The organism is Aequorivita lipolytica, assembly GCF_007997135.1.
Classification (GTDB): Bacteria; Bacteroidota; Bacteroidia; order Flavobacteriales; family Flavobacteriaceae; genus Aequorivita; species Aequorivita lipolytica.
The window spans coordinates 173,015-288,357 of the sequence record NZ_VORU01000003.1; the positions used below are offsets into that span (position 1 = coordinate 173,015).

Annotated in this window: 96 protein-coding genes, 3 tRNA genes and 1 pseudogene (2 of these 100 running past the window's edge); 57 read left to right on the top strand and 43 right to left on the bottom strand. The window is 38.3% G+C overall.

Annotated features, from left to right (window positions below; genetic code table 11):
* The 3 genes from trpA to ESV24_RS05455 form a co-directional block, all read left to right on the top strand.
* Positions 1-264 carry the end of a tryptophan synthase subunit alpha gene (trpA, locus tag ESV24_RS05445; RefSeq protein WP_111814642.1) on the top strand. Its footprint begins 498 nt before the window's first position, so 264 of the gene's 762 nt are visible here — the last part of the coding sequence; the start codon falls outside the window, past its left edge; the stop codon is at positions 262-264.
* Positions 265-337: 73 nt separating this feature from the next.
* Positions 338-1,651, top strand: a complete 1,314-nt coding sequence (locus ESV24_RS05450) for a hydroxymethylglutaryl-CoA reductase, degradative (protein ID WP_111814640.1) — start codon at positions 338-340, stop codon at positions 1,649-1,651.
* 112 nt (positions 1,652-1,763) lie between these two features.
* On the top strand, positions 1,764-2,045 hold the full coding sequence (locus ESV24_RS05455) for a type II toxin-antitoxin system RelE/ParE family toxin (RefSeq protein WP_111814638.1): 282 nt from the start codon (positions 1,764-1,766) through the stop codon (positions 2,043-2,045).
* Here ESV24_RS05455 and ESV24_RS05460 read toward each other — a convergent pair.
* The gene (locus ESV24_RS05460; RefSeq protein ID WP_111814636.1) at positions 2,040-2,351 is read right to left on the bottom strand and encodes a hypothetical protein; all 312 of its coding nucleotides are present in this window, start codon (positions 2,349-2,351) and stop codon (positions 2,040-2,042) included. The genes ESV24_RS05455 and ESV24_RS05460 overlap by 6 nt on opposite strands.
* 49 nt (positions 2,352-2,400) lie before the next feature.
* Here ESV24_RS05460 and ESV24_RS05465 point away from each other — a divergent pair, with 49 nt between their 5' ends.
* A complete protein-coding gene (locus ESV24_RS05465; protein ID WP_111814634.1) occupies positions 2,401-3,303 on the top strand; it encodes a GYDIA family GHMP kinase in 903 nt (300 codons plus the stop codon).
* 61 nt (positions 3,304-3,364) lie between these two features.
* On the opposite strand, the gene ESV24_RS05470 is transcribed toward ESV24_RS05465, so the two are convergent.
* Positions 3,365-3,437, bottom strand: a tRNA-Phe gene (locus tag ESV24_RS05470).
* A 144-nt stretch (positions 3,438-3,581) separates the two neighbouring features.
* On the opposite strand from ESV24_RS05470, the gene ESV24_RS05475 reads away from it, so the two are divergent.
* The 23 genes from ESV24_RS05475 to ESV24_RS05585 all read left to right on the top strand — a co-directional run bounded on the left by ESV24_RS05475 (position 3,582) and on the right by ESV24_RS05585 (position 28,004).
* Positions 3,582-4,310, top strand: a complete 729-nt coding sequence (locus ESV24_RS05475) for a type III pantothenate kinase (protein ID WP_111814632.1) — start codon at positions 3,582-3,584, stop codon at positions 4,308-4,310.
* Positions 4,310-5,548, top strand: coding sequence for a BamG family beta-barrel-assembly machinery protein (bamG, locus tag ESV24_RS05480; RefSeq protein ID WP_111814630.1), 1,239 nt, complete (start codon positions 4,310-4,312; stop codon positions 5,546-5,548). Before ESV24_RS05475 ends, bamG begins: the two co-directional genes overlap by 1 nt.
* Positions 5,549-5,567: 19 nt before the next feature.
* Entirely contained in the window at positions 5,568-6,935 is a 1,368-nt protein-coding gene (locus ESV24_RS05485) for a tetratricopeptide repeat protein (protein WP_235003980.1), read from the top strand.
* Positions 6,936-6,937: 2 nt separating this feature from the next.
* Positions 6,938-7,516: an LPS export ABC transporter periplasmic protein LptC gene (lptC, locus tag ESV24_RS05490; RefSeq protein ID WP_111814628.1), complete on the top strand. Its 579-nt coding sequence runs from the start codon at positions 6,938-6,940 to the stop codon at positions 7,514-7,516.
* Positions 7,506-7,700, top strand: a complete 195-nt coding sequence (locus ESV24_RS05495; RefSeq protein ID WP_111814626.1) for a hypothetical protein — start codon at positions 7,506-7,508, stop codon at positions 7,698-7,700. The genes lptC and ESV24_RS05495 overlap by 11 nt, the downstream gene beginning before the upstream one ends.
* A gap of 71 nt (positions 7,701-7,771) precedes the next feature.
* Positions 7,772-9,025 (top strand): hemolysin family protein, encoded by a 1,254-nt coding sequence (locus ESV24_RS05500; protein WP_111814624.1) that lies wholly within the window; start codon positions 7,772-7,774, stop codon positions 9,023-9,025.
* Between the two features lie 192 nt (positions 9,026-9,217).
* Entirely contained in the window at positions 9,218-11,329 is a 2,112-nt protein-coding gene (locus ESV24_RS05505; protein ID WP_111814622.1) for a peptidylprolyl isomerase, read from the top strand.
* A gap of 170 nt (positions 11,330-11,499) precedes the next feature.
* On the top strand, positions 11,500-12,402 hold the full coding sequence (locus ESV24_RS05510; RefSeq protein ID WP_111814620.1) for a tryptophan 2,3-dioxygenase family protein: 903 nt from the start codon (positions 11,500-11,502) through the stop codon (positions 12,400-12,402).
* A 105-nt stretch (positions 12,403-12,507) separates the two neighbouring features.
* A complete protein-coding gene (locus tag ESV24_RS05515) occupies positions 12,508-13,263 on the top strand; it encodes a DUF481 domain-containing protein (RefSeq protein ID WP_111814618.1) in 756 nt (251 codons plus the stop codon).
* 112 nt (positions 13,264-13,375) lie between these two features.
* Entirely contained in the window at positions 13,376-13,714 is a 339-nt protein-coding gene (locus tag ESV24_RS05520; protein WP_111814616.1) for an arsenosugar biosynthesis-associated peroxidase-like protein, read from the top strand.
* Between the two features lie 60 nt (positions 13,715-13,774).
* Positions 13,775-14,851 (top strand): arsenosugar biosynthesis radical SAM (seleno)protein ArsS, encoded by a 1,077-nt coding sequence (gene arsS, locus ESV24_RS05525; protein ID WP_111814614.1) that lies wholly within the window; start codon positions 13,775-13,777, stop codon positions 14,849-14,851.
* A 76-nt stretch (positions 14,852-14,927) separates the two neighbouring features.
* The gene (locus ESV24_RS05530) at positions 14,928-15,614 is read left to right on the top strand and encodes a DUF2064 domain-containing protein (protein WP_111814612.1); all 687 of its coding nucleotides are present in this window, start codon (positions 14,928-14,930) and stop codon (positions 15,612-15,614) included.
* Between the two features lie 82 nt (positions 15,615-15,696).
* On the top strand, positions 15,697-18,903 hold the full coding sequence (locus tag ESV24_RS05535) for a SusC/RagA family TonB-linked outer membrane protein (protein ID WP_111814611.1): 3,207 nt from the start codon (positions 15,697-15,699) through the stop codon (positions 18,901-18,903).
* A gap of 89 nt (positions 18,904-18,992) precedes the next feature.
* The gene (locus ESV24_RS05540; protein ID WP_111814609.1) at positions 18,993-20,435 is read left to right on the top strand and encodes a SusD/RagB family nutrient-binding outer membrane lipoprotein; all 1,443 of its coding nucleotides are present in this window, start codon (positions 18,993-18,995) and stop codon (positions 20,433-20,435) included.
* 84 nt (positions 20,436-20,519) lie between these two features.
* Positions 20,520-21,854: an SLC5/6 family protein gene (locus ESV24_RS05545; protein ID WP_111814607.1), complete on the top strand. Its 1,335-nt coding sequence runs from the start codon at positions 20,520-20,522 to the stop codon at positions 21,852-21,854.
* Positions 21,839-22,666 (top strand): metallophosphoesterase family protein, encoded by an 828-nt coding sequence (locus tag ESV24_RS05550; RefSeq protein WP_111814953.1) that lies wholly within the window; start codon positions 21,839-21,841, stop codon positions 22,664-22,666. Before ESV24_RS05545 ends, ESV24_RS05550 begins: the two co-directional genes overlap by 16 nt.
* 8 nt (positions 22,667-22,674) lie before the next feature.
* Positions 22,675-23,175 (top strand): rhodanese-like domain-containing protein, encoded by a 501-nt coding sequence (locus ESV24_RS05555; protein WP_111814606.1) that lies wholly within the window; start codon positions 22,675-22,677, stop codon positions 23,173-23,175.
* Positions 23,176-23,234: 59 nt separating this feature from the next.
* The gene (locus ESV24_RS05560) at positions 23,235-23,927 is read left to right on the top strand and encodes a TIGR04282 family arsenosugar biosynthesis glycosyltransferase (RefSeq protein WP_111814604.1); all 693 of its coding nucleotides are present in this window, start codon (positions 23,235-23,237) and stop codon (positions 23,925-23,927) included.
* A gap of 132 nt (positions 23,928-24,059) precedes the next feature.
* Complete coding sequence (locus tag ESV24_RS05565) at positions 24,060-24,878, top strand: purine-nucleoside phosphorylase (RefSeq protein WP_394364088.1); 819 nt, start codon at positions 24,060-24,062, stop codon at positions 24,876-24,878.
* 30 nt (positions 24,879-24,908) lie between these two features.
* On the top strand, positions 24,909-25,793 hold the full coding sequence (locus ESV24_RS05570) for a sterol desaturase family protein (protein ID WP_111814602.1): 885 nt from the start codon (positions 24,909-24,911) through the stop codon (positions 25,791-25,793).
* A 40-nt stretch (positions 25,794-25,833) separates the two neighbouring features.
* A complete protein-coding gene (locus tag ESV24_RS05575) occupies positions 25,834-26,637 on the top strand; it encodes a DUF547 domain-containing protein (RefSeq protein WP_111814600.1) in 804 nt (267 codons plus the stop codon).
* A 74-nt stretch (positions 26,638-26,711) separates the two neighbouring features.
* Positions 26,712-27,485 (top strand): TIGR04283 family arsenosugar biosynthesis glycosyltransferase, encoded by a 774-nt coding sequence (locus ESV24_RS05580; RefSeq protein ID WP_111814598.1) that lies wholly within the window; start codon positions 26,712-26,714, stop codon positions 27,483-27,485.
* Between the two features lie 84 nt (positions 27,486-27,569).
* Positions 27,570-28,004: a hemerythrin domain-containing protein gene (locus ESV24_RS05585; protein ID WP_111814596.1), complete on the top strand. Its 435-nt coding sequence runs from the start codon at positions 27,570-27,572 to the stop codon at positions 28,002-28,004.
* Between the two features lie 12 nt (positions 28,005-28,016).
* Here the strand turns inward: ESV24_RS05585 and ESV24_RS05590 are convergent, their stop codons facing one another.
* Positions 28,017-28,946 (bottom strand): glycoside hydrolase family 113, encoded by a 930-nt coding sequence (locus tag ESV24_RS05590; protein ID WP_235003979.1) that lies wholly within the window; start codon positions 28,944-28,946, stop codon positions 28,017-28,019.
* A gap of 257 nt (positions 28,947-29,203) precedes the next feature.
* On the opposite strand from ESV24_RS05590, the gene ESV24_RS05595 reads away from it, so the two are divergent.
* The 5 genes from ESV24_RS05595 (at position 29,204) to ESV24_RS05615 (ending at position 35,175) form a co-directional block, all read left to right on the top strand.
* Positions 29,204-30,505: an NAD(P)/FAD-dependent oxidoreductase gene (locus ESV24_RS05595; RefSeq protein WP_111814592.1), complete on the top strand. Its 1,302-nt coding sequence runs from the start codon at positions 29,204-29,206 to the stop codon at positions 30,503-30,505.
* Between the two features lie 3 nt (positions 30,506-30,508).
* Positions 30,509-32,095, top strand: a complete 1,587-nt coding sequence (locus ESV24_RS05600; RefSeq protein WP_111814591.1) for a 4Fe-4S binding protein — start codon at positions 30,509-30,511, stop codon at positions 32,093-32,095.
* A 116-nt stretch (positions 32,096-32,211) separates the two neighbouring features.
* Entirely contained in the window at positions 32,212-32,907 is a 696-nt protein-coding gene (locus tag ESV24_RS05605; RefSeq protein ID WP_111814589.1) for a glycosyltransferase family 2 protein, read from the top strand.
* On the top strand, positions 32,904-34,394 hold the full coding sequence (locus ESV24_RS05610; protein ID WP_111814588.1) for a cellulose synthase family protein: 1,491 nt from the start codon (positions 32,904-32,906) through the stop codon (positions 34,392-34,394). The genes ESV24_RS05605 and ESV24_RS05610 overlap by 4 nt, the downstream gene beginning before the upstream one ends.
* A gap of 178 nt (positions 34,395-34,572) precedes the next feature.
* Positions 34,573-35,175, top strand: coding sequence for an FMN-binding negative transcriptional regulator (locus ESV24_RS05615; RefSeq protein ID WP_111814586.1), 603 nt, complete (start codon positions 34,573-34,575; stop codon positions 35,173-35,175).
* 79 nt (positions 35,176-35,254) lie between these two features.
* On the opposite strand, the gene ESV24_RS05620 is transcribed toward ESV24_RS05615, so the two are convergent.
* The 12 genes from ESV24_RS05620 to ESV24_RS05675 all read right to left on the bottom strand — a co-directional run bounded on the left by ESV24_RS05620 (position 35,255) and on the right by ESV24_RS05675 (position 47,766).
* Complete coding sequence (locus tag ESV24_RS05620) at positions 35,255-36,616, bottom strand: UDP-N-acetylmuramate--L-alanine ligase (protein ID WP_111814584.1); 1,362 nt, start codon at positions 36,614-36,616, stop codon at positions 35,255-35,257.
* 63 nt (positions 36,617-36,679) lie between these two features.
* The gene (locus tag ESV24_RS05625; protein WP_317046785.1) at positions 36,680-37,654 is read right to left on the bottom strand and encodes a tetratricopeptide repeat protein; all 975 of its coding nucleotides are present in this window, start codon (positions 37,652-37,654) and stop codon (positions 36,680-36,682) included.
* A 163-nt stretch (positions 37,655-37,817) separates the two neighbouring features.
* Complete coding sequence (locus ESV24_RS05630) at positions 37,818-38,339, bottom strand: DUF4136 domain-containing protein (protein WP_111814582.1); 522 nt, start codon at positions 38,337-38,339, stop codon at positions 37,818-37,820.
* A gap of 55 nt (positions 38,340-38,394) precedes the next feature.
* A complete protein-coding gene (locus tag ESV24_RS05635) occupies positions 38,395-39,534 on the bottom strand; it encodes a T9SS type A sorting domain-containing protein (RefSeq protein ID WP_111814580.1) in 1,140 nt (379 codons plus the stop codon).
* Positions 39,535-39,699: 165 nt separating this feature from the next.
* Complete coding sequence (gene obgE / locus ESV24_RS05640) at positions 39,700-40,698, bottom strand: GTPase ObgE (protein WP_111814578.1); 999 nt, start codon at positions 40,696-40,698, stop codon at positions 39,700-39,702.
* Positions 40,699-40,802: 104 nt separating this feature from the next.
* Positions 40,803-41,375: an adenylate kinase gene (locus ESV24_RS05645; protein ID WP_111814576.1), complete on the bottom strand. Its 573-nt coding sequence runs from the start codon at positions 41,373-41,375 to the stop codon at positions 40,803-40,805.
* A 111-nt stretch (positions 41,376-41,486) separates the two neighbouring features.
* Positions 41,487-41,801 carry a hypothetical protein gene (locus ESV24_RS05650; protein WP_111814574.1) on the bottom strand — a complete coding sequence of 105 codons (315 nt, stop codon included), beginning with the start codon at positions 41,799-41,801 and terminating at the stop codon, positions 41,487-41,489.
* 4 nt (positions 41,802-41,805) lie between these two features.
* Positions 41,806-42,300: a hypothetical protein gene (locus tag ESV24_RS05655; RefSeq protein ID WP_111814572.1), complete on the bottom strand. Its 495-nt coding sequence runs from the start codon at positions 42,298-42,300 to the stop codon at positions 41,806-41,808.
* A 46-nt stretch (positions 42,301-42,346) separates the two neighbouring features.
* Positions 42,347-42,895: a GNAT family N-acetyltransferase gene (locus ESV24_RS05660; RefSeq protein WP_111814570.1), complete on the bottom strand. Its 549-nt coding sequence runs from the start codon at positions 42,893-42,895 to the stop codon at positions 42,347-42,349.
* Between the two features lie 53 nt (positions 42,896-42,948).
* A complete protein-coding gene (locus ESV24_RS05665; RefSeq protein WP_111814568.1) occupies positions 42,949-43,521 on the bottom strand; it encodes a hypothetical protein in 573 nt (190 codons plus the stop codon).
* A gap of 222 nt (positions 43,522-43,743) precedes the next feature.
* Positions 43,744-45,519, bottom strand: coding sequence for a serine hydrolase (locus ESV24_RS05670; RefSeq protein ID WP_235003978.1), 1,776 nt, complete (start codon positions 45,517-45,519; stop codon positions 43,744-43,746).
* Positions 45,520-45,681: 162 nt separating this feature from the next.
* Positions 45,682-47,766 (bottom strand): amidohydrolase family protein, encoded by a 2,085-nt coding sequence (locus ESV24_RS05675; protein ID WP_111814566.1) that lies wholly within the window; start codon positions 47,764-47,766, stop codon positions 45,682-45,684.
* 227 nt (positions 47,767-47,993) lie between these two features.
* On the opposite strand from ESV24_RS05675, the gene ESV24_RS05680 reads away from it, so the two are divergent.
* On the top strand, positions 47,994-48,377 hold the full coding sequence (locus tag ESV24_RS05680) for a DoxX family membrane protein (RefSeq protein WP_111814564.1): 384 nt from the start codon (positions 47,994-47,996) through the stop codon (positions 48,375-48,377).
* 39 nt (positions 48,378-48,416) lie between these two features.
* A complete protein-coding gene (locus tag ESV24_RS05685; protein ID WP_111814562.1) occupies positions 48,417-50,084 on the top strand; it encodes a formate--tetrahydrofolate ligase in 1,668 nt (555 codons plus the stop codon).
* A 213-nt stretch (positions 50,085-50,297) separates the two neighbouring features.
* Here ESV24_RS05685 and ESV24_RS05690 read toward each other — a convergent pair whose 3' ends face one another.
* Positions 50,298-51,488 (bottom strand): MFS transporter, encoded by a 1,191-nt coding sequence (locus tag ESV24_RS05690; protein WP_111814560.1) that lies wholly within the window; start codon positions 51,486-51,488, stop codon positions 50,298-50,300.
* 301 nt (positions 51,489-51,789) lie between these two features.
* Here ESV24_RS05690 and ESV24_RS05695 point away from each other — a divergent pair, with 301 nt between their 5' ends.
* On the top strand, positions 51,790-52,470 hold the full coding sequence (locus ESV24_RS05695; RefSeq protein WP_235003977.1) for a class I SAM-dependent methyltransferase: 681 nt from the start codon (positions 51,790-51,792) through the stop codon (positions 52,468-52,470).
* Here ESV24_RS05695 and ESV24_RS05700 read toward each other — a convergent pair.
* A complete protein-coding gene (locus ESV24_RS05700) occupies positions 52,445-53,308 on the bottom strand; it encodes an RluA family pseudouridine synthase (RefSeq protein ID WP_111814558.1) in 864 nt (287 codons plus the stop codon). The genes ESV24_RS05695 and ESV24_RS05700 overlap by 26 nt on opposite strands.
* A gap of 429 nt (positions 53,309-53,737) precedes the next feature.
* Positions 53,738-54,574: a CPBP family intramembrane glutamic endopeptidase gene (locus ESV24_RS05705; RefSeq protein ID WP_111814556.1), complete on the bottom strand. Its 837-nt coding sequence runs from the start codon at positions 54,572-54,574 to the stop codon at positions 53,738-53,740.
* A 385-nt stretch (positions 54,575-54,959) separates the two neighbouring features.
* On the opposite strand from ESV24_RS05705, the gene purK reads away from it, so the two are divergent.
* The 4 genes from purK to ESV24_RS05725 all read left to right on the top strand — a co-directional run bounded on the left by purK (position 54,960) and on the right by ESV24_RS05725 (position 59,835).
* Positions 54,960-56,114: a 5-(carboxyamino)imidazole ribonucleotide synthase gene (gene purK / locus ESV24_RS05710; RefSeq protein WP_111814554.1), complete on the top strand. Its 1,155-nt coding sequence runs from the start codon at positions 54,960-54,962 to the stop codon at positions 56,112-56,114.
* 185 nt (positions 56,115-56,299) lie between these two features.
* Positions 56,300-57,214, top strand: coding sequence for a virulence RhuM family protein/type II toxin-antitoxin system death-on-curing family toxin (locus ESV24_RS05715; RefSeq protein ID WP_111814552.1), 915 nt, complete (start codon positions 56,300-56,302; stop codon positions 57,212-57,214).
* A gap of 55 nt (positions 57,215-57,269) precedes the next feature.
* Positions 57,270-57,752: a 5-(carboxyamino)imidazole ribonucleotide mutase gene (gene purE, locus ESV24_RS05720; RefSeq protein ID WP_111814550.1), complete on the top strand. Its 483-nt coding sequence runs from the start codon at positions 57,270-57,272 to the stop codon at positions 57,750-57,752.
* 58 nt (positions 57,753-57,810) lie between these two features.
* A complete protein-coding gene (locus tag ESV24_RS05725; RefSeq protein WP_111814548.1) occupies positions 57,811-59,835 on the top strand; it encodes a M3 family metallopeptidase in 2,025 nt (674 codons plus the stop codon).
* Between the two features lie 83 nt (positions 59,836-59,918).
* On the opposite strand, the gene ESV24_RS05730 is transcribed toward ESV24_RS05725, so the two are convergent.
* Positions 59,919-61,364 (bottom strand): M20/M25/M40 family metallo-hydrolase, encoded by a 1,446-nt coding sequence (locus ESV24_RS05730; RefSeq protein WP_111814546.1) that lies wholly within the window; start codon positions 61,362-61,364, stop codon positions 59,919-59,921.
* A 170-nt stretch (positions 61,365-61,534) separates the two neighbouring features.
* On the opposite strand from ESV24_RS05730, the gene ESV24_RS05735 reads away from it, so the two are divergent.
* Positions 61,535-62,083, top strand: a complete 549-nt coding sequence (locus ESV24_RS05735; RefSeq protein ID WP_111814544.1) for a sigma-70 family RNA polymerase sigma factor — start codon at positions 61,535-61,537, stop codon at positions 62,081-62,083.
* A 256-nt stretch (positions 62,084-62,339) separates the two neighbouring features.
* Here ESV24_RS05735 and ESV24_RS05745 read toward each other — a convergent pair whose 3' ends face one another.
* Positions 62,340-63,158 (bottom strand): UbiA prenyltransferase family protein, encoded by an 819-nt coding sequence (locus tag ESV24_RS05745; protein ID WP_146743124.1) that lies wholly within the window; start codon positions 63,156-63,158, stop codon positions 62,340-62,342.
* Between the two features lie 131 nt (positions 63,159-63,289).
* On the opposite strand from ESV24_RS05745, the gene gcvP reads away from it, so the two are divergent.
* The 8 genes from gcvP (at position 63,290) to ESV24_RS05785 (ending at position 73,354) form a co-directional block, all read left to right on the top strand.
* The gene (gcvP, locus tag ESV24_RS05750) at positions 63,290-66,151 is read left to right on the top strand and encodes an aminomethyl-transferring glycine dehydrogenase (protein ID WP_111814538.1); all 2,862 of its coding nucleotides are present in this window, start codon (positions 63,290-63,292) and stop codon (positions 66,149-66,151) included.
* A 142-nt stretch (positions 66,152-66,293) separates the two neighbouring features.
* A complete protein-coding gene (locus tag ESV24_RS05755; RefSeq protein ID WP_111814536.1) occupies positions 66,294-67,352 on the top strand; it encodes a 3-oxoacyl-ACP synthase III family protein in 1,059 nt (352 codons plus the stop codon).
* Between the two features lie 143 nt (positions 67,353-67,495).
* On the top strand, positions 67,496-68,017 hold the full coding sequence (locus tag ESV24_RS05760; protein WP_111814534.1) for a class I SAM-dependent methyltransferase: 522 nt from the start codon (positions 67,496-67,498) through the stop codon (positions 68,015-68,017).
* Complete coding sequence (locus tag ESV24_RS05765; RefSeq protein WP_111814532.1) at positions 68,017-68,871, top strand: glycosyltransferase family 2 protein; 855 nt, start codon at positions 68,017-68,019, stop codon at positions 68,869-68,871. Before ESV24_RS05760 ends, ESV24_RS05765 begins: the two co-directional genes overlap by 1 nt.
* 125 nt (positions 68,872-68,996) lie before the next feature.
* Positions 68,997-70,103, top strand: coding sequence for an alkaline phosphatase (locus ESV24_RS05770; protein WP_111814530.1), 1,107 nt, complete (start codon positions 68,997-68,999; stop codon positions 70,101-70,103).
* A gap of 68 nt (positions 70,104-70,171) precedes the next feature.
* Positions 70,172-70,912, top strand: a complete 741-nt coding sequence (locus tag ESV24_RS05775; protein WP_111814528.1) for an MlaE family ABC transporter permease — start codon at positions 70,172-70,174, stop codon at positions 70,910-70,912.
* Positions 70,909-71,673 (top strand): ABC transporter ATP-binding protein, encoded by a 765-nt coding sequence (locus ESV24_RS05780; RefSeq protein ID WP_111814526.1) that lies wholly within the window; start codon positions 70,909-70,911, stop codon positions 71,671-71,673. Before ESV24_RS05775 ends, ESV24_RS05780 begins: the two co-directional genes overlap by 4 nt.
* A 67-nt stretch (positions 71,674-71,740) precedes the next feature.
* Positions 71,741-73,354 (top strand): FG-GAP-like repeat-containing protein, encoded by a 1,614-nt coding sequence (locus tag ESV24_RS05785; protein WP_111814524.1) that lies wholly within the window; start codon positions 71,741-71,743, stop codon positions 73,352-73,354.
* 90 nt (positions 73,355-73,444) lie between these two features.
* Here the strand turns inward: ESV24_RS05785 and ESV24_RS05790 are convergent, their stop codons facing one another.
* The 9 genes from ESV24_RS05790 to porU form a co-directional block, all read right to left on the bottom strand.
* Positions 73,445-74,881, bottom strand: a complete 1,437-nt coding sequence (locus ESV24_RS05790; RefSeq protein ID WP_111814522.1) for a DUF389 domain-containing protein — start codon at positions 74,879-74,881, stop codon at positions 73,445-73,447.
* On the bottom strand, positions 74,882-75,961 hold the full coding sequence (locus tag ESV24_RS05795) for a mannose-1-phosphate guanylyltransferase (protein WP_111814520.1): 1,080 nt from the start codon (positions 75,959-75,961) through the stop codon (positions 74,882-74,884).
* Between the two features lie 149 nt (positions 75,962-76,110).
* On the bottom strand, positions 76,111-76,707 hold the full coding sequence (locus ESV24_RS05800) for a SprT-like domain-containing protein (RefSeq protein ID WP_111814518.1): 597 nt from the start codon (positions 76,705-76,707) through the stop codon (positions 76,111-76,113).
* Between the two features lie 3 nt (positions 76,708-76,710).
* Positions 76,711-77,391, bottom strand: a complete 681-nt coding sequence (locus ESV24_RS05805; RefSeq protein WP_111814516.1) for an SDR family NAD(P)-dependent oxidoreductase — start codon at positions 77,389-77,391, stop codon at positions 76,711-76,713.
* 57 nt (positions 77,392-77,448) lie between these two features.
* Complete coding sequence (locus tag ESV24_RS05810) at positions 77,449-79,176, bottom strand: pyruvate dehydrogenase complex dihydrolipoamide acetyltransferase (protein WP_111814514.1); 1,728 nt, start codon at positions 79,174-79,176, stop codon at positions 77,449-77,451.
* A gap of 3 nt (positions 79,177-79,179) precedes the next feature.
* Positions 79,180-80,178, bottom strand: a complete 999-nt coding sequence (pdhA, locus tag ESV24_RS05815; RefSeq protein ID WP_111814512.1) for a pyruvate dehydrogenase (acetyl-transferring) E1 component subunit alpha — start codon at positions 80,176-80,178, stop codon at positions 79,180-79,182.
* 270 nt (positions 80,179-80,448) lie between these two features.
* Positions 80,449-80,931, bottom strand: coding sequence for a cytidine deaminase (gene cdd / locus ESV24_RS05820; protein ID WP_111814508.1), 483 nt, complete (start codon positions 80,929-80,931; stop codon positions 80,449-80,451).
* 87 nt (positions 80,932-81,018) lie between these two features.
* On the bottom strand, positions 81,019-82,239 hold the full coding sequence (gene porV, locus ESV24_RS05825) for a type IX secretion system outer membrane channel protein PorV (protein ID WP_111814506.1): 1,221 nt from the start codon (positions 82,237-82,239) through the stop codon (positions 81,019-81,021).
* 34 nt (positions 82,240-82,273) lie between these two features.
* On the bottom strand, positions 82,274-86,107 hold the full coding sequence (gene porU, locus ESV24_RS05830; RefSeq protein ID WP_111814504.1) for a type IX secretion system sortase PorU: 3,834 nt from the start codon (positions 86,105-86,107) through the stop codon (positions 82,274-82,276).
* A 223-nt stretch (positions 86,108-86,330) separates the two neighbouring features.
* Here porU and gldJ point away from each other — a divergent pair, with 223 nt between their 5' ends.
* Both gldJ and ESV24_RS05840 read left to right on the top strand, forming a co-directional pair.
* The gene (gene gldJ / locus ESV24_RS05835; protein ID WP_111814502.1) at positions 86,331-88,004 is read left to right on the top strand and encodes a gliding motility lipoprotein GldJ; all 1,674 of its coding nucleotides are present in this window, start codon (positions 86,331-86,333) and stop codon (positions 88,002-88,004) included.
* 71 nt (positions 88,005-88,075) lie between these two features.
* The gene (locus tag ESV24_RS05840; protein WP_111814500.1) at positions 88,076-89,356 is read left to right on the top strand and encodes a UDP-N-acetylmuramoyl-tripeptide--D-alanyl-D-alanine ligase; all 1,281 of its coding nucleotides are present in this window, start codon (positions 88,076-88,078) and stop codon (positions 89,354-89,356) included.
* Between the two features lie 84 nt (positions 89,357-89,440).
* Here ESV24_RS05840 and ESV24_RS05845 read toward each other — a convergent pair.
* Together ESV24_RS05845 and ESV24_RS05850 are read right to left on the bottom strand one after the other, a co-directional pair.
* Positions 89,441-89,515 (bottom strand) — tRNA-Val (locus ESV24_RS05845).
* A 64-nt stretch (positions 89,516-89,579) separates the two neighbouring features.
* A complete protein-coding gene (locus ESV24_RS05850; protein WP_111814497.1) occupies positions 89,580-90,560 on the bottom strand; it encodes a YitT family protein in 981 nt (326 codons plus the stop codon).
* 147 nt (positions 90,561-90,707) lie between these two features.
* Between ESV24_RS05850 and ESV24_RS05855 the strand changes: the two genes are divergently transcribed.
* Positions 90,708-90,785, top strand: a tRNA-Val gene (locus ESV24_RS05855).
* Between the two features lie 54 nt (positions 90,786-90,839).
* Here the strand turns inward: ESV24_RS05855 and ESV24_RS05860 are convergent.
* The 9 genes from ESV24_RS05860 to ESV24_RS05900 form a co-directional block, all read right to left on the bottom strand.
* Positions 90,840-92,057 (bottom strand): bifunctional folylpolyglutamate synthase/dihydrofolate synthase, encoded by a 1,218-nt coding sequence (locus ESV24_RS05860; protein ID WP_111814495.1) that lies wholly within the window; start codon positions 92,055-92,057, stop codon positions 90,840-90,842.
* A 46-nt stretch (positions 92,058-92,103) separates the two neighbouring features.
* Positions 92,104-94,629, bottom strand: coding sequence for a T9SS type A sorting domain-containing protein (locus tag ESV24_RS05865; protein ID WP_111814493.1), 2,526 nt, complete (start codon positions 94,627-94,629; stop codon positions 92,104-92,106).
* A 320-nt stretch (positions 94,630-94,949) separates the two neighbouring features.
* Positions 94,950-95,162 (bottom strand): hypothetical protein, encoded by a 213-nt coding sequence (locus ESV24_RS05870; protein WP_111814491.1) that lies wholly within the window; start codon positions 95,160-95,162, stop codon positions 94,950-94,952.
* An 88-nt stretch (positions 95,163-95,250) separates the two neighbouring features.
* Complete coding sequence (locus tag ESV24_RS05875) at positions 95,251-96,069, bottom strand: energy transducer TonB (RefSeq protein WP_111814489.1); 819 nt, start codon at positions 96,067-96,069, stop codon at positions 95,251-95,253.
* A 116-nt stretch (positions 96,070-96,185) separates the two neighbouring features.
* Positions 96,186-96,578: an ExbD/TolR family protein gene (locus ESV24_RS05880; protein ID WP_111814487.1), complete on the bottom strand. Its 393-nt coding sequence runs from the start codon at positions 96,576-96,578 to the stop codon at positions 96,186-96,188.
* Positions 96,578-97,276: a MotA/TolQ/ExbB proton channel family protein gene (locus ESV24_RS05885; RefSeq protein ID WP_111814485.1), complete on the bottom strand. Its 699-nt coding sequence runs from the start codon at positions 97,274-97,276 to the stop codon at positions 96,578-96,580. The genes ESV24_RS05880 and ESV24_RS05885 overlap by 1 nt, the downstream gene beginning before the upstream one ends.
* Before the next feature lie 48 nt (positions 97,277-97,324).
* Positions 97,325-98,704: a sodium:proton antiporter NhaD gene (nhaD, locus tag ESV24_RS05890; protein WP_111814483.1), complete on the bottom strand. Its 1,380-nt coding sequence runs from the start codon at positions 98,702-98,704 to the stop codon at positions 97,325-97,327.
* Between the two features lie 22 nt (positions 98,705-98,726).
* A complete protein-coding gene (locus tag ESV24_RS05895) occupies positions 98,727-99,953 on the bottom strand; it encodes a Glu/Leu/Phe/Val dehydrogenase dimerization domain-containing protein (RefSeq protein ID WP_111814481.1) in 1,227 nt (408 codons plus the stop codon).
* A 129-nt stretch (positions 99,954-100,082) separates the two neighbouring features.
* Positions 100,083-101,207 (bottom strand): anhydro-N-acetylmuramic acid kinase, encoded by a 1,125-nt coding sequence (locus tag ESV24_RS05900; protein WP_111814943.1) that lies wholly within the window; start codon positions 101,205-101,207, stop codon positions 100,083-100,085.
* A gap of 272 nt (positions 101,208-101,479) precedes the next feature.
* Between ESV24_RS05900 and ESV24_RS05905 the strand changes: the two genes are divergently transcribed.
* Entirely contained in the window at positions 101,480-102,622 is a 1,143-nt protein-coding gene (locus ESV24_RS05905; RefSeq protein ID WP_111814479.1) for an acyl-CoA dehydrogenase, read from the top strand.
* Between the two features lie 250 nt (positions 102,623-102,872).
* Here ESV24_RS05905 and ESV24_RS05910 read toward each other — a convergent pair whose 3' ends face one another.
* On the bottom strand, positions 102,873-104,756 hold the full coding sequence (locus tag ESV24_RS05910) for a putative porin (protein WP_111814477.1): 1,884 nt from the start codon (positions 104,754-104,756) through the stop codon (positions 102,873-102,875).
* Between the two features lie 286 nt (positions 104,757-105,042).
* On the opposite strand from ESV24_RS05910, the gene ESV24_RS05915 reads away from it, so the two are divergent.
* From ESV24_RS05915 to ESV24_RS15625, 5 genes and pseudogenes are all read left to right on the top strand, one after another.
* Entirely contained in the window at positions 105,043-105,618 is a 576-nt protein-coding gene (locus ESV24_RS05915) for a ribonuclease HII (RefSeq protein WP_111814475.1), read from the top strand.
* Between the two features lie 215 nt (positions 105,619-105,833).
* Positions 105,834-108,290, top strand: a complete 2,457-nt coding sequence (locus ESV24_RS05920) for a hypothetical protein (protein ID WP_111814473.1) — start codon at positions 105,834-105,836, stop codon at positions 108,288-108,290.
* Between the two features lie 86 nt (positions 108,291-108,376).
* Positions 108,377-111,316, top strand: a complete 2,940-nt coding sequence (locus ESV24_RS05925) for a tetratricopeptide repeat protein (RefSeq protein ID WP_111814471.1) — start codon at positions 108,377-108,379, stop codon at positions 111,314-111,316.
* A gap of 288 nt (positions 111,317-111,604) precedes the next feature.
* Positions 111,605-112,903: an OmpA family protein gene (locus ESV24_RS05930; protein WP_111814469.1), complete on the top strand. Its 1,299-nt coding sequence runs from the start codon at positions 111,605-111,607 to the stop codon at positions 112,901-112,903.
* Positions 112,904-112,924: 21 nt separating this feature from the next.
* A pseudogene (locus tag ESV24_RS15625) lies at positions 112,925-113,611 on the top strand (TapB family protein).
* 33 nt (positions 113,612-113,644) lie between these two features.
* On the opposite strand, the gene lipB reads toward ESV24_RS15625, so the two are convergent.
* Positions 113,645-114,358, bottom strand: a complete 714-nt coding sequence (lipB, locus tag ESV24_RS05945) for a lipoyl(octanoyl) transferase LipB (protein WP_111814941.1) — start codon at positions 114,356-114,358, stop codon at positions 113,645-113,647.
* A gap of 33 nt (positions 114,359-114,391) precedes the next feature.
* Positions 114,392-115,343, bottom strand: partial view of a 3-coathanger stack domain-containing protein gene (locus ESV24_RS05950; protein ID WP_111814463.1) — the 3' portion only. It continues 869 nt past the right edge of the window; the window shows 952 of its 1,821 coding nt (coding positions 870-1,821); its start codon lies beyond the right edge, outside the window; its stop codon occupies positions 114,392-114,394.

Consider the following 115,343-nt stretch of genomic DNA (forward strand, 5'->3'; position numbering starts at 1 on the left):
GAAGGCTTTATTTATATGGTGAGCAGCGCAAGTGTTACGGGAAGTTCGGAAGGTTTTGGCGCAGAACAGGAAGAATATTTTAAACGCATCGCTTCAATGAAACTTAGCAATCCTTTAATTGTGGGCTTCGGAATAAATAATTCTGAAACTTTTCTGCAATCCACAAAATCTGCAAAAGGCGCAATTATTGGCAGTGCTTTTATAAAAATGCTTTCAGAAAAAGGATTGGGCGGAATTTCAACTTTCATAAAATCAATTAGATAGGCTTTTCTTTATAAATGATTTAAAAGAAACTATACCGAAACACTATCTTTGCAGTTAAATGATATTTAAGTAAATGATTCAACCTATTTCTGGATTTTCAAAGAAAACAAAAGCTGAAAAAATTGAATGGCTTGCAGAAAATTATCTGCAAAATAATCCAAACTCCGTTCAAATTTTAGAAAATTACTGGAATGACAACCCGTCACTGCAGCAACTTCACGATGATTTTATAGAAAACACCATTTCCAACTACTACTTACCGTTTGGAATTGCCCCTAATTTTTTAATCAACGAAAAATTATACGCTTTACCAATGGTTACCGAAGAAAGCTCGGTGGTAGCTGCTGCTAGTAATGCCGCTAAATTTTGGTTGGAACGAGGTGGGTTTAAGGCCGAAGTGATTTCCACTGAAAAAAATGGACAGATTCATTTTAATTTTTTTGGAAGTGAAAAAAGTATTGAAGATTTTTTTGAAATAGTAAAACCGAAACTTCGCGACAGTATTCAAGCTATCGAAAAAAATATGAAAGCCCGCGGGGGTGGACTTTTGGAGCTTTCATTGGTTGACAAATCACACATTTTGGAAGGATACTTTTACATTCATGCCACTTTCGAAACACTGGATGCAATGGGTGCCAACTTTATTAATAGTTGCTTGGAACAAATGGCGCAAACTTTTGAGGAAGAAGCGCGGAATTTCGAAAAATTTCAACAAAAAGAAACATTTCCGGAAGTAGTAATGAGCATACTTTCCAACTACGTTCCCGAATGTTTGGTGCGTGCCGAAGTGAGTTGTAAAGTGGAAGAACTTACTACAAAACAGTACGAAGGAAAACAAGTTGCAGAAAAATTTGTCCGCGCTATAGAAATCGCAAAAACTGAAACAAGACGCGCTGTAACCCATAATAAAGGCATTATGAACGGCATCGATGCGGTGGTTTTAGCCACGGGAAATGATTTTCGCGCGGTTGAAGCTGGCGTTCACGCCTATGCTGCTCGTAATAGTTATTACGGAAGTTTAACTCACGCAAAAATTGAGGATGGCGTATTCACTTTTTGGATTGAATTACCTTTGGCTGTGGGCACCGTTGGCGGATTAACTTCGCTTCACCCTTTAACAAAATTAGCTTTTGAAATACTTCAAAAACCATACGCAAAACAATTGATGAAGATTCTGGCTGTGGCTGGACTTGCACAAAACTTCGCAGCAGTGCGCTCTTTGGTTACAACGGGAATTCAAAAAGGGCATATGAAAATGCACTTAATGAATATTTTGAACCAGCTAAATGCTACAAAGGATGAAAAAAACGAGGCGCTGGAATATTATAAAGAGAATGCAGTTTCGCATAGTTCAGTGGTTTCTTTTTTGGAGAATTTGAGAAGTTGATGAGTTTAAAAGTTTAGAAGCAAATTAAAAAAAACATTTCACAGCAACGGAAAATTATTGCTCACTGGCGAATACGTGGTGCTGAACCTTTTTGAATATTATCTTTGAAAATATGGAAATTGTTTGGACGGATAGGGCGTATTTTAGTTATGACAGTAATATTGCCTACCTTTATGGGGGATGGTCTCTTGAAGTTGCACTAAACTTCATTAATAAAACTGAGGAAGCGGAAAAATTACTTTTGGAAAATCCTAATCTGGGAAGGTTTGATGATGAATTAAAATTGTATAAACTTCTAATTGTCAAACAGATTTACCTATTTTATGAAATCCACAACAATAATCTTGTATTTATGAATTTTTGGAACAACTATAAAAATCCTTATTGGTTATAATCTATATTTTGCATTAATATTTGCCCGAACCTCTTTGCTGGTTTTGGTTCTTCCTTCAAGATAATCTTGCCTACCTTGTTCAATACCTTCTAGCATTTCTTCTCGCATAATCTCTCTTGGAAATAATATTTCGGTAATTATTTCAACTTCATTGTTTGTAAAAGCGTTCTCCCTTAATTTTCGATACAAGGTCGGTTTGCTAATGCTCAACTTTTTCACAAAAAAATCCATTTTATAGTCCGAATTTTCAATTAACTTTGGCAAACTTTCGATGTAGGAATTATATTTCTTAACTAAGGCTATCATATTTTAATACTATTAGGATTAAATAATTGAACAAATTTAATTAAATTTCTTGAAAAAAACCTTTAACAGCAACGGAAAATTATTGCTCACGGGTGAATACGTAGTGCTTGATGGCGCAACGGCTTTGGCAATTCCCACAAAATTTGGGCAATCTTTGGATGCTAAAATTTCAGAAAATGAAAGAATTCACTGGAAGAGTTTGGATGAAAAAGGCACTGTTTGGTTTGAAGATTTTTTCGATTTAAAAAATTTCGAAAGTAAAAATTCAGAAAAATCTATTTCGAAAATTTTATCGAAAATACTTCAACAAGCCAAAAAACTGAATCCGGATTTTCTTTCTGAAAATGAAGGAATTCAAGTAACCACAAAACTAGACTTTCCACGAAATTGGGGCTTGGGCACTTCATCAACCTTAATAAATAATATTGCACAATGGGCTGAAGTGGACGGTTTCGCTTTGCTCGCCAATAGTTTTGGCGGAAGTGGTTATGACATTGCTGCCGCTCAAAATGATTCTCCTATTTTATATAAATTAAAAAATGAAATCCCTGAATTCAGGAAAATAAATCTTTCTTGGGACTTTACAGACCGTTTGTTTTTTGTTCACTTAAACCAAAAACAGCATAGCAAAGAAGGAATTGCGAGGTATAAAAATATTTCTGTGGAACAAAAATCAATTCAAAGAATTTCAGACATCAGCAATAAATTGTTAGTTTGTTATTCCCTATCAGACTTTGAAAAGCTAATGAATGCTCATGAGCAGATTATTTCGGAAATTATAAAGCTTCCTACAGTTAAAGAGCAACTTTTCAGCAATTACCCAGGCACAATCAAAAGCTTGGGCGCTTGGGGCGGGGATTTTGTTTTGGTTATTGGAAATGATTCTGAGATGGATTATTTTAGAAAGAAAGGGTTCGAAACTATTGTTCCTTTCGAAGAAATGTTACTTTAATGATCTCAGTACGAACAATTTAAAAACAAAAAACCCCCAAACAATACGTCTGGGGATTATGTGGTGCCTCCAAGAATCGAACTAGGGACACATGGATTTTCAGTCCATTGCTCTACCAACTGAGCTAAGGCACCATTATTAAGACGGCAAATATAAAGCTATTTTCGTTTTTGCAAAACAATAATTAAAAAAATAAAAGATATTCTTTTTTCAATTTAATAGAGCCTTAACAATTACTTCATTAGCGTAGTTGTATTTTTATCGCCTTATACAAAAAAATGAATCTCGTAATTGATGTAGGTAACACACTGGTAAAGCTTGGTGTATTTGAGGCTGGCACACTTAAGCATAAAAAAAGTTGTGTGAAAACAGATTTTTTAACTACACTTACCGAAATTTCTGAAAACTTTCCGAACATTATCAATGGCATCGTATCTTCTGTTGCCTATCTCTCTGAGCATCAACTTTCAAAACTGCAGCAGCTTTGCAATGTTTTAATTTTAAATCACGAGACCAAAATATCTTTCAAAAACTGTTATGCTACGCCGCATACACTAGGCATTGACCGTATTGCACTAGTGAGTGCAGCTGCAGATCAATACAAAAAGGAAAATGTTTTAGTGATAGATGCTGGAACATGTATTACTTACGACTTTTTGAACTCACAAAATGAATATTTGGGCGGAGCTATATCGCCAGGTATTGCAATGCGCTATAAATCGTTAAATACTTTCACCGATAAATTACCCTTATTGGAAGCAAACAACACAAAATTATTAACAGGAAATAGTACGGCAGGTTGCATACACGCAGGCGTAGTGAACGGAGTGTTGTACGAAATAGATGGCTTTATTGAAGCTTACAATAATAATTACAAGAATTTAACAGTTATTTTAACAGGAGGAGACGCACATTTTTTGCGAGATACCATAAAAAATGACATCTTTGCCCACTCAAATTTTTTATTGGAAGGCTTGAACCATATTTTAGAATATAACAAACATTGATGTTTAAACAAATAGTAGTCGGTTTATTTATACTTATTTCTAGTGTAACATTGGCCCAAGAAGGAACCACATCTCCATATTCTTTCTATGGTATTGGAACCCTAAAATTCCGTGGAACTGTAGAAAACAGATCTATGGGAGGTCTGGGGGTTTTTTCAGATAGTATCCACCTTAACCTTCAAAACCCTGCTTCTTATTCAAGTTTGCGATTGGTTAATTTTTCAGTTGGTGGAAGCCACAAAGCTTCAAAGCAAAAAAATGAGACCGAAAGCCAAAATACATCTTCTAGCACCCTAGATTATATTTCTATCGGTATCCCTATGGGGAAATTTGGAATGGGCTTCGGTGTTATTCCATACACTTCCGTGGGATATGATTTTTATTCTGATTTACCCAATGGGTTAACGGAGTATACCGGAAGTGGCGGTTTGAATAAATCTTACCTTTCACTCGGGTATCAAGTTACATCTGAATTGAGTTTGGGAATTGATGCAAATTATAACTTTGGTAAAATAGAAAATACGGCAACTACCCAACAAAATGATGTACAGTATGGTACCCGTACATTTAATAGGTCGGACGTTTTGGGCTTCAGTTTTAATTTTGGAGCAATGTATAAAAAGATGATTACTGAGGATCTTGAGCTTTCAGGCTCGGTAACATTTACTCCAGGAACTGGTTTCACTTCTGAAAACTCTAGAAGAATCGAAACCGTATCTATAATCCCGGCAGGAACATTTACAATAGATGAAAGAGAAATTACTGTTGCCGATACCGATTTCACCTTTCCTTCACAATTTAGCATTGGCGGAGGTATTGGCAGACCCAAATATTGGGGAATAGGTGCAGAATATACGAGTCAAAAAACTAGTAATTTCACAAATCGTTCTTTTAATATAGATAACGTAATCTATAAAAATGCATCAAAATTTCGTTTAGGAGGTTATTACATTCCAAATTATAATTCATTTGGAAACTACTTTAAACGAGTTGTTTACCGCGCTGGAGCGAGGTATGAACAAACAGGATTGAACGTTAATGGTCAAGACATAAACGAGTTTGGCATATCTTTTGGATTAGGTTTACCCGTAGGCCGATTATTCTCTAACGCAAATTTAGGATTTGAAATCGGAAGACGCGGAACCACCGACTTTGGCTTGATCCAAGAAAACTTTTTCAACACATTCTTAAGCTTCTCGTTAAATGACCGTTGGTTCGAAAAAAGATTATATGATTAATACCAATAACTTAAATACCATGAAAACAAAATTCATTCTATTATTTTCAATGGCACTTCTTGCCGTAACAGGAAACTCTTTTGCTCAGGCTCCAGATGATTGTACAATTACATTATCATACTTTACCGAACCTGCCAAGATAAAGAACTACGAAGCTGCACTCCCCTTCTATGAAAAATTAATAAAAGAATGTCCAAATTATAATCTTGCCATCTACCAATATGGTGTGAAGATGTTTGAATATTTTGTGGAAGAAAAAGGCGACAAAAGTAAGTTAAATGACCTTATTCAAGCTTGGGAATTGAGATTGCAAAATTTCCCGAGTCAAACTAAAGAAGGTGATGTGCTTTCAACTATTGCACAAATAAAATTTGATAATAACATCGGTTCAAAAGCTGAGCAGTTTAAGGCTTTTGATGATGCATTCAAAAAGCATCCTGCAGACTTCACTAGCGGAAAAAGTCTTTATGCCTATTTCTCATTGGCTGTAGATTTGCAAAATTCTGGTGAAAAAGATTTACAGGAAATTTTCAGCCTTTATGATGTTGTAATCAGTAAAATAGATACAGAAAAAAACAGTCTTGCCTCAAAACTTACTCCTTTAATGGACAAAGAAGAAGCAGGTACAGCTGCCCTAACAGAGAAAGAACAACGTGCCAAAGATGTTTACGAAAACAACTTGGGCGTATATGCAACTGTTGAAGAAAGCGTGAATGGAAAGTTAGGTCAGTTAGCTGATTGCCCTAACCTTATTCCTCTTTATGAAAAAGATTACGAAGAGAAAAAGAACGATATTGATTGGATAAAAGCCGCAAGTAATAGGCTAGACGCAAAAGATTGTGATAGTCCACTAACAAACAAACTGGCCGTGCGCCTTCACGAATTGGAGCCTAGTTCTACTTCTGCTTACCTATTGGGTAAACAAGCTGAAGCTGAAGGCAAAGCCTCAAAAGCTTTGGAATACTTCAACCAAGCTGCAGATCTTGAAAAAGACAATTCCAAAAAAGCGCGTATCTATTATAGTATCGCTGAAAACTATCGCAAAAAAGGAAGCTTTGGCACTGCAAGAAACTACTACAACAAAATGCTTGATGCTAAGCCATCTGCAGGAATCGCTTATTATAAAATTGGCGCAATGTATTCAGACAGTGCAAACAACTGCGGAACCTCTGTTTTTGAAAAAAGAGCAATGTACTGGTTAGCCGCAGACATGATGGACAAAGCCGCCCGTGTGGACGGTACAATTGCGGGTAATGCAAGAGCCGCCGCAAGTTCATACAGAGCCCGAGCACCACAGGCAAGCGACATCTTTTCTGAAGGTATGGCTGGAAAGACCGTTACCTTTAAATGTTGGGTTGGCGGAAGCGTACGGGTTCCTAATTTATAAGAATGTACACCACAATAAATATGTTTAAGAGCGTGATGGTCCTGGTATTGGTCATCACGCTTTTTGCATGTGAAGGCAATTATAAAAATGTAAAGAAAATGAGCCTTTCCGATGGCGCTCCAATTGCCGAAGGAAAAGACATTAATTTTAAATACACAGACTCGGGGAAATTGGTCACCAATCTTTTGGCTACTAAATTACTCGATTATTCAAATTTAGAATTTCCGTATAAAGAATTCCCCAACGGTATTGAAGTAAGATTCTGGGATGAAGATGGTAAAAAAAATACGGTAACTGCAGACTATGCCATACAGTTCGATAATACCGGATTGGTAGATTTACAAAAAAATGTAGTAGTTATTACCGCAGACAGCGTGGTTTTAAAAGCCAACCAGCTTTATTGGGATCAAAAAAACAAATGGGTCTTTACAGACCAAGCTTACCAAATAAAATTTAAGGATGGCTCCTATAATGATGGCGCAGTTGGGTTTGACAGCAGTGAAGATTTCACTACCTTTCTATCCAGAAAAAACCAAGGAGTACAATTAGTGGACAAAACCAAAATCGAAAATGCTAACTAAAATATCACGTTTTATAGAATACATCTACATTATCGCTGCTGTATTTTTTACCTACGAAGCGATAAACACCTGGAGTACCGACCCAAACAAGGCATATCTATATATTTTCTTCGTTGTTATCGCAATCTTTATGTTTTTCTTCAGAAGAAATTTCAGAAAGAAAATAGAAAAACGCAATGAATGATGCAATTTTTAGGGTTTCAAATTCAAAATTATTGAAATTGCAACCTTAAATCTTGAACTTTAAATTTTTAAATGGACTACAGCATCATCATCATAATAACAATGTTAATACTCTCCGCCTTCTTTTCAGGTATGGAGATTGCCTACGTTTCTTCAAACAAAATCCATATTGAAATTGAAAAGAAACAAAACACATTTTTGGCGGGTATTCTTAAAAAGATAACCAGACGACCCTCTAAGTTTATAGCCACAATGCTGGTCGGCAACAATATAGCACTGGTTATTTACGGTTTTTTCATGGGAGATCTTCTCATGAAATACATTCCGCTGGAAGGCTTCATTGGTCTATTGGTGCAGACTATTATTTCTACACTTGTAATTCTGTTTACCGCAGAATTTCTACCAAAAGTTTTCTTCCAAATTTACGCCAATAGCTTGGTGAAAATCTTCGCCGTGCCAGCATACTTCTTCTATGTGCTTTTTTCGCTAATTTCTGAGTTTGTAATTTGGATTTCAGATTTGGTCCTGAAACTGGTTTTCAAATCTGAAGGCGATACGGTACAGCTAAGCTTTAGCAAGCTGGAACTCGGAAACTATATTTCTGAACAAATGGAAATCGCCGAAACTAAGCAAGAGATGGATTCAGAGATACAAATATTCCAAAACGCACTTGACTTTTCTGAAGTAAAATCGCGCGAAGCAATGATTCCGCGTACCGAAGTTGTTGCGGTAGATATTAACACAACTCCAAAGGAGCTAGCTAAAATCTTTACCGAAACGGGACTCTCAAAAATATTGATCTACAAAGAAAATATAGACGATATTTTGGGCTATGTCCATTCCTTTGAGCTTTTTAAAAAACCTGCAAGTATAAAAAAAGTGCTAATGCCCGTGGTTTTCGTTCCGGAAACAATGCTCGTAAAAGATGTACTCGGCATTCTCAGCAAAAAAAGAAAAAGTATAGCCGTTGTAATTGATGAGTACGGCGGAACCAGCGGTATTATTACCGTTGAAGATATTATTGAAGAACTTTTTGGCGATATTGAAGATGAACACGACAGTATTGCGCTCATTGAAGAAGAACTTGGGGAGAACCATTATAAATTCTCTGCGCGTTTGGAAGTAGATTACCTGAACGAAACCTATAAACTGAATTTAGGGGAAAGCGAAAACTACGAAACTTTGGGTGGCCTAATAGTAAACCACACCGAAGAAATTCCAGAAAAAGGGGAAACAGTTGAAATAGAAGATTATACCTTTACAATTCTCGAAGTTTCAAGTACAAAAATTGAACTTGTAGAAGTAAAAAACACCTCCGAAGATTAGATTTTCAATTATTCCTCACTTTTTTTAATATACTTTTTTATTAATGGCAGGAAAATGGTATTTTCGCCCACTAAATAACTAAAAAAATAAATCCTTCAAAACCTTATAATTATTGGGAACTAAAAGGAAATCACAACCAAACTCTTCATATTCGCAAGATTGAAATGAAGAAATATAAATTACAAACATCAAATGGCAATCTTAAACAGTATTAGAAAAAGAGGGATATTTCTTATCCTCATCATTGCATTGGCACTTTTCGCCTTTATTTTAAGCGATGTATTAACCAAAAGCGGCGGCTCAAAAGTTCAGGATACAATTGCCACCATAAATGGCACGGACATTTCGAGACAAAGTTTTATGGAAGAAGTGGAGCTTACACAGCGCAACATGGGGCCAAACGCTAATTCTTCACAAGCCGTAAACATGGTTTGGGATAGAGAACTTCGCCGTGTAATTTTGGAAGAGCAGTATGAAAAAGCTGGACTTTCTGTTGAAAAAGCACAGCTGGACGATGCCCTTAGAGCTTCTCTGGCAAACAACCCTACTTTCTTAAACGAAGCTGGACAGGTTGATGACGGTAAAATCCAGGAATACATTGCGAGCATTAAAGCTTCTTCTCCTGAAATGTACCAACAATGGCTAAATTTTGAGCAAAGCACTGCTGACGGGGTTTTGCAACGTATGTATTTTAATATGGTAAAAGGCGGTTTGCGCACAACAGTTGCTGAAGGTGAGCAAGAGTATCATTTTCAAAATGACAACCTGAATTTTAACTATGTGATGATTCCGTACAACAAAATTGCTGATGAGGACGTAAAAGTTTCTGATGACGAAATAAAAAAATATGTTGCTGCTCACCCAAGCGATTACGAAGTTGATGCACAGGCAGACATTCAATATGTTATATTTTCTGAAGAGCCTTCCGAAGCAGATGTAGAAGAAGCAAAAACAGAAACCTCTGCTTTGCTTAACGGTAAAGTTGAATTCAACCAAGACACAAAAGCTAACGATACCCTGCCAGGCTTCCGAAACATAAAAGATTACGAAGAGTACGTAAACACAAATTCCGATGTACCTTATTACGATGCTTGGATGTTCAAAAGCCAGCTGCCACCTACGGTTGCAGACACGCTTATCAATTTGAACGAAGGCGATGTTTATGGTCCTTTCAAAGTAGATAATTCATTTTACCTAACTAAGGTTTTGGAAACCAAAAGAATGCCTGATTCTTCAGAATCTAAGCATATCTTAATTCGTTATGCAGGTACGTTACGCGCTCCAGAAACGGTTACAAAAACAAAGGAAGAAGCTAAAAAACTAGCCGATAGTATTTTGAATGTTGTTAAGAAAGACAAAACTAAATTTGCTGCCCTAGCCACAGAATTTTCTGACGACAGCTCTAAAGACAACGGCGGAGACTTAGGAAATTCAACTCCTGGAAGAATGGTACCTACGTTTGATGATTTTATTTTCAGCAACCCTACCGGAACTATTGGATTGGTAGAAAGTGATTTTGGTTTTCACGTTATTGAAGTGGGCAAACAATCTGAACCTAAAAAAGCTGTTAAGCTTGCCACTGTTGTAAAAAACATTGAAGCTTCTAAAAAAACTTCGGACGACGTCTTTTTTAAAGCCTCAGAATTTGAAGTAGCCTTACAAGATGGCGATTTTTCAGAATTGGCAAAAGCTCAAAATCTCGAAGTTAAACCGGTGAACAATCTTGGCCAGATGGATGCAAACCTTCCTGGAATTGGCGCAAACCGCACTATTGTGAATTGGGCTTTTAACGAAGACACCAAAGTAGGAAACATAAAACGTTTCAGCGTGCCTGAAGGTTATATAATTGCTCAGTTAACTCGTAAAAACGCTAAAGGTTTAATGAGTGTTGAACAAGCTTCTGCGGCTGTTAAACCAATTCTTATAAAGGAGAAAAAAGCAAAAAAAATACGCGAGTCCATATCTGGCAATACTATAGAGGAAATTGCAACAAACCAAAGCGTAACAGTTCAAACCGCTACGGGCGTTACAATGGCTAATCCTATGATTGGAGCTACCAACGAAGCAAAAGTTGCAGGCGCCGCTTTCGGAACCAAACCAGGCGAGTCCACAGGGTTAATTGATGGAAAGAATGGAGTTTACAAAGTGAAGACCACCGCTTTCAATCCAGCGCCTAAAATGGAATCGTATGTAAACTACGCTAACCAACTAAGCGCCAAGGTTGCCCCTGCATCTCAAAATGCGGTTTACAATGCACTTAAAAAGAAAGCGGATATTGAAGACAACCGTGCTACTTTTTATTAATTTACAAAACATAATTTTTTTCAAAACCCCATTGCAAAGTTTGCAATGGGGTTTTTCTTTAAAACTGATTTTAGATTGCTTGATGAAGACAAAAAAATCCGTTATTTTTATAAACGTTTTAAAAGCCAGCTATAACATGTGCTTGCCAAAACATATTTAAAAAAACACCAATGGACAACGAGCTTATAAAGTCTATAGAAGAAAAATATAAAAGCCTAGGCGAAAACCCTGAGACCTATCTCAATGGCCTCTTGCAGGCCAAACCAATAAATTATTGGGATTATATTCAGGTGGATACCCTGCTTTCACTTCAAAAAACCCGTACTGATTTTAAGGATGAAGAAATATTCGTGATGTACCATCAGGTTACTGAGCTTACATTGAAAATGATGATTCACGAAATAAAACAACTTTCTGAGGGCGAAAACCTTTCTGAAGAAATCTGGATAATTAAGATGGATAGATTGAAACGTTACACCCGGATGCTCATAACCTCTTTCGATATTATGAAGGACGGAATGAGCTATGAGGATTACAATATTTTCCGTGCTACATTAACGCCCGCAAGTGGATTTCAAAGTGCGCAATTCCGTATTTTGGAAATATACTCTACCAAACTTGAAAACCTTGTAAACAGCCAAGGCCAAGAACGATTGCCTCCTAATCCTTCGACGAATGATTACTTTGAAAACATTTACTGGAAAGATGCAGGCTACAACAGAAAAACGGGAAAAATGACTTTAACCCTACGCCAATTCATCGAAAAATACGAAGCCGATTTTATAACTTTGGCTGAAAAAACAAAAGGCAAAACCCTTGAAGAGCGTGTTGCGCAAATGCAGAATCCTTCTGAGGAGCTAAAAGATAAATTAAAACAGTTTGACCATTTTTACAACGTGGCTTGGCCAATAGTTCATTTGGATACAGCAAATCATTATTTAAACAGCAGGGGCGAAAACAAAACTGCCACAGGCGGTTCAGAATGGCAAAAATACCTGCACCCAAAATACCAGCAGCGCAAGTTTTTTCCAGAGCTTTGGTCTGAAGAAGAAATCGCGAATTGGGGGGAATAGTTATTCGGGATTCGTAAATTTTGAATATTGAAATCTTCTTTGAAAAAATAATTCTCTCCTATCCAAACCTTTTCATTATTTCTAAAAGATTATCCAATTAAAAAAATGATGAAATATATACTAGTACTCTTCCTAATAAGCTTTTCATTTACGGTAAAATCACAGATACTAAATGCTGAATCACTTCGTAAAGTAACGGACACTTCGGGTTTTTCTGGTTCCACCAGCCTCAATTTTTCATTGAAACGAGATGTGAATGAATATTTCAGTTTTAGCAACAGTATTCACATTCAGTATAAAATGAATAAGCATTTAGTATTGCTAAAAAATGATATTGAGTTGAAAAATATTGAAGGCAATAAATTTGAAAATGCAGGAATAACACACCTTCGGTACAACTACAAATTTCATCCTCGAATTGCTTGGGAAATATTCGGGCAGGCACAATATAACAAAGTCTCAAAAATAAATTTTAGAGGACTTGTAGGAACCGGTCCAAGGTTTAAATTAACAACCTCTGAAAGTTATAAATTCTATTTAGGAACCCATATAATGTATGAACAGGAAGAACTGAGCGATGGCGTCACTCCAATTCAAAGGGACCTTAGAAGTACTTCCTATCTTTCCTTCAGCTTATACCCAACCAAAACCCTCAGCATTATTAGCACTACCTATTACCAACCAAAAATTAAGGATTTTGGCGATTATCGCGTTTCCAATCAAAGCTCCCTGCTGATTGATCTTTTTAAGAATTTTGCTTTTAAAACAACTTACACCTTTATTTATGACGAAACTCCGGCGGTAGGAATTCCCAATTCACAATACAATTTGGAAAGCGGCTTTGTTTATTCTTTTGATTAAAAGTTTAATAACTTTAGCAAGCAATTCTTTAATTGAAAGACTACTTGCCTATATTTACAACTGTTGAAAAACCAAAACAGGTTCAACTTCGTAACTATAACAAAAATCATCCATGGCTGCCAACAACTACTATGACCCTGCTGACCTAAGAAAATTTGGAAATATTACCGAATGGAGCAAAGAACTCGGCGATAAATTTTTTGATTACTACGGAAAAGTTTTCGAGGAAGGTGCGCTCACGGCACGAGAAAAAGCTTTGATAGCCTTAGCCGTGGCTCATACCGAACAGTGCCCATACTGCATTGATGCTTATACAAAAGACACTTTACAAAGAGGCGTAACCAAAGAAGAAATGATGGAAGCCATCCACGTGGGCGCGGCCATAAAAAGCGGCGCAACCTTGGTTCACGGAGTGATGATGATGAATAAAGTGAACAAATTAGAAATGTAGGCGCGCGATTAATCGTGAGCCTGCGAATAATTTATTAGAATACCATTCGATAAAAATTCTATGCTAAAAGAAAAAAAGAAAAAACAGCAATCCCTTCATAAACGCCACAGCGAACTCGCAGTGGCAAACAAACAACTCGAAAAACTTTCCAACGGCATCTTCGCCAATGGAGAGCTTCCCCTTTTTTCTGAAAAAATAAGGGAAACAAACCAATTTCCGCTCCGTCCAAATAAATTGGAGATCCTACAAATAAATGTTGGCTATATGTGCAACCAAGTTTGCGAACACTGCCACGTAGATGCCGGCCCTGATCGAAAGGAAATTATGACACGCGAAACGATGCAGCAGTGTTTGGATGTAATAAAAAACACAGGTGCGCACACGTTGGATCTAACCGGCGGCGCCCCAGAAATGAACCCCGATTTTCGATGGTTTGTTGATGAAGCGAGCAAAGCCGGAATCAAGGATTTTATTGTTCGAAGTAATCTTACCATCATTCGTGCAAATAAAAAATATTACGATTTACCGGAATTTTTCAAAAACCACAATGTGCACGTCGTTAGCAGCATGCCGCACTGGACGCGAGGAAAAACCGATAAACAAAGAGGCGAAGGCGTTTTTGACCTTTCAATAAAAGCGTTGCAGGAATTGAATGCTGTAGGCTACGGAATGCCTGAAAGTGATCTCCGATTGGATTTGGTTTACAATCCAAGTGGTGCCTATTTACCCGGCGATCAAGCAAGTATGGAAAAGGAATTTAAACACGCTTTACTTGAAGATTTTGGCATTCATTTTCACAATCTTTTCGCCATTACAAACCTTCCCGTTTCCAGATTTTTGGATTATTTGATTGCTTCGGAAAATTATGAGGACTATATGTATTCATTGGTTGAAGCCTACAATCCCGCCGCAGTTAAAAACGTGATGTGTCGAAATACAATTTCAATAAGTTGGGATGGGTTTCTATACGATTGCGATTTTAACCAAATGCTGGAATTGAAGGTTGCGAGCAAAATCCAACACATTTCAGAATACAACGAAGATATTTTAAACGATAGAAAAATTATAATCTCCCAACATTGCTACGGTTGTACCGCCGGTGCCGGAAGCAGTTGCCAAGGAGCAGTTGCAGATTAGGGATTAGGGATTAGGGATTCGACGAAACCAAATTATTTTGTTATCGCAACAAACCTTAAATATCGAATTTTAAACCTTGAATACTAAAAAAACCGCCATACTAATATTTGCGAATTCGGCCCAACAAGAGGCCGTAAACAAACCGTTCCCAAAATCGTCGGCGCTTTTTGATGAGCTCAATAAACAGACATTACAAAAAGTAAAACGCAGCGGCCTGCCCTATTTTCTTTTTTCTGAAGATGAGCAGCTAGGTACAACTTTTGGCGAAAGATATACCAATGCAATCCAGTTTGTCTATAATCAAGGTTTCGAAAATGTTATTACCATTGGGAATGATACGCCCCAACTAAAGACTTCACAATTAATTGAAACCGCCAAAAAACTGGAATACAGCCCCATCATTTTAGGGCCTTCTAAAGATGGGGGATATTATATGATGGGATTGAACAGATCCCAATTCAACGTTGAAACCTTTTTAAAACTACCATGGCAAACTTCACAGTTGACGAAGCACATTTCGCGCTTGCTCGCCGCTCAGAGAATTAAGATCGTTTTTCTGAAAATGTTTGCCGATATTGATTCCATTACTGACGTTGAATCAGTTTTAAATGGTTTCAGAAATATTGGCGTTAATCTTAAAAAGATTCTTCTTTCCCTATTTTCTTCAGAAAAAAATACAATTTCATTTTCGCCTTTCTTCTTTCAAAATACTTCGAAAGAAATAAAACTCAACAAAGGCTCTCCCCTATTGCTTCATATTTAATTTTTAAAAAACCTGTCAGTCATTGCGAAGAATGAAACAATCCACAGGTCTGTGAAAATCCTTTTCTAACTAATCACAATTTATGAAGCACATATACTTATGCGTATTGCTGTTTTTTTCTATTTACAGCTACGCCCAAACCACCGTTACCGGCACGGTGACCTCGGCGGTTGATGATATCACTATTCCGTTTGTAACAATACAGGCGAGTAATGGCAAAGCAACAACCACCGATGAAAACGGGAATTATTCCATTTCAGTTTCCGAAAATGACAAACTTAAATTCTCCGCAATTGGTTACGCCGCACAAACCGTTTCAGTTGAAAATAGAACTACAATAAACGTTGTTTTGGCTGAAACTACTACCGATCTTGATGAGGTGGTGGTAACGGCACTCGGTGTAAAACGCGAAACAAAAGAGTTAGGTTACACCGTTCAAGCGCTGAAGTCGGAAGAAATTTCTGAAGTAAAATCGGTTAACTTTCTCGACAATCTTGCAGGGAAGTTGGCTGGCGTTACCATAACCCAAGGTGCTACCGGTGTGGGTTCTTCTTCAAAAATCACCATTCGGGGCGAAGCTTCCTTTTCAAACAACAATCCACTTTTTGTGATTGATGGCACGCCTATAAACAACAACACTGTTTTTAACGTAACGAACGAAGCCGCAGCCGGATTTCAGGAAATAGATTTTGGGAACGGCGCGATGGAAGTAAACCCAGACGATATTGAATCTGTCACCGTTCTAAAAGGCCCAACGGCCGCAGCTCTTTACGGAACACGTGCCGCAAACGGCGTGATTGTAATAGAGACCAAAGACGGCAGCAAAGCCAAGGGAATGGGCATCAGCGTCAACACATCCCTTTTTGTGGATACTGCGTTCAAATTACCAAAATTTCAAAATGAATACGGGCAGGGAAATTCCGGACAGTTTGAATACGTTGACGGGCTGGGTGGCGGAACAAATGACCTTATCAGTTATTCCTGGGGACCGAGGTTGGATGTGGGAAATTTAATTCCGCAATATGACAGTCCAGTTTATTTGCCCGATGGAACGGTGGTTCGAGGTGGTGATACTTCGCTATACGACGGACTACCCATTACTGCAACCCCCTTTGTTTCACATCCCGATAATTTGAAGGATTTCTACAAAACGGGGATTACTACCATTAACAATGTATCTGTTTCGGATAACTTCGGAAACGGAAATTATCGCCTTTCCTTTACAGATTTAAGAAGCGAATCCATCATTCCCGGTGTAAATCTTGACCGGCAAACGGTTGCGGCAAACCTAACATTTCGACCAACCGCTAAAACCGAAATTACAACTTCCATGAGTTACGTAAATTCAAACAGCGACAATCGCCCGTCCAATGGCTATGGTAGTGAAAACGTGAATTACGCTTTGATAGCCTGGGGTCCGCGCTCGTTGAATATTGAAAATATGAAACAGTATTGGCAGCCCGGTTTGGAAAATGTGCAGCATTATTCCTTCAATTATACCTATTTCGACAACCCATATTTCACTTTACTTGAAAACAGAAACTCATTTAATCGCGATCGCGTTTTTGGGAATGTTTCAATCAGGCAGAATCTTTCACAACACTTGAGTGTTTCCTTGCGAACAGGAATGGATTATTCCTCAGAAAATCGCGAATTCCGAAGAGCTTACAGCAGTAATCGCTTTAAAAATGGTGCTTATGCTGAGGACGATGTTTTTTACAGGGAAGTAAACACAGACTTTTTGATCAACTATAACAAGCTCTTCGGAAATTTCTCTTTTGATATTTCTGCTGGAGGCAATAGATTGGACCAAACAGCTTCAACCAAACAATCGCAAGCTTTGAATTTGGCACAACCTGGAATTTTCAGTTTGAACAACGCCGCGTCGCCAATCGAGGTTTTTCAGTTTGAATCACAGAAAAGGATTAATTCATTTTACGGAATCGCAAAATTCGGTTTTAAGGATATTGCATATTTGGATATAACCGCCCGTAATGATTGGTCCAGCGCTTTGGCTACACCTTTTTCTGTGGATGGCACTTCGTTCTTTTATCCTTCGGCTTCGTTGAGTTTTATACTTTCAAATGCGGCGAAACTTCCGAGGGTTATTTCCTTCGCAAAATTGCGCGGAAGCATCGCCCAAGTTGGGAATGATACCAATCCGTACCAAACTTCGGGAGCATTTGTTTCGCAAACCCCATATTTGGGTCAGCCAACTTTCAGCGACCAAAACTTTATACCGAATTCCAATTTGAAACCCGAGCAGGTTACTTCGTATGAAGTAGGCGCGGACATTCGTTTTTTTAGAGATAGATTGAATTTCGATTTTACCTATTACAATGCTTTGACCAAAGATCAAATTATTTCGCTGCCGATTGCTATTTCTTCTGGTTACAACCAACAAGTTGTAAACGGCGGAAAAGTTCGCTCTCAGGGAATTGAATTGGTTGCAGATATAATTCCCGTAAAAACTGGAAATTTCAGTTGGAATAGCACCTTCAACTTCAGTAAAAACAAAGCGGTGGTGGAAGAGCTTCCGCAGACAGATGGCAGGTTAACGCTGGCTTACAGTAGAATTTATGACAGTGCCAACCAAACCGTTTGGTTTCAAGTGGAAGAAGGTGGCGAAATTGGCGATATCTACGGAACAGGTTATTTGAAAAATGAAAATGGCGATTTCATCCTTACTTCCGAAGGGAGATATATTGCTGATAATACGCTGAAAAAAATAGGAAATTACAATCCTGATTTTATTTTGGGCTGGAACAATACTTTCACCTATAAAAACTGGAATCTTGGTTTTTTGTTCGATTGGCGTCAAGGTGGAGAGTTGGTTTCACGAACCCGTGCTTTGGCAACTGTTGGCGGTCAACTCGCAGAAACTGCTGGTGACAGAGGCGATATAATTCCGCAAGGTGTTGTAAATATTGGAACAGAAGAAAATCCAAATTACGTTCCAAATACCACAGCAGTTTCCGCCGAAAGTTATTATCGTCAGTTTTACGATAGAAACCACGAAGAAAACAATACATACGACGCTTCCTATTTAAAGCTTCGTCAGTTTTCAATCGGTTACACCTTCAAAACCAGAAAGGGTTTTGCGGGTCTTGACGAAGGTGCGGCGATCGATTTTTCCATAATTGGAAGAAACATATTTGCCATTAGCGACATTCCCCATTTTGATCCCGAACAACTCGCCGTGCAGGGAACTGGTTTTGTAAGCGGTGTTGAGGATATGAGTTATGCTTCAACCAGAAGTATTGGATTTAAAGCGGGATTAACATTTTAGACCCACCCCTAACCCCTCCCGAAGGGAGGGGAACAAAAGCCCCTCCTTTGGAGGGGTTGGGGAGGACTCTTAACATAAAACAATAAATTATGAAAAACAAATTATACATTTTCAGCTTGGTTTGCCTGCTTTTTGCAAGCGGATGTACCAAAGATTTTGAGGAAATAAATACGAACCCAAACGCACCGAATAGCGTGCAGCCAAGTCTTTTGCTTCGACAGGTAATTTATGATTTTGGCGAACAGATGAGCTACGAAGGTTTCGTGGCCGGCGATTTACTTTCGCAGCACAGAACAGCGATTGACTTTAACCTTTTTGACCGACACGCGTTGAAATCGCCGCAATTGGGTGGAAATCCTTGGCCAGTTTTTTACGTAAACCTTCGCGATAACGAGATTTTATTAAACCAAGCGCAAACGGTGCAAACCTACGCAGTTTACGAAGGGCCTGCCCTAATTATGAAAGCTTATATGGCAGCAGGATTGACCGATCTTTTTGGCGATGTTCCTTACATTGAAGCTTTCAATGGTGTAAATGGAACTGTCACGCCGAAATACGATAAACAGGAAGACATTTACTTGGCCGATGGCGGAATTTTGGATAATCTCAACAAAGGCATTGCCGCAATCAACAATTACAACGATGTACTTCCGCTGGAAGGCGATATACTTTTCAACGGAAATTTGGACGGTTGGGTAAAGTTTGCAAACGCTTTGAAAATAAAAGCATTGTTGAGAATTTCAGGAAAAATTGATGTTTCGGCACAACTGCAAGCCATTTACAGTTCTGGAAATTACATTCAAAGTAATTCTGAAAATGCAATTTTCAATTTTACAAATACAGATCCGAACCGATTCCGTTTGGCAAAACTCCGCGTGGGCGATTTTAACAACTTTGTGCTTTCGGAAACTATGGAAGATATCATGCTCGGCTTTAACGACGATAGAATTGATGCGTTTTTTCGTCCTTTTCAAAATTCAACAAATGGCGAATTTAATGGCCTGATAAACGGAATTGACGCCTCAAACACTTCCATAGAATTGTCGGATTATTCGCTTGCGGGTACCATTTTCCGCGAAGATACTTCAACGCTCGACGCCAACTTTCTGACCGCCTGGGAAACCTATCTCAATTTGGCCGAAGCCGCGCAAAAAGGTTTGATTACTGCAAATGCAAAAGATTTATACGAAACTGGCGTAACGCTGGCATTTGAATATTGGAATGCGCCGCTGCCTCCAGATTATTTAACCGGCCCCGCCGCTTTTGATGCGTCCGGCACAACTCCCATTCAGCAAATTGTTACCCAAAAGTGGATTGCAAACATCATCAACGGTTACGAAGGTTGGGTGGAATATCGACGTACAGGTTTCCCAATGCTAAAACCTGTTGCAGCAAGTTTGAACGACGGTTTAATCCCGGTAAGAATGCCGTATCCCGCAGAAGAACAGGCATTGAATGCAGATAATTATAATGAAGCGGCATCAAACACAGATGGCAATAGCATCAATTTCCCAGTTTGGTGGGATGAATAGTCCCACCCCTAGCCCCTCCCAAAGGGAAGGGAATATAAAAGCCCCTCCTTTGGAGGGGTTGGGGAGGACTTTTAAACAAAATTTATGAACGTAGAAATTTGGCAATGGGCATTGATAATCGTATCGAGTTTGATACTGTTTTTCCTTTCCCCATTAGCTAAAACCACTGATCAATTTTTTAAGGCCACGCACCGCAAAAAAGCGCCCAATGCGTTTATGCTCACGGGAAGCCTCATTATTTCGTGGATTTTTGCGAAAAGCATTACTAACGCCGCAAATCTCGGCCTCAATTTCGGGATTGTGGGCGGCGTTGCTTATGCCGGATATTATTTGTCCTTTGCCGTGGCGGGGATTATTATTTATTTCCTGAGAAAAGATGGCGGGTTTACAAGCATCCACCACTTTTTAACGAGCCGTTTCGGAAAAGGCGCAATGCGGATTTTTTCTGTTTTAATCGCAATCCGTTTGTTCAACGAAGTTTGGAGCAACACGATGGTAATTGGCACCTATTTTGGCGAACAGGGAAGCTCTGCCTCTTATTGGTCTATTATGGTTTTTACGGCATTGACTTTGGCTTATGCAATGAAAGGTGGCTTGAGCAGTTCCATTTTTACCGATGTAATTCAAATGGGTCTATTTGCCATTTTGCTTTGTATTATTCTTTGGAAAATATTTTCTGTGGAAGATTTCACAGTTGCAGAAGTTGCTAGTTCAGGAACTTGGAGTTTTGGATTGGGACTCAATCTATTTTTCGCAGCAATCATTCAATCATTTAGTTACCCTTTTCACGACCCAGTTTTGACGGATCGTGCTTTTTTAAGTTCGCCTAAAACTACACTGAAAAGTTTTTTATGGGCTACTTTATTAGGCGGTTTGTGTATCGTACTTTTTAGTGTAATCGGTATTTATGCAAAAATGCAAGGAATGGAAGGACAGGCGGCGGTTGAAGTTGGCAAAGCATTTGGCGTGATTATACTTTTGGTTATAAATTTCATTATGATCACCTCCGCTGCTTCCACTTTGGACTCAACTTTTTCTTCATTTTCAAAATTGCTTGCGGTAGATCTAAAGTTGGGAAAAAACTTAAGTTTCGGACGATTATCAATGGCAATTATTGCAATATTGGGAACCATTCCAGTATTTTTGAATGCCGAAATCCTTTCCGCTACAACTATATCTGGAACGATGGTAATTGGACTTACCCCCGTATTTTTATTTTGGAAAATGAAAGCTCCTAAAGTGAGTTTTTACGTAAGTGTACTGATGGGAATTGTTTTCGGCTTTATTTTGGTTTTTGAAATTTTTCCAAAGCAACTCATTTTCACCGAAGGCAAATACGCCGATTTGCTTTGGGTAAACATTTGGGGAATTGGCAGTTGTATACTTTTATATTTAATACCAACTTGGATAAAAAAATAGAACATATAAAAAATCTGAAAGGAAAGATGCTTCTTTTTGGGGGCGTGTACAGCAATCTGCAAGCCTTGGAAAAGCTGAAAAGCATTGCCGAAGAGGAAAATATTTCCCCGGAAAATTGCATTTGCACGGGCGATATTGTGGGCTATTGCGCACAGCCCGAAGAAACGGTTCAGCTTTTTAAACTTTGGGGTGTCAAAAGCATTGTTGGAAATGTGGAAATTCAGCTCCGTGAAGGCGCTGAGGATTGCGGTTGCGATTTTAGAGCTGGCGGAAGGTGCGACGGATTTTCGCAAATGTGGTATCCATTCGCGCAAAGCAAACTTTCAAAAAGTTCGTTGGATTTTATGAAAACGTTGCCCGATCATCTTCAATTTGAATATGCTGGAAAGAAGGTTACAGTTGTGCACGGCTCCTATTTTAATGTTTCGGAATTTATTTTTAAATCGACTCCGTGGGAAATTAAAGCTGAAAATTTTAAAGCTACCAAAAGTGACGTAATTATAGCGGGCCACTGCGGCTTGCCATTTCATCACATTAAAGAGAATAAAACGTGGTTAAACCCAGGAGTTATAGGGATGCCAGCAAACGACGGCACCCCGCAGGTCTGGTACATGATTTTGAATGATTTAAAAAACAAACTGAGTTTTAAACATCACAGGATGGATTACAACTTCGCGTTGACGAGCAAACTGATGCAAAACGAATTGTTGCCACAGGAATATGCGAGAACGATAATCACCGGAATTTGGGACAATACCGAAATTCTTCCGCCCGTAGAAAGCGGTTGGCAGGGTTTTGGCGTTGTATTGTAAATAATATTATGAAACAAAAAACAATCTTCATTCTTCTATTCTTAATCGCAGCAAACAGCTCCGCCCAAAAAGACTTGGCTGATTTGTTGCAAACCTACAACACACATAGCATTCCCTATATTTCTGTCGAAGAATTGCGCATGTTGCAGATGAATGATTCTGTAGTAATTTTGGACGCACGCGAGCCGAACGAATTCGTCGTAAGCCATATTGCTTCGGCCAAAAACGTTGGCTTCAACGATTTTTCTTCCGAAGAAAAAGAGCTTAAAAAATTACAGAAAAACGCACCGATAATTATTTATTGCTCTTTGGGAATCCGTTCCGAACAAATTGGCGAAAAGCTAAAAAAAGCTGGATTTACTAACATTAAAAATTTATACGGTGGTATATTTGAATGGAAAAACAAGAATTATCCCGTGATTGATTCCACAGGAATTGAAACCGAAAATGTACATACATTTTCGAAAATGTGGAGCAGGTATTTGCACGCAGGGAATCCTGTTTATTAAAACCAATGATGGTGTACGCGCGCGATTAATCGCGCGCCTACCGAATACCGATTATAAAAATGGCATTATTAACTTCAAAAGACACTACCGGCGACAAAGAAATGGCTTTCGATTTTCATTTTCCCACTTCAAAAAAAGCATTGATTATTTTTACGCGAAATCCTGAATTGGGAAAGGTAAAAACCCGTTTGGCAAAATCGGTTGGGGATGAAAGTGCATTGAAAATCTATAAATTTCTGCTTAAGCATACTGTTGAAATTACAGAAAACTTAAACGTAGATAAATATGTTTTTTATTCAGAAAACATTCATCGCGACGATATTTGGAATCCAGATATTTTCAGAAAAAAAATACAAACTGGTCTAGATTTGGGGGAACGGATGAAAAACGCTTTCTCCGAAGTTTTAGAAATGGGCTATGAAAAAGTGATGATTGTAGGTAGCGATATTTATGAACTGAAGCAAAAAGATATAGAAAAAGCCTTCGGAATTTTGGATACAGGCCAATTTGTAATTGGCCCAGCAACCGACGGCGGCTATTATCTTTTGGGAATGAAAGAATTGAATTCAGAAATTTTCAAAAATAAAAATTGGGGCACTAGCACGGTTTTGGAAGCTACTTTGAAAGATTTAAAAAACCAAAAATACATACTTCTGGAAGAACGAAATGACATAGATTATTTTGAAGACCTCAAAAATATTGATGCTTTTCAGCAATTTCTGCCGCCTTATTTAGACAATAACTTTTTATGAATAGGACATAAGAGTTAGAGCTAAATATTATTAATCATAAAAGTCAATTTTAAATTATTTCAGTCTTATGTCTTAAGTCCTTTCGTCCTACGTCTGGTTATAGTAGAAGATTATCATAAAAATGAACAAAATATGAGCATTACAAAATATATTGAACAAGCCGCAGACTATTTAAAACAGCGCGGTTTTGAAAATCCAGAAGTTGGAATTATTCTGGGTACCGGTCTCGGAAAACTAATTGAAAACTTGGAAGTTGAAGCCGAGATTAGCTACAACCATATTCCAAATTTCCCTACAGCTACAGTAGAATTCCACAAGGGAAAACTTATTTACGGCTCTTTGGAAGGAAAAAAGGTAGTTGTAATGCAAGGCCGTTTTCACGTTTATGAAGGCTATTCGTTAAGCGATGTTACCTTTCCCGTTCGCGTTATGCACTTACTGGGAATAAAGCATTTGTTGGTGAGCAATGCATCTGGAGCAATCAACCTCAATTTCAAAAAAGGAGAAATAATGCTTATTGACGACCATATCAATCTTCAAGGTGATTCGCCATTAGCTTTCCGCGGTGTTGAAAAAATGGGTGAGCGTTTTGTAGATATGAGTGCGCCCTATAACGCCGAAATGAACAAAAAAATGGAGCAGATTGCTTCCGCAAATAATATAAAATTACACAAAGGTGTTTACGCAAGTGTGGTTGGCCCACAATTGGAAACCCGCGCTGAATACCGTTATTTAAAAATTATTGGCGCAGATGCAGTCGGGATGAGCACGGTGCCAGAAGTTATCGTTGCTAACCACTTAGGAATACCCGTTTCAGCCGTTTCGGTTTTGACTGATGAATGTGATCCAGACAATTTGGAACCTGTGAATATTGAAGAAATAATAGCAATGGCGGCAAAGGCAGAACCAGATATGATTACTCTATTTACCGAGTTAATTAAGCAATTGTAAACTTTAGCAATTTATTGCGACCAAAAAACCTTGGAAAAATACTTAGAAATATTCAAAAACTCCTACCATGGCTACTTTAATTATCTGTGGACAGAAATGACTCGTTTCCATTGGGAAAATTATTTCTATGGATTAATACTTGTTTCTTTGGTAGTCTGGGGTTTAGAGCTTTTATTTCCGTGGCGAAAGAAGCAAAATGTTTTCAGAAAAGATTTTTGGCTAGATACATTTTATATGTTCTTCAACTTTTTTCTTTTGAATTTGATCGTGCTTATTTTCCTGTCAAATGCAACGGCAGAGTTGTTTAATGATATTTTAGGCTTTGCTGGATTAAAGCTCTCAGCTTTTCAGCTTTTAGATTTGGATGCACTACCTTTTGGTTTCGGACTTCTAATTTTCTTTTTGATAACAGATTTTGTACAATGGAATACGCATCGGTTACTTCACTACTCTCCCTTTCTTTGGAATTTTCACAAATTACACCATTCCGTAAAAGAGATGGGCTTTGCTGCACACCTGCGTTATCACTGGATGGAACCTGTGGTTTATAAATCTCTGCTGTACATTCCACTAGCGATTATTGGTGGTTTTAATGTAGAATCAGTAGCGATTGTCCATTTTTCCGCACTTGCTATTGGACATTTAAATCATGCAAACTTGGGATGGGATTACGGTTTTTTAAAATATATTTTTAACAACCCAAAAATGCACATTTGGCACCACGCTAAAGTTTTACCAAAAAATGCCCAACACGGTGTTAATTTTGGAATTAGTTTAAGCCTTTGGGACTACCTTTTCAGAACCGATCATATTCCGCACGATGGCAGGGACGTTGAGCTGGGCTTTAATGGTGATGAAAAATTTCCTGTAAAGTTCACCTCACAAATGCTTTATCCCGTTAAAACCAAAAACTGATATTGCTCGTATATAAAACCGAACAAAAATCTCGAAAATAATGAAAACATTAATCAATTTCACAACATTAATAATGGCTGCACTTATAATGCAGAGTTGTAATTTACTTTCCGCTGCAGGGGTTAGCAGCCAAGGACAACCTACTAAAGAAGTGAAATCAGATCTTACTTCAACAACTGCAAATTCTGCCATAAATGTGGACCACTCACAATGGGACAAATTGCTGAAAAAACACGTGAATAATGAAGGTCTGGTCGATTATAAAGGATTCAAAAACGACAAAGCAAAACTGGACGATTATCTAAAGATGCTTTCTGAAAAAAATCCTACTGACGATTGGAGCGTACAGGAATTGTTAGCCTATTACATAAACCTTTACAATGCTGCAACGGTAGAATTAATCGTGGAAAATTATCCCCTTAAAAGTATAAAAGATATTGATGGCGCCTGGACCAAAGGCCGCGTCTCCGTGGGAAGCAAAGAATTGTCTTTAGGCGGAATTGAAAACGGAATTCTTCGGAAAATGAACGAATCTAGAATCCACTTCGCTATAAACTGTGCTTCTATTTCCTGCCCAAAGCTTTTGAATGAAGCTTTTACAGCGGGTAAAATAAACGAGCAATTAGATCGCGTTACAAAAGAATTTGTCAATAGTGATAAGAACGATATTTCTGCCAGCAATCCTAAACTGTCCTCGGTTTTTGATTGGTACCAGAAAGATTTTACGGTAAATGGAAAAAAAGACGTTATCGGTTACATTAACGAATACGCTAAGACCAAGATAAATGCTGGTGCAAGCTTGGCCTATAAAAATTATAATTGGAACTTGAACGAACAGAAATAGTTTTCTGTTTTGAAAATAATCAAACCTCACAGACTATTAAATCCTGTGAGGTTTAACTTTTGTAAATTTACCGCATGCTATCCATCATCATCCCGGTTTTGAATGAAGCCGAAACTATAAAAAAATTATTGACCTTTCTTTCAGAAAACATTTCTGCAAAAAATGAAATAGAAATTATTACCGTGGATGGCGGAAGCAATGACGGAACGCAGCAAATAATTAAAGAGTTTATCGAGTCCATTAACCCTTCGGCTACGCTCAGGATGACATTGGAAAATTCAGAAAAAGGTCGCGCCAAGCAAATGAATAAAGGTGCTACTGAAGCATCTGGCGAAATTCTATACTTTCTACACGCAGATTCTTTTCCTCCCAAAAATTTCGATAAATATATTATTTCCGAAATTGAAAAAGGAAATCCTGCTGGTTGCTTCCGAATGAAATTTGACAGCAACCATTGGTGGCTGCAACTTGCGGGATGGTTTACTAAATTTAGCTGGCGTGCCTGCCGCGGTGGCGACCAAAGTCAATTTATCACCAAAGATCTCTTCGAAGAAATTGGAGGTTTTGATGAAAAATATATTATTTACGAAGATAATATTTTAATCAACGAGCTTTACGAACGGAACAAATTTGTAGTAATACAGCAATGGATTACAACTTCTGCAAGGCTTTATAAGCAAGAAGGCGTTTGGAAGTTGCAGTACCATTTTTGGGCAATTTATGTAAAACGTTGGCTGGGAGCTGATGCGGAGCAACTCTACAATTATTATTTGAAAAACATAAAACTAGCCAACTCCACAAAATTTTCAGAACAAAAAATTTCTCAACAAGTAGCTGAAAAGCAATAACGCCACGAAATTTCATTTTTCAAATTCGCTTCTTTCCAAAATTTTTAGGATATTGTAAGAGAAACCATTGTAAAAGACAAAACCATGAACATTTTTGAAGCCATTAGAAAAGACCACGACAAACAACGCGAACTATGCCGTTTGGCAACCTCCACTTCGGGAGATTCAAAGGGCAGAAAAGAAATGTGGGAAAAATTGAAACACGAGTTGCAAATCCACGCAGATGCAGAGGAACGCACTTTCTATTCGCCATTGATCCATAACGACATGATGCAAGAGCACGCCCGCCACGGAATTGCCGAACATCACGAAATGGACGAATTAATTGAAAAAGTGAGCGAGACAGATATGGACTCGCCAGCTTGGCTTGTGTATGCAAAACAGTTGTGCGAAAAGGTTGAACATCATTTAGACGAAGAAGAACACACCTTTTTTCAACTGGCGGGTAAGGTATTTTCTGAAACGCAAAAAACAGCCATTGCCAAGGATTACTTGGAAGAAATGAAAAAGCACAGATAATCCAGAACTAGTTTATTTATTAAACTTTGTATAATACTTTGCCACAGTAACTTCCGCAGGTTTGTTTTGTGGGGTAAATTGATTGTTGGTTTCGCCTCCCACTTTTTCGTGCGCAATAAACCATTTCCAAAGAAAACCACCTGCAAACCAATTTTCTTTCCATAAAGATTGGTACAAACCTTCCAATAGATTTATCTGTGCTTCTGCGTTTGTAGAAGTCATTTCTCTATCACTTTTCCAAGGTTCTTTCCCGCTAAAGTCAACATTGCGATAACCATATTCAGCGAAAAGGATTTTTTTATTTTTCTTTTCTGAAAACATTTTTAAATCCTCTTTCCATCGCTCCCAACCTGCTCTTGTTTCGGCAATAGTCGGCGTTTTGCTGTCAGAAATTGGAAAGTATGCATCCACGCCAATATAATCCAAGGCATCCCAAAAAGGCACACGTTTGTATTCGTCCCAATTGGCAGCATAGGTTAATTTTCCATTGTAAACCTTTTTCACTTCAGCAATCAAATCTCGCCAATACTCTGGACGATGTTCTATAAATTTTTCTAGTTCGGTGCCAATACACAATATTTCTACACTTTCTTCTTCAGCAACTTTTGCAAAACCCAAAATAAATTCTTGGTATGAATTTTCAAGTTGGAGCCAATCTTCTTCCGAAGCCATTTTTACCAAACCTGTAAACTCTCCATTCCAAACCCAAATTTGGGGTTTCATCATTACATTCATTTCGTTCTTGTGAAGCAGCTTTATATTCTGCCGAACGCCTGTAGCAGTTTCGCCAAACCATTGCCGCTCTTGGTTGTATATTACTTCGGGATGGTTTAGACTTTTAATAAAGCCGAAAGGCATCACAGTAGCATAATTGGCGTGGATTTCTTTTAAGGGAGCAATGTTTTTCTGCAAAAGAGAATCGGGAGCTGCAACTAGACTCACTCCGTTTATTTTGGAAATCGAAGCTTGCTGGATTGTCTTTTCTTTGAAAGAATCCTTCTTTTGGGCACATCCGGCAACAACGAAAAAAAGACAAAAACAAAACACGACGCGGGAAAGTAAAACCATTTTTGAAATAAATTATGGTTGAATTTAGCCCTTTATTTAGAATTTATAGAAATATTAATAGCCGTTTTGAATCTGCCGAAGTTGTAATTGCGTAAATTTATAAACGACTGAAAATTCAATCATCAAAAAATATGGAGCACATCGTCATTATAGGCAACGGTATTGCCGGTATAACCGCCGCACGGCACATCCGTAAACTTTCTGATAAAAAGATAACTATAATTTCCGCAGAAACAGATCACTTTTTTTCACGTACCGCCTTAATGTATGTTTATATGGGCCATATGCGCTGGAGAGATATTGAACCTTATGAACCTTGGTTTTGGGAAAAGAACAGACTGGAACTTAAAAAAGCTTTCGTTGAAACGGTCGACACAGCTAACAAAACACTCCATTTTAAAGATGGCGGAACAATTGACTACGATAAACTGATTATTGCTACAGGCTCGGTTACAAACACATTTGGATGGGAAGGCTTGAAATTAAACGGCGTACAAGGTTTGGTGACAAAACAAGATTTAGAAACCCTCGAAAAAAATGCCCCGAACAATAAAGAATGTCCGCGAGCGGTAATAATTGGCGGAGGATTGATTGGTGTTGAAATGGCCGAAATGCTCCGAACCCGAAACATTGAAGTAACAATGCTCGTTCGCGAAGATGCTTTTTGGGCCGGCGTACTTCCAAAGCCAGATGCTGAAATGATTTCACGGCATATACTTTCGCACGGAGTAGACCTTCGCCCTAATACGGAACTTGAGAAAATTTTAGGTGATGACAAAGGCAATGTAAAAGCAATTATTACAAAAGACGGCGAAGAAATACCTTGCTGTGTGGTTGGGATAACTACTGGCGTAAAACCACAAATTTCATTTCTGAAAAACTCAGAAATTGAAACTGACAAAGGTATTTTAGTAAACCGAATGCTAGAAACCAACATTAAAAATGTTTATGCCATTGGCGATTGTGCACAGCAACGCGAACCCATCGGCAACCGCCCATCCGTAGAAGCTGTTTGGTACACAGGCAGAATAATGGGCGAAGCATTGGCGCAAACCATTTGCGAAAAACCGTTTGAATATAATCCAGGAAACTGGTTTAACAGCGCCAAGTTTTTTGATATTGAATACCAAACCTATGGTTGGGTTTTTTCAGAAAGCAGAAAAAAGGATTACGAAGCGCAATTTCATTGGAAATGCAATAGCGATCTGCGTTGCGTGACTATTTCATATAATAAAAACACCAATGAATTTTTGGGAATAAACACTTTCGGAATACGAATGAGGCACGAAGTTTTTGATAAGTGGCTAAATGAAAAAAGAAGTCTGGAGTACGTAATCCAAAACCTAAAACAAGCCAATTTTGATCCCGAGTTTTATAAAAAGTATGAAAAGGAAATTCAGTCCAAATTTTTAAATCAAACCGTAAACGCCTAGTCTATGAGTAACTTCCAAAGAAATATGTCGCTTACTGGCGAGCCGCCAAAAACTATTAATACCCAACAAAAAATCGCTTCAGCAATTGGATTAATTGGTTTGGCGTTGCTTTTTTTGGCACTCTTCAATCTCGATTTTCCCAACAAAACCTTGTGGTTAAGCGTTTCATTGGGAATGATAGCTGCGGGGACTATTTGGTTTTCAATTGCGGCCTACGCTAATAAACACGAAGGAATTAAAAACGATGGAATCTATTTTAAATCGCTAACCTCCCGCGGGTTTTGGGCTTGGATTTTGGGTATATTACTCACCCTTTTTTATATGGTGCTGTATTGGTTTCCGCAGTATTTGGGGTTGGTGCAAGATGGAGATAATAAAGGTCTTGTTGCTCTTTTTGATCCGTTAAGCAAATTATTGAATGGCGGCCCAGCAAGCCAATGGTTTTTATATGGCACGCTCTATACGATGGCAATTTTGGCTTTTGGGGTGAAATTTCTTCTGAAATACCGTAACAACAATTACGAAAAGCTAAGAACGTTTTCTGTCATGTTTTTTCAACTTGGCTTTGCCTTTTTGATTCCTGAATTAATGCTGCGTTTAAACAGTGCATCATTTTCACTTCCCTACTACGACTTAAAAAATATCTGGCCACTTAATTATTACAATTTTGAACAATACCGTGTGGACGAATTTGTTTCTGCAGGAGATATTGGTTTGGGACTTCTAATTTTTGGAATCGCATCCATCTTTATAATTACCCCAATTTTAACTTATAAGTATGGCAAACGTTGGTACTGTTCTTGGGTTTGCGGTTGTGGCGGTTTGGCGGAAACTGCCGGAGATCCTTTTCGCCATTTGAGCGATAAAAGACAAGTAGCCTGGAAAGTAGAACGCTGGGTAATCCACAGCGTACTGGTTTTTGTGGTTTTGATGACCACAGCAGTTGTGCATTCCTATTTAGGGGATGACAGTTCAAAATATTGGTTGACGAAAGATGTTTTTCTTATAAGTGTAGCATCACTTTTAACACTTGTTTTTTTAGGAGTTTGGATTTTTAAAAGGGAAGAATTGCAAAAAGATGCCCGAATAGGTTCCATTGCTTATTTCGTTATTATAATTGCATTAATTGCGCTTCATTTCACCACTGGTAAAACCCTTTTCCTTTTTGATGCTGAAATCTTGCGTCAATCTTACGGCTTTCTCATTGGCGCAATTTTTAGTGGTGTAATTGGCGTTGGCTTCTACCCTATTTTTGGCAGTCGTGTTTGGTGTCGTTTTGGATGTCCAATGGCAGCAATACTTGGATTTCAGCAGCGTTTGTTTTCAAAATTTAGAATTACTACCAACGGCGGACAGTGCATTAGCTGCGGTAATTGCTCAACCTATTGCGAAATGGGTATAGACGTGCGCGCCTACGCGCAAAAAGGCGAAAACATTGTGCGTTCCAGTTGTGTGGGCTGTGGAATTTGTGCTGCCGTTTGCCCGCGTGGCGTTTTGAATCTTGAAAATGGTCCACTCGAAAAACGCATCAACAGCAATGAAATTCTGCTTGGAAACGATGTGGATTTAATGAATTATGTAAATAAGTAATTAGCATTCAGTCGCAGTTGGCAGCATCAAAAATGTTAGGTTTGGAAATTGTTTCCGTCCAACGGTTTGTCATATATTTTTCTGAAATTCGCAGTCCATAAATCCTCAAGCTCTTAATGCCAAAAAATATTAAAGTAATCATTCCTGCGTATAACGAAGAAGCCTCAATTGGGAAAGTGATTGCCGAAATTCCCGATATTGTTTCAGAAATAATTGTGGTAAATAACAATTCTACAGATACTACTGCGATCGTAGCAAAAGAAGCGGGTGCAACCGTGCTTTTTGAGCCAAATCCCGGTTACGGAAATGCTTGTTTGAAAGGGATGAAATACATTTCAGAAGAAAAAATAAAACCAGAAATTGTAGTTTTTCTAGATGGTGATTATAGTGATTACCCTTCAGAATTAACAAAAATTATTGCTCCAATTCTTGAAGACAATATCGATTTTGTAGTTGGTGCCAGAGTGAAACATTTACGTGAAAACGGCTCGATGACTTTTCCGCAGCGATTTGGCAACGGATTAGCAACAAAGCTAATGGCGCTTTTTTTTAATTCAAAATTTACAGATCTTGGGCCTTTTCGTGCAATTAAATATGAAAAATTGCTCGCCCTAAATATGGAGGACAAAACCTATGGTTGGACTGTAGAGATGCAACTTAAAGCATTAAAAAAGAAATATACATACGCAGAAGTACCCGTGAAATACAAAAACCGCATTGGCGTTTCAAAAGTTTCGGGTACAATAAAAGGTGCTATCTTTGCGGGCGTAAAAATCCTAAGCTGGATTTTTAAATACAGTTTCAAAAAATGATTCTTGAATTCATAATCATTGCCATTTACTCCATTGCCCTGCTCCTCATCTTTATGTATGCCTTGGCGCAATTAAACCTACTTTTCAACTATTTAAAAGCTAGAAAAAACCACAGCACTTCCCCTACTTTCGATTTTTCAAAAGAAGAAGAAGTTCCTTACGTAACTATCCAACTCCCAGTTTATAATGAGCTTTATGTTATGGAACGCCTGTTGGACAATATTTCCGAAATGGACTATCCGAAGGATAAACTGGAAATACAAGTACTTGACGATAGTACCGATGAATCTTTTGAAGAAACCGCTAAGCACATTCAAGAACTTCAAAAAACAGGTCTAGACATTCAACATGTAACGCGTAAAAACCGCGAGGGTTTTAAGGCTGGGGCATTAAAAGAAGGTCTGAAAACTGCCAAAGGAGAATATATTGCAATCTTTGATGCAGATTTTCTTCCGAAGAAAAACTGGTTGAAAAATACAATTCCATATTTTAAAGATCCCGAAATAGGCGTTGTTCAAACCCGTTGGGGGCATTTAAATAGGGATTATTCCATTCTCACCCGTGTTCAGGCTTTTGCGCTGGATGCGCATTTCACTTTAGAACAAGTAGGCCGAAACAGTAAGGGACATTTTATAAATTTCAACGGCACGGCTGGCGTTTGGCGAAAAGACTGCATTCTGGATGCAGGCAATTGGGAAGGCGATACGCTCACCGAAGATTTAGACCTCAGCTATCGAGCCCAACTAAAAAACTGGAAATTCAAATATTTGGAAGAAGTTGAAACTCCTGCAGAACTTCCCGTGGTTATAAGTGCAGCACGTTCGCAACAATTTAGATGGAACAAAGGTGGCGCAGAGAATTTTCAAAAAATGGCTTGGCGTGTTTTTAAAAGTCCTGATATTTCCTTCAAAACTAAAATACACAGCTTCTTACATTTGCTGAACAGCACTATGTTTTTGAACATTTTTATAGTTGCTATTTTAAGTATTCCGATGCTTTATATCAAAAATGAATACGAGCATTTGAAGCTATATTTTTATGTGATGAGCTTTTTCATAATGAGCACCATTATCTTCTTTATCTGCTATTGGTTCACTTACAAAGCCATTTACGGCGGTGGGTTTAAGCACTTTTTAAAATATAGCGGTATGTTTTTTACATTTTTTTCAGTAGCAATGGGTTTTTCACTACATAATTCCATTGCGGTTTTGGAGGGACATTTCGGGAAGAAAAGTGAATTTATCCGTACCCCAAAATTCAACATTGGAGCACTGAAAGACGGTTGGAAAGGCAATAAATACCTAACCAAAAACATATCCCCAAACGTAATTTTTGAAGGTGTGCTGATGCTTTATTTCGCTTTCGGGATGTACAGTGCTTTTGTGGTAGGCGACCAAGGTGGCGATTTTGGACTATTTCCTTTCCACCTAATGCTTTTCTTGGGGTTTGGGTTTGTGTTTTTTAAATCACTGACTTCCAAAGCTTAAATTTTTTTCTTTACATTTAAACTCTGCTAACTTGAGTGGAGTTCACTTGGAAATTGTGGCTTCGATACATTTTGAAAACAAGAAGATTTGGCAGAATATTTTTAATTCTTAATTAGTTTTCAAAACACTCAGCCACCTTTTAAGTTCAACAATTTAAAATCGTAAATCTAAAATCAAAATGTATCCACCGCCGCACCACCAATCGCACGATATTGAAAATATGATTTCAGTAATCAATCATTTTCCTTTGGGAATGTTGGTTACTGCGAAGGCTGGAAAACCATTTGTGACGCACATTCCTTTTATTTACAACGAAATCACCAAAAGACTAGTTGCGCACTTAGACCGAAGCAATCCACAACTGGAAACTTTAACTGAGAACGCCGAAGTTACTGTAGTTTTTAAAGGGCCGGATACTTATATTTCACCAAGCATTTATACTACACCACAATTACCAACGTGGAATTATATAATCGTTCACATTACAGGAAATATTAAACTTATAAATGATAATGAAACGGCCAAGCAAACAATGGTTGTTATGACGGAATTTTTGGAAGGTAAGGATCAAAAGTTCATATTGAAACAGGATGATTCAAGAATGGAACGCTTTGTAAATTACATACAAGCTTTTGAAATTGAAATCACTAATTGGGAAGGTAAGTTTAAGCTTTCGCAGGATAAAAACGCAGCGGATTTTGAAAACGCAAAACATGAATTGATTAAAAATTCTGGGAAGGATGTTTCGGGATTTATTGAGGAAATTTACAAAATGAAGTAAGACTCTTAGACATAGGACTTAAGAGAGTTACAACTAAAAGTCTTGCGTCTTGCGTCTTGCGTCTTATAGCGAAGCGGTCTTACGTCTTTCCCAGATACCCCTTCACCTCCTCAAAATCCAACCCACCATAATTACCGCTACTCATCAAGAGCAAGCAAGTATTATCGTAATCCTGCGAAAAAAGATAGGTTTTAAAATCGGCGGGATTTGTGAAAACTACCAAATCATGGCGATCAAAGGCTTCTTCAATTTGCTCCCCTTTTATTGCTTCTAATTGTTTTATGAACACTGCGTGTGGTGAGTAGAAAACTACGGCACTATCTGCCGCATCCAGTGTTCCTTTGTATTCTTTTATAAATTCTGGGTTTAGGCTACTGTAAGTGTGTAGCTCCAAACAGGCTATCAGTTTTCTATTGGGATACTGGCTTTTTACGGCTTGCGTAGTTGCTTTTACTTTACTTGGGGAATGAGCATAATCTTTATAAGCTACAGCAGTTTTTGTTTCGGCAATTTTTTCAAGTCGTTTGCTGGCGCCTTTAAATGTTGCGATTGCTTCGTAAAAGTCTTCAGCGTCCACGCCCATCAATTGGCAAATCCAACGGGCGCCTTCAAGATTGTTTAAATTGTGTTTTCCAAAAATTTCCACAGGCATCGGGCCTTCGGGAGTTTCCAAAAGAGTGGTTCCATCCTCAACCGAATATTCGGGGGTTTGATATGGGTATTTTTTTATGTGATTTGTAGAATTTTCCACAACTCGTTTTACCTCAGCATCCTCTTCGTTGTAAATAATTGCGCCACCGTTCGTGATTTCGTTCAGAAATATTTCAAACTGCTCCACGTAGTTTTCATAGGTCGGGAAAACATTTATGTGGTCCCAAGCTATGCCGCTCAACAAAGCAATGTTCGGTTTATAAAGGTGAAATTTAGGCCTGCGATCAATTGGCGAGGAAAGATACTCATCACCTTCAATTACCATGAAATCACTTTCTTCAGTAATTTTTACCATCGTATCAAAACCTTCCAATTGGGCACCGACCATATAATCCACATTTTTTCCGTTGTAATTCATAACGTGAAGAATCATGGATGTAATTGTGGTCTTTCCGTGCGAACCGCCAATGACTACACGGGTTTTGTTTTTGGACTGCTCATATAGAAATTCGGGATAACTGTAAATTTTCAGATCGAGTTCCTTTGCTTTTAGAAGTTCAGGATTGTCTGCTTTGGCGTGCATTCCGAGGATCACGGCATCGATTTCAGAAGTTAATTTTTCGGGGAACCAGCCTTCTTTTTCGGGCAACAAACCTTTGTTTTTCAGTCTGTTTCTAGATGGCTCAAAAACCTCGTCGTCGCTTCCAGTTACGGTATCTCCTTTTTGATGTAATGCCAATGCAAGATTGTGCATCGCGCTGCCGCCAATGGCTATAAAGTGGATTCTCATATTTTAGTAGAAGATTTATGAGTTTAAAAGTTTAGATGTAAAGATACTTTTTCTAATTATGAATTATAATGCCAGAATGAGGGATTTTTCCTTTTGAGCTTCTTTGAAATCTGCTTCACCCAATAAAGCTTTATTTATCCAAGTAAGGGCGATTTCCTTTTTTCCCAGGTTTTTGTATATCTGCGCCAATCGGTAATATGCCCAATCTTTAGGCACGCCGTCTTTTATGGAATAGTTGGCTAAATACTGGCTTAGGCATTCAATCCCGTATTCTGGTTCAAGATTGTATTGCGCTGATATTTTACCTATTTGGTAATTAAGTTGATTGCGTTTATGCTTTTTTAAGGATTGTGAAGTTGTTTCAATAGCCTCCTTTGGCTGCTTGTTTTTTTCGTAAAGGTTAGAGAGTTTTTCATAGGTATGTGGCGAGCCACCTATCTCAATTGCCTTTTTGTAAAATCGTTCTGCATCTTTAGGTCTGTCAGAATATTCAGCAATATAGCCGTTGGCAAGGTAGCCATCAACTTTAGATATCTTTCCCAATTCGTAAGCATAGGCTATTGCCTTATTTTCGCTTCCACCAATAATTCCGGGCAGCTGAATGTAAAATTCCACCAAAGCCCAACGTGTTTCTATATGTCTTGAATCTAATGCAGCAGCGCGTTCTAAGTGATGCTTTATATCGCTAATATAGCTAACTGCCCTAATTCGACTAACCGAAAGGGCTTTCATTCCTAAGGCGCCACCATATTTAAAATGATAATTGGCATTATCTGCTTCAGACTTTACAAGACTTTCGTAATAGGCAATAGCTGTGTCCCAATCTTTCCCGTAACCCGCAATATCACCCAAATACTCACGGGTTTTTTTGTCTTTGGGATATTGCTTCAGAAAACTTTCAAAAATTGGTTTCGCCTTGCTGAAGTCTTCCTGCTCAAAATAATCCTCCGCTTGTTGATAGTTGTATTGGGCAACTGCAAACAAAGGAAGCAGATAAAAAAGGAGGGTTATTTTTCTGAATAAAATAATATTGTTCAAGATTTAAAATTCAAAGTTCAAGGTTCGACACTTCGACTGCTCAGTGCAGACCCGCTCAGGGGGACAAATTTATGATTAAATTAAAAGAACTTACTGCTGCGTAGTAAAATGGTTGTTGATTATTTTCAACATTCGTGCACGCGATAAATCGCGAGCCTACTGGCTACTCAACTTTCGGTGGATATTTCGCCAATATTCTCTGAATTACCGAAACATAGTACGCTTCCTTCTGCTGGGGTGCTGCACGTTCTTTCATTTCGCCCTCGGCAACGGCTTGCCATACCAAGTCGTCTTTTTCAACGTCTATAAAATCTATTGTCAAACGTTGGTTGAGCACATTTCCGCCAATAGGAATTCCGCCACTAACGCCTACTCCAACGTTGCCACCGCCACCGCCAACACCAATACCAATGGTATTTCGTGAACGTGAAACACTCTCACGCGCATAAAAGTTAATATATATTTGTGGTGTCTCGCTCTTCACAAAACCGCGTTGCTGCAATAAGCTGTCCGTAATTTGCATAATACGGCTATCGTCAAGTTGGTTTAGGCCAGAGTCTATAGTAGGAAAATAATTATAGGAATTGTATTTTGAAAAATCTACTTGTTTGTCATAATCTACGGCCACTGTTGCGCCGCAAGAAACAAGGAGAATAGAGAGTACTAAAATTGAGAGGAATTTCATTGTATTTTTCTTTTCCTAAAAATACGCAAAAAAGCTTCCTTTAGTTTTGGGTTTGTTATTCTTTAACAATTTTCTTTATTACGCTCCCTTTGTCAGTAACCACTTCTACAAAATAGATGCCTGCGGAAAGGGTTTCGAGGTTGATTTGTTTTTCTGAAGTTTCAAGAATTAGTCTGCCTAATGTTGAATAAACTATTGCCTTCTCAAATATAATTGAATTTGAAGTATTTATTTGAAGGGTTGAAGAAACTAGATTGGGAAATATTGAAAGACTTTGTGATAAATCCTCTCCGGTTATGGAAAGTTGGCATTGGGCTTCTACTTCGGGAACTGAATTGCAACCTTGGGCATTATCATTTATTTGTACACCGGGATAATTTAAATTCTGGCAAATAAAATCAATATCGCAAACCGATAAGTTCGGATTATCTTCTATAAGATAACCATCTTCAGCAATGGATTGAGGATCTAAATTTTCCAATTTATCTATTGATTGTAGATTATCATTGCCTTTTATAATAAGAGTTCCTTCTATACTTTCTAATGCTTCAAGTCCATTGAGATTCTGTAAATTACGACTATAGGATATTCTAAAACCACCATATATATTTACAAGTCCACTTAGCCCGCTCAAATCTTCTAAGGCGTAATTATTAGTAAGCTCCATACTTCCACTTATGTGAGAAAGATTTTCCAAGCCTGAAAGTGATATGAGCGAAAAATTATACGAAATTTGCAAACCCCAACCACCAGGAATACTGTCCCCAATAGAAGTTAGTGAATCAAAACCCGAAAGGTTTTGAAGAGAACTATTACCGTGAAAGAATAATCCACTACCGACTGTTTCCAGACTAGATAACCCTTGAGCATTCTGTAAAAAATCATTTTCTGCAATAGTGAACCTATAACCAATAGACTCGAGATTCTCTAAACCATTAAAATTTTCAATATTTGTTTCGTTAATGTTAAAATTTCCATTAATAATTTCTATTTGAGATAAACCTTCAAGATTAAAAATATCATTAAGCGAACCATTAATTAAAATAGTGTCAAATTCAGTACATCCTGAATAGGTCGTGGCAAATTCATCAATTTCTGCCTGTGATTGTAAAACAAGTGGACCATTTGTCGGACACTGCCCAAAACCAACAAAAGAAACCAAAAACAAAACGAGAAAGAGTAGTCCTTTTTTCATACCAATTAATTTTTTGGCAAGTAATAAGAAATAAAGAACTTATGAAAGTTTTTTTAAGAAATCTTTAAGAAAAGATAAATGATCTCCCCGAGCGCAGTCGGTTATTGGTTAGCAGAACTATAATTAAACAGGAGGTCTCGACTGCGCACGACCGGACATTTAATTTTAATTCAGCATTTTCCAAAGTTTATCTTTCAACTCCGTCAGCCCCTGTTGCGCCACGGAAGAAATAAACATATAAGGAATGTCCTTAAACTGCTTGTCAAGAATCTTTTTCATTTCAGCTTTTAGCTCATCGTCCAGCATATCGCTTTTGCTGATGGCAACCAAACGTTCTTTATCCAAAAGCTGTGGATTGTAACGACGCAATTCATCTACCAATATTTCATACTGCTCCTTAATATCCGGCGCATCTGCGGGAACCAAGAACAACAAAGTAGAATTACGCTCAATATGGCGAAGAAAACGATGCCCAATTCCTTTACCCTCTGCGGCGCCTTCAATAATTCCAGGGATATCAGCCACCACAAAAGTTTTGAAATCGCGGTATTCCACTATGCCCAAATTCGGTTTTAAAGTGGTGAATTCGTAATTGGCAATTTTCGGTTTGGCTGCGGTAATAACTGAAAGTAAAGTGGATTTTCCTGCATTCGGGAAACCTACCAAACCTACATCGGCTAGTATTTTTAGTTCAAGAATAATATCTGACTCAAGTCCTTCCTCACCTGGCTGCGAATAGCGTGGAGTTTGGTTGGTGGCCGTTTTAAAGTGCGCATTACCCAAGCCACCGCGACCGCCTTTTGCAACTACCTTTTCCTCGCCATCCTCGGTAAGTTCAAAAAGTATTTCCTCAGTTTCCTTATCGCGGACCACCGTGCCTAGTGGCACTTCAATATAAACATCGGCGCCTTCGGCACCGGTGCTGGTTTGTTTACTACCGTGTGAGCCGGGTTCAGCTTTAAAGTGTCTTTTGAATTTTAAATGGTAGAGCGTCCAAAGATTTTTGTTCGCTTTTATAATCACGTGCCCTCCACGGCCACCATCACCCCCATCTGGCCCACCTTTGGGAATATACTTTTCCCGCCTCATGTGCTTGCTACCCTGTCCTCCCTTTCCGGAAGTAACATGAACCTTTACGTAATCTACAAAATTGCCTTCAGTCATATAAATAATAAATGTAAAATGATAATTGTAAAAGTAAAAAGTCTTGAAATATTAGCTTCTTACACTTTAAAATTTACTGTTTTACATTTTTCGGTTTTTAATTTTTACAATTTATCAATCACGTCACTCAATCGTTCCGTGATTTCCTCAATACTCCCCACCCCATCAACACCGTGATATTTGTTCTGTTTTTGATAATATTTTTTCAGAATAGCGGTTTCGTTATAATATACTTTTATTCTATTTCTTATAATGCTTTCCTCTGCGTCATCGGCTCTTCCGCTTGTTTTTCCTCTTTCCAGAAGTCGCTTCACTAAAACCTCATCGTCCACTTCCAACGCAACCATTGCAGCAATATTTGTGTCTTTATCATCCATTAAATGCCCCAATGCTTCTGCCTGTGCTTCCGTTCTTGGGAAACCATCAAATATAAATCCATTGGCGCCGCTGTTCTTGTCTAACTCGTTGCTGAGCATATCGATAGTGATTTCATCCGGAACCAATTTCCCTTTTGCCATAAAGGACTTGGCAAGGTTGCCGAGTTGAGTTTCGTTTTTGATATTATATCTAAAAACATCACCCGTGGAAATATGTACTAGGTTGTATTTTTCTTTCAAAAAATTAGCTTGCGTGCCTTTTCCCGCACCGGGAGGGCCAAAGAGAATTATATTTGTCATGATTGTGGTTTAATAAAATAAAAAACGAAGGTGCAAATTTACGAAATTATAATTCGGGATTCGTTAATTTGGGAAATGGGATTTATCGATTTGGAATTTGTTATTTGTTATTTAAATTACAACCCCAACCGCTTTGTAAAGAAAAGTTACCAAGGCATTCCAAAGTTTTTCCAGCGTTACCATCAAAATACCTTTTAGCGTATTTACGAAATTGAGCGTCATAGCTTCCAAACCGTCGAGAAAAAACTCGCGAAGATCTTCGTCAATATCGCCATTGGCTATACCTTTTTGAATAATTGCTGTTTGTTTGGCGATGGCCTCTACTTGGCGCTCGCTAAACCCGCGTATTGTAGAAATATCTTTTTCTAACACATCTGAAGCAATGTCTTTTATATCAGTAATAATTTTTGCTACATTTTCGCTCATAACTTTACCTTTTTAAGAAACTTTCATACGTTATTGCCTGGTCTAAAAAGATTTCAACTTGTCCTTTAAAAGCTTGTAGCGCCAAGGGTTTTATGCCGTTCTCACTGTCAGTTTGCTTCATTTTACTAAAGGTTGCCGCTATCTGCTCAAAGGCAAAAGCGCTGGGATACTCGCCGGTAATAGCACTGCTACCCTTAGATTGAAGAAGTGCGTTTATCTTTTCTAAAGCAGCACTATTGGGAAGAGGACGTGCTCTGGCCTGCAGCTTCAAAGACTCAAACGCACCTATTAATTTATTGTAGGTGGGTTGGCGCATGAAAAAACTCTCACTCTCGGTCCCGCCATCAAGCTCCGCGAAAAAACGCATAGCCAGATTGCTACTTTCAGTTACCCTTTCAACAATAGCTTGATCATAAGCGGGTGCCAACGTAGCTTCGCAAGCTGTAAAAAGAGCGATGCTGAAAAATGCTAAAAATGATAAATACAGTTTGGGTTTCATAGTGCTGTGACATTCAAGAAGCACTAAATTAATGATTTATAATGAATTATAAGTCGATTTTATATTTTTCCCACTCCGTTTTATGTAGCGAATAGAAATTGTGAAGGGTGCCATCATAAATAAATTCATTTTGTTTTATAAGTCCCACTTTTTTCAAAATGGTATTGGAGGCTGTATGCTCAGCATCAGCAATTCCAATAATTTCGTGGAAGTTCAATTCTGTAAAACCATGATTTAATGAAGCGATGGCGGTTTCAGTAGCGTAGCCTTTTCCCCAATATTTTTTAATGAATCTGTAACCCAGATCGTAATATTGGGTTCTGCCGTTTATAACATCGGTTATAAGTTTAAAGCCGCTCCACCCAATAAAGTCGCCACTATCTTTTTCAACTACCGCCCATCTTCCAATTCCGTTATCGATGTATTGTTGTTTTATGGAAGCGATCATTTTTTTAGCTTCGTCCAAAGTGGAAATTGGCTTGTTTCCTAAAAAAGCATGCACCCCGGCATCACTATCCATCGCGAACATTTCGTGCGCGTCTTCATCTGTCAAATCGCGCATAAGCAAACGATCTGTTTCTATGTGAATTTTCATTTTCTTGATTGTTTTATTGATCAAAAGGAAAGAAGTCCTTTAAAAAGTATCTCTTAAAGCTGTTCTATAATTAAGGCTGCCAATTCAACTGCCTTTACCTTGTTAGCTGTGGCATCATCAGAGATTCTTACATGTAGATGAATCATCGTTCCCTTTGTCAAAAAGGTAAGCTGCGACATTGTTGAGCCCCAAATCGCCAAATCGCCAATGCCGTCTATGGCCACCCCATCTTTATAAACCTTTGTTGAAATTCCAAACATTTTTTCAGTAGCATTTTTAACCAATACGATGCTCGCTTCAGCCGGATAATTAAGAATTACCTCTTGCCCGGCAATACTTTTTTTAGTGGTAAATGCAATTGTCTCCCATTTGTAAAAACAAGATGGGTAGGTTCGCATCACATCTTTTATTTCGGTAAGATCATCAGCAGGTATGCCCAATACTTCCTTGATTTTTGTCTCTGTTACTAAACCACAAGGCGAAGTTGCATTTTCATTCTCGGCAGTAGAATCATCTTTTTCAGATACTGTTGCGTCAGATTGTGAGTTTTCTGCTTTGGAAGTTTCAGAGTTTCCACACGCAACTGTGAAAATACAGATGGCTATTAATAATAATGATTTCTTCATAATGTTGCGATTTAGGTTATTTTAGTTGGTTTTTTTAAGTCATTGAATATTTGACCACTAGACATTAAATGTACAAAAGGACATCCAATTATAAGTTCCAAATTCACAAAAACAAAAAAGCTTACAGATTCTCTTAAAGAACCCATAAGCTAATATAATAAATTACAAATCGAAAGGAAGCCATTAGAAATAGCCAACAACTATCAACCAGCAACCCATCAACTAAATCTTCTTCCCAACAATCTCCTGCCCCCCTTGAAACAAGGTCAAGCTCTCAACAAATCCAGCGCTATTTTTATTAAAAGTGATTTGCGCTGAAACCACCTTCAAATAAAACTCAGTTTCAGACTTTGGGAAAATTTCTGCAGCAGGTTGTCCAGTGGCTTGCGCCTTCATCTGGTTTCCCTCTTTGGTAATAGTAAGAACAAACCCCGGCTTTAATTCGTATTTGCCTACATAGCTAGCCAAAACTGCATCGGGTACGGTTGCATCTTTTATCATTCCTTCGGTTTCCACGCCCAACTTTTTCAGCATATCCATTCCGTTTTGGTTAGCTGGGTTTAATTCAATTGATTTCTTATAATTGGTAATCGCTAACTCATTTTTCCCTTGCTCCATTAATGCCTCGGCATAACTGTCATATACATTGAATGATTTTGGAAACGCTTCCACATTCATTTTAAAAACCGCTTCTGCTTCCTGTTTCTTTCCAGCTTGCAAGAGCGTGTAACCCATAGTATTCATTTCGCTTTCGCTATAGGAATATTCTTTTGAAGCTTTATTCTTTTCATAAAACGCAAGGCCAGCTTTCAAATCCTTATCAATAATTTCCTTGTAAACTAAATTGGCCACTGATTGCTTCGGCAGGTCATAGGTTGCTCCATGCAGAATGCCGTCAATCGCTATTGAAATATCTTCCAAGGGCGCTCTACCTGTATTGTTCAATAAGATAACCGTGGATTTTTCCTGGGGCATACGTGTAATAAGAGTGTTGAAACCATTTATTCCTCCACCGTGAACAATTATTTGCGTACTATCCTTGGTATTACCAATGGGCATTGTACCAATCATCCATCCATAGCCATAATATTGTCCAAAACCTGGGATGTATTTTTCATACATCATATCCATATATTTCTTAGGCAGTAACTTTTGAGTATATAATGCCTGATCCCACAAATACAGATCTTCCACAGTGGAATAAAGCGAACCCGCCGCATAAGGTGTGGACATATCTATATAGGGTGAATTTTCGGGAGTGCTTCCCTTCATTTCATAACCAGTAGCGCGTTTTTTAAGTATTGTATTGTGATGGTCATAACCAGAGTCTTTCATCTTTAGCGGGTCAAATATTTTTTCCTGCAAAACCGTTTCATAAGATTTGCCAGTAACCTTTTCAATTATAGCACCCAATAAAATATAACCGGAATTGCTATACGCAAATTGCGCTCCAGGCTTAAATGTTAAAGTGGAATCTGCAAAAGTTTCTACCATTTCCGTAGGCGTGAAAGAATTGCGGCTCATTTCCTCAAAGAATTTTGGGAAGGAAGTATAATTGGGCGTTCCCGAAGTATGCGTCAGCAATTGATGGATGGTGATTTTATCGCCATTTACTTTTGAATAATCTGGCAGATATTTGGAAACCGTAGCCTGCAAATCCAGCTTCCCTTCGGCTACCAATTGCATAATGAGCATAGCGGTAAACTGCTTTGTGATACTTCCCAAACGGTGCTTGGTATCGGGTGCATTGGGTATGTCCCATTCCATATTCGCCATGCCGAAGCCTTTTTTATAGATAACCTTGCCGTTATCGGCCACGAGTACTGAACCATTGAACTGTCCGTATTCAGTGTATTTGTTTAAAAGCTCGTCAAGTTGTGCCGTTTTTGTTTGTGCGAAGCTAGTAGCAAAGGTTGCCACAAAGGCAATAACCGCTACAAAGGCTGTTCTGCGGAAAGATCTTTTTTGTGCTTTCATTATTTTGATTGGTTTTTTCATTGATGAATTATTTTGATTGCAGATAGGACGCAGGTGAAGCAATTGTGTTACAAATAAAAGCTTTACACTTTTTTTTCGGAAATTATGATATATGATCTTTGGTTGTTGTGATGACAATTTGTAAAAAGATTATAACAAACAACAGCTAGTTTGAATTGGGAATTAATTCAATTTAACCACAGGCTTTTCAACAAACGGTTTAATACCAAACTCTGGATATATTTCACTCGGGAAATAAATAACCCCGCCACGAGAAACCATTGAAATCTTTTTTATGGCCTTTATGTCTTTCGTTGGATCGTTAGGAATAAGAAAGAAATCGGCAAGCATTCCGGGTTCAATAGCACCTCTATCTTTTTGCCCCAGATATTGGGCCATATCATAACTTCCCAATTTCAATAATTCTTCTGGGGTGTATCCCAATTGTTGATAGAGTTCCAATTCTCTGTGCAAAGTAAACGCCCCACCCAAATCAGTTCCGGGCAAAATCAAAATGCCGCGTTGTTTCATGAGTTTTAAGGTTTCAACAATTTTATCATAAGCCCCTCGGTATGCCTTATCTTCATCATCGTTGGCGATGCTTGCCATTGCCTCTTTAGCATCACGCTGTTCGCTAGCGGGCATATTTTCAATATAATCCAAAGTACCCACCTGCGTTTCCCCGTTGCGGGAAAGCAATAACAACTCGTGAATAGCAAGCGTTGGGTCCATTGCTACTTTATTTTTCACCATTAAATCCAGAGTTTTTTTCACTGGCGCGCTGTTCAGATCCAAATCTGGTAGGCGCTGTAATGCAGTTAATCGCAATAGGGTTCGGGTGTCTTCATCAGGCTCAAGAACCCAGCCCAACATAGTTTGATTAATGTGGGTCATTTCGTCAAAACCGGCCATCAGCATATCGTTCGCATTGGAAAAAGCAGGAACGTGGCCCGTTACGGGCATATTCAGTTCGTGTGCTTTTTTAACTATAGCAGGAGCCCATTTTCCATCCATACTATTGTATAATTTTATACCGTAAAACCCTTTATCGGCATAAGTCTGAACCGCCGCAAGGGCTTGTTCCTCGCTCTCCACAAGGATTCCGTTGTTACTATTAAATGGGCTTTTGCCTTCTATAAATCCTAATCTTGTAATGTTTGGTCCTGCTAAAACTCCTGATTCTATTTTTTGAACAAGACTATCCAGCACCTCATTGTTGTTGCCCATATCGCGAACCGAAGTAACTCCAGCCGCAACGTTCAAAAGGGCAGAATTCGCTCCCATATGGCCGTGCATATCGTAAAGCCCTGCCACCAATGTTCCTCCAGCGCCATCTATTTCAATTGCGTTTTCGCCAACTGCCACATCAGCGGCATCAATGCTTACTATTTTATCGCCACTTATCAATACCGAAGATAAATCTGTAAGCGCTAAAGTTTTTGGATCGAATATTTTTACGTTGCGAATGCGAATATTCTTTTCATATTTGTGTGCAAACCGCTTTTGCAAATCTTCATAGCGCTGCGCCGAATACTTCTCTGCAAGCAGGCGCATTCCCTTTTCTTCGCTCTCAAAACCAGACCGGATAATTATAACCCTCGGAGTGATTAGGGCGAAAAAATGATTCTTTTCATCTAAAACAAAATAAGTAGGATTAAGGCCTATTCCAGACAAAGCATAGCTTTTCAACTTCACTTGCCCAGCGTCTGAACTTGCTTCAATAGCCTCTAACTCCGTAAGCTGTAACAGCCCAGCTGGCAATGCTGTAATAGATTTATCTTTTGAATTTAGCAGAACGCGCGCCTGCATAAGTAAAGAGTACGGACTACCAGACTGATTTACATAAAAGGAAGGCTGCTCCATTTTTGCAGCGCCTTCTCCCGTGGCATCTGTCCAACTCGCATTCTTGCCGTCAAGCTTAAAACTTTCCTTTATGTCGTTGCCAAATGTTGTATTGCCAGCAATATCCCATTGCACCGGAAAACCTTCGTTATTGAGCACAATGGTTTCCTTAATAGTTGGACCTCTACCATTGTCTTTATAATCATAATTGGTGACAACGGTATCGCCAGAACGAGTGACGTTTAAATGACCAACCTTTGTCCCCGCAATAATTACGGTAAATGCTTCTTCGGCAGGTAAATCAGCTTGTGAGGAAGTTTGCTCAATTGGCGATTTACAGCTTTGGTTTACTAGCAGCAGCACACCAATTAAAAGATAGTACTGTTTGAATTTTTGAAGTTTCGGTATTCTGAAAGTGAAGCGCATTGATTTAGAGGTTTTGGTTAGAATAAGAACCGCCAAGCATTGAAAGCTTTGTGAATTAGCTTTTTAACTGGTGGGAATATCAAATATAGGTTTTAATTGGAAAATGGCAATTGGCTGTAAGCTTTAGGCAAAATAAAACCAAAAAAAGGCTTATGACGATTGTCATATGTTTTCTTTCATTTCAACCTTACTTTTATTTCCTAATTAACCTTTTAAAATCCAATAAAATGAAAAACAACCAATCACTTAAAACTTGGCTCAGAATTATCCTTGGCGTGTTCTTGATAGGATACGCATTAAACCAATTTTTCCATTTTCTGCCTACCAGCTATGGCGACATGCCCGAGGATGCAAAGGATTTTATAGATGCTACGGTAATATACCTTCCAATACTCTACGTTTTTGAAATCATTTTAGGGTTATTATTAATATTTAATAAATGGACAGCTTTTGTATTACTGGTCCTTTTCCCATTGTCAGTAACATTTTTAATATTCAATATTTCAAACCAAGATCTTTCTGATGCTTGGCCTGCGTTGATTGTTGCAATACTGAATTTTACCTTGTTACTATTTGAAAAAGAAAAATACAAGCCCCTTTTCAGTAAATAGAACTCACTTTTAATTCCATTTCTAAAGAGAAATTAATTTATGACCGATATACAAATTGCACAAAGCGTTACCCCTGAACATATTAAAAAAATAGCTGCAGAATTATCCATTCCTGAAGATAAGTTGGAATACTACGGTAATGACAAGGCGAAAATTCCTTTGAACATTATCGATGAAGCTAAATTAAAAAAAAGCAATCTTATATTGGTGACTGCAATTACACCTACTCCCGCCGGCGAAGGAAAAACAACAACTTGCATTGGGCTGGGCGATGCGCTCAATTATTTAAAAAAGAAAGCTGTTGTGGTAATTCGGGAACCAAGCTTGGGCCCCGTATTTGGCATTAAAGGTGGCGCTGCCGGTGGAGGTAGGAGTCAGGTTATTCCTATGGTAGATATTAACCTGCATTTTACGGGAGATTTTCACGCTATTGAAAAAGCCAATAACCTGCTTTCTGCCCTTATAGAAAATAACATTCAAAGTAAATCCAGAAGCCTTGGTATTGATCCCAGAACTGTAATCTGGAAACGGTGCATGGATATGAATGATCGCGGATTGAGAAATATTGTGGCCGCACTTGGCGGAAAAGCTGGTGGAATTCCCCGAGAAACAGGTTTTAATATTACTGCAGCATCTGAAATTATGGCGATTCTATGCATGGCATCAAATTTAGAAGACCTAAAAGAAAGATGTGGAAATATTTATATAGGTGATACTTGGGAAGGAAAGGCTGTATATGCAAAAGATTTAAATGCAAATGGCGCCATGGCTGTGCTATTAAAAGATGCTATAAAACCTAATTTGGTTCAAACACTGGAAGGAAATCCCGCCATTATCCACGGAGGACCTTTTGCCAATATTGCACAAGGAACCAACTCTATAATAGCAACAAAAATGGGGATGACCCTATGTGACTATACCGTAACGGAAGCGGGATTCGGAGCCGATTTAGGTGCAGAAAAGTTTATGAACATCAAGTGTCGCGCAGCTGGAATTTCTCCTAAAACCATTGTTTTGGTTGCTACCATAAGAGCATTAAAATACCACGGAGGCAAATCATTAAAAGAAATTACGCAGGAAGATGTGGAAGCAGTTAGAAAAGGACTTCCCAATTTGGAACGACATATTTCCAGTCTAAAGAGTTTTGGAATTCCTATTGTTGTTTCCTTAAACGCCTTTAAAACTGATACGGAAGCTGAAATGCAAGTCGTTGCGGACCATTGTGAAAAAGTGGGCATTCCCATAGCATTGAGTTATGGTTGGGAAAAGGGTGGCAAAGGTTGTACTGATTTAGCTGAAGAAGTGATTAAAGCAGCTAATTCTTGTAGTGACAAATTTCATCCTACCTACAGCCTCGATGATAGTGTAAATACCAAAATTGAAAAAATTTGCCAAACCATCTATGGTGCAGAACACGTTGAGTTAAGTAATATAGCGATTTCGCAATTACGTAAATATGAATCAATGGGCTATGGAAATTTACCTATCTGTATGGCTAAAACCGAAAAAAGTTTCAGTGATGATGAAAAGCGATTGGGCCGTCCGGAACATTTTGATATTCATATTAGGGAGTTTGAAATAGCAACCGGTGCCGGGTTTATTATTCCAATTGCTGGAAACATTTTGCGTATGCCTGGATTACCCGCCACCCCCGCCGCCGAGAAAATCACCATTGATGAGAATGGTATTATTGAAGGGTTGTTTTAAATAGTAGAATTTGCGATTGGCGACTATCTCTGCTATTTCCACAATATCAAATTAAGTTATATCGTGATTTTGTATGGCTTTATCACTCAACTTGAACTACTATATAAACAGAGGCTGCAATATTATTGGGTACACTATAGAAAATCCGCGAAAAACGAGCGAAGCGATCTGGCAAAACTATTTCCATAAGTCGGCTAGAACTAGCAATTAATTTTATAGATCGTTGGGTACATTTATTTTATTTTTCCTTCCCAACGCAATCAAACCCAAAATAGGACCTATCGCCAAAATTGCGTAAATGCCATTTGAATCCGTCAATGTTATCATTCCAGTAATAAATTGAATGCTAATTATAGTTATTGAAAACCCAAGGCAATTAACAATTGTAAGTGCGGTACCTTTTATTTCTGCTGATGCGTTTTGAGCCACTAGGGTTGATAACAATGGTGAATCTGCAATAACAACCATTCCCCAAAAAATAAGAAAACCAATAAACAAACTTTCAAATTCACTAGAAAACATCAATGGAGAAATGAGGCAACATCCACATGATAAGAGTAGTGCAATAAATGCTGTTCGTTTGGTTCCTACTGTTTGCGCAACATATGCACCGAGTACGCAGGCTAATCCACCTATTCCGATTATTAGAAATGATAATATTGGAATATTGAATGTTACTTGAGTATGTTCAATACTATATTTTTTTAGCATAATGGGTACAAATGCCCAAAAGGCATACAGTTCCCACATGTGTCCAAAGTAACCGAAAGCGACAGAACGAAATTCTCGATTATGAAATACCCTAAAAAAAGCTGACAGATCTGTACGTTGGCTAGATTTTCGGTATGGACCATCAGGCACCATAATTACCATCAATAAGCCACCCAAAACTGCAAGAGATGACGTTACCATCAGTACAGATTTCCATGCATATGCATCAGTCATTTCCTTCAGTAAATGGGGAAAAGCAGTACCTATCACCAAGGCGCCAACTAAAAATCCAAGTGATTTGCCCAGTCCTTGTTCATAGTAATCTGAAGCTATTTTCATCCCTACCGGGTAAATGCCTGCAAGAAAAAAACCAGTAAAAAAACGAAAGGAAAGTAAACTTATAAAATTGTTAGATTCCCATAGGACGCCTAAATTAAAAAGTGAACCTAGTAAAGCACTGATTAAAAATACTTTTGAAGGTGAAAACCGGTCAGCAATTGTTAGAATAGCGAAAATCAGTGTGCCAATAATAAATCCAAATTGTACTGCCGAGGTTAAATGCCCTAAAGCACTCGCTTTAAGCCCAAAATTGAGCACAAGATCATTTATCACACCATTACCAGCAAACCAAAGTGATGTACAGCAGAACTGCGAGATTACAATTACTGGAAGTATTAATTTAGAGTGTTTCAATTCTAGTGTTATTCAATTGTAACATGAGGATAAACACTATACAGTATTAATTCCTAATATATAAAATGATTTGTATTCAATAGATTTTCAAATTAAAGAACATTTCAAACCCACCAAGTACATATAATAATACCAAATATAGGTTTAATTCTAAATTATCAAATCTACCTTTTCAGGTCCTTCCACTAACGTAAAGCAAAAGTAAAAACGTTTTATATTTTTACATATAATTCGTCGGGTTGTTTTAATAGTACATTTGAACACCTCTAAATGGCTTTTAGCATTGATCAATAACTTATTTGTGAAAAAGAAAGAAACTGGAACTATAAGAATAAAGCAACCCTGGCCCACTAAGCTTGCTATGGAACAGGTTTATGAAATGAAACTTTGGGGCGGTACCGAATCTGATTTCTATTCTGGTGAGGGATCGCACCATCCTGAAATTGTAAATCCGTATTTAGCTGCTGTAACAGCATTTTTAACTTCTTTTAAAAATCCGCTAACGGTATGTGATTTAGGTTGTGGAGATTTTAATGTTGGAAAAGAGTTGGTAAAGCATACCAAGAAATATATTGCGATAGATATAGTAGCAGACCTTATAACCCGTAATAAAGAAAAGTTTAAAGCAGAAAATTTAGAATTTCATTGTTTGGACATCGCAGTAGCTGATTTGCCTTCTGGGGATTGTGCTTTAGTAAGACAAGTGCTACAACACGTATCAAATGCTGAAATACAAAGTATAGTGAATAAGTTGGCTGATTTTAAATATGTTATTCTCACAGAACATGTACCTGAAGGAGATTTTGTACCCAATAAAGATATTATCTCAGGACAGGGAAACAGGCTAAAAAAGCAAAGCGGTGTAAACTTATTAGCGCCGCCATTTAATTTTAAGGTTAAAGAAGAAAAACAATTAGCTGCAGTGGTTTTGAACGATGGTAAAGGAATTATAATAACTACACTTTATCAAATATTTTATTAAAGCTTTCAGGAAATTCATCTTTTAGATGCACTTCTTCATTTGTAAATGGATGTGTGAATTTTAAAGAATAGGCGTGCAAATACAAACCTTTACCGTTCAAAATTAGGTTTTCAATTCCATATTCTTTATCTCCCAATATCGGGTTTCCGATAGTAGAAAGATGTTTGCGCAATTGATGCCTTCTTCCTGTTTCAGGTTCTAATTTTACCAAGTTCAGTTTCCCGAATCTTTCTGAAGGGACAGTTTCACACAACGTATAATTTGATTGTGATTTCTTGCCATCAACTTCTGAAGTGATTTTGCCTCGATTGTCCATTTCCCCAATAGTAACTGCGTAGTATGTTTTCTTAACGGCTCTCTTTTCAAATAATTTATTTAACGCACGAATGCTACTGCTCGTTTTCCCAACCAATAAAATACCGGTGGTAGCAAAGTCTAATCGGTGAACAGGTTGCGGTGTTGTGGCATCGGGGAGATTACTACCCTTTAGGTTTTGATCTAAAGCATTGGCAATGGTTTTAAAACTATTGCCGCTCACCAAAATACCAGCAGATTTATGAATTACAGCTAAGTACTCGTCTTCAAATATTACTTTAAGTGGAAAGACCAGTTTTTTCTTAGGACTCACTTCTTTTAAAATGGATAAACGAATGCATTCTCCCCCATTTATAAAAGTAGCCGAAGTAGCAATAACACCATTAACCGTAATATACTGTTTCTTTAGCGCTTTCTTTAATGCTGATTTTGTCAAAGCTGCCTGAAAAATACCTACCCCATATTCTTGGAGGCGAATAGGAGTTTCTAGTTTTGGAGCAATATGGGTTTCGGTTGTTTTGATGCTATTTTTCTTATTATCAAAGTTTCCGGCTATGAGAAGTTGCGTGTTTAAGGCAATTTAAATTAATGACATTGCGCTCTCTCCAGCAAGGAATTATTAAAGGTATATCATTTGGTTGAAAAGAGGACTAAATACTTTTGCCTAGGAACGCGAGCGGGACGCTCGCGCCATCTGGAGTTATTAAAATACAAAATGAAGAAGTAGAAACTGATTATTCTAAAACAAGAAGAGTTATAGCATTTGCCTATGGTTAGGTTAAAAAATTGTAGTTTACAAGTATCTAAGATAGAAAAGGGATTGCCAGTGAAAAACCATCGCTTACCAAATTTGATTTAAAAGAAAATTAGAGCTTGAAATGTCATAAAATAAAAATATTATTCTTGAAGAGAGGGATTAGTGCTTTTCATAGAATATGGGTTTGTGTGTAGTCTAATATTTAGCCTCATTGTTGTCGGTTATAGAATTTTCTTTTCGGAAAATGGTAATTGAAATGCCGATTAATAATGTGAGGGTTACCCAAATCCAAAAACGTTGTTGAGGTATGTCTTTTTGCAAAATCAATACTGGCATAAGGGGCATAAAAGCATTGGCCACACCATGCGTATAAAGTCCTGAGAATGGCCTGTTACCTGAGATTTTTCGAATCCAGGAAAAAATGAAAGAATAACCAACCAACAGGAGTATAAAACCTCCGAAGTTCATATAGGTTTGACTTGAACCTGTTATAAACCATAAAGGAAGATGCCAGCAAGCCCAAATGACTCCAAGGATTATGTTTGCGTACCATATTCCAAATCGTTTTTCAAGGAGTGGAAGTGCATAACCCCGCCAGCCAAATTCTTCCTGACCTCCACCCAGGAATATCATCATTAATAAATAAGGAACAAAAACCCAGACAGAAGGTAATAACATTGGTAGTCGTTTTTCACCAAATAATTCAGGGAGAAACCATGCAATAAATGTACTACTGCCTAATATTACTAATGGAAAAATATAGCCTTTCCAACCTAAATGAAGATCAAGAAAACTTCGCAGATATTTTACTGTGGAACCTTTGTCACCCTGGCCTTTTCGTAAGGCAAAAAGAGCACCTGCCAGTGGTCCGAAGGCTCCAAGTATTATTATTGGCATTGTTGAGAAAGACAAAAGCTTATCCGAAATAGAAATGATTTTGAAATTACCAAGGACAAAAGGCGACCAAAGTACCCAGGACCAAAAAAATGTAATTAAAAAAAATCGGTAAGGGAAACGAATTTTTGCATCCATAATTAAAGTGATTTGTTATGGTTAAACATCATTAAAAAAATATACGAAATTGCACACAACTCGTATACATAACATTCGAGTGTTGTATATCCGGCCTATATCGATTTAACTAAAATTTTCCAAATATAAAACAAAAAAAAACCCACCCATTACGGAAAATCACTAGGATAGGCTAATAAAAAGGGGAGAATACCAAATATAACTTTTAATTTTAAAAAAGCAAGAAGGCTGTAGGCTTTAAGCCATAAGCAAAAATCTTTTCGCTTTTCGCTAACTCCTAAATCCCTACTCCCCATTTTACTATCTTTGCGGAGAAGCTTTAGGCTTTAAGCTGTAAGCAATAGGCAAAAAACCATCAACCATCAACCATCAACTATCAACCAATATGAATTATTTCTCCACCAGCTTCACCCTCGGCATCCTCGGCGGCGGACAGTTGGGCAAAATGATGCTCTACGAAACTCGTAAATGGGATATTAAAACACACGTTTTAGATCCGAGTAATGAAGCTCCGTGCCGCATAGCTGCAGATCATTTTCAGCAAGGCAATTTGATGGATTTTGAAACCGTTTACAACTTCGGAAAAAAGGTGGACGTACTCACTTTTGAAATAGAAGGCGTAAATATTGAAGCTTTGGAAAAGCTAGAAAGTGAAGGCATTAAGGTGTATCCCAGCGCAGCAACGCTCAGAAATATTCAGGACAAAGGCATTCAAAAACAGTTTTATAAAGACCACCAAATACCCACTTCGCCCTTTAAAGTTTATAAAGATAAATACGCTTTAAACGAAGCCATTGTTCGCAAAGAGCTTCACTTTCCTTTTGTGTGGAAAAGCTGCACCGGCGGTTATGACGGCAAAGGCGTAAGCATCATCCGCGAAGCCGAAGAAGTAATTCCATTATCGGAAGGCGCCTGTATTGCAGAGAAATTGATTCCCTTTAAAAATGAATTGGCAGTAATAGTAGCCCGCAACCCTTCCGGTGAAGTAAAAACCTATCCCGTGGTGGAAATGGAATTCCACCCCGAAGCCAACCAAGTGGAATACGTAATCTGTCCCGCAAGAATAGATGATGCTGTTGCAGAAAAAGCAAGAGCTCTAGCCACCAAAGTTTCCGAAGCATTTAAACACGTAGGCCTTTTGGCAGTAGAAATGTTCCAAACCGAGGACGATGAAATCCTAGTAAATGAGGTAGCACCAAGACCACACAATAGCGGCCATTACAGTATAGAAGCCAGCTATACCAATCAGTTTGAGCAGCAAATAAGAGCGATTTTAGATTTACCTTTGGGAAATACCGATAGTAAAGTAGCCGGAGTAATGGTGAATTTAGTTGGCGCAGAAAGTCACACTGGTCCCGTAGTTTATAAAAACATAGAAAAAATATTGGCAATGGAAGGCGTAACGCCTCACATTTATGGTAAAAAAGAAACCCGCCCGTTTAGAAAAATGGGTCACGTGACAATTGTAAACAAAGACCTCAACAAAGCAAGAAAGATTGCGGAGGAGGTTAAGAAGACGATTAAAGTTGTTTCGAAATAAAATTGAGTTATTGCAAAAATTGCACAAACCGAAAAATTTTTAAGAATCAACAAATTTTCAATCTTCTCGATAAGAAAAAGCTATGAAATGAAGCAACTTGGCGGGAATCCCGCCAAGTTCAAAAAATATAATGTATTAGTAAAAGCACTTCAAATATCATAATTTATAAGGCCGAAGATGGTCTGATGGATGTCCAAGTAAAATTTGACAAAGAAACGGTTTGGCTTTCGCTCAACCAGGTTTCAGAATTATTTGACAAAGATAAATCGGTAATTTCAAGACATATCCGAAATATTTTTAAAGAAGGAGAACTTGAAAGGAATTCAGTTGTTGCAAAAAATGCAACAACTGCTTCTGATGGCAAAACATATCAAATTGAATTTTTTAATCTGGATGTAATAATTTCAGTTGGTTATCGCGTAAATTCCAAAAAAGGAACACAATTCAGAATTTGGGCGACCAGCCAATTAAAGGAACATCTCATTAAAGGTTACACCTTAAACGAAAAACGCCTAAAACAACTCCAACAAACAATTCAGCTTGTAAACCGAGCATCAAAACAAATCTCAAATACAGACGAAGCCCAAGGTTTAATGGAAGTGCTTTCCGATTATTCAAGAGCACTTGACATTTTGGATGATTACGATCACCAAAAGCTTTCAAAAAAAGTTACTGATAAAGACGTAACATTCAGCATAGATTACATAGAAGCCATTAAGGCCATCGAACAGTTACGGAAAAAGTTTGGCGGTTCTAGTCTCTTTGGTAACGAAAAAGACCAATCCTTTAAAAGTTCCATCGCCGTAATTGACCAGACCTTTGACGGTAAAGATCTTTATCCAAGTCTTGAAGAGAAAGCCGCAAACCTTTTGTATTTGGTGGTGAAAAACCATTCCTTTACAGATGGCAATAAACGCATTGCCGCTTGGTTATTTGTTTGGTATTTAGCCAAAAACAATTTTTTGTATAATGAAGATGGAACAAAAAAAATCGTCAACAATACGTTAGTTGCCTTAACTTTGATGATTGCAGAAAGCAATCCCGCAGAAAAGGAAATGATGATAAGCGTAGTTATGAATTTAATGAACTCGAAAGAATAAAATTTTAAGCAACAAATTCCAAAACCTTGAATTTTGAATTTTAAACCTTGAATCAATGAAAGTAGCAATAATAATGGGAAGCACCAGCGACCTGCCAGTAATGCAGGAAGCTGTGGATATTCTAAAAGAATTCAAAATTGAAGTGGAAGTAGACATCGTTTCTGCCCACCGCACCCCCGACAAACTTTTTGATTACGGAAAGAACGCACACACACGCGGTATTTCGGTAATAATAGCCGGAGCAGGCGGCGCGGCGCATCTTCCGGGGATGATTGCTTCATTGTCGCCATTGCCCGTTATTGGCGTTCCCGTAAAATCCAGCAACTCCATTGATGGTTGGGACAGTATCCTTTCCATTCTTCAAATGCCCGGCGGGGTTCCCGTTGCCACCGTTGCGCTTAATGGCGCCAAAAATGCGGGTATTCTAGCAGCACAAATTATCGGGTCTTCCGATAAAGCTGTTTTGGATAAGATTATTGCTTACAAAGAAAGCCTTAAAACAAAGGTTGAAGAAGACACTAAAAAAATGAAAAAATAATATATCAATAATTCCGTAGGCGCGCGATTAATCGCGCGCCTACAATTTTCAAAAAACAATGAACAACAATCCTCTTTTACATCCCTTCAACACCGCCCCATTTTCCAAAATAGAAAACAAACATTTCCTCCCTGCTATCAGCAAATTGATTGAAGAAACCAAAGCGGAAATAGATACAATCACTTCAAACACTGAAGAACCTAGTTTTAAAAACACAGTAGAAGCACTTGAAAACACAGGAGAACAACTTGACAGAGCAACAAGCATTTTCTTCAACCTCAACAGCGCCGAAACCAATGACGAAATTCAAAAACTAGCACAAGAGATTTCGCCTATGCTTACTGAATTCAGTAATGACATGTTGTTGAACGAGGCGTTGTTTGAAAGAATTAAAACGGTTTATAACCAAAAAGACACATTAAAACTTTCCGGAGAACAGCAAATGCTGCTCGATAAAAAATACAAAGCTTTTTCAAGAAACGGTGCCAATCTATCCGAAGAAAAGAAATCGAAACTGCGAAAAATTGACACCGAGCTTTCAAAGCTAAGCCTTACTTTCGGCGAAAACATATTAGCAGAAACCAATAAGTTTGAACTTCATATTACAGATGAAAAGGATCTTTCGGGCTTACCGGAAGGCGTACTTGAAGCAGCGGCACAAACCGCCGAAGAAAAAGGAAAAGAAGGTTGGGTTTTCACATTGGATTACCCGAGTTACGTTCCATTTTTAACCTATGCCGATAACCGCAAACTGCGTAAAAAAATGGCGATTGCCTTTGGAGCAAAAGGTTTTCACAATGATAAATTGGACAACCAGCAAAATGTTTTGCAGATTGCAACGCTTCGCCATAAACGGGCAAATTTATTGGGTTATAAAAGCCACGCTCATTTTGTGCTAGAAGAACGCATGGCAGAAACACTGGAAAAAGTAAAATTATTTTTAACTGAACTGCTCGAAAAAGCAAAACCAGCTGCCAAAAGAGAATTCGAAGAATTGACGGCCTTCGCAAAAGAATTAGACAGCATCGACCATCTAGAAAAATGGGACGGCGCGTATTATTCTGAAAAATTGAAACAGAAGCTTTTCAATCTTGATGATGAAAAGCTAAAGCCTTATTTCGAACTAAAAAACGTAATCAATGGCGTTTTTACTGTTGCTGAAAAACTCTACGGACTTCATTTTGAAGAAGTGCAAAACATCGATAAATATCATGCCGATGTGAAAACCTACGAAGTAAAAGACGACGAGGGCGAACTGGTTGCCATCTTTTATGCGGACTTTCACCCGCGGGCAGGAAAACGTAATGGTGCTTGGATGACATCTTATAAACCCCAACAAATGAAGGACGGAAAAAATGAACGTCCGCATATTTCAATAGTTTGCAATTTTACGAAACCGACGGCCAGCAAACCTTCACTACTAACTTTTAATGAAGTAACAACATTATTCCACGAGTTTGGCCACGCGCTGCACGGCATGTTAGCAAACACCCACTACCCTAGCCTTTCGGGCACGAGTGTTTACTGGGATTTTGTGGAACTGCCAAGCCAGATTTTGGAGAATTGGTGTTACGAAAAAGAAACGCTGGAACTCTTCGCTACACATTACAAAACAGGAGAAGTAATCCCAATGGAGTATTTAGAAAAGATAAAGGAGTCCGCTACTTTTCATGAAGGAATGGCAACATTACGCCAGTTGAGTTTTGGACTGCTCGATATGACTTGGCATGGTTCTGACCCATCAGGAATTAAAGATGTAAAAGCTTTTGAAGTAGCCGCTTTTGATGACACCAAACTCTATCCAGATGTGAATGAAAATTGTATGAGCACTGCTTTTTCACACATTTTTCAAGGTGGTTATTCAGCGGGCTATTACAGCTACAAATGGGCTGAGGTTTTGGATGCGGATGCTTTCGCCTTGTTTAAACAGGAAGGTATCTTCAACAAAAAAGTGGCGGACCGTTTTAAGGGCTTTGTCCTTTCGCAAGGCGGCACTGTGGATCCAATGGAACTATACATCAAATTCCGCGGACAAAAACCTGATCCGGAAGCACTTTTAAAACGCGCAGGATTACTCCAATAAATAAAATAAGGCATCAAAAATTTTTAATTTTTGATGCCTTATTTTTTGCCTACAGCTTAAAGCCTAGAGCCTAGAGCATTTTACTAATTGAGTATAAATTTCTTAGTAAAGGAGTACCCATTTTCCAAAGTGAACTGCGCAATATAAAAACCTTGCGCAAATTGCTGCAGCTGTACGCTTCCTATTTCACTATTCATTTCTTCAGAAATTATTCTCTGTCCGGCTACATTGTAAATAGCTACTTCTTTTACGTTTGAAACCGTATTGTTCAAACGAAAATTCAAGGTTTTATCTTTTACAAAAACACGAATGGCATTTTCAGAAAAATCATCTACGGAAAGAGTCTGCGGTTTGGCCGCTTCAATCAAAAACTGTAATCCAAGTTTTGTAAATTTCACTGAATGGTCCGGTTCACCAAAGAAGGAATAAACATCTCCGGGACTATGAATATTAGGATTGTCTTCGCCAAAGTCCGCTTCAAATGGAAAGGCAGCATCAAAACCATTGTCGGCCCAGCTAGCATGGTCTGAGCAGCCATAACCACATTCGGTATAATTATAGGTAAAACTGTGTATGCCCGAAGCATTGTAATGATCCATCAAATCAGTTAAATAATTGTTTAGACTACTGCTGTTATACCAGTCTGTCGTAATATAAATATCACTATTGGAGCCATTATACCCAGTCATATCAAACTGTACATAGGCAGCTACATTTACGCCGTCATCGGCATATTCCTGCGCAATTTCGGCAGAACCTACAAGGCCAATTTCTTCAGCTGCAAATGCCATTACTTCTATGGATCTATTCGGCACAAAATTCTTTTCAAGAAGTACGCGTACCATCTCGTTAAGCGATGCAATACCTGAAGCATTATCATCTGCGCCCGGAGCGTTATTCTTGTCTCCAAATGTAGTTGAATCTATATGCCCACCAATAATTACAAATTCATCTGGCGTATTCGCTCCTTCAAAAGTTAGTATCACGGAAGGCATTGGGGTATTCACGTGGTTGTAAATACGGGTGCTTACGTCAGTTCTTCCAGCAGCTGTAATCATTGCATCCCATTTAGCCTTTTGGTCTATAACGGCTTGTTCTGCCTGAGATTTGGTATGATAACGAGTACCATAGCCCTGCAGGTTCAATATGTCGTTTTCTATGTTTTGGCCATCAACAAGGTCTAAACATTCGTTTACAAATATGTCTTCGGTAATGCTGAAATCAATTTGTGGATTTCTACGCGGCTCACGATTCAATGCCTGCAGTGCCATCGCTTCCGAAGCTCTGAAAATATAGCCTGGGCCGTGGGTTTTCACATTGTCGTGGATGCTATGGGTTACTTCTTCTGAAAGCAGCACAGCAGCCTGTTTTTCATTGCTCGCCAAAATAGTTATTCCTTCTGGATAAAGTGCTTTAAAGGAAACCGCGTCTGTAGCATCCATTGTGGCATAGATGTTACTGCCATTTTGCGCAAGTCCTGCAATTGTAAATAATAGAAAGGTAAAAATTCCTGTAGTAAATTTTTTCATTGGGAAATTTATAGAGTTAATTCCCGTAAAAATAATACATCTGCCCAAACTATTAGGGTAATTTACAAGTTTAACTATTTCTGCATAAATTATTTAAAACTAAATGGTTGGTATTTTCGTATATGTTCTTAAAACTTCCCTATTTTTGAAATAGGCTAAAAACTATTCTTTTGGAATTACTGAATCCGGACCAATGGGTCGACAAATATGCTGATTACCTTTACAACTACACTATTGTTAGGGTAAATGACCATATTGTTGTGCAGGATTTGATTTCTGAAACTTTCTTGGCAGGTCTTAAATCGAAAAATAACTTTAAGGGTGAAGCCACAGAACGCACTTGGCTAATTTCAATTTTAAAGCGAAAAATAATCGATCATTACAGAAAAACAAATTCCAAAAAAGGAAAGGCTGAAGTTCACATTTCTTACCGAGATGACGATTCTGAAGGCGATTGGCTGGAAGAAAACGCCGCTGATCCGTTTGACAAAACCGCCGAAGACAGGATGGTAAACAAAGAATTAGGGCTTGCCATTTTAGAATGTTTAGACAATCTGGAAGAAAGACAGGCCACAATTTTTAAGTTAAAAACTATAGAAAATTTTGATACTGAATCCATTTGTAAAGAATACAATATTACGCCGTCTAACCTTTGGGTAATAATTCACAGGGCACGAAAGTCATTGGCTGAGTGTTTGGAAAAAAATTGGCTTAACTAATAAATATGAAGTTTTTTTTGAAATGTGGCGAAGCTGCAATAGTATGTGACAAAGTTCAATACAAAGAAGCTGGAACCATGGCTAGATTTATGCTAAGGGCGCACATATTAATCTGTAGACCGTGCCGGGGTTATTCTGAGCAGAATGTAAAGTTGACTAAAACAATACGTTCAGCAAAACTAAGTGCGCTTTGCCCTGAAAGAAAACAACTTTTAAAGAAGCGAATACGTGAGGAACTCGACAAAGAAAGACTTCTTTAAAGCATTTCAAAAAGCATAAAAACAAGCAGCCAAACTATTGGCAGGCTCTCCACCCAAAAAGATGAAAAATAGCGGTTTTGTTCAGGTTTTGAAATAACCAACAACCACCCCAAAACGATGCAAAAAACTATCAAGCTTATTATATAAGCTACTACAAAATCATCTTTGAAAAACTCAAAAACCAAACATGGCAACAACACTCCCAGACCCATCAACTTGGTGTTTCTCACACCCATTTGTTGTGGCAGCGTTCTAAGCTTGAGCGCATCGTAAGGCACATCGCGTATTTCAAAAGGCAGTATAAGCGCCACAACAATAAAAATACGCTGGAAAAAAGTGAGTAGCACATCGCCAGTAATTGCGACTTCCGAAGCAACAAAAGGTAAAACTACCGTCACACCTGACCAAACAAATGCTACTACGAAAATTTTTATTCCTGAAAAGTTTCTTAAATTTTTACTTCTCACAAATGGAACCGCATAAAAGAAAGTTGCCAAACCAAATGCTGTAGTTATAATTAGTACATCAATAGCGAGCCGAAAGGCAATAATACCAAGCAATACGAAACAAATTGCTGAAAAAACTTGAATGGTTTTTAAGGACTGTGTCAAACTTCTATGGTGGAGCCCCGCAACTTTGGCGTATTTCACAAAATTATAACCTGTTAGCGCGCCCAAGAATACAAACGCCCAAATCTCCTTCGAAATCGTTAAATTATACTCCAAAACAGTAATCGCCAATAGCGACACAACCGCCAAGGCAACATGAATGCTACTGTTTATATAAAAAGCGAAAACACCTCGGAGTACCTTCATAATATCAAAAATAACCAAAGTGTTTATAACCTCACTATTTAGTTGAAAAATTTAATATTTCAGCCTCTTAAAAATGAACTATTTTGCGTTTAAAATTGTAATTTTGCCACCTAAATTTCAAACGCAAATTAATGAATACAGATTCTTTTGCTCTAAGGCATATCGGTCCCCGGGAAAATGACCTTCCTGAAATGCTTTCAACCATTGGTGTAAGCTCTATTGATCAACTTATTTTCGAAACTGTTCCAGACGATATTCTGCTTAAAAAAGCGTTAAACTTGGACACGGCGATGAGCGAACAGGAGTACCTGGAGCACATTACCGAACTTTCCACAAAAAACAAACTCTTTAAAACATATATTGGGTTGGGATACCACCAGTCCATCACACCGCCCGTAATTCAAAGAAATATTCTTGAAAATCCGGGCTGGTATACCGCATACACACCTTATCAGGCCGAAATTGCCCAAGGCAGATTGGAAGCTCTTTTAAACTTTCAAACAGTAATTAGTGATTTAACAGGAATGGAGCTTGCAAATGCCTCACTTTTGGACGAATCTACCGCTGCTGCAGAAGCAATGGCACTTCTTTTAAATGTGCGTGAAAAGTCAAAGAAAAAAAGCGACGCTTCTAAATTTTTTGTCTCGGAAGAAATACTTCCGCAAACGCTTTCTTTACTGGAAACACGTTCTGAACCTTTAGGAATTGAATTGGTTGTGGGCAATCACGAAGATTTTGACTTTTCAGAAGAATTCTTCGGTGCTATACTTCAATACCCAGGTAGAACAGGAAAGGTTTACAACTATAAAGACTTCATTGAAAAAGCGAATGACAACCAAATAAAAGTTGCTGTAGCTGCAGATATTTTGAGCCTTGTGATGTTGGAATCTCCTGGTCATTTCGGTGTTGATGTTGTTGTGGGAACCACCCAACGATTCGGAATTCCGTTAGGTTACGGCGGCCCACACGCGGCTTTCTTTGCTACAAAAGATGAGTATAAACGAAGTATTCCGGGAAGAATAATTGGCGTTACCAAAGATACCGATGGAAACAGAGCACTACGTATGGCTTTGCAAACCCGCGAGCAACACATAAAACGCGACAAGGCAACGTCCAATATTTGTACTGCGCAGGTTTTACTTGCCGTTATGGCAGCAATGTATGCCGTTTATCACGGTCCCGAAGGATTAAAATACATCGCAAGAAAAGTTCACAATGGAGCGGCAACACTGGCCAATGCTTTAGAAAAATTAGGCTTCGAACAATTAAACGAAACCTATTTTGACACCATCGCCATAAAAACCGATGCCACTAAAATTAAGTTTTTAGCAGAGGCAAAAGAAGTAAATTTCTATTATCCTGATGACGAAACTGTTTCCATTTCAATAAACGAAACCACCACGGTAAAAGATCTGAACAAAATAGTTTCGATCTTTTCCGAAGCCATTAAAAAGGATTTCCAGAAAATTACTGAATTAGAAACCGGAAATAAAATTCCGCAGGAAGTATCACGTAAAACGGAGTTTCTTCAACAGGAGGTTTTCAATAAATACCACAGTGAGACCGATTTAATGCGGTACATCAAAAAACTGGAGCGTAAAGATCTTTCACTAACCCACTCGATGATTTCTCTGGGCTCTTGCACAATGAAATTGAACGCTGCCGCGGAAATGCTTCCATTGAGCGACCCAATGTGGGGGAACATACATCCCTTCGTACCTGTGGACCAAGCAGAAGGCTATCAAACCATTCTGAAAAAGCTTGAAAAACAACTTACTGAAATCACTGGGTTTGCAGGAACTTCACTGCAACCAAACAGTGGTGCACAAGGTGAATATGCTGGCTTAATGGTTATTCGCGCTTATCACGAATCTCGCGGTGAAAGCCATAGAAACATTTGTTTAATCCCTTCTTCCGCACACGGAACAAACCCGGCAAGTGCAGTAATGGCAGGTATGCAAGTAGTGGTTACCAAAGCCAATGAGGAAGGCAATATAGACGTTGACGATCTACGCGAAAAAGCATTAAAGCACAAAGACAACCTGTCCTGCTTGATGGTTACCTATCCTTCTACACACGGTGTTTATGAATCTGCGATTCGTGAAATAACAGGTATTATCCACGAAAATGGCGGACAAGTTTATATGGACGGTGCAAATATGAACGCGCAGGTAGGCTTGACCAACCCGGGCGCAATTGGCGCAGACGTTTGCCACTTAAACCTTCACAAAACATTCGCTATTCCCCACGGAGGTGGCGGTCCTGGTGTTGGCCCCATCTGTGTGGCAGCGCAATTGGTTCCGTTTCTACCTTCAAATCCAGTGATAAAAACTGGTGGTGAAAAAGCTATTTCAGCAATTTCCGGAGCGCCTTATGGTAGCTCTTTGGTTTGCTTAATTAGCTACGCCTACATCTGTATGCTTGGTGTGAATGGTTTGAAAAAAGCTACGCAGTATGCTATTTTGAACGCAAACTACATTAAAGAAAGACTGAGTGGCCAATATGACGTGCTTTATGCAGGAGAGAAAGGCCGCGCAGCCCACGAAATGATTGTGGATTGCCGTCCATTTAAAGCCAAGGGAATTGAAGTTACCGACATCGCAAAACGATTGATGGATTACGGTTTCCACGCGCCAACGGTTTCTTTCCCTATTGCTGGAACGTTAATGATTGAGCCTACTGAAAGCGAAAGCAAGATGGCCTTAGATCAATTTTGTGATGCGATGATTTCTATTAGAAAAGAAATTGAAGATGCAGATAAGGACGAACCAAACAACGTATTGAAAAATTCGCCACACACACTGCAAATGCTGACAACGGACGATTGGGAATTTCCGTATAGCAGACAGAAAGCGGCGTTTCCATTAGAGTATGTTTCAGAAAATAAATTTTGGCCTTCAATTAGAAGAGTAGATGATGCTTACGGCGATAGAAACTTGATTTGTACCTGTAACCCTATTGAAGCTTATATGGAAACTGAAGTTAGTAGTTAGTAGTTAGTAGTTAGTAGTTAGTAGTTAGTAGTTAGTAGTTAGTAGTTAGTAGTTAGTAGTTAGTAGTTAGAAAATACTGAATACTGCTTACTGCGTACTGACTACTAAAATTTTCCGTATTTTTAACGAAATTTTTTGAGTTATGAATGTCAAGATAACAGGCATAGGAAGTTATATTCCAAGCGAGATTGCAAAGAATGAACAATTCGGTAACCATCATTTTTACAATGAGGATGGCACCCGTTTTGGTCAAGAAAACGAGACTATCATAGAAAAATTTAAGGCTATTACAGGGATTCACGAAAGACGTTACATTCCAAAGACAATGGCTACTTCAGATATAGCTTCATTTGCTGCCGAAAATGCAATAAAAAATGCTGGAATAAATAAAGAAGAACTTGATTATATTATTGTCGCTCATAATTACGGCGATGTAAAGCATGGTTCCGTGCAAAGTGATACCGTCCCCAGTATTGCAACACGCGTAAAGCACAATCTAAAAATCCAAAACCCAACTTGTGTGGGCTATGATATGCTTTTTGGTTGTCCAGGTTGGATTGAAAGCATGATTCAGGCCAATGCGTTTATAAAAGCAGGAATTGCGAAAAAATGTTTGGTTATAGGAGCAGAGGCACTTTCCCGTGTTGTAGATCCACACGATCGCGACTCTATGATTTATAGTGATGGCGCAGGTGCCGCAGTAGTAGAAGCTACTGAGGAAGCGGGCGGAATTTTAAGCCACTTTAGCGCAACTTATGCTTTTGAGGAGGCGCATTTTATCTTTTTTGGAGAAAGTAATAATCTAGCAAAAAAGGATAACCGCCGCTACATAAAAATGTATGGTCGGAAAATTTATGAATTCGCACTAAGCCACGTGCCTGATGCAATGAAAACGTGTTTGGAAAAAAGTGGAGTAGGCATAGACGAAGTGAAAAAAATCTTTATCCACCAAGCGAACGAAAAAATGGATGAAGCCATCGTGAATCGATTTTATAAACTTTACAATAAAGCTACGCCCGATAAGATCATGCCCATGAGCATTAACAAACTTGGCAATAGCAGCGTGGCAACAGTACCAACGCTGTACGATTTAGTATTGAATGGCGAACTGCAAGGCCACTCCATCCAGAAAGGCGATGTTGTAATTTTTGCAAGCGTTGGCGCTGGCATGAATATTAATGCGATTGTTTATAGGGTCTGAATTATTAAAGAATTATAAAAAGGACTTTAGACGAAAGGATTTATGACGTAAGACAAAATATTTCAACTTTATTTAGTCCTATATCTTATGTCATTCAATCCTACGTCCGTAATAGAATATTTTAAGTCTAACGATTCAAATAAATGTACGAAGGCAAATTTCCAAAGAAAAGATACAAACACACGCTTCAGCTTTTAAATGAGCTTATATCCAAAGAAGAAAAAATCCTTGATTTGGGCGTTTCCAATCCCTTTTCAGAAATACTTATAAAAGAAGGCTTCAACGTTACAAATTCAAAAGGTGAAGATCTTGATCTTGAAACAGATGTTGTAAAAACTGAAGAATACGATGTGGTCACCGCTTTTGAAATCTTTGAACATTTAGTTTCGCCTTTTAATGTTTTGAACGATATAAAAGCCAAAAAATTGATTGCTTCCGTACCATTAAAACTTTGGTTCGCTTCAGCATATAAAAGTAAAACTGATAAATGGGACCGCCACTATCACGAGTTTGAAGATTGGCAATTTGATTGGCTGCTCGAAAAAGCTGGCTGGCGAATTGTGAAAAGCGAAAAATTTACCAATCCCGTAAAGAAAATAGGGATACGGCCAATCCTGCGTAAGTTTACTTCACGCTATTATTTGGTTTATGCGGAAAGGATTTAATGAATTTCTACATCGTCATACCTGCCCATAACGAAGAAGCATTTATTGGCAAAACGCTTCAATCCATTGTTGAGCAAACAATTCTTCCAAAGAAAATAATTGTTGTTAACGACGCTTCAACCGATGGTACTCAAAAAATAATTAATCAATTTTCAGAAAAACACACTTTTATTGAGAGCGTCTTTCACAATTCTAAAGCAATTCACAAACCAGGAAGCAAAGTAGTGAGCGCATTTTATAAAGGACTTGAAAACCTTGACAATGACTTTGACCTCATCGGAAAATTTGATGCAGATATAATTTTACCTCGCAACTATTTTGAAAAGGTTTTAAAGCTATTTAATTCCGATGAAAAAATAGGCATCGCTGGCGGTAATCTTTATGTTGAAAAAGGAAATAACTGGGAATTCGAGGCTATTTCAGAAAAAACAAAAGTACGTGGCCCAATAAAATTATACCGGAAAAAGTGCTTTGAAGAAATAGGCTGCCTCAAAAAGTCCATCGGATGGGACACCGTGGATGAGCTTCTGGCGCAATACCACGGCTGGAAAATAAAAACTGACACTTCGCTACAAGTAAAACATTTAAAACCTACTGGCAAAGTTTACTCCAAGAGTTCAAAGTACAAACAGGGCGAAGCTTTTTATAAAATGCGCTACGGTTTCTGGCTTACAGTTATCGCTTCGGCAAAACTGGCTTCCAAAAAGAAAAGCTTCCAGTTCTTTATAGATTGCTTAAAGGGATTTCAAAAAGCAAAAAAAAGCGACTTAGCATATATAGTTTCAAAGGAAGAAGGTGCGTTTATTAGAAAGCTTAGATGGGATAATATTAAGCGCAAGGTTGGGATTCGTTAATTCGGGATTCGTTAAATTGAACTTTTGAATGCTTGCACTTCATATTTCAAACTTCCCAACATAACAACATCTCCTTAACACTCCAAGTAGATATATTGCCTATTTTTGCAAATAAAAATTTAAGCATGAATATTAAGCTTTTCCTCCTCTCAATTATCCTTTCTTTTGCGCTCCTTTTAACTTCTTGCGTTTCTGTTCAGGTAAAAGACAATACGGTTTCTACGATTTCCTCGGAAGTAAAAAAACCAAAAAATATTATTCTATTAATAGGTGACGGTATGGGTTTAAGCCAAGTTTCCACAGCTATTTACTACAAAGATGGCAAACCAAATTTTGAACGTTTCAGCACTATCGGACTAATTAAAACTTCTTCCGCCAGTGATCTCGTTACCGATTCTGCCGCTGGAGCTACCGTTTTTTCTGCTGGCGTAAAAACATATAATGGCGCAATTGGAGTTGACAAGGACACCATCCCAGTGCCTACAATTATTGAGCAATTATCTAAAAGAGGCTTGGCGACGGGTATCATCTCAACTTCTTCCATTCAGCACGCAACACCTGCAAGTTTTTATGCACACGTAAAAAGCAGAAGAATGTATGAGGAAATTACTGAGTTTGCCCCAAATTCCGGCGTAAATTTTTTTGCCGGTGGCGGACTCAAATTCTTTAATAAAAGAAAAGACGGCAAAGATTTATTGGCTGAAATGAGAGCCAAAGGCTACGAGGTTATAATAGACCAACTTCCAAAAACTCCCAGCGAAAAACATGAACTTATTTTACTTGCCGAAGACGCAATGCCCAAAATGAGTGAAGGTCGTGGCGATTTTCTTCCGAATGCAACGAAACTAGCTTTGGAGAAACTCTCAAAAAACGAAAAAGGCTTTTTCCTAATGGTGGAAGGCAGCCAAATAGATTGGGGTGGCCACAATAATGACGCAGATTACCTAATTAAAGAATTGCTTGATTTCGATAAAACTTTAGGCGTCGCTCTCGACTTTGCCAAACAAAATGGTGAAACTCTAGTAATTGTTACCGCAGACCATGAAACGGGAGGTTACTCCCTGTCTTCAGACGGTAGCGACTATAATAAAATTAAACCTTCCTTTTCCACTACCGGTCATTCCGGCACAATGGTTCCTGTTTTTAGCGAAGGCCCAGGCGCATCATCTTTTAATGGAATTTTCGAAAGTATCGAGATCTATCACAAAATGATGGCGCTATTTAATAAATAAAAGCTAAAAAAAGCTTTTTAAAAAATCCGTGCGCTAATTTTAGTATTTTAGCCGTAGCTATCTTTTTTATGAAGTACTTACAAGATATTGGTTCCTATTTTTTGATGCTCAAAAAGGTGTTTGGTAGTTTTACCAAAACATCTGTGCTGCGGCATTTAATTTTCAAGGAAATCAACGACCTCATCGTTAGTTCTTTGGGCATCGTTGCCTTTATATCCTTTTTTGTGGGAGGTGTTGTGGCAATACAAACTGCCCTGAACATGGACAATCCCATTATTCCAGATAGCTTGATAGGCTTTGCAACACGGCAGTCGGTAATATTAGAATTCGCACCTACCTTTATTTCAATAATTATGGCTGGAAAAGTGGGCTCTTTTATAACCTCCAGCATAGGCTCTATGAGGGTTACGGAACAGATTGATGCGCTGGAGGTTATGGGGATCAATTCTCTCAACTATTTAGTTTTTCCTAAAATAGTTGCCTTAATGTTCTATCCTTTCGTAATCGTTCTTTCCATGTTTCTTGGCGTTTTTGGCGGTTACGTTGCTGGGGTTTACGGTGGTTTTACCAGTTCTTCCGATTTTATTTCAGGGGTACAGCAAGATTTTATTCCCTATCAATTGTTTTACGCATTTTTCAAAACTTTCGTTTTCGCCTTTATTCTCGCTACGGTTCCTTCTTGGCAAGGATTTTATATGAAGGGCGGCTCACTGGAAGTAGGGAAAGCCAGTACTAACTCCTTTGTGTGGACCAGCGTGCTTATTATAGGCGCAAATTATATAATAACCCAACTTCTTTTAAGCTCATGATAAAAATAGAAGACGTACATAAAAGTTTTGGGGATGAAGAAATTCTGAAAGGAATAACTACAGAATTTGATAAAGGAAAAACCAACCTCATAATCGGCCAGAGCGGTAGCGGTAAAACGGTTCTGCTTAAGTGCCTTATAGGTCTTTTTAAGCCCGAACAAGGAAGAATATATTACGAAGACAGAGCCATTCAGGATATGGACGACGAAAAGCAACGACAGCTTCGGGAAGAAATTGGTATGCTTTTTCAAGGAGGAGCATTGTTTGACTCAATGAACATTGAAGAAAATGTGATGTTTCCGCTGCGCATGTTTACCAAACAGAAAAAAGCAGATATGGTTGATAGGGTGAACCAAGTATTAAAACGCGTTAACCTTGAAAACGTAAACAAAAAATTTCCAGCGGAAATCTCTGGCGGAATGCAAAAGCGAGTCTCTATTGCTCGGGCAATTGTAAACAAGCCAAAGTTTCTATTCTGTGACGAACCAAACTCAGGCCTCGATCCAAAAACGGCCACATTGATAGATACGCTTATCCAAGATATTACGCATGAGAATAATATTACCACAATTGTGGTAACTCACGATATGAATTCTGTAATGGAAATTGGTGAGAAAGTAGTTTTGTTAAAACAAGGAAAGCTTGTTTGGCAAGGCACCAATCAGGAAATCTTCAAAACCGACAATGAAGATGTAACTAGTTTTGTATATTCTTCAGATCTTTTCAAAAAAATTAGGGAAGTACAATTGAAAGAAGGATAATTTTTCTTCATATTCCTCTAATTATCAATTATTTTACATTATTTTTAGTCCTCTAATCTTAATTATCATGATAAAAAAACTACTACTATTCAGCACATTTTTGATAGGTGGCACCTTAATGGCGCAAGTTACATTTACCAACCAAAGCGGACTGATTGGCAATTACGAAGACAATTCTGAAGTAGCCGTTGATATGAATGGCGATTATCTAGATGACTACGTTCGTGTATCTTCAAACGGAATCGGAATTGATTATCAACTTGCCGACCAAACCTTTAATTCTGTTTTTATCTCCATGCCCATCCAGAATATTCCAGATTGGAGCGTGGCCGCCGGAGATATTGATGGTAACGGTTTTAATGATCTATTTCTCGGTAACGGCTCACGAGTTTCCTTTTTATTTGCAAATGAAGATGGTACCGCCTACACCGAGCTAACAAAACCGGATTATATTTTTTCACAAAGATCTACGCTGGCAGACATAAATAACGACGGCCTTCTGGATGCCTTTATTTGCCACGATATAGACTTAAGCCTTCCATTCCGCAATGCCGGGGGACAAAATATGGTTCTGGATCAAACATTGATTCAAACTCTTGACAGACCTGGCAACTACGCCGCAATTTGGGTAGATTATGATAATGATGGCGATACAGATATGTATTTAACAAAATGTCGCGGTGGTGCTTTGCCCGGCGATGAAAATAGAGATAATGCCATGTACACCAACAATGGCGATGGTACTTTTACCGAAAACGGACTTGATATAGGGATGCGCGATAATGCACAATCTTGGTCTACCGTTTTTGAAGATTTTGACAATGATGGTGATTTTGATGCCTTCATAGTAAACCACGATTTTCAAAACCGATTGATGCAAAATGACGGCACCGGGATGTTCACTGACGTAATTGCAGATTCTGGAATAAATCCAACCGATCTTGGCGCCTGGGAAAACCAATCTGGCGATTTCAACAATGACGGTTTTGTGGATATTTTTTCTGAAATGTCCAAGGAACTTTATCTCAACAATGGCGATATGACTTTTACTGGCCAAGACCTTAATTTTGACGAGGGCGGAATTGGCGATTTCAACAATGATGGTTTTTTAGATGTAGTTAATGACGGAAATCTCTATATTAATGACGGTAACGCTAATAATTGGGTTAAAGTTGGTTTAGAAGGAGTGGAAAGTAACAAGAACGGAATTGGAGCAAGAGTGAAAATAGTGGGAGATTGGGGCACGCAAATGCGCGAAGTTCGCTCCGGTCAAGGTTTTAGCCATATGAATTCTCTGTTGGCCCATTTTGGAACTGGCACTAGTTCAACTATTGAAACATTAATAATTGAATGGCCCTCTGGAACTATAGATGTTTTCCAAAATCCAGACATAAATACAACGCACATTATTGTGGAAGGAAGCGGCCCATTGGCAGTAACCGATTATGAGATAGAAGGACTAAAGATTTATCCCAATCCTACTACGGCAATGCTGAACTTTTCATTTCAAGGACTTGAAAATACCCCAGTACAAATTATAGATCTTACCGGAAAAGTGATATTAAACACGAAAGTTTCTAATGAAGGTTCTATAAATGTAGCATCCCTTACCAACGGTGTTTATTTTGCTATGCTGCAGGTGGAAAAGAAAACCACAAGTTATAAGTTCATTAAAAATTAAGCATTTTTTTAAAAGTAGAATCCACGAATAACGTATAAGTTTATTCGTGGATTTTCTATTTCTTACAAACTGAAAAAGCTGCCGAGTTATCTAAGGATACTCGCTCACTTGAAGGGTATCCAGCTTCATTTTGAACTTAATCCAAGCATCTATTTTTTTCAAATCTGCTTTTCGCTCCTTGTATGGAACATTCTTTTTCCAACGAATATTAATTACGGGCAGCGTATCTGTATCCTTAAAATTTGTAGTTATTTTATTTGAATAGCTGAATGTTTCAACGTTATCATAATTTATTTTAATCTCTTCACTCAATTCCTTAAAAGGTACATTTTGTACTTTCAAAAGCGCCAGCTCATTTTCCAAAAACCTTATTTTTTCATCTTTGCCTTGAATAATCTGCTCGTTCTTCACATACAAATCTTCAAGTATTCCGGCTTTAATCTCACCGGAAAGCTTCGCAGCCATTTCCCCGCTCTGGTCGGCACCTTGATAGATGCGCAGCTGTGTTTGCTCCAAACTTTCAGTAGTTTCCATTTCTTTTAGCCACTCGTCTATTTTATTTTGTGGAACGGGGCGGCCAATTAAATACACGTCTATATTTTTCGACTTATAATCCTGTGTAAATTTCACTACTTCGGCACCATCATAATTAATAACGTTTTTTACGAACTCTTTGGTTTTATTTTCAAAAACTTGTTCTTCCAATAATTTGATGAATAACCAAACACTAGGCACCATAACTGCAATAGCGATTAATGACGCAATCTGTGCAGTTCGTTTTCTGCGTTTGCTATTGGCATAACGCACCAGCGGAAATTGTAATATTTTTGACACTATAAATGTGGCAAGTGCAATAAATACCGCATTAATGGAAAACAAGTATAATGCACCAAGCGCATAAGAGCCGTTCCCGATCGCCAAACCGTAACCCACGGTACACAAAGGTGGCATTAATGCAGTAGCAATTGCTACCCCAAAAATTACACTGGCAATCGTTCCGCTTTTTGTTTTTGCAACAATTAATCCCAGACCTCCAAAAATAGCTATCAAAACATCCAATATAGTTGGATATGTTCTGGCAATTAATTCTGGCGTCTCTTCGGTTAGCGGTGAAAGTTTAAAGTAGAGAAAGGCTGTAAGCACACTCAAAAAAACCATCACCCCAAGATTAATGAGAGATCGTTTTAACGTATCCACATCATTGATGGCAACGGAAAGTCCAATACCTACAATCGGGCCCATTAATGGCGAAATAAGCATCGCTCCAATAACTACGGCGGTGCTACTCACATTAAGTCCAATGGAGGCTACGAAGATTGAAAAAATAAGAATCCACGCTGTATGTCCTTTAAAAGAAATATCCTTTTTTACAGCTTCAATGGTTGCATCGCGATCAGTTTCGGAACGAATATCAAAAAGTTCACTCAGGAATTTCTTAATGCTCTGCCAGGTATTGAGCTTTACGTTCTCAAACTCTTCATCGTTCGGTGTAATCTTAATGTCGTTATTATTTTCTGATGTGCTCATTTACAAATATTTTTTTCCGAATTTATTTGAAACCTCTTTCAACAATTCCTTAATTTCCTGTTCTTTCTTCTTCGGAAATAGTAAAAGGACGTCCTCTTTATCCACCACAATATAGTCTTCAATGCCGTCTAAAACAACTAGTTTTTTTGAATCGGTAAAAACCATATTGCTTTTTGAGTTCATCAGAAGTGTTTCAGCATTAACTACTGCATTTTGATTTTCATCTTTCTCCAATTTATCGTAAAGTGCACCCCAGGTTCCCAAATCGTTCCAATCAAACGTAGCTTTTTTCACAAAAACATTTGCCGCTTTTTCAAGAATTCCGTAGTCTATGGAAATATTTTCTGCTTCGGGATATTTTTTATCGATAAAATGCCTTTCTTCGGAAGTATTTAAAACATCAACCCCTTTTGAAAATAAAGAATTCATTTCAGCTAAATGCTTTTCAAAGGAATCAACAATACTTTTAGCGCTCCAAATGAAGATTCCCGCATTCCAAAGAAAATTTCCAGCGGCCAGAAACGCTTTCGCAGTTTCATAATCGGGCTTCTCTCGAAATTGTTTCACTATTTTTATTTCGGAAGCATCGCTTTTATCACTTTCAATATATCCATAACCAGTGTTTGGGAAAGTTGGCGCAACGCCCAAAGTAAGCAAAACATCCTCTCGTTGGGCAGCATCAAAACAGGTTTGCACATCACTGGCAAAAGCAGTTTCATCCTCAATCCAATGGTCGCTTGGCGCTACCAGCATGAGTGCTTCTGGATTTTCTTTTCTAATTTTTAAAGCTGAAAGCAAAATACACGGCGCGGTATTGCGCATTGCAGGCTCTAGAACCACTTGTTTTTCTGAAATTTCTGGCAGTTGTTTTAGCGTAATCTCCAGATATACAGTATTGGTAAGAATGTATATATTTTCTGAAGGGATAATTTTATTGAGCCTCGAAAAGGTTTTTTGCAGCAAACTTTGCCCAGTTCCCAACATATCCTGAAATTGCTTTGGAAATTCTTGGGTGCTCACGGGCCAGAATCGTGAACCAATTCCACCAGCCATAATTACTGCGTAATAATTTTTGTTCATTTAAAAAAGTTTAAAATTCTGGAGTTTAAGCGTTTAATAGCTCAGATAACTTTTTAAAAACCTTTAGCTTTTCAGATTTCTATTTCATCAATTTGAATTATATACAGTTTATAAACTCTTAAACATATAAACTTATAAACTCTCTCAACTCATTTTAAAAATTCCACCTCCGCATTCGGGTTAAAAAGATACGTTCTTCCAGTGGCAACCTCCAAACATTCAAACCGTTTTACACGCTGTTTTCCACGTTTAAAAATTTTACCATTGTACAATCTAAAATGACCTCCGAAGGGGATTTCAAAGATATAGTTTTTATCGTTCTCGGGGTCAAATTGCTTTAATGCCAACGCCAATGCCGCATCCGTATCGCTCGAAGCTTTGGGGTTTTTGAAATGACGTGCTAGTAGTGGCAACAATTCATTTGGAAAAATGGTTGGCCTTAAATAGGGAAGCATCAATAGCTGAAAGGTACGCTTCCATTCCAGACCGTGTGGCTTTATGTGTCTTCCATGTTTTATAAAAGCCTCTAAATGTGCTATTTCGTGAACCAGCGTGATCAAAAACCGATACTTATTTAAAGAGGCATTTACTGTAATTTGGTGTTGTCCATTGGGCATTTTCCGATAATCGCCATGGCGAGTCACTCGCTCATTCACAATTTTAAGATGTACATTGTGAGTTTTTATAAGCTCAAAAGCAGAATCTACGGAAGCTTGTGGAATGTATTTTTCGAGGATTTCAGTCATAAACTATGGGGTTGTACTCGAAACCTGCAGTATTTTCCCATTGTAAAATTTATTCCCGCTAAGGGAAAAATCCAAAATATACTCTGCCATTTCCGTTGCAGAAAGTGGCGCTTTAAACCCAGGGAAAGCTTCTTCAAGCATTTCAGTTTGCACTGAGCCAAGGGCCAAAACGTTGAATGATGGGCCTGTTTCTTTGTATTCTTCCGCTAGCAATTCGGTTAAAGTGATGACTGCTCCCTTGCTACTGCTGTAGGCGCTAAGCCCCGGAAATTTAACACTGCCCTGTATTCCGCCCATGCTGCTAATATTTACAACATGTCCGTCAGTTTTCATAAATGGCAATGCTGTTTTTATTAAAGAAGCAACGCCAAAAACGTTCACGCCATAACTTCTTTTAAACTCTTCGGCAGTTATTTCGGCAAAAGGTTTGTTTACCAAAAATCCTGCGTTGTTTATTAAAACATCCACAGTTTTCATAGCTTTTTGCAGATAGGCTGAAAGATTAACTACTTCAGGTTCATTTGCAATATCAAATTCCAATGCGGTTACGTTTTTCAGTTTTAAGTCTGAAACGGGTTTTGAGTTTCGCGAAAGCGCTAAAACGTTATGGCCAGCTTCTGAAAAAAGTTTTACCATTTCGAAGCCAATGCCACGGGAAGTACCTGTAATTATTACGTTTTTCATGTTTTTAAATAGACCGTTTTGTAAGCGCGCGATTAATCGCGCGCTTACTGCAATAGGTTACACAAACATCGTCACAGGATTTTCAATATACTGTCGCAATGTTTGAAGGAATTTCGCTCCCGTTGCACCGTCAACGGTTCTGTGGTCGCACGCCAAAGTTACCATCATCGTGTTTCCAATGGCAATCTGTCCATTTTTCACAACTGGCTTTTGAACAATTGCGCCAACGGATAATATAGCAGAATTAGGCTGATTTATAATGGAAGTAAATTCGGTTATCCCAAACATTCCAAGATTTGAAACTGTGAACGTACTGCCCTCCATTTCCTGTGGAGTAATTTTTTTGTTACGCGCTTTTCCGGCAAGTTCTTTTACCTGCCCGCCTATTTGCGAAAACGTCATTTGGTCTGCAAATTTAAGTACAGGAACCAACAATCCTTCATCAACCGCAACTGCAACGCCTATGTGAATATGTTTTGCAATTTTTGTAGCTTCTTGCGTCCATTGGCTGTTTACTCGCGGATGTTTTCTTAAAGCCATCGCACAAGCTTTTATAACCATATCATTGAAGGAAATTTTCACATCCGGATCGGCATTTATTGCTTCGCGAGCAGCGATTGCTTGATCCATATCCAACTCAACTGTCAAATAGTATTCCGGCGCTGAAAATTTGGATTCGCCCAAACGTTTTGCAATTGTCTTGCGCATTTGGGAATTTTTCACCTCCTCAAAACTTTCAGTTCCTACGGGAACGTAAGCTTGTTCGCCGCCAGCAGCTGGTTGATAGTTTTCAATATCGCTTTTTACAATACGGCCGTTTTCACCACTTCCACGAACTTGGCGCAAGTTGATTCCCTTCTCTTCTGCCAATTTTTTGGCCAAAGGCGAAACGAAAATACGTCCTTCGTTTGTAGTGTGTGTCGCTTCTGTTTTGTTTTCTGAAACAGTTTCTTTTTTTGTCTCTTTCTCTTTGGAAACATCTTTTGAAGGCTCTTTGATATCTTCTTTCTCCTCATCCTCCGAACCTTTAGCGGAGGAGGACCCATCTTTGAAGTTTTCAGCAACCCCAGAAACATCCGTTCCTTTTGGGCCAATGATTGCAAGCAAGGCATCAACCGAAGCTGATTCGCCTTCGCCCAGACCAATCTTTAAAAGCGTTCCTGAGTAGAACGATTCAAATTCCATGGTGGCTTTATCGGTTTCAATTTCTGCGAGAATATCTCCCTCTTCCACTTTATCGCCTTCTTTTTTCAGCCAACTAGCAACAGTGCCTTCAGTCATCGTATCGCTCAAGCGTGGCATTGTAATTACCTGAACACCTTCAGGTAGTTCAGACTTTCCTGAGCTTTTAGAAGAGCTGGATGATTGCTTTTTTTCATCTGAAGAATTTTCAGATTCTTCTTCGGAATCCTTTTCTTCGGAAGCCTTTTCGGAAGTGTCATCATCATCATCCTTTTTCTTAGTTTTTGTATTATCGTCCTTGGAATCATCTTCCTTTGATTTTTTTTCGGAAGATTTTCCTTCTATCAAATCTGAAATATCCTCGTCCTTTTTTCCGATAATCGCCAAAAGTGTATCTACCGGCGCAGTTTCGCCTTCATTAATTCCTATGTGAAGCAATGTTCCTTCATGGAAAGATTCAAACTCCATGGTGGCCTTGTCCGTTTCAATTTCGGCAAGAATGTCACCTTCCTTTACAGTATCGCCTACTTTTTTAAGCCAGGTTGCTACCGTTCCTTCTTCCATCGTGTCGCTCAAACGCGGCATGTTTATTACTTCTGCCATTGCTTATAATTTATCTGATAAAAAAGGGTAATCCTCTTGTTCGTACACAGCGTCAAACATCAAGTTTTTCTCAGGATATGGTGAATCTTCAGCAAACTTTTCGCACTCCTTCACCCTATCTTTTACCTTTTTGTCAATTTTTTTAATTTCTGCTTCGGTCGCCCATTTGTTTTCATAAATTTGATGAAGCACGTATGTAATTGGATCTTCCTCTTGCTTTTTGGCAACTTCGTCTTTGGTACGATAATGTTGCGCATCACTCATAGAGTGGCCGCGATAACGATAGGTTCGCAATTCTAGGAAAGTTGGGCCATCACCGCGACGGGCACGTTTTATTGCTTCGTCCATTTCTTTTGCAACCACTTCTGGTTTCATTGCATCAACCGGCTTGCACGGCATTTCATAGCCAAGACCAAGCTTCCAAATGTCAGTATGGTTTGCTGTTCTCGCAACGGAAGTTCCCATTGCGTAACCGTTGTTTTCTACACAGAAAACTACTGGAAGTTTCCAAAGCATTGCAAGGTTAAACGTTTCGTGAAGCGAACCTTGACGCGTTGCGCCATCGCCCATATAAGTTAGGGTTACAGCATCTCTGTCGAAATATTTATCGGCAAAAGCAAGACCAGCACCTAGCGGAATTTGCCCACCTACAATACCGTGACCGCCGTAAAAACGATGTTCTTTGGAAAAAATATGCATAGAGCCACCCAAGCCTTGCGAGGTTCCTGTGGCTTTTCCATATAATTCTGCCATTACTTTTTTAGGATCCACACCCATACCAATAGGCTGTACGTGGTTTCGGTAAGCCGTGATCATTCTATCTTTTGAAAGGTCCATTGCGTGCAATGCACCAGCCAGAACAGCTTCCTGACCGTTATAAAGGTGCAGAAAGCCTCTTACTTTTTGATTGATATATACTTGCGCCAGTTTATCTTCAAACTTGCGCCAAAAAAGCATGTTTTCGTACCAATCCAGATACGTTTTTTTGGTGATTTTCTTCATCTATCTACTATATGGTTCCTAACAGGAAATTTTTTAAACGGATAACAAAAATAGCACTTTAAAAGGTTAAATCACAAATTCCAAATTCCAAAATCAAATAAAATTCCAAATTTCAAGCACCAAATTCCAAATAAATAACAAAATTCAAAAAACAAAGTCCAAACAAACTTCAAATGAAAACAAGCTTCTGATTTTAGAAAGCAGAAAAGCTTGAATTTTGAATTTTGTTTATTGAGATTTATTTGGAACTTGAGATTTGGCGCTTTATTTTCAGAGGTATTTCGCATCAAAGCCCAATGGCAGCAAATCCATTACTGAAGCGACTTTAATTATTTCACCGGTTTCGCCCATAAAGTAGATTGTGATAGGACTTTTCTGCTTTTGCTCGTACTCTGCTAGAGATTGACGGCAAGCACCGCAGGGCGCAATAGCTTCAGCTACTTCGTGGCTTTCGGCGCGAACTGTGATTGCTAATGCGGTAATGGTTTCATTGGGGAAATTGGCGCCAGCACTAAAAACAGCAACCCTTTCAGCGCAAAGTCCAGAGGGAAAAGCCGCATTTTCCTGATTGTTGCCCATAACGATTTTCCCTGAAGAAAGCCGAAGCGCTGCCCCCACCTTGAAACGCGAATAAGGCGCATAAGCATTTTCACGTGCTTGCTGCGCCTTATTTATTAATTCTTGAATGTTCTTTGGAAGTTCTGAAACAGTTTCAAAAACTTCTAGTTGAATTTCAATTTTTTGTTTTTTCACTTGCTAGTTTATGAGTTTAGATGTTTATTAGTTTAAAAGTTCGAAAGACAGATTTCAAGTGATAACTTTTAAACATTTAAACTTATTTTAATACTCGTCGTAGGTATCGCCAAAGTTAAAGGTTAAACCAAAGCGAAGGGTTCCATCTACAGGAGTGACAACAGTGCCTAATCCAAAAAGATAGGATATGTCAATATTTATTGTAGTATAACGAAAGCCCGCACCAAAAGAAGCAAATTTCCTTCCACCCTTATCATCGCTTTCATTAAAATAACCAGCTCTAAAAGCGAATACATCTTGATACCAATATTCTGCACCAAGCGCCCACGTAAATTCTCTCAATTCTTCACTAAAACCTCCTGGTGCATCACCGAAAGACTGAAACATACCTTTTACGAAGGTAACATTGTTGTCTTTACCCTCAAATATTGCACGATTATCTATTACCTCTTCTCCAGGATCTTGAACACCGTTACCATTATCATCCACAAATTCAGTTCCGCGAATAGGTGGCGTGGGTACTAAAAGTTTATTCACTTCAGCAGAAACACCAACCTTGTTGTATTCATCGAGAATAAAGTCAAATCCACCACCAAGAGCAAGTTTGGTTGGCAAAAAACTTTCTGACCCTGCTTCATCATATTTCAGTGTTGGACCAATGTTTGAAATATTGAATCCCATTCTCCAACGGCCGTCAAAATCATTATAAGGAATTTCTTCACTTTGGTAATAACCAGCGATATCCACAGCAAAAGAACCAGCTGCAGAGGCATCTTCTTGAGCAATCTGTAACTTTAAATCAGATCTAAGATAACGTCCCGCTACAGCCATCGCAAAACGCTCACTAAGACGAAGGGAGTATGAAACATCAAAAGTAAGTTCATTCGGACTCAAAATTAAAGGCAACTGCTCTGCAGTTTCTCGAGCTTCAATTTCACCGAGTTTAAAATAACGAAAACTCACACCAAGAGCACTCCGTTCGTTCAAACGGTTGTAATACGTAAGATTACCTAAAAAGATATCATTCACTAACTTGCTTAAGTAGGGAGTATAAGTAACACCAACTCCTTGTTTTGAAAGTGCAAAGGCATATTTTGCAGGGTTCCATTGTTGTGAAAAGGCATCAGCTGAAGTTACAACACCTATATCTCCCATACCACCAGCTCTTGGATCTGCAGCTATCAAAACAAAGGGTACTCCTGTCGTAATAACTCTTGAATCGCCGCCATTAGGAACGATAATAGTTTCTTGGGAATGAGCCTGAAAAGCGACTAAACATACTAAAACTGGAATAAATAATTTCTTCATATTAATAAATTTTGGACAAATATAATTTTAATTTTTAAAGGATGACGAGTTTCTCGAATTTTTCAGCCCGCTGATTTGTTAACGTAGATCTTACGGTAATCTTGTACACATACACACCTTTTCCGATGCGGTCTCCAAAATCGTCCCGACCATCCCACACAATATCGCGCGACAAAAATCCGTCGGTATTAATTATTTGGTTTTTAGTCCACACTACCTTTCCCGTTACTGTAAAAACCTGTACCTGAACCTCCAAAGGCTCAAAAGCGCGGTTGTGATTAAACCAAAACTCTGTATAATTCACAAAGGGATTTGGGTAGTTAAGCACACGGTTTATTTCTAACTTATCATTACCAGCAACAATAAATTGAATTTCGGCGGTGGATGAATTATTGTAAACATCCCAAGCTTTAAGGGTTAATGTATGCAGCCCATCTTCAAGATCGCGAAATTTGAAGTTAGTTTTTCCGGTAGTATAATCGTCCACTTCGGCTTGGTAAAATTCATTCAAAACAAATGGATTGGATTCATCTCCATCTAAAATTGCAACAATATCATGGCCTATACCACTTGCTGTATTAATACCATTGGGATCTTCTAGGTTTACGAGAAGTATGGGAGAATCATCCGTAATTCCACCTGAAACAAAACTTTCATCATTCATAAAGAGCCTTATTAAAGGACCTTCGTTGTCTTCTGGCGCATTTTCATTAAGACCGCCTACATTAAGATCAAGATTTACTCCACTTTGGTCTTCCAGCGCATTATCCTTTTTAGCGTAAAGGCTTACCCTTCCTTTGCCCACGGGTATTTGAATATCGCGAGGTACCACAAATTCAATCTCAAATAGCCCATTGGAAATCGATGCTTGTCCATTAAAGAGCCCTTCGCCTAAAGTTGTAAAGTCCATTTTAAACCCATGATTATCGTTGTCTAAAGTTTGCCGCATCACATTTTTGTCAAAAATTTTTGTTTCCAGCACTCCATTATAATCCGTCATAAGCATACCTGCCTCGTTTACTACTTCACCTTCAAGTTTTATTTTGCTCAATGCCTTCAAAGTATCCGTAGCCTGATCTATTGGCACGCCGTTTAGCTTGGTTAACCGTATGCTTTTCTTCGGAAAAGCGAGCGGCATTGCGGGATCACCCAAATAAAAAACTACCCGTCTAAGCGCTGTTCCCGCACCAAGGGTTTGTTTGGCCAAGCGGAGCCCTTCAGCTGGAGTATTCGGATTGTCTGTACCAAATCCGAAAAGTTCATTGGCCAATTCCTTATTAAAAGTAACTCCTGTATTAATAAAAATTGCGCGTGTGGTTGTTACCAACGAAATTGCCCCGCCTTCCCTATTTTGATAGGTAAGCTCCCCAGCAGTAATGCGCAACGGATTGTCAAATTTTGTGAATTCGCACGTAACCGTAATTATACAAGGTAGTTTGTCTTTATTTTTGAAATCCTCTCCAGTTTGTTTTGTATAGATTGCTTCTTGCGCAAGACCGTCTTCACCTCCGTGACCAAAATAATCCATAATTATGGCGCCCACCTCTATTGCGCTTTTAATTGCATCGTTTACTTCGGGATACCGGTTACCGCCCGCAGAAGTTTCTTGTTTGAATGCGTCAGAATGTATTTTTTTTACGTTGATGAAAGGTTTTTCAAATGCAATTTGATCACCAAGATTATCCAGTTCTACTTCTAAAATTTCCTCACCCGGTTCATCAACATCATCAGAAATAAGTACAAAATTGTTTCGCCAGTTTCCATAGGAAGATTTTTCATTATACCTTACAATTTTATCAACCATTGCATTTGCCAAGGAAACATTATCAACCACAATCCTTCCCATAGCAATATCCAGCAAATCTATATCTGATCTTAATCCAATTGTTCCTTCATTTTCATCCATATTTCCAAAAAAATCATCAGACATAAAGGAGCTGCTGCTGCTGATACCCAAAAGGGTGTGAAAGGTTGGTACAATATTATTGTTATTCGCAAGCCTGTTTTTATAATCTATTGAAGTATCTCCCATTATACCCACATACTTTATACGTTTTGAGGGCGTGGAAGCATTGTAGTAAACGTATCTAATAAAATTTCTGATGGCACTTATATCTTGCCTGCCAGAGCTGAACTCTTCATAAATTTTATCTGTTGTCACTACTTTTACATTAAGCCCCTGAAATTCATTATTGTGTCGAGCCAAACGCAGTGCGGGTTGAATAAGGAAAGGAGCTGTAATAATTATATAATCTACATCTTTAAAATTGCCCGATTCATCCTTAAATATAGTTCCTTTTAAATTTTGATTTTGAACAACCGGCTGGGCTATTTTGGTGGGAATGTAGTAATTGCCAGGGTTAATGGCCACATAATTGCGAACCTCACCAAGGGTTTGTTTAAAACCAAATGTAGAAGCATTGCCTTCATTCTGCTTTGATGTAATAAACTGAAAGTCGGTAACATCCCAAACCTGGGAAAACTGCGAGGCATTACTTATTTGATATTCTCCCACACCGCTTAAAGTGGCTGCATTATTATATTGAAAAGCTAGCTGCCCACCTGCACCGCTCAATTGACGCACCGCCCATAGACCAATATAATCCAAATAGCCAATACTTGATGGATTGCCAGCATTGTTATACATCAAATCTACAGTAACAGTTGCACTGGCTGCGGGAATTTCCTCAGTCAACTCTTTCATACTTATCTGCCCGCCATCACCTAAGGCTGTAAAATTAAGTGGATCTAAACTAGTGCTATTAATGGAAACCGCCATTGAAGTAGCGCTTTCGGAAACTGCAGCAGCTTTTACAATTAAATTCATCGGTTTACCGGCAACAATATTGGGAAACTCGAAGCTATAACTTTGTTCGCTCTCAATATCAAAACGGTTTCCAAACCATTTTCTGCCCAATTTTGTAGGGCTTTCCTCATCTTTTTCATGAAATTGATATTCATCAAATTCATTAATATTATGTTCTACGGTACCCGTGGGCTCCACCATTGCCCTTACTCGTTTCCCTGGCCCTCCGGCTGAGGTAACGTAATAATAAGACTCATCGCTATAGGGGTTTAGGTTAGAGTCGTTCTCCTCAACATAACCTTCGGTATTTGTGCCGTAAAACAAGATATAATCGCCACCGTCAAAACTTCCATCCGCTTCGCCTGATACTTGTATTGCATTTTCCGGGATATCAAAAAAGCGGTTTTGGGCATTCAGCAAGGGTAAAGATTTCCCGCCATTGCCATACACCTTAAGGTTTCTGGGATCAATGCCGTCTGTATTCATCCCCAAATCATTCAAGAAAGATTTATCTAATTTATAAATACCGGTTTGTTCAACCTTAAATTTAAACCATTGTCCGCTGGCCAGCACAGAGTTAGTAATAGCCGGCGGTTCATTGCGGCTTTGTGGACCATATCTATAATTTATATCAAAAGAAAGCACTTTTTGGTAGCTTCCGTTATTTTTGATGATTGGTGAAATTTTAAAAATGGTGAACAATTTTTCTCGCGATCTCGTGCTAGCTAAACTATATTCCAGTCTATTTGGCACTTGCTCTGCCGTTATTTTATTTAGTTCTGCGGAAGAAACCGAGCCATAACGAATATTGGTGACCGCTAAGGAAATAGGATCGGCAAATCCAGTGTCCTCCCATTGGGTGCTGTATAGCAAGTTCTCCTTATCCATCTGGAGCTTCATTGCTTCTCTAGCGCTTTCCTTAATGGAAACAGAGGACGTTTTATCTCCAAAACTATTGGAAGGTGAACTGGCATCTTCCCAAAATATAGTTACACTTTTTGATTGTGCCCTTCCCAAAAAAGGCATTGCAATTAAAATAAAAAGAAGTATCGTTTTTCTCATTAGTACCATTAACGCTTGAAATATACACTTAGTATAGAACAAAATTTTTAAAGTTTTTGTCCAATGCAGTATTAGGATAATAATTTTAAAACTAATACGTTTGCATTCGGGATTGGTCGTAAAACTTTTCCAAAACCCACAAGGCAATAATAATAAAATATTATTGTGTTTTTGCCGTTAATTACTATATTGCGAACCCAATTTTATCATACTTGAATCTATGATGTTAAGAAAAAACCTAGCATTAACGCTATTTATTACTGTTATACTAGCCTCACTTTTTGTAGGCTGCAACAAATCCAGGGACTATAAAAATAGCTCCCGCGCCACAGGGTGGAAGATGAACGCCAAAGAAGGTGGCTTTCAGTACGACCCAAAAACCAAAGAACAGGAAACAGGCCCAGGTCTGGTTTTTGTGGAAGGTGGAACATTTACAATGGGAAGGGTTCAAGATGACCCTATGCACGATTGGAACAATTCTCCCACTCAGCAACACGTTCAATCTTTCTATATGGATGAAACGGAAGTAACCAATCTCATGTATCTTGAGTATCTTGACTGGTTGAAGCAAGTTTTTCCCCCATCCGATGAAAATTACCGTAAAATATATGAAGGCGCCGTTCCAGATACACTCGTTTGGAGAAACCGCTTAGGCTTTAACGAAGTAATGACAAACAATTACCTCCGCCACCCTGCATATGCCGAATATCCAGTAGTTGGCGTTAGTTGGGTACAGGCTGTCGAATTCAGTAACTGGAGAACAGACCGCGTTAACGAAATGGTTCTGGAAACTGAAGGAATTACTTCACGAAATGCAAGATATGATGTTGAACCGGGCGAAACATTTAATACCGAAACATATTTAAATGCTCCTACTTTAACATACGGTGGTAACGATTCTATTACCCGCGGTGGTAAAAGATCTGAATCTATTGCGAAAAGAAGCAAGGACAGTACAGATTTATACATTGGCCGCGAAGATGGGTTATTACTACCTGCCTACCGCCTTCCTACCGAAGCTGAGTGGGAATACGCGGCACTTGCCCTAGTTGGTCTTCGTAATTACAACGTTTACAGAGGAAAGAAAAAATATCCTTGGGATGGACAATACACCCGTTCTGGAAAAAGAAGATCTCGTGGTGACCAATTGGCAAACTTTAAACAAGGCGATGGTGATTACGGTGGAATTGCCGGATGGAGCGATGACGGTGCAGATATAACTGCGCAAGTAAAATCTTACGAACCAAATGATTTCGGACTTTATGATATGGCTGGAAACGTAGCCGAATGGGTTGCTGATGTTTACCGCCCTATTGTTGATGACGAATTTAACGACTTCAACTATTACCGTGGAAATGTTTACACCAAAAACGCCATTGGTGAAGATGGAAAAGTGAAAGTGGTTACTATGGATTCTATAATTTTTGACACCCTGAGCAATGGAAAGGTTGTAGCCCGCAATCTTCCGGGAGAAATCCTTCAAGTGCCAGTTGACGAAAATGAAACCTATTTGCGCACCAACTTCTCTAAAAGTGATAATCGCGATTATAGAGATGGAGACAAGCGCTCATCCCGTTACTATCAGTCGTTTGCTGATGATGAATCTGAAAGCGGCGATGGCTCCAATCGTATGTACAACTCTCCTGTCCAAAATGTTTATGCAGACAGTACAGGCGAATTAGACCGTCAATATGATAAATCTTCCGGCAGAACAACACTTGTTGATAATGAGGTTCGTGTTTATAAAGGAGGTTCTTGGAGAGATCGTGATTACTGGTTAGATCCAGCACAGCGACGTTATTTCCCACAAGATATGGCAACAGACTATATTGGTTTTAGGTGTGCAATGAGCCGCGTAGGTTCAAAATCTAAAAAAGGAAAACGCCCAAGAAACTAAAGTTTCAACAAAAGATAAAAACAACCCTCCCTGGCATACAGCTTCGGAGGGTTTTTTAGTATATTTATTTTATGAATATACCCTCACTACATACGTATTTTCTGCAGAGCAGTGGCGTAAGCACAGACACCCGTAAAATATTTAAAGACTGTATCTTTTTCGCACTTAAAGGCGATAACTTTAACGGTAACCTATTTGCCCAAGAAGCTTTGGACAAAGGCGCAATGAAAGTTATAGTTGATGAAAAAGCTTTTCATAAAAATACTGGTGAAACTATTCTGGCGGAAAACGTATTGCTAACGCTACAACAACTGGCTAAATTTCACAAAGAGTTTTTAGACCTTCCCATCATCTCACTTACCGGAAGCAATGGAAAAACTACTACCAAAGAGCTAATAAACGCAGTGCTATCGCAAAAATTTAAAACCGTCGCAACGCAAGGGAATTTAAATAATCATATTGGTGTCCCGTTGACGTTGCTTACAATGAATAAAGAAACCGAAATTGGAATTGTAGAAATGGGCGCCAACCACTTAGGTGAAATAAAAATGTTGAGTGAAATAGCACAGCCCGATTATGGCTACATTACAAACTTTGGAAAAGCGCATTTGGAAGGTTTTGGTAGCCTTGAAGGGGTAGTACAAGGTAAAACGGAGCTCTATCAATTTTTAAAAAAACACAGTAAGAAAATTTTTGTAAATGCAAATGATCCGCAGCAATTGGATAATTCTGAAGGGATTGACCGTATAACTTTCGGAAATGGGCAAAGTGATTTCAACATACAATTACTGGACAGCTCGCACCATCTTTTGGTAAGATTTGAAGGAACTACAATTCAGAGCAATTTAGTAGGCGCTTATAATTTTGCAAACCTTGCTGCTGCCGTCGCCATGGGAGCCTTTTTTAAAGTTTCTCCGGAAGAAATAAAGAAAGGAATTGAAGGTTATGTTCCGTCCAACAATCGCTCACAATTGATTAAAAAAGGCACGAACACTATTTTAATGGATGCCTACAATGCCAACCCTACAAGCATGCTTGCAGCTTTAGAAAACTTTAAACAGACAAAAGGAAACAATAAAATTATGTTTCTGGGCGATATGTTGGAATTGGGCAAAGAAGCCGAAACCGAGCACCAAAACATCGTAGATTTTTTAATAGAAAACTCTTTTGGAAATGTTTTTTTGGTGGGAAGTAATTTCTTTAAAACTGTGACCAAGGATTCCCACATAATGAAATTTGAAACTTTTGATGATTTGATCCAAACTCTTGAAAGCAATTCGCCAAAAAATGCAACAATCTTGATAAAAGCCTCACGTGGAATGGCCTTAGAGCGTGTTTTAGATTTGTTATAAATGTATCTGCTCTATACAAAAAGCATATGTAAGCCATGTTACCCCGATGCTTCGGGGGAAAGGAGACTGTAAACAAATTTCTAGTGGGCCATGTTGGATTCGAACCAACGACTTCCACGTTGTCGACGTGACACTCTAAACCAACTGAGTTAATGGCCCAATTTCTAAAAGATCTAAATTACTAAATTCAGAATTGAAAACTAAAAGAATAAAAGCTTAGAGGCTATTTATCAAACTTTTTGATAGGTTTCTTTTTTATCATTCCCCCCCTCGCATCCTTTACTGAAGTCATAATCATAAAGGCCTGGGTGTCTATTTTATGTACCTCGGTTTTAAGCTTGCTCATTTCCAAACGTGTAATTACTGTATAAACAACATCTACAGGTCTTCTGGGTTCCCCATTTTTGGAAAATCCGTTTTCGGCTTTGAAAATAGTACAGCCGCGACCCATTTTTTCTATTATTGCCAAACGAATTTCATCACTATTTTCAGAAATAATGGTAATTCCCATAAATTCTTCAATACCGTCAATTACAAAGTCTACCGTCTTTGAAGCTGCAAAGTAAGTGAGTATTGCATACAATGCTATTTCAGTGGAAAGAAAATACGCTGCGGTTATAAATATAACTACGTTAAATAACATGATTACATTCCCAACGGTAAGGCTTGTTTTTCGGCTAATGTAAATTGCCAGCACCTCCGTTCCATCAATGATAGCACCCCCACGAATTGCGAGACCAATTCCCAGACCCAAGAAAAAACCACCGAACATAGCAACCAAAATTTTGTCGTCCGTAATGGGAGGAAAAGGAATAAAATGTACGGCAATTGCCAAAAGAAAGATTCCAATAACGCTTCGTATCGCAAATCTCTTTCCAATGGAAAAATAAGCTATTGCTAAAAAAGGCAAGTTAAAGCACACCAATAAAAGGGGAAAAGAAATACCAGCCAGCTCATTTACCATCAACGAAATTCCCGTTACCCCACCATCAATAAAGTTGTTTGGAACTAAAAATCCTTTTAAGCCAAAAGAAGCAGCTGTTACGCCCAAAAGCAAGTAGAAAAAATCCCAGATCTCATGTTTAACCTCAACTTCTAGATTTTTAACGCGCTTTTCAAAAGGTTCTGAAATCTGTGAAGGTTTCTTATGCTTTTGACGGTTTTTTACAACGTTTACTATTATATTCTTAAAAAATGGATTCAAAAGTTTTTTGTTTAGTTGATGAATTAGTCAAAGTTAAACTTATTTACTTCCTCGACAAATTATGGAAACGTTTCATTATGGAATTATTTTCAAATAAATGTTTGGTGAAATTAAAAAGTAACTTATATTTGCAACCGCTAACAAGAAGGGCGATTAGCTCAGCTGGTTCAGAGCACCTCGTTTACACCGAGGGGGTCGGGGGTTCGAACCCCTCATCGCCCACCAGTTTTTAAGAAACCGAAGTTTTACTTCGGTTTTTTTTATTCCAATATTTTTGCTCTAAATAACTTCCGCCACCACAAAAGTGCTTCCCCCAACAAACACCAGATCATTAGGCAAAGCGGCTTTTAAAGCAGCTTCATAAGCTTTTGATACCGAAATATATTCCTCCCCAACCAATCCGAAACCCCTGGCTCTCGATAGCAAAAGTGAAGCATCCAAACCTCGCGGAATATTCGGTTTACAGAAATAAAATATAGCGTTTTTCGGAAATAGCGGTAAAACAGAAGCCAAATCTTTATCGCTAACCACACCCAATACAATATGAAGATTTTTATATTCTTCCTCAGCAAGCTGCTTCATCACCAATTCTAGCCCTTCTTTGTTATGACCTGTATCGCAAATTACTTTCGGGTTTTCATTTAAAACCTGCCAACGCCCCATCAAACCTGTGTTTTTAACGGTATTCATTAAGCCATTTTGAATATTTTCTTCGGAAATATTCCAACCTTTTTTCTGAAGAATTCGTAAAGTTGAAATTACAGTTTTAATATTTTTCTTCTGATAAAAACCTTTTAAATCTGAAGTATAGTTAGGAGCATCTATTGTTTCGGCAAACGAAATTGGTGCATTTTTTTCCGAAGCAATTTTTTTAAAAATCTCTTTCGTTTCAGGCAAAGTTTCACCAATAATAAGCGGAATTCCTCCTTTTATAATTCCAGCTTTTTCTGCGGCAATCTTTTCTAAAGTGCTACCCAAAAATTGTGTGTGGTCTAAACCTATATTTGTAATTACAGCAACTTCGGGGGTTATTATATTTGTACTGTCCAGCCTGCCGCCCATTCCCACTTCAATAATGGCTATGTCTACTTTTTCATTCCTGAAATAATCAAACGCCAAACCCACTGTCATTTCAAAAAAGGACAGTTGATTGCTTTCAAAAAAAGACTTATGTTTTTCAACAAATTTTAAAACAAATTGCTTCGAAATCATCTCGCCATTTATCTTTATCCGCTCCCTAAAATCCTTCAAATGTGGTGAGGTATAAAGCCCCGTTTTATAGCCAGCCTCCTGAAAAACGGATGCCAGCATATGGCTTGTACTGCCTTTGCCGTTTGTACCCGCTACGTGTACACTTTTAAAACTTCTCTCGGGATTGTTTAAATAATTGGCGAGATTTATGGTCGCGGCCAAATCTGCTTTATATGCGGACTGCCCCACCCTTTGGTACATTGGGAGTTGCGCAAAAAGCCAGTTGATTGTTTCTGAATAGTTGATGGCGGAAATAGTTAATGGTTATTTGTTAATCGTTAATTGCCTTAAATTATTTTACAATCAATTTTTTTGTGGTTTGTTTTTTTCCTTCGGAAATTTTCAAATAATAAATCCCAGGTTGAAGCTTCTCAATAGAAAGTTGAAGTTGTTTTTGACCGTCAAATTTTTGTTGTTTTACAAACCTTCCCATCACATCGTAAATTTCTAATGAAGTATTTTCAGAAGTATTTTTCAGAGAAACCGTTACTATTTCTGAAGCGGGATTTGGAAATACTTTTACTTCCGAAGAAAAAATGGTTTCAGCTGTACTCAAAATATCATTGGCAATATCAATTTTATAAGTTGAACGCCCGAAAGTAGCAGCAAATAAAAATTGTGAATCCTCGTGAATATGCAAATCAGTAACCACCACCGAGGGCAAATTTTCTCCTAAGACACTCCAATTTATACCTTCATCGGCAGTAGCTAAAACGCCAACATCTGTGCCTATAAATAGGTTTCCAAAACTGTCCTGCTCTACATCATTAACCGGAATGTCCGGCAAACTCACCGAAATATCAAACCAATTATTGCCCAAATCGGTGCTTTTATAAACGTGGCCTACGTCTTCACCAAATCGATATCCCGAAAGTGTTAAATAAACTGTATTGGGATCTTCACGGGAAGCCAAAACCTTCGTGACCCATCTGTTTGGAATTCCAGCTGAAATATCTATCCAATTTGAACCACCATTCTGCGTAACCCAAGCCTTGCCATCATCTGTGCCCACAAAAATAATTTCATTGTTTAAGGGCGAAACACTTATTGTAGTTATAGTTCCAAATGTAAGATTGCCAGCGTGGGGACCATCTGTGAGGTCCGGACTTATTGCCGTCCAATTGCCAGCAGCATTTGTGGTTTTGTAAAGTCTATTTGTTCCGTAATAAAGCGTTTGGGAATTTGATGCATCAAAAGTAATTGGGGTGTCCCAATTGTTTCGGTCACCGCTGGAAATTCCATTGGTGGCATTGGAAAATGAACTACCGTTATTGATTGACTTTCTAAGGAAACCATTTTGAGAGAGCGCATAAATAACGTTCGTATTTGTAGGATCTACCAAAGGCTGAAAACCATCACCACCATTAATAATGTTCCAATCCGTTAAGCCTCCTGTTTGGGTTCGGCTGGTGCTATTGTCTTGCGCGCCACCGTAAATTTTATTTTCGTTTTGTGCATCTACGTGCATTCTATAAAATTGCGTAATAGGAAGTTTCAAATCTTTTACTGAAGAAGAACCGCCATTACTGCTGTAGTAAAGGCCGCCGTCATTACCGAGAAGCACTTCGCCCGGCACCGAAGCATTGAACGCCATCGCGTGTTGATCTACGTGAACGTTAGCAAAAGAGTCTCCCCAACTAGTACCTCCATTAGTGGATTTTTGGACTTCAAAATCTACATTATAAATTGTGTTTTCATCTGTTGGATCTATAAAAATTCCGCCAAACCACCAGTGAAAACCAACATCGGTTAACTGACTGGAGTTAACAGCCGTCCAAGAATCCCCACCATTTATAGTTTTATAAACCCCTTGAATATTTCCTGTTGCATCTGCGTAACGTGTATAAAGCACGTTCGGGTTTGATTGCGAAATATCTATACTTATTCTTCCTTTTTGAGAAGCGATACTCGGCAGGCCATTGGTAAGTTCTGTCCAATTAGAACCTCCATTTGTAGTTTTATAAATTCTTGAGGTAATTCCGCCGTATTGTCTCCTGTTTGGCCTTCTAATTCGCTCCCAACTTGCAGCGTAAATTATATTACCATTTGTAGGATGAATAGCCATATCTACCACTCCCGTAGAGTCGCTTACAAACAAAACCTGCTGCCAGCTATCGCCTCCGTTTGTAGTTTTATAAACTCCGCGATTTGCGCTATTTTTAAACAAAGGTCCCATTGCGCCCACAAAAGCTGTATTGTCGTTATTTGGATCTAAAACAATTTTGCCCACGCTGCCAATATCTGGCAGGCCTTTAGATTGCCAAGTTGTGCCTCCATCTGTACTTTTGTAAATTCCATCGCCATCGTAAACTAAGGAACCTCCGCCGGCATTTACTTCGCCCGTGCCTACATAAATTAAATTATTATTGGTTTTCGAAATTTCTATATCGCCAATGGAAAGCATTTGCTGCTCGTCAAAAATTGGCGTCCAATCATTTCCTCCGTTTATAGTTTTAAAAATTCCCCCGGAAGCTGCGCCCACATAATAAACTTCGGGCTGGGTTGTGGGAATTTCAATATCGCTGATTCTTCCGCCTATATTTAAAGGTCCGCTAAATTGCCATATTTCATTTGCATTGCTTCTGTGTGCGACTTGCCTTTTCCAACGGATTGCTTCGGAATATGCTGCAGTATTCAATTTACCATCTGGATATGCTCTTTGCATAAACATAAAATCGTGTGGATATTTTTCATTTTTTTCTTCTTCGGAAATATTTGAAGTTGATTTTTCAGAAGAAGAAGTTTTATCTTTTTCAGAAGCATTTTTACAGCTTATAAAGCAAGTTAAAACGAAAATAAAAGTAGAAATACGAAGCATAGTATCTTTTTTTGAAGTTTAAAGATACAGAAAAAATGAGGCAGATATAATTAGTTTTTTAGCACTGATGAAAAGAAATTTATACACCTATTGATGGTCTGAAACTTCAAAAACAACTAAGTTCTCATCTTCTTTAATTGCAAGTGCACGATACTTTCCTGTGATGCGAAATTGATAAATACCGTTTTCTTTGGGTTTAAGTAATTTAAGTTTTACAGTATCATAAAAACCCAGTTATAAATAGCTAGAGGCCTTGAGATATTGGGAAAGAATCTGTCTTTTTTCACAATATGCAATAATCGCAGATTTATTGACAACATTCACTGGATTGCACGCTTAAATTTTTCAGGTTTTTCGAGAAATTCTTTTCTTATTGCTTCGGCGCGCTTTAAAATTTCATCAGTTATAACGGTATCCTTAAAATCAGGACTGCTGAAATCTCCGTCCTGCTTAGCCATATATTGCAAAAACTCTGAGAATCCTTCAAAGTGAGTTTTTTGTAATATTCCTTTTTTTATGGTGATTGTAGTCATCGCTATAAATTTTAAGGTTTTTTTAAGATAATGAATATAGTAATGGTTTTTGAAAATTTTAATTAGAGAATCGAAAAAAACAAAGAGATTACTGCGAAAGACTAAACTTATAGATAATCTTCCCAATCTGTTTTGCAGGCGCTTTTTCATCTGCATTAAATTTTGTAGCCAAAGCAGCTCTTTTAGCAGGCTCTAAAAGACAGCGCGAGTTATTTGTGGTACCACGCACACCAGCAGTTGCGTTAATAACTTTTCCGTTTCTATCCACTTCTATACTAACAACCACCGTTCCCGCTTCGTTACAATCCTGCACAAACTTTTCTTTGTTCAAAGCTTTTCTTCCACCGAGTAAATAATTGCCGTCACCGTCTAAACCTTTGCCAGTACCATAATAAGCGCTTGCATTCGGGTCGCCGTCTGGACTTCCTTTATCGCCGGGATTTCTATCGTCGCCTTCGCCGCCCTTTGCCGTGCCATCACTTTTTGGACCGTTCAAAAAACTAGAAAGAGCATCAGTTGTGGACTTATCGGGTTTAGGATCAGGTTTTTTAACTTCCTTTTTTGGCTGTTCTTTTACTGGGGTTTGAGTTTGCTCTTTTTTTGGCGTCTCCTTTTTAATTACGGGAGCGTCTACATTGTCCTGTGTAACCACTTCTTCCTTAATTTCAGCTTTAGGCTGAGCAACAGGCTCTGAAGTTGTTTTTTGAGGTGCAGATTGAATTTTTTCTGTTGGCTGAATTTCGCCACTACCCGTTTCAGTAGTTCCAAAATTAATCGCTATCCCCTGCTCCAACGGCGGATCCATATATTTCATACCTACATAAAACAGAAGAATAAGAATAACCACATGCACGATTACCGTGATGGTCATACTTTTTCGTTTATGTTCTGTGTCTAAAAAATTCATACTTCGACTTCGCTCAGTAACCGAGATTTAAGGTTTTTAATTCAAAATTTTGAAATTTATGCAGTAATTGCATTCAAAAGCCAACTGATTACTGCGTACTGGCTACTGAAAACTGATTAGTTCGGTCTTACTGCCAAAACTACTTTGAAGTTATTTCTATTTGCAATATCCATTACAAAAACGGCATCTTCAATTGGCACGCCTTCTTCAGCGCGTAAAATTACGGTGGGTTCTTCCTGTCCGGCAAGAGCTTTTTTAAGTTCAGTCTCAATGCTGTATTCGCTTACGCGCTCTTTATCTACATAATAGGCCCCGTCTTTTGTTATACTCACGGATGCCTTTTGCACATTTGAAGTTTTTCCTTTTGCCTTTGGAAGTATTAAATCCAAAGCATCTGGTGTTATAGCAGGCGAAGTAAGCAGGAAAAACACCAACAACAAAAACACTATATCTGTCATGGAACTCATGCTGAATTCGGCACTTACTTTATTTCTTCCTCTTAAGTTCATTAAGCAGGCTCGTTTAAAATGTCCAGAAAATCTACTGCTGTGGCTTCCATTTGATGTACTACTTTATCGGTCTTAACAACCAAATGGTTGTAGCCCATATAGGCAATAATACCAACAATTAACCCAGCAACTGTTGTAGTCATAGCGGTATAAATACCTTCGGCAAGACTACCCATTTCAGCTTGGCCACTACTGGTTGCCAATTGGTGGAATGCTAAAACCATCCCAATTACGGTCCCCAAGAAACCAATCATAGGCGCCGCTCCTGCAATTGTTGCCAAAACGCTTACGTTTTTTTCAAGTCTATAAACTTCAAGACGGCCTGCGTTTTCAATTGCGGTATTTATATCTTCCAACGGGCTTCCAATTCTTGAAATTCCTTTTTCAGTTAAATGCGAAACCGGCGTATTGTTCTGGGCGCAAAGCATTTTTGCTGCTTGAATATTACCTTTTGCAACGTGATCGCGGATTTGGTTCATAAAGTTTCCATCCATTTTAGATGCGGCCTTTATGGCAAAGAGTCTTTCGAAATAAATATAGACTGCAACAAATAGCAAAACGAAGAGCACGCCTATAATTATTTGTCCAGCCATACCTCCATTTAAAAGGAGATCCATAATTGAAAGGGTTTTCTCTTCAGAAATTGGTTCAAGATCCTGTGCCACTTCAGCACCCTCTTGAATAAAGAAGTTTAACATAAAAAAGGTTTTGTTTTAGTGAATAACGGAATAAGATTTCAGAAATTGTTAGGTGTGGTGAAATAAGACTCTTTCAAATAAAAGAAAGACGCCGGCTCCTGCAATAAAGCCCACAAAGGCAAGCCAAGTAATCTTTTTCAGGTACCAGATAAAATCTATGCGCTCCATTCCCATTGCGGCCACGCCAGCAGCAGAGCCTATAATAAGCATACTTCCTCCCGTTCCGGCGGAATACGCTATAAAATGCCATAATACAGAGTCCATAGGTAGGTCGTACATACCCATAGAGGCAGCAACCAACGGTACATTGTCTATAATTGCTGAAACAATTCCGAGTAGAATAACAACTATATCTTGATTTGGAATCGCCGCTTGCAAAACTTCGGCTAAGTAGCGAAGCGTTCCTACTTCCTCACCATTAACAACACCGTACACGAGACTTTCAAGTCCTGCTACTGCCATTAAAATTCCGAGGAAGAAAAGAATACTGGAAATTTCAATTCGCGATAAAGCTTTGTGTGCTGAATATAAATGTCTTCTTTCTTTACTGAAATCTTCTTCTGGGTGAATATATTCTGAAACTAGCCAAACCACACCCAATGCGAGCATCATTCCCATATACGGAGGCAAATGCGTCAATGTTTTAAAAATTGGTACAGAAACAATCATTCCAAGACCTAGAAAAAGCATTGTTTTACTGCTTAAAAGTACTTCTTCATCTTTGTCTTCGCGGGAATCCACTTCTACATTTCCACGGAATGCTGGTAAGTAGCTGGCAATCAAAAACGGCAAGACAAAACACACTATGGAAGGCAATACCACAAATTCAATTAGTCCCCCAGCGCTCACTCGCTTCGCAATCCAGAGCATCGTAGTGGTAACATCGCCAATTGGAGACCAAGCCCCACCGGCATTTGCTGCTATCACCACCATGGCGGCGTACCAAAGCCTGTCTTCTCTTCTGTGAATCAACTTTCGCAAAAGTGTAATCAGCACTATGGTAGCAGTAAGGTTATCTATAATTGCAGAAAGGAAAAATGCAAGTATCCCGATAATCCATAGAAGCTTCCGTTTGCTTCTCGTCTTAACGGCGCTTTTCAATACTTCAAAACCGCGGTGAAGATCAATAATCTCTACAATCGTCATTGCTCCAATCAGGAAAATAAGTATCTCTGCTGTTTTCCCTAAATGGTGAAGCAGCGTGCCCTCAAATCCCTCCATGGCAGTTTCACCTCCGCTTAGAAAATTGAATGCCTGCTCTTCGGTATTTATTACATCGAACCATCCATTAACAAAACCGATGGCCAAAACAGCCCAAATTAAGGATGCCATTATAAGTGCTGGCACGGTTTTATCCAGTTTTAATGGATGTTCAAGGGTAATTGAAAGGTATCCAATTACAAAAATTAAAATGATTATTGATTCCATAATAAGAGCTGGTTATTGAAAATTATAACAATTGTTTCAATGCTATTTCAAAAGCAGTTTTGCTGATGTTTGTTTTGGTACTGTTGTTATCAAAGGTATTTTGTATCGCATTTCTGATAGTGATAGAGGTATCATTAAAAATAGCCTCGTCCGTCATTTGTACTTTACGCTCCATAAAGTATGCGAAAACACGCGCCATTCCACAATTGCTTATAAAGTCTGGAATTAAACTTACGCGCTCATCGGTAAATTCCATAATGGGTCCAAAGAAAATTTCTTTGTCGGCAAAAGGCACATTGGCTCCACAGCTTATTACTTCCAACCCAGTTTCAATCATTTGTGAAATCTGTTCTTTTGTAATCAGACGTGAGGCGGCACAGGGTGCGAAAATTTCTGTTTCGAGTTTCCAGATTTTTTCATTTATTTCTTCAAAAGAAATCATATTTTCTGCAACCAAAGTATTGCCGTTTTTCTTAAGAAACAATTGCTTAATCTCTTCAAAAGAAAATCCATCTTTATTGATTATTCCACCTTCGCGGTCTATAATCCCTACCACTTTGGCTCCCATTTGTGAAAGATAGTAGGCCGCGGCTGCACCTACATTTCCAAATCCTTGCACTATGGCGCGCTTTCCTTTTATGCTTCCGCCATAAATATCGTAATAGTGGTTTACAGCCTCAGCAACGCCATAGCCAGTAATCATATCTGCTACTGTATATTTTCTGGAAACATCTGGTGAGAAATTTACGTTTTCCAAAACTTTTATTACTCCTTGACGTAACTGACCAATTCTGTTAATCTTATCTGCTTCCGTCGGTGAAAAATGGCCGTTAAAAACCCCTTCCTGCGGATGCCAAACCCCACTCTGCTCGGTCATTGGAATTACTTCATGAATTTCGTCAACATTTAAATCGCCACCAGTTCCGTAATAAGCTTTCAGCAATGGCGAAACAGCTTTAAACCAGCGTTCCAAGACACCTTTCTTTCGTGGGTCTGAAGGATCAAAGTTGATACCACTCTTGGCGCCGCCAATGGAAGGTCCAGCAACGGTAAATTTCACTTCCATGGTTTTTGCAAGTGAAAGCACTTCGTTGGAATCCAATCCTTTTCTCATACGGGTTCCGCCACCGGCAGCACCTCCACGCAATGAATTGATAACCGTCCAGCCTTCGGCCTCGGTTTCTGGGTCATTCCAGTGAAAAACTATTTCGGGATCTTTTTCTTCGTACTTCTTAAGTAATTCCTTCATTAAATATGGAAAGTTAAAACTTCGTTCACAATTGTTTGGAAGTGTGATGACTTTTTTTAGCTAAAGCTTAAAAAAGCTGTGGCAAATATAAAAAACTTGTGAGGTGATTATATTTATTTTCTGTAAAATTTATGGGAAGAATATTTTCCCGGAAGTATGGTTCTTTGAAGCTCCAGTAACACTCGCCAAACAATTAATGGCATCGCGTAGTTTTAAAACACCCAACAGCCCAAAGATCAACGCTTCTTTGTATTCTACAATTTCTGGGAAAGGAATAATTACCTCAACCGAAGTAAGCTTTTTCAATCTTTCAATCAAAAACGAATTATATGCGCCGCCGCCCGTTATCAACACTGAAGAATTATCAGAAAACTGATTGGCAAGCTGCACCGCAATGTGCTCCGCAAATGTTCGCAATATATCTTCAGAAGAAATTTCCGCAGCTTCCAAAAGAGGAAAGATAGTTGAGTTTACCCATTCTAAACCCAAGGATTTCGGCGGTTTTTCAGTATAAAAAGAAAGCGAGTTCAGTTTGGAAAGTAAATCTTCATTTACATTTCCCGAAGCGGCCAATTTTCCGTCTTCGTCAAAATCCTGCCCAAGCTTTTCGGCATATTTATTTAAAACAATATTTGCGGGACAAATATCAAAAGCAATCCGTTCACCGTTTTTTTCAAAAGAACAATTCGCGAAACCACCCAAATTCAAACAATAATCATATTCCGAAAAAAGCAACCTATCGCCAATTGGCACCAATGGCGCGCCTTGTCCGCCAAGCTCTACATCTTGTACCCTAAAATTGCAAACAACGGTACGCCCCAGCATTTTTGAAATGCGCGGCAAATTGCCAATTTGATAGGTAAATCCTTTATCCGGTTGATGCAAGATTGTGTGGCCGTGGCTGCAAATGGCATCAACTTCAAGAATGTTGTACTTTTTTATAAATTTTAAAATTTCTTCAGAAAGCTTTTCAGTGTATTTAAAATCGAGCCGTTCCAACTTTTCTTCGGAATAATTTATGGCTTCGCGCAGTTCGTTTTTCCAAAAGGAGGAATATGGAACAGTTTCGGCAGCGAGGATTTCAAAACTCCAATTGTTTCCTCCGGCTCCGCTCAGGGAACGGGGTCTGAGTCCATCGACTTCGCTCGTGATTAACTCCGCCGAAGACACTTCCAATCTTATTTCAGCCAAATCAATCCCATCCAGCGAAGTGCCGCTCATAACACCGATAATATGGTAATTGTTTTTTTCCAAGATTTCCAAAAATGTTTGAAGTTTAAAGATAGTAATGAAGATTCGAAAAATCACAAAAAACAAATCCCAAATTCCAAATAAATCTCAAAATTTCAAATCTCAAAATTCAAACGAAAAAGTGGTTCAACAATGTTTGGTTTTTTGCTTTTATTTTTTGGGATTTATTTGGAATTTGGTGCTTGGAATTTGGGATTTCTAAATTTTTGGAATTTGCTTTTTATAAGTACCTTTGCCATTCTTATTAATACACAATTCTTACTTATAAAAAGCCTATGGATTTCAGTCTATCCGAAGAACAAATAATGATTCGCGACGCAGCTCGCGATTTTGCACGTACCGAATTGCTCCCGGGCGTTATAGAACGTGATAATCATCAAAAATTTCCTACCGAACAGGTTAAAAAAATGGGCGAGCTCGGTTTTATGGGAATGATGGTTGATCCTAAATACGGCGGTGGCGGAATGGATACGCTGAGTTATGTTCTGGTGATGGAAGAACTCAGCAAGATTGATGCTTCGTGCTCTGTAATTGTTTCGGTAAATAATTCCTTAGTTTGTTACGGCATACAAGCTTACGGCAACGAAGATCAAAAACAGAAATACCTTACAAAATTGGCCACGGGCGAAAAGCTTGGCGCCTTTTGCTTGAGCGAACCAGAAGCTGGTAGCGATGCAACTTCGCAAACAACCACCGCGATTGATAAAGGCGACCATTACATTTTAAACGGCACCAAAAACTGGATTACCAACGGTGGAACTGCAGATTATTATTTGGTAATAGCACAAACCGATAGAGAAAAAAAACACAAGGGCATCAACGCTTTTATTGTTGAAAAAACTTGGGAAGGTTTCGAGATTGGCCCAAAAGAAGACAAACTTGGTATCCGCGGAAGTGATACGCATTCCCTAATATTTAATGACGTAAAAGTTCCGAAGGAAAACCGAATTGGTATAGACGGCTTTGGTTTTAAATTCGCAATGAAAACTTTAGCTGGAGGCCGTATAGGTATTGCAGCCCAAGCATTGGGAATTGCAGCCGGAGCTTATGATTTGGCTCGTGAATATTCAAAAGTGCGAAAGGCTTTCGGTACAGAAATCTGCAACCATCAAGCCATCGCCTTTAAACTTGCAGATATGCACACAAGTATAGAAGCGGCGCGCCTTTTAGTAATGAAAGCAGCTTGGGACAAAGACAATGGCAACAACTACGATATGAGCGGCGCCATGGCAAAACTATACGCCAGCCAAGTAGCAATGGACGTTTCTGTGGAAGCAGTGCAGGTTCACGGCGGTAACGGTTACGTAAAAGAATATCACGTAGAACGCTTTATGCGCGATGCTAAAATAACACAGATTTACGAAGGAACTTCAGAAATACAGAAGATTGTAATTTCGAGGGGACTTTTAAAAGATTAGTCAAAATTACATTCCTAATAATGAAACCAAACCCTCGATATTACGAGGGTTTTTTTAGTAAGATTTTTTTAGTTGAAACAATTTAAGGATGGCTGAATGATTTTTTACTATTTCGAAAAGTTATTGTGAAATTCAATCCTCGAAATTTTCGTACTTCCAAATTTCAGAAGAAAGACCAATCAGAAGGTGGCTGAGTGATTTTTTACTTTTTGCGAATAGCAAAAAATAAAAAATTGTATCGAAGCCCCGGCTATAAGAAGAAATCCCAAACAAGCCCAAACCGCAATACAGCATCCCGATACGGATATCCAGGGGCAGCAAAATATTCATTCTTTCCGCTGAAGAGCGATGTGAAGTTTTCATATATAAAGAAAATACGCGTCTGCCGTATTTTTGCATTAAAGAAAATATCTACTAAAGGAAACCCGCCCAGCTCCTGATCGTTCTGAACATAAAATTCAGCGAGTACCGGATCGTAGGCATTCATATTATATTTTGTGAAGTATTTAAAAGTAACACCCGTTTGCAAAAACAATGCGCGTTTAAACAAATGGTTTTCGAAATAAAGGGTATTTCGGGTAATGAGCTGCGGCACGTTGAGAATATTTTCACCACTTAGAACCTGTTGGTACATCAAGGTATTTTCTAATCCAAAATTACCGTACTTAAATTCCTTTTCAGCTTTAATTTTTAAATAATCAACCCTTTCCGAAGCCTGCAATGGTGACGGAGTGCTGTCGTTTTCTTTGATGCCGAAGTAAGTGTAATCATCAATTCCAGAATAACTTACCGAAGCACTTCCGAATTTTTTTGCATTAATTTCAAATTTGAGTTCTTGCGATTTTATGTTATTCAACTCATTTTTCCAATTGTAGTTTTGGTAGTCGCTTTGGTACAATAAAAAGTTGAAATTGGGAGCTACCGAGTGAAGTGTTATGGATGCCTTCGCATTATATTCTTGGTTTACATCATAAGAAGCTGCGCCTTGTATGTAGTTTCCATCAAAATCGCCAGCAATGTTTATCGCACCTTTTCCACTGAGTTTAAAGCCGCGGTATTCCTTTTCATAGGCTGCGCCAGCTTCAATTATATTTCCTTTAATTCGGTTGGGGATGCGCTGATTGTCTAAAATTAAAACAGAATTATACCCATAATTAAAATCATTGTAACCCGCCCAAGCCGAAATTTTCCCAATAAGCGAATTATCAAAATCTGCATACGCTTTTACGTTAAAATCTTCAAGTTTCGTTTTTGTGAACAAATTTGCAGTTTCATATGATGGTCCGAAAGCTGCAAAGGGCGTTCCTTGGTTGTACTGAAAAAACTTATCCTCATAGCTCAGCACATTCCCGATGGTCAAAACAGAATATCCCGTGCTATCGCGCTGGCTGATCAATTCATAATAATGATCGCCGTAGTAACGGAGACCCTCCAATTTATTTTCAGCATTTTCAAAATTCACGTCCAACCTTCCACGATCGCGAAATTCAGGATCATTATTTATAAAAAGTTGAAGTGAATTAGGCGTCAGCCCACCATTTTCTTCATTTAGAATATCTTGGGCGGCTAAGTGCACTCGGGCAAAATAGCGCTTGCTTTTTGTATGATAATTGGCGGTAAAAAGAAAATTGCCCGTACTAGTTAAAATATGTTGGTATTTCCCCAGGGAACGAACACCCTTATAGCCTATTGAAAAATTAAACTGTGGCGAAGTATTAACCGTAAAAAATGCATCCAGTTGCTGCCCTTGCGCATAAGCCGTTTTAAAATAAAGTTCCGTGAATGGCGTGGGTACGTTGTAATAATTTACATCTTCAATTTCTTTATAGTTGAAGTGATGGGACTGCGCTACAAAAAGTGGTTTTAAATTCAATCTGTCAAAAGAATACCCCAACGAATTATAAGTCTGCCCCACATTTGAAAACTGAAGCAGTTCAAAATTATCCTTTCTTAGATAGTTAAACTTATACTTTTTCGCAATGGAAAGCGTGGTATCTACAAAAGTAGTGTCGCGATCAGCCGAAATAATTTTGTAGTAATCAACAGGTGGTTTGTCTTTCTTTACATTTGGAGTTTGCGAAAACACAGTTGCCGAGGCAAACATAACAATAAGTAGCAAAAGTGTTTTTTTCATCCTCGGGAAACTTTCGGGCAAAGGTAATTTTTTTTGGGTTAATAGGAATGGAGAGAAATTCCAAATCTTAAACACTAAATTCCAAATAACAAGCACCAAATTCCAAATAAGAAAACAAAAATTTAAATCTTAAAATTCAAACAAAAAAAGGGGTTAGACAATATTTGGTTTTTTACTTTTTGTTTTTTGTCATTTATTTGGAATTTGCTTTTTTGGAATTTGGGATTTAAACATTTGGTGCTTAATTCAATAATAGTTCTTCAGTTTTGTAATTTGCATCTTTATTATGTTGAAACTAAAAATAAATCCCCATCTCCTTGAATGTGGCACAGATGAAGCCGGTCGTGGCTGTCTGGCCGGTCCAGTTACCGCTGCTGCGGTAATTCTTCCCTATAATTTTAAGCATCCATTTTTGAATGATAGCAAACAACTCTCTGAAAAAAAACGATTGGAACTTAAAGCTATTATTGAGCGGGAAGCGATATGCTTTAAAGTTGTTCACGTAATGATGGACGAAATTGACAAGATAAACATTCTGAACGCTTCAATTTTGGGAATGCACCGCGCAATAGAAGGCCTTTCCTGTGCTCCAGAATTCATTGCCATTGACGGTAACCGTTTTAAGCCTTTTGGAAAAATCCCTTTTGAATGTGTAGTTAAAGGCGATGGAAAATTTCTGCATATTGCCGCAGCATCCATTTTGGCAAAAACCTATCGCGACGAATATATGACGGCGCTTCACTATGATTTTCCGAATTACAATTGGAAACAGAACAAAGGCTACCCCACAAAAGAACATCGGGAAGCCATCCGCAATCACGGAGCGACTAGTTTTCATAGGAAAAGTTTTAAGCTTCTCTAATTATATGATTAGATGATTAGATGATTAGATGATTAGAAAAAATATGAACCGTTTTTGACTATTTCCATATTTTTAATTCGGCTTTTTTATCGAAATATCCAAAAGATCAAAAAATCCAACAATCTAACAATCCAAAATACTACTTGTTGAAAACCCGTCAATAAACTATTTCAATTATACACTAAACCATCACTTTTCCTTGTTATTTTTGTGTTATGGGAAAATTTCAAGGGAAACTATTTGCACTTTTATTTTACGTCCCAATGCTTTTGGGAATTTTTGGAAGTTGTGACAAAACACCGCCAAAAACAGGTACTTTAATGGATTTTGTTCCCGAGAACACTTCTGTAGTTTTCAAGATTTCAAATTTTGAAAATTTGCAGGCAGATATTGAAAACAATTCACTGCTTTCAAAGTTTGGAAAAACAGCTCCTTATTTGTTTTTTTCGGAAAATGCGGTGTTGTTAAAAAACCTGCATCCCACCACACAGAGCCTTTTCTGCATAAATAAAGTGAATGATTCTGTTTCGGCATATACTTTTATTTCGAAACAAACGAAGAATCTTTTTCAGCCAGATTCGCTTAAAAACAAAACCATCGAAACCCTGAAATTGGACGATCAATCGTTCCAACGAATCACGATCGACAAACAAATAGCGTATTCAGCAATCATAGACAGCGTGTTTGTTGTTTCTTCTTCCCAGCAAATTTTGCTGGATATTTTAAAAGGAAAAACCGAACGTGATGACACGTTCAAAAAAGTTTTCAACCTGCCATCTTCCAATAAATTCACAGCTTTAATCCGCGGAAATAAAGTTGCACTCAATGATTCCACAAAGGTAGCCTTCACTTCTTGGAGCGCACTGGATGTTACAATCACGCCCGAATCCTTGACTGCAACGGGAATCACGCTGGCAACCGATAGCATTCCGCAATTACTGAATGTTTTTGAAGACCAAATACCGCAACAGAATGATGTATCTGCTTTGGTGCCGACGGATGCTTTGGGGGCTGTGAGTTTTACGTTTAACGATGCCGAAAAATTTCAAAAAAATCTTCGGAATTTCCGTGGAGAAAAAGATGCTGTGCAAACCACAGGAATTTTTGGATCAGTAAGTGAAGTTGGGACAATTCAGTTTAAAAACGAAACCGCTATTTTCATAAAAAGCATTGATGCAGCTTTAACGAATGATGCTTTAGCGCGATATGTTTCCGCGAAAAGTGAATTTCGGGAGATTGAAATCAGCAGTTTTAGCGAGCCCGAGTTGTTCCAAAAAACGTTTTCGCCTTTTATAAATTCAACAAAGGCAAATTATGTTTTTCAAATTGAAAATTTCTTTGTTTTTACGGAAAGTGAAATCACCGCACAGCAAATAATCAGTGATTTTCAAAACAACAACACTCTGAAAAACACTTCCTATTTTGAAAACACCGCAACAGATTTAAGTACGGCTTCTTCGTTATTGATCTTTAAAATGAAAGGTGAATTTTCCGAAACAATTTCAGGATTTTTTAATGCTGAAAGCAGCGATAATATTAAAAACATTTCTTTTGATGAATTTCCGCTGGCCGTGCTCCAATTTAGTTTCGACCGAAATTTTGCACACGTAACGCTGAGCTGCAAAGAAGCTGGCGCGACCGCAAAGAGTGTTTCGGGGACTGTTTCTGAAAAATTCAATTTAAAACTTGAAAATGCAGTTTTGGGCATTCCACAGATTTTCAGCAACCAAAATAATGGCAGCAATGTGGTAGTGCAGGATATTGCCAACAAACTTTATTTTATTTCGGAAAGCGGAAAAATTCTTTGGTCCAAAAACCTCGGTTCACCTATTTTAGGAACTGTTGAAGCGGCAACTATTTCGGGAAACAAAAACTTTGCGTTTGCTACCAAAGATGCATTCTATATTTTGGACAGAAACGGGAAGGAAGCAAAAGGATTTCCCATAAAATTTAAGGATAAAGTAACACAGCCACTTTCGGTATTCGATTATGACAACAACGGCAATTACCGTTTTATAATCGTGCAGGGCAAAGACGTGCTGATGTATGACAAAAACGGAAAAACGGTAAAAGGTTTCGGTTTTGAAAAAGCGAAAAGCAACATCGCTCAATCTCCAATCCACATTCGGATGGGCAGCAAAGATTATATCGTTATTGCAGAAGAAAGCGGAAAACTAAACATTTTGAGTCGTGTTGGAAAACCGCGGGTTTCAATTTCAAAAAACTTCAATTTTTCTGAAATTCCTATTGCTGAGGAAGACAATACTTTTGTTGTAATTACGAAGGAAAATACTAAGGAACGCATTTCGCAGGACGGCAAAATTTCTTCTCAAAAACTGGATGTGGGCAGCAATTATTGGTTCGCCATAAACGGCAATGTTAAAGTAACGCTGGACGATAACCTGCTTCGCATAAACGGAAAATTGGCAGAGCTGCCGCTAGGTGTTTATACAAACCCACAACTCTTCAATGTGCGTAGAAATAATTTTGTCACCATTACAGAAACACAGGAAAAAAAGGTCTATGTTTTTGACCAAAACGGAAACGTTTTGAATGGTTTTCCGGTTTATGGAACCGCTGCTGCATCTATTGATAGCGGAAGCGGTAAAAACAATATGATTATTGCAACCAAAGGAGACGCAAACAATTTAATTCTCTATTCAAGCAATTAATATCTAATTGCTTATGGGTTAAAAAAGTCGAGGGGTTAAAATATTTTTAACTAACTTTAAATCGCAAACCAACTTTTTAAAACCCTATGAGAGTGCTCCTCTCTATACTCCTTTTGCCATTTGCTATTGCTGCAGCTTTTGGCCAAAATGATTTGCAGGAAAAAAAACCTGCAGGCAAAGATTCCGTGACACTTTCAAAGTATCGTTTAAAAGTTACCCAAACCATCAATGCATATCCGGATAGTGCTTTGGTGTATATCAAAAAGTTTGAGGATTTTAGTACTAAGGGAAAATTTGCCAACAGTTTAGCAGATGCGGATTATCTGTATGCGCAATATTTCAGACGAATACAAAAACCAGATTCTGCGTTGGTTTATTTCAATAAAATGATAGCCAAATCTACCAAAACCAACTATTATCGTGGTTTGGCATTGGGTTACAACGGACTTTGCAGGACCTATTATTTGATTGGTGAAATTGATAAAGCCATTGAAGCCTGCAATAAAGGGCTTGAGTACACAAAAGATTTTGAAGATACGGGAAACATTGTTTTGGCTGATACTCAAAACGCATTGGCTATAGCCTATTCCCGTCAAAACAAAATGGAAAAAGCCATTTCGCATCTGTTAGTTGTAGACTCCATCCAAAAAAAGGAACCGCTTCGGGAAGATGTTATTGCTGCGGCATACCAAAGTTTGGGCAATATTTATTTAGAACTGAAAGAATACAATTCCGCAGAAGCATATTATTTAAAAGCGAACAAAGAATTTGAAAAAATTCCGGGTGCTGGAACTTTCTATTTCAACACCACCAATGTTTTTTTGGGGCAGGTTTATTATCACAAAGGGCAACTTGAAAAAGCAGACAACCTTTTAACCAACACGCTAGTTTTCTTTCAACAAATAAAAGATGAACGTACCATTGCTGAAATAAACAATTATTTGGGACTTGTGAATTTTGAAAAGGGGAATCTTGAAAAGGCCGAGATGTATTTTCAAAATTCATTGGATTTTCAAAAAAAGAACGATTATAATCTTGAGGCGGCAGAATCAGCCATTCAGCTTGGAAAATTGAATATTCAAAGAGGAAAAGCATCTCAAGCAATTAATTTCCTCCAAAGTGCACTCGATCATAACCTCGAAATAAAAAATGGAACCATAAACCAAAAGGCACATTCATTACTTGCGGAAGCATACGCCCTGCAAGGAAATTACAAAGCAGCATTCACCAACTCGCAAATTGCTACAAAAATAAAAGATTCCATCCAGCAAGCCCAAAGTGCTGAAAAAATAAAGGAAATAGAAGGCATTTATCAAACCGAAAGCCGCGATAGGGAAATTTCATTGTTAACCACAAAAAATGAGTTGGTGGAACAGCAAAAGAAAAATCAGCGCAATTTACTTTGGGGAATTGTAACAATCATTGCTATTGCTGGTGTTTTTATATTTTTTCAGTTTAGAAATCGACAAAAAACCACAAAAAAATTGCGGGAGCTAGATACTGCAAAATCTACGTTTTTCGCAAATATTTCGCATGAATTCCGAACTCCGCTAACCTTAATAAATGGTCCCATTGAAGACCATCTTGTTTCAGACAAACTTTCTCAAACCGAACGCAAAAACTTTAAATCTGCGCTAAGGAATACACAAAGATTAAAAGATTTGGTGGATCAGCTTTTGGCTTTGGCAAGGCTGGAAAGTGGAAACTTAAAGTTGAATATACAGCAAGCTAATTTGCCTAAGTTCATTATTGCACAAGCGGAAGCTTTTTCTTTTAGCTGCGATGAAAAAAACATAACGTTTACTATTGAATTGGAAAAAGATGAAATAGAAGATTGGTTTGACCAAGATGTTTTGGAAAATATAATTTATAATTTGATGGGCAACGCCATAAAGTATTCCCCTGAAAATGGAATTATAAAACTGATAGGAAAAAGACAGCGCGAAAAATATAAAATTTCAGTAATCAATTCAGGAAATTATATTGCTTTAGATCAGCAACAAAAAATCTTCACCCGATTTTATCAAACCGACACCAAAAACCCCGGAACCGGGATTGGTCTGGCACTGACGAAAGATTTAACTGAAATCCACAAAGGGACAATTTCAGTAAAAAGTGAACAAAATGGCATCACGGAATTTACAGTAATACTGTCTGTGAACAAAAACGCTTTTGAGGAAAACCAGATTTTTTACGAAAGCCCCGAAAAGGAAAGTATGGCAACACTTCCGTTTGTCGAAAAATTTATTGAAAAAGAAATCATCTTGCCCGAAGACGCCCCAGTAATTTTAGTGATAGACGATAATATGGACATTCGAGACTATGTAAGCTCCATCTTTGAAAACACCTCCACTGTTCATAAAGCCTGCAATGGAAAAGAAGGTTTTGTTATAGCCTTAAAGGAAATCCCAGACATTGTAATAAGCGATGTTATGATGCCCGAAGAAGACGGTTTCACTTTCACAAAGCATTTAAAGGAAAACCAACTAACCTCGCACATTCCGGTTATTCTGCTCACGGCAAAAACACAAGTTACCTCCAAACTTGAAGCAATGGGCATTGGTGCCGATGCCTATATTACAAAACCCTTCAACAGCCAATTACTGAAAGCAATTGTTGAAAACCTTATAGAAAACCGAAGAAAGTTACAACAGCGTTTTGCGCAGGAAGTAGTTTTGATGCCCAAGGATATTTCAGTCTCTTCTGCGGATGAATCATTTTTGGAACGACTTCAAAAAGTTTTGGATGAAAATATTACCGATTCAGAATTCAGTATTGAAAATTTTGGATGCGAAATGGGCGTGAGCCGCATGCAACTGCACCGCAAACTGAAAGCACTCACTGGCCAGTCTACCTCAGAATTTTTGAGAACCCAACGTTTAAAAATTGCGGCAAGAATACTTCGCGAAAAGAAAATACCCATTTCCGAAGTAGGTTATACTGTTGGTTTTAACGATCCCTCGTATTTCACCAAGTGTTTCAAACAGGAGTTTGGTAGCTCCCCTTCAGAATATATTTCAAAATGAAAATGTACCCCACCTTCAGGCATTGTAAATAAAGGGTTGTTACATATGTCATAGCATTAGTTACAAAATTTACAGGCTCTTTATCAGTTTCCTGCTACTTTTATTTCTCCTTTATTTCCCGTTATGAAAAAAAGAAAACAATATTCTGGCAACCTGGAAATTGTATCGGGAAAACAGATTTTTTCAACATAAATAATCTGGTAAAAGGAATTTATACATTAAAATAATGCTCAATAATAAAGTGATAAAAGAAGTAATCTTTAAAAAATAAACCCTAAAAATAATCTTATGAAAACAGTTATAACCATTTTATTCATTTGTATTTGCAGTTTGTGTAACGCCCAATTTTTGGACAAACTGGGGAAAAGAGCAGAGCGCGCCGTAGAGCGCACCGTGGAAAATCGTGTGGACCGTGAAGCTACCAAAAGTACTGACCGAGCTTTGGACACCTTAATAGATGGGCCTAAAAAATCCAAAAAAGAACAGCGGCGAGAAAGTAAAAATAAACAGAAAGACGGTGGGAATGTTATTGGTGGGAATGATTCCAATACCAACAACCAAAATAATGGGCAAAACCAACCTTCATATTCTGTTAGTTCAAATTTCGATTTTGAACCTGGAAACGTTGTAATTTTTGAAGACAATTTCAACCGTGACAATGCAGGCGATTTTCCAGCAAAATGGGATACCAATGGTTCTGGGGAAATTGTAACCATCAATGGGGAAAAATGGTTCCGACTTTCAAATAGTGCGATGTTTATTCCAATGGTAGCGCAAAAGCTTCCTGAAAACTACACTATAGAATTTGATCTTTTCACTTCAGGTTTAGATAACAGTACCAGCTCTCAGGCCATGCTAACATTATATTTATCAGATAACGGCAAATATAAAAGGGGAAATACTTGGAGTATGGTTGAACTTTCGCCCTGTCAATTTATAACCTCACAAGGCTCTGTAGAAAAGGTGGTAAATGGAACTCGTGAAATACGAAATGGGATAAATAAAGATCTCAGAAAAGCGATAAATGGCAAATCAAAAATTTCCATTTCAGTAAATAAGTCCAGAATGAGAGTCTGGATGAACGACGACAAAATTGTGGATATTCCAAGGCTTGTAGGCGAAGGAATTACAAATTTTAAAATGGCTACCAGAGACCTTCGGGGCATAACTGGGTTAGACGAAATACACATAAATAATTTTAGAATAGCCAAAACAGGTCAAGACGAAAGAAGCAAATTACTAACCGAAGGAAGGCTCTCAACCAACGCCATTCTTTTTAATACAGGTTCCGCAACCATAAAAAGTGGGAGTGAAGCCATTTTAAAAGAAGTAGGCGAAGCTATGCAGAGCGCGACAGATATGCGCATTATGATCGTGGGCCATACCGATGCCGATGGAGATGCCAATAGCAACTTAAAACTTTCAGAAGAGCGTGCAAAATCGGTTCGGCAGGAGCTTGTTAACAAATACGGTATTTCTATGGGACGAATCCAAACCGATGGCAAAGGGGAATCTAGTCCTGTAGCCGATAACAACAGCAGCTCTGGAAAAGAACAGAACCGTAGAGTAGAATTTATTAAACTTTAAAATAATTAAATTAGAAACATTATGACAAAACTTTTAATTTCTTTCGCAGCCCTCATCTTAACTGTATCCATCGCGAGTTCGCAAACTGGTTGTAGTAAATTTTATCCTTTTACTGAAGGTACAAAAGCAGAGATAACCTCCTATGGAAAAAAGGGTAAAATAGCCGCTGTGGTAGATTATACCATTTTAAAAACAACCAAAAAATCTGAAGGCGAAGTTGCGAATATGCAGTCTTCTGTCAAGGATGAAAAAGGTGAGCTAATAGCGGAAACCAATTATGACGTTACCTGCGATGGCACCAAAATATCCATAGATTACAACTCTATGGTTAGCCCAATGATGATGGAACAATTCAAAAATATGGAATATGACATAAGCGGAATAGATTTGGAAATACCCAACAACCTGTCTGTGGGTTAAACGCTTCCAGATGCTGAAATGAATATGAAGATAAGTATGAGTGGGATAAATATGAATATGGATTTAACAATTTCAAATAGAAAAGTGATTGGAAAGGAAGATGTAACAACTCCCGCTGGTACTTTTAGTTGCTTTGTAATAACCTATGATATGAGTACCAAAATGGGAATCACCCAAACAAGCAGTTCCAAACAATGGATTGCCGAAGGCGTGGGTATGGTGAAACAAGAGGATTATCAGAAAGGCAAAGTATCTTCGAGTAGTTTACTTACTAAATTTTCAAAATAAATTTACACCAGATTAAATTTCAAAAACCGGTGCTTAGGCTTCGGTTTTTTCTTTTACTTCCGCTTCAAAAAGAATTAAAAAATGCTTCAACAGTTTTTCCTTTACCTCTTCCATTAAAACTTCGGCCTTTCCCAGCTCAACGTTTAAGGAGGTAACTGCCTTATCTTTTATACCACAGGGAACCATGTAATCAAAATAGCCCAAATCAGTATTCACATTCAATGCAAAACCGTGCATGGTTACCCAGCGACTTGCTCTCACACCCATTGCACAGATTTTTCTTGCAAAAGGTGTTCCCACATCTAACCAAACACCGGTCTCCCCTTTGCTGCGTTCCGCTTTAAGACCGTATTCACCCAAGGTTAGAATAATCATTTCTTCCAGTAAACGCATATATTTATGGATATCTGTAAAGAAATTTTCTAAATCCAGAATGGGATAGCCTACAATTTGCCCAGGGCCGTGATAAGTAATATCCCCTCCTCGGTTTATTTTGTAAAATGAGGCGTTTACTTCTTTTAGTTTTTCTTCAGAAATGAGCAAGTTCTCAATGTGGCCGCTCTTTCCCAGTGTATAAACGTGCGGATGCTCAACGAGCAAAAGATAGTTGGGAGTTTCACACGATACGTTTTCTTTTTTATTAGTGCTTTTTAGCTGTAGAATATTTTGAAAAAGCGATTCCTGGAAATCCCATGTTTCTTTATAATCTTTAAGACCTAAATCATTAACTTGGATATATTTGTTCAAAAAGTTGTTTTTTGATTCCAACTACAAATATATCTATTCTTTGATTAATGTTTTTGTAATTATTTCGCCATCTTGAAAAACAACCTTTACATAATAAATGCCAGTTATAAGATTACTCAAATCAACTTCTGCGTTTTTTGCATCAGTCATTTTAAAGATTCCAGAACGTTGAATAGCACTAAATGGATTTGAAATCTCCCAGCTATACATATTTTCTTCACTCAACATATTTAATAAACCAGAGGTTGGATTTGGATGCAAAATTAGAATCTTTTCTTTTTGTGAATCAGAATCTTCATTGCTTTTGGTTAAACCATCTTCATTTATAATTGGAGGAATAGTACAACCTTGTATAAAAGCTCTGAAATCAGATCCTGATTTTGCATTGAATCCAGGTTTTAAAAATACTGTAACCCCTGCATCATATTCGGCACTTCCTCCATTGAAAATAATGTTCGTTGCGGTAATGGTATTTAAAGCTGATTGAATATCATTCTCTCCGGAAAGAACGTTTTCAGTGATAATAAGATTATTTACACATTGAGGTAGTTCAGGAATTAAAGTGGGAAATACATACCCATTCTTGACACCTAAAGGTGCGTTTATATAAGAAATTGGATTATTTGAGGTATTCCAAACATCAGGATTGTTAATGACACCCCAGTCGTCAGATTCATATGGATTTGGGTAATTCTGATAACCAAAACTCACATCGACATAATTACCATTATCAGATTGATAGTTTAAAATAAGATATATTTTATTGTTTATTGCTAATTGTAAATTAGCACTCATGTAATCGCTTAATAGTGGGAAATCATATCCAGAGGAATTGGCTCCGTACAATTGCCCTGTAGAAATATTATACATGCATAAGCCGCTGGCTAATATATATGGTCCAGATGTGCCTGATGTAGCGTTGCTACCAATGAAATATATAATGTTGCTATTAGGGGAGAATTCTAAGCTATTAAGATTTATTGAT

Bases quoted from the DNA above. Each gene is read 5' to 3' on its own strand.
- ESV24_RS05450 (WP_111814640.1), top strand. From the start codon at position 338: ATGATTCAACCTATTTCTGGATTTTCAAAGAAAACAAAAGCTGAAAAA.
- ESV24_RS05455 (WP_111814638.1), top strand. From the start codon at position 1,764: ATGGAAATTGTTTGGACGGATAGGGCGTATTTTAGTTATGACAGTAAT.
- ESV24_RS05460 (WP_111814636.1), bottom strand. From the start codon at position 2,351: ATGATAGCCTTAGTTAAGAAATATAATTCCTACATCGAAAGTTTGCCA.
- ESV24_RS05475 (WP_111814632.1), top strand. From the start codon at position 3,582: ATGAATCTCGTAATTGATGTAGGTAACACACTGGTAAAGCTTGGTGTA.
- bamG (WP_111814630.1), top strand. From the start codon at position 4,310: ATGTTTAAACAAATAGTAGTCGGTTTATTTATACTTATTTCTAGTGTA.
- ESV24_RS05485 (WP_235003980.1), top strand. From the start codon at position 5,568: ATGAAAACAAAATTCATTCTATTATTTTCAATGGCACTTCTTGCCGTA.
- lptC (WP_111814628.1), top strand. From the start codon at position 6,938: ATGTACACCACAATAAATATGTTTAAGAGCGTGATGGTCCTGGTATTG.
- ESV24_RS05495 (WP_111814626.1), top strand. From the start codon at position 7,506: ATGCTAACTAAAATATCACGTTTTATAGAATACATCTACATTATCGCT.
- ESV24_RS05500 (WP_111814624.1), top strand. From the start codon at position 7,772: ATGGACTACAGCATCATCATCATAATAACAATGTTAATACTCTCCGCC.
- ESV24_RS05505 (WP_111814622.1), top strand. From the start codon at position 9,218: ATGGCAATCTTAAACAGTATTAGAAAAAGAGGGATATTTCTTATCCTC.
- ESV24_RS05510 (WP_111814620.1), top strand. From the start codon at position 11,500: ATGGACAACGAGCTTATAAAGTCTATAGAAGAAAAATATAAAAGCCTA.
- ESV24_RS05515 (WP_111814618.1), top strand. From the start codon at position 12,508: ATGATGAAATATATACTAGTACTCTTCCTAATAAGCTTTTCATTTACG.
- ESV24_RS05520 (WP_111814616.1), top strand. From the start codon at position 13,376: ATGGCTGCCAACAACTACTATGACCCTGCTGACCTAAGAAAATTTGGA.
- arsS (WP_111814614.1), top strand. From the start codon at position 13,775: ATGCTAAAAGAAAAAAAGAAAAAACAGCAATCCCTTCATAAACGCCAC.
- ESV24_RS05535 (WP_111814611.1), top strand. From the start codon at position 15,697: ATGAAGCACATATACTTATGCGTATTGCTGTTTTTTTCTATTTACAGC.
- ESV24_RS05540 (WP_111814609.1), top strand. From the start codon at position 18,993: ATGAAAAACAAATTATACATTTTCAGCTTGGTTTGCCTGCTTTTTGCA.
- ESV24_RS05545 (WP_111814607.1), top strand. From the start codon at position 20,520: ATGAACGTAGAAATTTGGCAATGGGCATTGATAATCGTATCGAGTTTG.
- ESV24_RS05555 (WP_111814606.1), top strand. From the start codon at position 22,675: ATGAAACAAAAAACAATCTTCATTCTTCTATTCTTAATCGCAGCAAAC.
- ESV24_RS05560 (WP_111814604.1), top strand. From the start codon at position 23,235: ATGGCATTATTAACTTCAAAAGACACTACCGGCGACAAAGAAATGGCT.
- ESV24_RS05565 (WP_394364088.1), top strand. From the start codon at position 24,060: ATGAGCATTACAAAATATATTGAACAAGCCGCAGACTATTTAAAACAG.
- ESV24_RS05575 (WP_111814600.1), top strand. From the start codon at position 25,834: ATGAAAACATTAATCAATTTCACAACATTAATAATGGCTGCACTTATA.
- ESV24_RS05580 (WP_111814598.1), top strand. From the start codon at position 26,712: ATGCTATCCATCATCATCCCGGTTTTGAATGAAGCCGAAACTATAAAA.
- ESV24_RS05585 (WP_111814596.1), top strand. From the start codon at position 27,570: ATGAACATTTTTGAAGCCATTAGAAAAGACCACGACAAACAACGCGAA.
- ESV24_RS05595 (WP_111814592.1), top strand. From the start codon at position 29,204: ATGGAGCACATCGTCATTATAGGCAACGGTATTGCCGGTATAACCGCC.
- ESV24_RS05600 (WP_111814591.1), top strand. From the start codon at position 30,509: ATGAGTAACTTCCAAAGAAATATGTCGCTTACTGGCGAGCCGCCAAAA.
- ESV24_RS05605 (WP_111814589.1), top strand. From the start codon at position 32,212: ATGCCAAAAAATATTAAAGTAATCATTCCTGCGTATAACGAAGAAGCC.
- ESV24_RS05610 (WP_111814588.1), top strand. From the start codon at position 32,904: ATGATTCTTGAATTCATAATCATTGCCATTTACTCCATTGCCCTGCTC.
- ESV24_RS05615 (WP_111814586.1), top strand. From the start codon at position 34,573: ATGTATCCACCGCCGCACCACCAATCGCACGATATTGAAAATATGATT.
- ESV24_RS05620 (WP_111814584.1), bottom strand. From the start codon at position 36,616: ATGAGAATCCACTTTATAGCCATTGGCGGCAGCGCGATGCACAATCTT.
- ESV24_RS05630 (WP_111814582.1), bottom strand. From the start codon at position 38,339: ATGAAATTCCTCTCAATTTTAGTACTCTCTATTCTCCTTGTTTCTTGC.
- ESV24_RS05635 (WP_111814580.1), bottom strand. From the start codon at position 39,534: ATGAAAAAAGGACTACTCTTTCTCGTTTTGTTTTTGGTTTCTTTTGTT.
- obgE (WP_111814578.1), bottom strand. From the start codon at position 40,698: ATGACTGAAGGCAATTTTGTAGATTACGTAAAGGTTCATGTTACTTCC.
- ESV24_RS05645 (WP_111814576.1), bottom strand. From the start codon at position 41,375: ATGACAAATATAATTCTCTTTGGCCCTCCCGGTGCGGGAAAAGGCACG.
- ESV24_RS05650 (WP_111814574.1), bottom strand. From the start codon at position 41,801: ATGAGCGAAAATGTAGCAAAAATTATTACTGATATAAAAGACATTGCT.
- ESV24_RS05655 (WP_111814572.1), bottom strand. From the start codon at position 42,300: ATGAAACCCAAACTGTATTTATCATTTTTAGCATTTTTCAGCATCGCT.
- ESV24_RS05660 (WP_111814570.1), bottom strand. From the start codon at position 42,895: ATGAAAATTCACATAGAAACAGATCGTTTGCTTATGCGCGATTTGACA.
- ESV24_RS05665 (WP_111814568.1), bottom strand. From the start codon at position 43,521: ATGAAGAAATCATTATTATTAATAGCCATCTGTATTTTCACAGTTGCG.
- ESV24_RS05670 (WP_235003978.1), bottom strand. From the start codon at position 45,519: ATGAAAAAACCAATCAAAATAATGAAAGCACAAAAAAGATCTTTCCGC.
- ESV24_RS05675 (WP_111814566.1), bottom strand. From the start codon at position 47,766: ATGCGCTTCACTTTCAGAATACCGAAACTTCAAAAATTCAAACAGTAC.
- ESV24_RS05680 (WP_111814564.1), top strand. From the start codon at position 47,994: ATGAAAAACAACCAATCACTTAAAACTTGGCTCAGAATTATCCTTGGC.
- ESV24_RS05685 (WP_111814562.1), top strand. From the start codon at position 48,417: ATGACCGATATACAAATTGCACAAAGCGTTACCCCTGAACATATTAAA.
- ESV24_RS05705 (WP_111814556.1), bottom strand. From the start codon at position 54,574: ATGGATGCAAAAATTCGTTTCCCTTACCGATTTTTTTTAATTACATTT.
- purK (WP_111814554.1), top strand. From the start codon at position 54,960: ATGAATTATTTCTCCACCAGCTTCACCCTCGGCATCCTCGGCGGCGGA.
- ESV24_RS05715 (WP_111814552.1), top strand. From the start codon at position 56,300: ATGGATGTCCAAGTAAAATTTGACAAAGAAACGGTTTGGCTTTCGCTC.
- purE (WP_111814550.1), top strand. From the start codon at position 57,270: ATGAAAGTAGCAATAATAATGGGAAGCACCAGCGACCTGCCAGTAATG.
- ESV24_RS05725 (WP_111814548.1), top strand. From the start codon at position 57,811: ATGAACAACAATCCTCTTTTACATCCCTTCAACACCGCCCCATTTTCC.
- ESV24_RS05730 (WP_111814546.1), bottom strand. From the start codon at position 61,364: ATGAAAAAATTTACTACAGGAATTTTTACCTTTCTATTATTTACAATT.
- ESV24_RS05745 (WP_146743124.1), bottom strand. From the start codon at position 63,158: ATGAAGGTACTCCGAGGTGTTTTCGCTTTTTATATAAACAGTAGCATT.
- gcvP (WP_111814538.1), top strand. From the start codon at position 63,290: ATGAATACAGATTCTTTTGCTCTAAGGCATATCGGTCCCCGGGAAAAT.
- ESV24_RS05755 (WP_111814536.1), top strand. From the start codon at position 66,294: ATGAATGTCAAGATAACAGGCATAGGAAGTTATATTCCAAGCGAGATT.
- ESV24_RS05760 (WP_111814534.1), top strand. From the start codon at position 67,496: ATGTACGAAGGCAAATTTCCAAAGAAAAGATACAAACACACGCTTCAG.
- ESV24_RS05765 (WP_111814532.1), top strand. From the start codon at position 68,017: ATGAATTTCTACATCGTCATACCTGCCCATAACGAAGAAGCATTTATT.
- ESV24_RS05770 (WP_111814530.1), top strand. From the start codon at position 68,997: ATGAATATTAAGCTTTTCCTCCTCTCAATTATCCTTTCTTTTGCGCTC.
- ESV24_RS05775 (WP_111814528.1), top strand. From the start codon at position 70,172: ATGAAGTACTTACAAGATATTGGTTCCTATTTTTTGATGCTCAAAAAG.
- ESV24_RS05780 (WP_111814526.1), top strand. From the start codon at position 70,909: ATGATAAAAATAGAAGACGTACATAAAAGTTTTGGGGATGAAGAAATT.
- ESV24_RS05785 (WP_111814524.1), top strand. From the start codon at position 71,741: ATGATAAAAAAACTACTACTATTCAGCACATTTTTGATAGGTGGCACC.
- ESV24_RS05790 (WP_111814522.1), bottom strand. From the start codon at position 74,881: ATGAGCACATCAGAAAATAATAACGACATTAAGATTACACCGAACGAT.
- ESV24_RS05795 (WP_111814520.1), bottom strand. From the start codon at position 75,961: ATGAACAAAAATTATTACGCAGTAATTATGGCTGGTGGAATTGGTTCA.
- ESV24_RS05800 (WP_111814518.1), bottom strand. From the start codon at position 76,707: ATGACTGAAATCCTCGAAAAATACATTCCACAAGCTTCCGTAGATTCT.
- ESV24_RS05805 (WP_111814516.1), bottom strand. From the start codon at position 77,391: ATGAAAAACGTAATAATTACAGGTACTTCCCGTGGCATTGGCTTCGAA.
- ESV24_RS05810 (WP_111814514.1), bottom strand. From the start codon at position 79,176: ATGGCAGAAGTAATAAACATGCCGCGTTTGAGCGACACGATGGAAGAA.
- pdhA (WP_111814512.1), bottom strand. From the start codon at position 80,178: ATGAAGAAAATCACCAAAAAAACGTATCTGGATTGGTACGAAAACATG.
- porV (WP_111814506.1), bottom strand. From the start codon at position 82,239: ATGAAGAAATTATTTATTCCAGTTTTAGTATGTTTAGTCGCTTTTCAG.
- porU (WP_111814504.1), bottom strand. From the start codon at position 86,107: ATGAGAAAAACGATACTTCTTTTTATTTTAATTGCAATGCCTTTTTTG.
- gldJ (WP_111814502.1), top strand. From the start codon at position 86,331: ATGTTAAGAAAAAACCTAGCATTAACGCTATTTATTACTGTTATACTA.
- ESV24_RS05840 (WP_111814500.1), top strand. From the start codon at position 88,076: ATGAATATACCCTCACTACATACGTATTTTCTGCAGAGCAGTGGCGTA.
- ESV24_RS05865 (WP_111814493.1), bottom strand. From the start codon at position 94,629: ATGCTTCGTATTTCTACTTTTATTTTCGTTTTAACTTGCTTTATAAGC.
- ESV24_RS05870 (WP_111814491.1), bottom strand. From the start codon at position 95,162: ATGACTACAATCACCATAAAAAAAGGAATATTACAAAAAACTCACTTT.
- ESV24_RS05875 (WP_111814489.1), bottom strand. From the start codon at position 96,069: ATGAATTTTTTAGACACAGAACATAAACGAAAAAGTATGACCATCACG.
- ESV24_RS05880 (WP_111814487.1), bottom strand. From the start codon at position 96,578: ATGAACTTAAGAGGAAGAAATAAAGTAAGTGCCGAATTCAGCATGAGT.
- ESV24_RS05885 (WP_111814485.1), bottom strand. From the start codon at position 97,276: ATGTTAAACTTCTTTATTCAAGAGGGTGCTGAAGTGGCACAGGATCTT.
- nhaD (WP_111814483.1), bottom strand. From the start codon at position 98,704: ATGGAATCAATAATCATTTTAATTTTTGTAATTGGATACCTTTCAATT.
- ESV24_RS05895 (WP_111814481.1), bottom strand. From the start codon at position 99,953: ATGAAGGAATTACTTAAGAAGTACGAAGAAAAAGATCCCGAAATAGTT.
- ESV24_RS05905 (WP_111814479.1), top strand. From the start codon at position 101,480: ATGGATTTCAGTCTATCCGAAGAACAAATAATGATTCGCGACGCAGCT.
- ESV24_RS05910 (WP_111814477.1), bottom strand. From the start codon at position 104,756: ATGAAAAAAACACTTTTGCTACTTATTGTTATGTTTGCCTCGGCAACT.
- ESV24_RS05915 (WP_111814475.1), top strand. From the start codon at position 105,043: ATGTTGAAACTAAAAATAAATCCCCATCTCCTTGAATGTGGCACAGAT.
- ESV24_RS05920 (WP_111814473.1), top strand. From the start codon at position 105,834: ATGGGAAAATTTCAAGGGAAACTATTTGCACTTTTATTTTACGTCCCA.
- ESV24_RS05925 (WP_111814471.1), top strand. From the start codon at position 108,377: ATGAGAGTGCTCCTCTCTATACTCCTTTTGCCATTTGCTATTGCTGCA.
- ESV24_RS05930 (WP_111814469.1), top strand. From the start codon at position 111,605: ATGAAAACAGTTATAACCATTTTATTCATTTGTATTTGCAGTTTGTGT.